The sequence below is a fragment of the Dyella japonica DSM 16301 genome (assembly GCF_001010355.1).
GTDB classification, from domain to species: domain Bacteria; phylum Pseudomonadota; class Gammaproteobacteria; order Xanthomonadales; family Rhodanobacteraceae; genus Dyella; species Dyella japonica.
Genome location: NZ_JPLA01000019.1, coordinates 1 through 85,941, shown reverse-complemented (window position 1 = coordinate 85,941; position 85,941 = coordinate 1). Strand labels below are relative to the sequence as shown.

76 protein-coding genes, 1 tRNA gene and 1 pseudogene are annotated in these 85,941 nt (G+C 64.2%); 19 read left to right on the top strand and 59 right to left on the bottom strand.

Annotation, left to right across the window (positions count from 1 at the left end; all coding sequences use genetic code 11):
* Positions 1-165 precede the first annotated feature (165 nt).
* From Y882_RS07440 to Y882_RS07325, 23 genes and pseudogenes are all read right to left on the bottom strand, one after another.
* Positions 166-648, bottom strand: coding sequence for a magnesium chelatase subunit ChlI family protein (locus Y882_RS07440; RefSeq protein ID WP_244466279.1), 483 nt, complete (start codon positions 646-648; stop codon positions 166-168).
* 417 nt (positions 649-1,065) lie between these two features.
* Positions 1,066-1,737 carry a hypothetical protein gene (locus tag Y882_RS07435; RefSeq protein WP_046971268.1) on the bottom strand — a complete coding sequence of 224 codons (672 nt, stop codon included), beginning with the start codon at positions 1,735-1,737 and terminating at the stop codon, positions 1,066-1,068.
* Positions 1,738-2,367: an SLATT domain-containing protein gene (locus Y882_RS07430; RefSeq protein WP_046971267.1), complete on the bottom strand. Its 630-nt coding sequence runs from the start codon at positions 2,365-2,367 to the stop codon at positions 1,738-1,740.
* Entirely contained in the window at positions 2,345-3,226 is an 882-nt protein-coding gene (locus Y882_RS07425; RefSeq protein ID WP_046971266.1) for an SMODS domain-containing nucleotidyltransferase, read from the bottom strand. Before Y882_RS07425 ends, Y882_RS07430 begins: the two co-directional genes overlap by 23 nt.
* A gap of 64 nt (positions 3,227-3,290) precedes the next feature.
* Entirely contained in the window at positions 3,291-3,857 is a 567-nt protein-coding gene (locus Y882_RS07420) for a PIN domain-containing protein (RefSeq protein WP_046971265.1), read from the bottom strand.
* Positions 3,857-4,321 carry a helix-turn-helix domain-containing protein gene (locus Y882_RS07415; protein ID WP_046971264.1) on the bottom strand — a complete coding sequence of 155 codons (465 nt, stop codon included), beginning with the start codon at positions 4,319-4,321 and terminating at the stop codon, positions 3,857-3,859. The genes Y882_RS07420 and Y882_RS07415 overlap by 1 nt, the downstream gene beginning before the upstream one ends.
* 611 nt (positions 4,322-4,932) lie before the next feature.
* Complete coding sequence (locus tag Y882_RS20870; RefSeq protein WP_280136520.1) at positions 4,933-5,568, bottom strand: acyltransferase; 636 nt, start codon at positions 5,566-5,568, stop codon at positions 4,933-4,935.
* A 108-nt stretch (positions 5,569-5,676) separates the two neighbouring features.
* Positions 5,677-5,916 carry a hypothetical protein gene (locus Y882_RS07405; protein ID WP_156171358.1) on the bottom strand — a complete coding sequence of 80 codons (240 nt, stop codon included), beginning with the start codon at positions 5,914-5,916 and terminating at the stop codon, positions 5,677-5,679.
* Positions 5,917-5,976: 60 nt separating this feature from the next.
* Positions 5,977-17,175 (bottom strand): hemagglutinin repeat-containing protein, encoded by an 11,199-nt coding sequence (locus Y882_RS07400; protein ID WP_052949764.1) that lies wholly within the window; start codon positions 17,173-17,175, stop codon positions 5,977-5,979.
* 76 nt (positions 17,176-17,251) lie between these two features.
* On the bottom strand, positions 17,252-18,970 hold the full coding sequence (locus Y882_RS07395) for a ShlB/FhaC/HecB family hemolysin secretion/activation protein (RefSeq protein WP_425479418.1): 1,719 nt from the start codon (positions 18,968-18,970) through the stop codon (positions 17,252-17,254).
* 442 nt (positions 18,971-19,412) lie between these two features.
* Positions 19,413-20,963 carry an ADP-ribosylglycohydrolase family protein gene (locus tag Y882_RS20545; RefSeq protein WP_211259139.1) on the bottom strand — a complete coding sequence of 517 codons (1,551 nt, stop codon included), beginning with the start codon at positions 20,961-20,963 and terminating at the stop codon, positions 19,413-19,415.
* 187 nt (positions 20,964-21,150) lie between these two features.
* The gene (locus tag Y882_RS07385; protein WP_211259138.1) at positions 21,151-22,089 is read right to left on the bottom strand and encodes a diacylglycerol kinase catalytic domain-containing protein; all 939 of its coding nucleotides are present in this window, start codon (positions 22,087-22,089) and stop codon (positions 21,151-21,153) included.
* Positions 22,090-22,094: 5 nt separating this feature from the next.
* Positions 22,095-23,123, bottom strand: coding sequence for an SPFH domain-containing protein (locus tag Y882_RS07380; RefSeq protein WP_046971275.1), 1,029 nt, complete (start codon positions 23,121-23,123; stop codon positions 22,095-22,097).
* A gap of 15 nt (positions 23,124-23,138) precedes the next feature.
* On the bottom strand, positions 23,139-24,557 hold the full coding sequence (locus Y882_RS07375) for a nicotinate phosphoribosyltransferase (RefSeq protein ID WP_046971260.1): 1,419 nt from the start codon (positions 24,555-24,557) through the stop codon (positions 23,139-23,141).
* Between the two features lie 61 nt (positions 24,558-24,618).
* The gene (locus Y882_RS07370; RefSeq protein WP_046971259.1) at positions 24,619-25,668 is read right to left on the bottom strand and encodes a bifunctional nicotinamide-nucleotide adenylyltransferase/Nudix hydroxylase; all 1,050 of its coding nucleotides are present in this window, start codon (positions 25,666-25,668) and stop codon (positions 24,619-24,621) included.
* A gap of 114 nt (positions 25,669-25,782) precedes the next feature.
* Positions 25,783-26,178, bottom strand: a complete 396-nt coding sequence (locus Y882_RS07365; RefSeq protein ID WP_046971258.1) for a hypothetical protein — start codon at positions 26,176-26,178, stop codon at positions 25,783-25,785.
* Positions 26,179-26,202: 24 nt separating this feature from the next.
* On the bottom strand, positions 26,203-27,450 hold the full coding sequence (locus Y882_RS19195) for a site-specific integrase (protein WP_082120991.1): 1,248 nt from the start codon (positions 27,448-27,450) through the stop codon (positions 26,203-26,205).
* The gene (locus Y882_RS07350; RefSeq protein ID WP_082120990.1) at positions 27,440-29,359 is read right to left on the bottom strand and encodes a helix-hairpin-helix domain-containing protein; all 1,920 of its coding nucleotides are present in this window, start codon (positions 29,357-29,359) and stop codon (positions 27,440-27,442) included. The genes Y882_RS19195 and Y882_RS07350 overlap by 11 nt, the downstream gene beginning before the upstream one ends.
* 336 nt (positions 29,360-29,695) lie before the next feature.
* Entirely contained in the window at positions 29,696-30,331 is a 636-nt protein-coding gene (locus Y882_RS07345; RefSeq protein WP_046971254.1) for a hypothetical protein, read from the bottom strand.
* Positions 30,328-32,646, bottom strand: coding sequence for a site-specific integrase (locus tag Y882_RS07340; protein ID WP_046971253.1), 2,319 nt, complete (start codon positions 32,644-32,646; stop codon positions 30,328-30,330). Before Y882_RS07340 ends, Y882_RS07345 begins: the two co-directional genes overlap by 4 nt.
* Entirely contained in the window at positions 32,643-34,508 is a 1,866-nt protein-coding gene (locus Y882_RS07335) for a hypothetical protein (RefSeq protein WP_156171357.1), read from the bottom strand. Before Y882_RS07335 ends, Y882_RS07340 begins: the two co-directional genes overlap by 4 nt.
* Positions 34,509-34,627: 119 nt before the next feature.
* Positions 34,628-35,656: pseudogene (locus Y882_RS07330) on the bottom strand (YifB family Mg chelatase-like AAA ATPase); the annotation flags it as partial.
* Between the two features lie 166 nt (positions 35,657-35,822).
* On the bottom strand, positions 35,823-36,071 hold the full coding sequence (locus Y882_RS07325) for an accessory factor UbiK family protein (protein ID WP_046971251.1): 249 nt from the start codon (positions 36,069-36,071) through the stop codon (positions 35,823-35,825).
* A 190-nt stretch (positions 36,072-36,261) separates the two neighbouring features.
* Between Y882_RS07325 and glnK the strand changes: the two genes are divergently transcribed.
* Positions 36,262-36,600 carry a P-II family nitrogen regulator gene (gene glnK, locus Y882_RS07320; RefSeq protein ID WP_046971250.1) on the top strand — a complete coding sequence of 113 codons (339 nt, stop codon included), beginning with the start codon at positions 36,262-36,264 and terminating at the stop codon, positions 36,598-36,600.
* Positions 36,601-36,607: 7 nt separating this feature from the next.
* Here the strand turns inward: glnK and Y882_RS07315 are convergent, their stop codons facing one another.
* Both Y882_RS07315 and gpmA read right to left on the bottom strand, forming a co-directional pair.
* Positions 36,608-37,117 carry a CcdC protein domain-containing protein gene (locus Y882_RS07315; RefSeq protein WP_244466278.1) on the bottom strand — a complete coding sequence of 170 codons (510 nt, stop codon included), beginning with the start codon at positions 37,115-37,117 and terminating at the stop codon, positions 36,608-36,610.
* A gap of 124 nt (positions 37,118-37,241) precedes the next feature.
* Positions 37,242-37,985: a 2,3-diphosphoglycerate-dependent phosphoglycerate mutase gene (gene gpmA, locus Y882_RS07310; RefSeq protein WP_046971248.1), complete on the bottom strand. Its 744-nt coding sequence runs from the start codon at positions 37,983-37,985 to the stop codon at positions 37,242-37,244.
* Positions 37,986-38,128: 143 nt separating this feature from the next.
* Here gpmA and Y882_RS07305 point away from each other — a divergent pair, with 143 nt between their 5' ends.
* Positions 38,129-38,788, top strand: a complete 660-nt coding sequence (locus tag Y882_RS07305; RefSeq protein ID WP_046971247.1) for a DUF4097 family beta strand repeat-containing protein — start codon at positions 38,129-38,131, stop codon at positions 38,786-38,788.
* A gap of 105 nt (positions 38,789-38,893) precedes the next feature.
* Here Y882_RS07305 and hemF read toward each other — a convergent pair whose 3' ends face one another.
* Together hemF and Y882_RS07295 are read right to left on the bottom strand one after the other, a co-directional pair.
* The gene (gene hemF / locus Y882_RS07300; protein WP_046971246.1) at positions 38,894-39,796 is read right to left on the bottom strand and encodes an oxygen-dependent coproporphyrinogen oxidase; all 903 of its coding nucleotides are present in this window, start codon (positions 39,794-39,796) and stop codon (positions 38,894-38,896) included.
* Positions 39,797-39,878: 82 nt separating this feature from the next.
* Positions 39,879-40,589 (bottom strand): YdcF family protein, encoded by a 711-nt coding sequence (locus Y882_RS07295; RefSeq protein ID WP_244466277.1) that lies wholly within the window; start codon positions 40,587-40,589, stop codon positions 39,879-39,881.
* A gap of 164 nt (positions 40,590-40,753) precedes the next feature.
* On the opposite strand from Y882_RS07295, the gene Y882_RS07290 reads away from it, so the two are divergent.
* Genes Y882_RS07290 through Y882_RS07280 form a run of 3 tightly spaced genes read left to right on the top strand, consistent with a single transcriptional unit; the run spans position 40,754 to position 43,502 of the window.
* On the top strand, positions 40,754-41,953 hold the full coding sequence (locus Y882_RS07290; RefSeq protein WP_211259137.1) for a beta-ketoacyl-[acyl-carrier-protein] synthase family protein: 1,200 nt from the start codon (positions 40,754-40,756) through the stop codon (positions 41,951-41,953).
* Positions 41,950-42,747 (top strand): beta-ketoacyl synthase chain length factor, encoded by a 798-nt coding sequence (locus Y882_RS07285; protein WP_046971244.1) that lies wholly within the window; start codon positions 41,950-41,952, stop codon positions 42,745-42,747. Before Y882_RS07290 ends, Y882_RS07285 begins: the two co-directional genes overlap by 4 nt.
* A complete protein-coding gene (locus Y882_RS07280; protein ID WP_046971243.1) occupies positions 42,744-43,502 on the top strand; it encodes a glycosyltransferase family 2 protein in 759 nt (252 codons plus the stop codon). Before Y882_RS07285 ends, Y882_RS07280 begins: the two co-directional genes overlap by 4 nt.
* A 95-nt stretch (positions 43,503-43,597) precedes the next feature.
* On the opposite strand, the gene fabG is transcribed toward Y882_RS07280, so the two are convergent.
* From fabG to Y882_RS07240, 8 genes are all read right to left on the bottom strand, one after another.
* Positions 43,598-44,335 carry a 3-oxoacyl-ACP reductase FabG gene (gene fabG / locus Y882_RS07275; protein ID WP_046971242.1) on the bottom strand — a complete coding sequence of 246 codons (738 nt, stop codon included), beginning with the start codon at positions 44,333-44,335 and terminating at the stop codon, positions 43,598-43,600.
* Between the two features lie 13 nt (positions 44,336-44,348).
* The gene (locus tag Y882_RS07270) at positions 44,349-44,783 is read right to left on the bottom strand and encodes a hotdog family protein (protein ID WP_046971241.1); all 435 of its coding nucleotides are present in this window, start codon (positions 44,781-44,783) and stop codon (positions 44,349-44,351) included.
* Positions 44,767-47,082 carry an MMPL family transporter gene (locus Y882_RS07265; protein WP_046971240.1) on the bottom strand — a complete coding sequence of 772 codons (2,316 nt, stop codon included), beginning with the start codon at positions 47,080-47,082 and terminating at the stop codon, positions 44,767-44,769. The genes Y882_RS07270 and Y882_RS07265 overlap by 17 nt, the downstream gene beginning before the upstream one ends.
* Before the next feature lie 2 nt (positions 47,083-47,084).
* Complete coding sequence (locus Y882_RS07260) at positions 47,085-47,744, bottom strand: LolA-related protein (RefSeq protein ID WP_046971239.1); 660 nt, start codon at positions 47,742-47,744, stop codon at positions 47,085-47,087.
* A complete protein-coding gene (locus Y882_RS07255) occupies positions 47,656-48,621 on the bottom strand; it encodes a lysophospholipid acyltransferase family protein (RefSeq protein WP_046971238.1) in 966 nt (321 codons plus the stop codon). The genes Y882_RS07260 and Y882_RS07255 overlap by 89 nt, the downstream gene beginning before the upstream one ends.
* Complete coding sequence (locus Y882_RS07250) at positions 48,618-48,917, bottom strand: ApeI family dehydratase (RefSeq protein ID WP_046971237.1); 300 nt, start codon at positions 48,915-48,917, stop codon at positions 48,618-48,620. The genes Y882_RS07255 and Y882_RS07250 overlap by 4 nt, the downstream gene beginning before the upstream one ends.
* On the bottom strand, positions 48,914-49,636 hold the full coding sequence (locus Y882_RS07245) for a COG4648 family protein (RefSeq protein WP_046971236.1): 723 nt from the start codon (positions 49,634-49,636) through the stop codon (positions 48,914-48,916). The genes Y882_RS07250 and Y882_RS07245 overlap by 4 nt, the downstream gene beginning before the upstream one ends.
* 80 nt (positions 49,637-49,716) lie before the next feature.
* The gene (locus tag Y882_RS07240) at positions 49,717-49,986 is read right to left on the bottom strand and encodes a phosphopantetheine-binding protein (RefSeq protein ID WP_046971235.1); all 270 of its coding nucleotides are present in this window, start codon (positions 49,984-49,986) and stop codon (positions 49,717-49,719) included.
* 91 nt (positions 49,987-50,077) lie between these two features.
* Between Y882_RS07240 and Y882_RS07235 the strand changes: the two genes are divergently transcribed.
* Positions 50,078-51,064 carry a chorismate transformation FkbO/Hyg5 family protein gene (locus Y882_RS07235; protein WP_046971234.1) on the top strand — a complete coding sequence of 329 codons (987 nt, stop codon included), beginning with the start codon at positions 50,078-50,080 and terminating at the stop codon, positions 51,062-51,064.
* A 6-nt stretch (positions 51,065-51,070) separates the two neighbouring features.
* On the opposite strand, the gene Y882_RS07230 is transcribed toward Y882_RS07235, so the two are convergent.
* The 17 genes from Y882_RS07230 to Y882_RS07150 all read right to left on the bottom strand — a co-directional run bounded on the left by Y882_RS07230 (position 51,071) and on the right by Y882_RS07150 (position 66,150).
* Positions 51,071-51,865, bottom strand: coding sequence for a DUF4850 domain-containing protein (locus tag Y882_RS07230; RefSeq protein ID WP_156171356.1), 795 nt, complete (start codon positions 51,863-51,865; stop codon positions 51,071-51,073).
* Positions 51,866-52,012: 147 nt separating this feature from the next.
* The gene (locus Y882_RS07225; RefSeq protein WP_046971232.1) at positions 52,013-52,561 is read right to left on the bottom strand and encodes a hypothetical protein; all 549 of its coding nucleotides are present in this window, start codon (positions 52,559-52,561) and stop codon (positions 52,013-52,015) included.
* Positions 52,562-52,608: 47 nt separating this feature from the next.
* Positions 52,609-53,982, bottom strand: coding sequence for a bifunctional UDP-N-acetylglucosamine diphosphorylase/glucosamine-1-phosphate N-acetyltransferase GlmU (glmU, locus tag Y882_RS07220; RefSeq protein ID WP_046971231.1), 1,374 nt, complete (start codon positions 53,980-53,982; stop codon positions 52,609-52,611).
* An 84-nt stretch (positions 53,983-54,066) separates the two neighbouring features.
* Positions 54,067-54,666, bottom strand: coding sequence for an energy transducer TonB (locus tag Y882_RS07215; RefSeq protein ID WP_244466276.1), 600 nt, complete (start codon positions 54,664-54,666; stop codon positions 54,067-54,069).
* A gap of 58 nt (positions 54,667-54,724) precedes the next feature.
* Positions 54,725-55,150 carry a F0F1 ATP synthase subunit epsilon gene (locus Y882_RS07210; protein ID WP_046971230.1) on the bottom strand — a complete coding sequence of 142 codons (426 nt, stop codon included), beginning with the start codon at positions 55,148-55,150 and terminating at the stop codon, positions 54,725-54,727.
* 94 nt (positions 55,151-55,244) lie between these two features.
* Complete coding sequence (atpD, locus tag Y882_RS07205; RefSeq protein WP_046971229.1) at positions 55,245-56,657, bottom strand: F0F1 ATP synthase subunit beta; 1,413 nt, start codon at positions 56,655-56,657, stop codon at positions 55,245-55,247.
* A 183-nt stretch (positions 56,658-56,840) separates the two neighbouring features.
* On the bottom strand, positions 56,841-57,767 hold the full coding sequence (gene atpG, locus Y882_RS07200; RefSeq protein WP_046971228.1) for a F0F1 ATP synthase subunit gamma: 927 nt from the start codon (positions 57,765-57,767) through the stop codon (positions 56,841-56,843).
* A gap of 89 nt (positions 57,768-57,856) precedes the next feature.
* A complete protein-coding gene (gene atpA / locus Y882_RS07195) occupies positions 57,857-59,407 on the bottom strand; it encodes a F0F1 ATP synthase subunit alpha (protein WP_046971227.1) in 1,551 nt (516 codons plus the stop codon).
* An 87-nt stretch (positions 59,408-59,494) separates the two neighbouring features.
* On the bottom strand, positions 59,495-60,028 hold the full coding sequence (locus Y882_RS07190) for a F0F1 ATP synthase subunit delta (RefSeq protein ID WP_046971226.1): 534 nt from the start codon (positions 60,026-60,028) through the stop codon (positions 59,495-59,497).
* Positions 60,029-60,031: 3 nt separating this feature from the next.
* A complete protein-coding gene (locus Y882_RS07185) occupies positions 60,032-60,502 on the bottom strand; it encodes a F0F1 ATP synthase subunit B (protein ID WP_046971225.1) in 471 nt (156 codons plus the stop codon).
* 110 nt (positions 60,503-60,612) lie between these two features.
* Positions 60,613-60,876, bottom strand: coding sequence for a F0F1 ATP synthase subunit C (gene atpE, locus Y882_RS07180; RefSeq protein ID WP_046971224.1), 264 nt, complete (start codon positions 60,874-60,876; stop codon positions 60,613-60,615).
* A 77-nt stretch (positions 60,877-60,953) separates the two neighbouring features.
* Positions 60,954-61,787 carry a F0F1 ATP synthase subunit A gene (gene atpB / locus Y882_RS07175; RefSeq protein WP_046971223.1) on the bottom strand — a complete coding sequence of 278 codons (834 nt, stop codon included), beginning with the start codon at positions 61,785-61,787 and terminating at the stop codon, positions 60,954-60,956.
* 3 nt (positions 61,788-61,790) lie between these two features.
* Positions 61,791-62,210 (bottom strand): hypothetical protein, encoded by a 420-nt coding sequence (locus Y882_RS07170; RefSeq protein ID WP_244466275.1) that lies wholly within the window; start codon positions 62,208-62,210, stop codon positions 61,791-61,793.
* A gap of 193 nt (positions 62,211-62,403) precedes the next feature.
* On the bottom strand, positions 62,404-62,805 hold the full coding sequence (locus Y882_RS07165; RefSeq protein ID WP_046971222.1) for a phasin family protein: 402 nt from the start codon (positions 62,803-62,805) through the stop codon (positions 62,404-62,406).
* Positions 62,806-62,959: 154 nt separating this feature from the next.
* Entirely contained in the window at positions 62,960-63,322 is a 363-nt protein-coding gene (queD, locus tag Y882_RS07160) for a 6-carboxytetrahydropterin synthase QueD (protein WP_046971221.1), read from the bottom strand.
* Between the two features lie 95 nt (positions 63,323-63,417).
* Positions 63,418-65,715 (bottom strand): arylsulfatase, encoded by a 2,298-nt coding sequence (locus tag Y882_RS07155; RefSeq protein ID WP_046971220.1) that lies wholly within the window; start codon positions 65,713-65,715, stop codon positions 63,418-63,420.
* 358 nt (positions 65,716-66,073) lie between these two features.
* Positions 66,074-66,150 (bottom strand) — tRNA-Met (locus tag Y882_RS07150).
* 183 nt (positions 66,151-66,333) lie between these two features.
* Between Y882_RS07150 and Y882_RS07145 the strand changes: the two genes are divergently transcribed.
* The 8 genes from Y882_RS07145 to Y882_RS07110 all read left to right on the top strand — a co-directional run bounded on the left by Y882_RS07145 (position 66,334) and on the right by Y882_RS07110 (position 71,537).
* Positions 66,334-66,891 carry an RNA pyrophosphohydrolase gene (locus tag Y882_RS07145; RefSeq protein WP_046971219.1) on the top strand — a complete coding sequence of 186 codons (558 nt, stop codon included), beginning with the start codon at positions 66,334-66,336 and terminating at the stop codon, positions 66,889-66,891.
* 169 nt (positions 66,892-67,060) lie between these two features.
* Positions 67,061-67,261 carry a (2Fe-2S)-binding protein gene (locus Y882_RS07140; RefSeq protein ID WP_046971218.1) on the top strand — a complete coding sequence of 67 codons (201 nt, stop codon included), beginning with the start codon at positions 67,061-67,063 and terminating at the stop codon, positions 67,259-67,261.
* Between the two features lie 139 nt (positions 67,262-67,400).
* A complete protein-coding gene (gene bfr / locus Y882_RS07135; protein ID WP_046971217.1) occupies positions 67,401-67,871 on the top strand; it encodes a bacterioferritin in 471 nt (156 codons plus the stop codon).
* A gap of 104 nt (positions 67,872-67,975) precedes the next feature.
* Positions 67,976-68,728: a DUF6776 family protein gene (locus Y882_RS19975; protein WP_046971216.1), complete on the top strand. Its 753-nt coding sequence runs from the start codon at positions 67,976-67,978 to the stop codon at positions 68,726-68,728.
* Positions 68,715-69,137: a bactofilin family protein gene (locus tag Y882_RS07125; protein WP_046971215.1), complete on the top strand. Its 423-nt coding sequence runs from the start codon at positions 68,715-68,717 to the stop codon at positions 69,135-69,137. Before Y882_RS19975 ends, Y882_RS07125 begins: the two co-directional genes overlap by 14 nt.
* A gap of 46 nt (positions 69,138-69,183) precedes the next feature.
* Positions 69,184-69,561 (top strand): iron-sulfur cluster insertion protein ErpA, encoded by a 378-nt coding sequence (erpA, locus tag Y882_RS07120; RefSeq protein ID WP_046971214.1) that lies wholly within the window; start codon positions 69,184-69,186, stop codon positions 69,559-69,561.
* Between the two features lie 13 nt (positions 69,562-69,574).
* On the top strand, positions 69,575-70,546 hold the full coding sequence (nudC, locus tag Y882_RS07115) for an NAD(+) diphosphatase (RefSeq protein WP_046971213.1): 972 nt from the start codon (positions 69,575-69,577) through the stop codon (positions 70,544-70,546).
* A gap of 121 nt (positions 70,547-70,667) precedes the next feature.
* Positions 70,668-71,537: a regulatory signaling modulator protein AmpE gene (locus Y882_RS07110; RefSeq protein ID WP_046971212.1), complete on the top strand. Its 870-nt coding sequence runs from the start codon at positions 70,668-70,670 to the stop codon at positions 71,535-71,537.
* A gap of 46 nt (positions 71,538-71,583) precedes the next feature.
* On the opposite strand, the gene Y882_RS07105 is transcribed toward Y882_RS07110, so the two are convergent.
* Positions 71,584-73,458 carry an MFS transporter gene (locus Y882_RS07105; RefSeq protein WP_046971270.1) on the bottom strand — a complete coding sequence of 625 codons (1,875 nt, stop codon included), beginning with the start codon at positions 73,456-73,458 and terminating at the stop codon, positions 71,584-71,586.
* Positions 73,459-73,640: 182 nt separating this feature from the next.
* Here Y882_RS07105 and Y882_RS07100 point away from each other — a divergent pair, with 182 nt between their 5' ends.
* The 3 genes from Y882_RS07100 (at position 73,641) to Y882_RS07090 (ending at position 75,284) form a co-directional block, all read left to right on the top strand.
* Positions 73,641-74,294, top strand: coding sequence for a dihydrofolate reductase family protein (locus tag Y882_RS07100; RefSeq protein WP_046971211.1), 654 nt, complete (start codon positions 73,641-73,643; stop codon positions 74,292-74,294).
* 85 nt (positions 74,295-74,379) lie between these two features.
* Positions 74,380-74,826, top strand: coding sequence for an SRPBCC family protein (locus Y882_RS07095; protein WP_046971210.1), 447 nt, complete (start codon positions 74,380-74,382; stop codon positions 74,824-74,826).
* Between the two features lie 47 nt (positions 74,827-74,873).
* Positions 74,874-75,284 carry an SRPBCC family protein gene (locus tag Y882_RS07090; protein ID WP_046971209.1) on the top strand — a complete coding sequence of 137 codons (411 nt, stop codon included), beginning with the start codon at positions 74,874-74,876 and terminating at the stop codon, positions 75,282-75,284.
* A gap of 72 nt (positions 75,285-75,356) precedes the next feature.
* Here the strand turns inward: Y882_RS07090 and purD are convergent, their stop codons facing one another.
* The 6 genes from purD to Y882_RS07060 all read right to left on the bottom strand — a co-directional run bounded on the left by purD (position 75,357) and on the right by Y882_RS07060 (position 84,304).
* Positions 75,357-76,640 carry a phosphoribosylamine--glycine ligase gene (gene purD / locus Y882_RS07085; RefSeq protein ID WP_046971208.1) on the bottom strand — a complete coding sequence of 428 codons (1,284 nt, stop codon included), beginning with the start codon at positions 76,638-76,640 and terminating at the stop codon, positions 75,357-75,359.
* A gap of 551 nt (positions 76,641-77,191) precedes the next feature.
* Positions 77,192-78,544, bottom strand: a complete 1,353-nt coding sequence (locus Y882_RS07080) for an AMP-binding protein (RefSeq protein WP_425479419.1) — start codon at positions 78,542-78,544, stop codon at positions 77,192-77,194.
* Positions 78,545-78,738: 194 nt separating this feature from the next.
* On the bottom strand, positions 78,739-79,311 hold the full coding sequence (tsaC, locus tag Y882_RS07075) for an L-threonylcarbamoyladenylate synthase type 1 TsaC (RefSeq protein ID WP_046971206.1): 573 nt from the start codon (positions 79,309-79,311) through the stop codon (positions 78,739-78,741).
* The gene (locus Y882_RS07070; protein WP_046971205.1) at positions 79,312-81,843 is read right to left on the bottom strand and encodes a DNA topoisomerase I; all 2,532 of its coding nucleotides are present in this window, start codon (positions 81,841-81,843) and stop codon (positions 79,312-79,314) included.
* 82 nt (positions 81,844-81,925) lie between these two features.
* Complete coding sequence (dprA, locus tag Y882_RS07065; RefSeq protein ID WP_046971204.1) at positions 81,926-83,095, bottom strand: DNA-processing protein DprA; 1,170 nt, start codon at positions 83,093-83,095, stop codon at positions 81,926-81,928.
* 81 nt (positions 83,096-83,176) lie between these two features.
* Positions 83,177-84,304, bottom strand: a complete 1,128-nt coding sequence (locus tag Y882_RS07060) for a LysM peptidoglycan-binding domain-containing protein (protein ID WP_046971203.1) — start codon at positions 84,302-84,304, stop codon at positions 83,177-83,179.
* Between the two features lie 189 nt (positions 84,305-84,493).
* Between Y882_RS07060 and def the strand changes: the two genes are divergently transcribed.
* Together def and fmt are read left to right on the top strand one after the other, a co-directional pair.
* A complete protein-coding gene (def, locus tag Y882_RS07055; RefSeq protein ID WP_046971202.1) occupies positions 84,494-85,003 on the top strand; it encodes a peptide deformylase in 510 nt (169 codons plus the stop codon).
* Positions 85,000-85,920, top strand: coding sequence for a methionyl-tRNA formyltransferase (gene fmt / locus Y882_RS07050; RefSeq protein WP_046971201.1), 921 nt, complete (start codon positions 85,000-85,002; stop codon positions 85,918-85,920). The genes def and fmt overlap by 4 nt, the downstream gene beginning before the upstream one ends.
* Positions 85,921-85,941 lie beyond the last annotated feature (21 nt).

The window sequence follows — 85,941 nt, the reverse complement described above, 5'->3', positions numbered from 1 at the left end:
CCCCGGTATCGGACGGGGGAGGGGGAGGGAGTACCGATACCGGGGTGGCAGGCATGGCTCAATGCAGAACCAGCGAGTACAGATAATACGCCTGCGCCGGACCAAGTCAATACCCGTCAGTTCAAAAATTACCCGCAAGGGCCATAAGGCATGGCCGCCCCGTCTTTAGAAACGTCGGTACATCAAGGCTTCGGCGAGATGGCTGCGGTCAAGCAGGCCGGCGCCGCCGTCCAGGTCGGCGATGGTGCGGGCCACCCGCAATGTGCGGTGATAGGCGCGGGCGGACAGCCCGAGCCGCTCCAGCGCGCTGTCGTACCAGCGGCGCTCGGCTGGCCCCAGCGCGCAGTCGCGCTCCAGTTCCCGTGCGCTGATCTCGGCATTGGCGCGCCCCGCCCGCATCAGGCCGTGGTGGCGCGCCTTGATCACACGCGCCCGGACCGTCGCCGAATCCTCGTCCTGCGGCCCGGGCGGCGCCCCCAGTTCACCCAGCGGAACGCGCGGCACCTCGATGCCCAGGTCGATGCGATCCAGCAGCGGTCCGGAAATGCGGCCGCGGTAGCGCTGCACCTGATCGGGCGTGCACTGGCAACGCTGGCGCGGGTCGCCCGCATAACCGCAGGGACAGGGATTCATCGCTAGGGTAGTCAAGTCATATTGATCGAATATTGTTCCCGGCAGAGAAAGCGCGGCCTGGGTGAATAGCAAGACGCGCTCGCGTACAGACTAGATCTGTGGGTCGGAAATCAGCGGTCTCGCCCGCTCACGATGTTGCCTGCACCTCGAGCCAATTCAAGGAGCCTACGGGCCGCAAGGAACTCTGAGCAACGCCAGTCCTCGATCACTTGCCTTTCTTGGACGAGGTAGGAGCAGGTGCTGGGGCGGGGGAAGGTGCAGCTACGGGCGAACCTACACGTGGCATTTGTGCACTGGGTGCGCCGCGTGAGTTGTCGGTGGACCCGACTTTGTTCATCAGAGCTGACGGCATGCCATCGTGAGTCAATACATTGCGGCTATTTTTCTCGGTCATAGCGGTGCTCTTGATAGATAACTGAGGACGGCGAGTCATCACTTGCTTGACCGCGGCGGCGCTGCAGGAGCCGGGGTGGGGGCCGGCGCCGGCGCGGCGGCCGCGGGCATTGCGGCGCTGGGTGTGCCCTTGTGCACGACCTGCATCGTTGCGGATACATGAGCCTCGTTCAAGGCTTGGGTCGACGTAGTCGGCGGTGCTTTTTGGTTTGTCATGTCAGTTTTCTCCTTATCGTGAACATTGGTCCACACGAACGCGACGGTGAAGCCAACGGCAGCAAAGAAGACAAAACCAGCCAATGGGTTCAGCCAGTTCAGAGTCTTCCCGGCACGACTCTGCTTGTTGAAATACTCGTCCTTGCAGTTGATGAAATACTCTTGCGCCGCATCAATACTCGCGCGATTGGCTTGTGCCCCCATGGGAAAGGTCGCCAACATGAGAAGTAGCGACGTTGCGAAAAGCACCCAAGATGTCTTGAGGGTCCAGAGTGCTTGCGCGGTGGCCAGTGGCACGACGTCCTTGATGAAAGTGACCGATAGCGCCAGTGCGCCCGTGGAATAGGCCAGAATCGTGTTGTCGTACTTATCGCGGTTCGCACGTTCTCGCGTCTGCTGTTCGGTCCAGTACGTGTCGAACAGCGCCCGACGACGCTGTGTCTCGTCGTCAGGCGTTGCGGTCTGGTCGGTTGGCTCGCCGGTATCGTCGATCATCTACGCATCCTTGTCGCGGTCAGTGCGCGCACATGCCGACTTGGCTCCGGTAGCCCTCCGAAGCTTGCTCGGCAACATCCTGTCCAATTCCGCTTCGCCGAAGAAAAGCTCCTCTGATTGCTTAAGGGCTTTTTGGGCGGCGCGATAGGCCGCTGTATCGGTGCGCGGCGCTGAGCGGTAGATGCCTTCGAGTGTAACATTCAGCTCGTCGCGCCGCGTTCGAATGTGAGCCGGATCGACCCCGTCACTCATGTCCACGAGCAACGACAGCAGCGCCTCACGAACGGCCCAGAGTTTTGCGGCGACTTCGGTGTGGACTTGCGCTCGGCGCGTCGTCCCTGCTTCCTTGAAGTACAAAGTCACGCCGAGCAATGCCGTGGACACCGCCGCGCCCACGATGGTGGCGGCATGGGAGTCCCCGAGCAACGCCAGCAAAAAGCTGCCGGATGCGATCGCGGACAAGACGATCTCCGTGACTTTGACCACCCTGTATCGGACGGTGCATCGGTCAGCCATCTTTTCGTGCGCCTTGTGGGTGTAGGCGGCTCGTCCGTACATCTCGCGGAGCTGACTTTCCAATGTCGGCTGCGCCGCCTGACCAGGCACGTCACTCGGGGAAGGAAGTTCCATAGATCTCGCGGTACTTTTGTCGGGCAGACCAGTTGTGATTGGCCAGTTGGTATTGGATGGCTTCGAGCGCGCGCAGCTCCGCCGAGCGCGCCTTGTATTGAAAGGCGTCGCCCCGGTAAACATAGGAGCCGCTCCCTGGCGCCTGCCAGTACGTCTTGTTGGGATCCAGGCCAGCAAGGTACTTGAAGAAGTCTCTCGTCAAATAGTCGTAGTACGCATACGAGTTTTGGCGATGCTCCCATGTCGCGATGAATTGGTAAGCAAGCGTGTCAATCAGCATGCCGCTCATGCCGACTTTGTTGTGATCCCGCCACGCGCGCACCATTCGGCACAGCGACACCAGATTGTTGTTGCATTGTGCATTGCGAGCTGAGAAGGCGGCCATTTCCTGCTTCGGTTTGCATTCACGCCAGGTGCCCCCGCCATTGGAGTCGGCGAACGTGTACGTGTCGGCGACGTTCGAAAAGGCCGGCAAGATTTCGAACCGGATGCCATCCGTGAAATGGATTACTACGACTTGTCCGTCTCCGGCCACCACGGAGGTTGGGTAGGTGTTCTGGATGGAATTTCTCACGTAGGCCAGGAGGGCGGACTGTCCATTACCCGCGTGGCGATGGAAGCGCTCATACAGCGCCACCGGCAACTCGTAGACGACGTCGACGTCACTGACGGAAGGAATCGAGGTATTGCGGCCATAGGATCCGACGTAAAAGCGATTGGCGCTCTTGGAGTCGAGATTCCTGAGATCGTGGTTGAGCTGGCCGACAATGCGTCCCGTCCGAGCAGCGACGGAATCGCGCTTGTCTCGGCCGATCGTCAACGCGCTACAAAAATCCGTGAACCACTGCCCCTCGCCCATTCGCCTTCCTTTCCTTAAAGCGTCAGTTCCACAGCCTGTATCACCAGCGGAAATCTTCTCCCCTCTAGAGGCCGTCGATCATGGGTTCCAGGGCCGCGACCGTGAGGACAAGTCCCTGCTCCAGAAACGTGTCGAGCATCTGTCGCGCTGTACGCGGCGGGTTCTTCAGCGATTCCCGTTGCGCGCGCACCGCGGCGAGCACCGCGCCCGGATGCAGATCAACCAGGTGGCGCACGAAGGTGTCCGGGTGCTGCGCTTCGATGCCCTTCGGACGGAGCACGTCGACGGGGAAGTCCTTCAAATTGAAGGTCACAATGACGTCGGCACGACCGCAGATGGCGGCCGCGAGCACGTGGCGATCGTTGGGATCCGGCAGCGTTAGGCCCGCTTCCAGATCCTCGTAGCCGGTGACTAGGCAGTCCAGCACCGCCGCGTTCATCGCTCGGCGCGTGTGGGCCAGCTGCTCGGGTCGCAAATCCGGCCGCTTGGCCTGCAGGGAGCGGATCCACTCGTCGTGGATCCGCTCCGTCCAGCGCGCGCGGAACGTATCGGTGCGCGCCAACTGCATGAGCAGGTCGCGCAGCGGCGCCGGGTACAGCACGCAGGCGTCGTACAGCGCGACAAAGGCCATCAGTAGCCCAACCCCAGGTCCTGTGCCTGGGCGGCCAAGGCTTCCATGGCGACCTTGCCCTCGGCGTCCCGCTTGGCCTTGTAGGCCATCACGTCGCGGGCGTAGATGCGTCGATGCGTGCCCACCATGTGGCACGCGATGTCGCCGGCGTCGATCAGCGCGACCAGGAACGGGCGCGACACATTTAATAGATCCGCAGCTTGTTGCGTGGTGAGCTCGGCGTGGAGCGGCATGATGCCCACGGCGCGACCTTCGGCCATGTTGGCCAAGATATCCACCAGCATGCGCAAGGCCACGATCGGCACTTCGATGACGTCGTTGCCGTCATGAACGCGCAGGCGCGCGCTGTCGCCCTGGCCGAGGCAGGCGGCCAGCAAGCGGCTGCTGGAGAGGGCGAGTTCCGCCTCATGGGCCGTCGGCGGGGCCGGCGGGCTGGGCGGAAGGGTGTTACGTAGTGCGGCCATGAGGCGCCTCCTACTTCAGGTCCTGGCTCGACGGAGCGCGGGCTCCGGTTTTCCGTAGCGGCCATGTTCGGCTTTACGGAATAAGGCCATCTTGCAGCATAACTGCAATAAACGCAACAATCGAAATACACGAAAGGCAACTAGCGGACGGGGCCGCGCGCGTACCACAGGCGCCCGCTTCCGTTTGTGGCTTCGAGGGCAGGTGCGTGGCATCAGCATCGGTAGCCGTGCAATAACGTAGGTGCCCCCTTTGCGCGGCTTCCATTTCCGTTGACAACGCCAAGACGAAGCAGGCGCGGCGAGAGGTACTTCATGGCTCAGTTGGCCAAGGGCACGCCGTGATCCGCACCCCCTTGACATGGACGCCGCCCTTTTGGCGTGGCATGCGATGAGCTGGACGAATACCGGCAAATCGCCAGGACTTGGCTTCGACCGTCACTTTGAATGCGTCATGCCCCAACTCGCCCTCTAGTTATAGGGAGTGCAGGAAGTGAACCTGACCTGACCCTCTTTCCGGACGCTCTGGTGTATACACCGCAGTACTTCCGTCCAGGACGTCGTTAGGACCGCATCCCGCGAGATGAGGCCATGCCGATGCGATTCCCACATCGCTACTCTCTGATAGGAGCCGATGGGTCCATGGGCGATGTCGCTTTTATCGCGGTCGGCATCCATGCCTCTTGCCGCATGACATGAGCATCAATGGCACGAATGACCCTGGCGGGATTGCCGGCCACGAGTGTGTGTGGCGGCACATCGCGCGTGACTACAGAACCGGCGGCGACGACCGCGCCATCGCCAATGGTCACCCCTTTCAGGATGAGGCTGCGTAACCCGATCCAGACATGGTTGCCAATGGTGATGGGCGCGGTTTTGCCAGGCTTCGCATGGTCTACGACGTCGTGGGAATCGGTATCCATGATGCGCACGTCGTCAGCGATCAGGACGTGATCGCCGATCGTGATGCGATGGGTGGCATAGACCGAGGCGCCATAATTCATGAACACGCGATTGCCGATGCGTAGCTCGGCGCCATGTCCGCTGACCAAGGAGACGCCATCCTTGGCACAGAAATAATCGCCAAGGGTGAACACGCCGTCGTTGACGACAGTACATCGACCATAGAGCCGACAATGACCACCTCGGTGGTTGAGCTTGGTCGCTGCGATCGCGGCTTGCACGATCGCGCGGCCCTTCCTGAAAAATTTCACCGCAACTTCCTTATTCACACGTCCGTAGAGCGTCAACTGTCGTTGCTCAGTCGCCAGATGGAGACGGCGGGACGCAGTATTCCAACTCCAATGCCTCGGCTGTAGAACAGTTGTTCTGCTCGTTGAGGATCACCAAACAGCCATCTACGAAGCAACCTCAACGTCAAAGTCATCCATAAACTTTATCGCATCAACGACGCGACTAATGACGAGCTCTCTCTCTGAATCGGTAATTTCAGCACCCGCAACACCGTTCTTCATCATTTTTAGAGGAAAGAGATACTCACACCCCTTGTTTATCGATGGATTCCAACCAAGCTCCCGTTCTATTTCGTAATAGCCATAAACATCTTTGTATCCGATATGGAAGCGATCGATGGACATGACTTCATATCCACTCGAATGCCGAACATGCTGGGCAGTTAGCTTGTAATAGCTCGACATTTAGTTTCCACCCGTAATTACGTTTGTCACGTTCGGATTCTTCTGCAAAATAGGAAATTCAACGGTGTTAAAGATTGATGTCGGACGTGGATTGTTCAAAATGCCGATGCAAACACCAGACGCACAGTTGGCATACCTGCTCGAAGTGTTTACCCAAAGATTCAGAGCCTGCTCCTGCGTTATGCCGGGAACCCCTCCACTAAATAGCTGAAGATTGTCTAGCCATGCGCCACCAGGTGTCATTTCAAGAGTGGTCTTTCCACTGGAGAGCGCGAAAGTTTCAGCTACGGTCCGAGCCCCAGGTCCTGAATAGAAAACCGCAGCATTAGGGGAGGAGGCCACATTTAGCTGATCGGAAGAAGTCAGCAAGTACTTATAAGCCATGTCGGGCGACATTGCCGACAACGCATCTTTGCTCAGGGGGACGGCACCATCTAGCATGACACCGTCTGTAGATGTTACCCATCTAGATATTCCACCCGCCTCGGCGTCTGCCGTTGCCGATGCCGCCGGTGCATAGACCTTCACCGTCGACAGCGACGGGACGTTAACCGAACCCAACGACATGCCGCCCGCCACGCCCACGGCACCGTAGAGCAGTTCCGCCGCTTGCGGCGAAATACCAAATGCCTGCTGCAACACATAGCCGCCGATGGTTTGCGTCGGTGCGCCATTCCACGCCGTGCGCACGCCGGCTTGCGTTTGATCGACGCCCCATACCGCCAGTGCGGTGCCACCCACAGCTACGCCACAACCCGCACCCAGCGACTCGGGGCATGCAGCCGCGCCACCGGCCGCCAACACCGTCCCTGTGGCGGCGGATGCTGCACCACCTACGGCTTGCAGAGCACCACCGGCACGCGTGAAGGGGTGCCCGTAGCTGTTGTTGACGTAGGTAAGGTTATCGAGCACTTTGTCGCCCGCGCTGTAATCGAACAGCGGGTCGGCCACCGGCACGCTCATCCCACTCGGAATGACAACGGTTCGGGTATATGTCTGCTGACTAAGCAGTGCCCGGTCATCGGCATACTGCGGCTGATTACCCAGCGCTTCGAGCTGGCTGTAGTACGCATACTCCGGACTATCTTTGGCGTACTCCGTAGAGCAATGGACGAGCGCGCAAGACGCAGCACTGAGATCGGCTTCTCTCTGAGGATCACCACCCGCCAATTGTTTGATGCGTTGCTTTTCTGTTTCGTGCAACTGCCTGTTGAACTGCTCGCCCTGCAACGCCGTCGCCGCACCTGCACCACCGCCGGCCGCACCGCCGATGGCGGCACTCGCCAAGTTCATCAAAGTGTTCCGTTGTGCCGGATCGGTGATGTGCTGGCTGTCCAGATACTCTTGCATCTTGGCGCTAGCCGCTTCACTCGCCGCCGCACCCACCGCACCGCCGACGACATCGCCATTGCCCAGCGCCGCCGTGCCCGCGCCTACCAGGCCATGCAGAAGAACTTTGTTGGCACCGCCATCCTGCCATGACTTCTGTTCCGCGTCGGTGGTAGCGTGGTTGGCCATGTAGTCGGCGATGCTGCCCGCCGTGCGCATGCCCACATATCCAGCGACCTGTCCCATCTCCTGCTGCTCTTGTACCTTCTGCAGGTCGAAGATCGGCTTAAGACCTTGCTGGTCGAGCGTGGCGGTGCGATCCAGCGCACTGAGATCGGCGTTGCCACTGCGCACGGTGATCGTGCCTTGGGCGATGCCCGCCTTGGTAGTGCTGCGGCTGCTGTCACTTTGCGGCACACCGATGCCTGGCGCGATCCCCGGCGGTCCACCGATCGATCCTCCACCGGTGCCGGCACCGATACCAACGCTGCTCGCGCTGTAGTCGGCCTTGTTCTCGATGTTGCTAAAGGTCAGGCTGCCGGTGTCAAGGAGGTTTTTATTGGCGTCGGCCGTGCTGGCGATCACGCCACCATGAAGGTCGGTGTTGCCCTTGACGTGGATATCGAAGCCGCCATCGCCGGCACCAATGCCACTGACGGTAGTGACGCTGGCGTAGTGGCTATCGATGTTGCTTTGGTTGTAACTGCCGCTGGCACTGGCCCCCATACCCACCACGACTTTGCCGCTGGCTTGTTGCTGTTTGCTGGCGTAGTCGTCGGTGTCTTGTTCGCTGCGGATGTTGAGGTTGCCGCCAATGTCGGCGAGCACGGTGTTGCCCTTGGCTTGCGCGCCCTGGATGGTGGTGTCGCCGCCGCTGATCAGGGTGAGCGTGTCCGTGGCATCCACACTGGTGGTGGCATGCGTGGTGCCATTGCCGTGCGCACTGCCTTTGCCCACCGAGGCTTGAGCGTAGAAGCCAATACCGTCCGAGCCGATCTGCACGCCGACACCGCCGCTAGCATTCTTGTTGGTGTTCTTGAGGGTGTGATCTTCCGCCTGGCTTAGTAGGTTGATGTTGTTGGCGGCCATGAGGCCGACGTTGTCACCGCTGATCTGGCTGCCAATGACGTTGAGGTCGCCGCCGGTGGCGGCAATGACGACATTACCGTTGCTTTGGATGGTGCTGCCGTAGGCGGTTTCGTCATGAGTCACGGTCTTGCTACTGGCACTGCTGCCACCGATGCCCAACTGCAGGTTGATGGCGCTGTTACCGTTGCTGCCATTGGCAATGGCGTTGGCACTTTGGACCGTGTCGTAGGCGGCATAGCCGGCTTGCGCGGCATACAGGGCTTTGAGTCGGTCGTCCTTCACCTCGCTGCCTCGCTTGGCGCTGGCGACAACGCCTTGCGCCGCCGTCACGGCGGCCCCACCCAAGCTCAACGTGAGGCCGCTGCTGCTTTGCTTCTGGGTCTGCGTGGTGTCGGTGGCGCCCAGCGCCGCATCGATGGTGACGTTCTTGCCCACGATGGCGGTGCCGGTGTCGCTGAGCACCGTCGCATTGGTCAGATGCACGTTGTTGCCGGCGCTCATGGTCACGCTGCCGCCGAGGCTGCCCACGGTAGTCCCGGTGGGCGTGGTCTGCGTCAGCGTGGCGTCCTGGCTCTGCTTGGCTTGGCCCACCATCACGCCGACACCGGCACCCATCAGGCCGCTCTTGGTCTTGGAGGTGCTGTGGTCTTCCGTGTGGACGTCGTTGGCGGTGTTGAGCGTGAGATTGTTACCGGCCACCATGACGATGTCATGATCGGCAACGACCTGTGCGGCGGTGGCGGCCAGGTCGTGACCGGCGGCCATGGATACGCCGCTGCCGCTGATCGTGGTGCCGATGGCGAGGCTGTCGCTCACGCTGTCGTGGGTGCGCTTGGTGCTGCTGGAAAGCAGGCCGCTGCTGGTGGTCTTGGTGTCGGTGACGGTGCTGTGGTTTTCTTGAGCGGTGTTGAGAGTGAGGTCGTGGCCGGCCATCAGGCCCACGTTGCCGTTGGCGCTGGTGATGGTGGCGGACGTCGCAGTGAGGTCGTGGTTGGCGGTGAGGGCCACGCCGTTGGTACCGCTGAGGCTGCTGCCGCGCACGGTGTCGTCATCGGCACGTGTGGTGGTCACGGTATGCCCCGACACAGTCTTGCTGTAGGTCGCCTGGTGGTCAGTGACCGCGTTGAGCGTGAGGTCGTGACCCGCGGCCAGGCCCAACTGGTTGCCCGCACTGAGCTGGGCGCCGGTGCTGGTGAGGTCATTGCCGGCAACCAGGGCGAGGTTGCCACCGGCCTGGATGGCGGTCACCGCATGGGTAGTGGATTCCTGGCCGTTGGAGGCACCTCCCGTGCGCGTGGTGTGGCCGGTGGCGTTGAGTGTGAGGTTGTTACCGGCGACCAGTTGCGCGTCACCCACGGCCGATATCTTCGATGCCGTGGCGGTGAGGTTACGACCGGCGACCATGGCGAGGTTGCCGCCCGCCTGGATCGGTGCCACGCCGGTGGTCAGGTCGCGACCCGCCGTGAGCGCCATGTTGCCGTTACTGGTGATGCTGCCGGTGTTGCGCAGATCACGCCCGGCCGCCACGCTCACCGTACCGCCGCTGAGCGTGCCGGTATTGATCGTGTCGTTGCGGGTGGCGATGGCGAGGGTGCCGTTACTCTTCAGCGCACCGGTATTGATCAGCGTGTCGGCACTAAGCCAGGTGCCCTGAGTGCCGCTGATGGTGCCGTCGTTGCGCAACGTGCCGCTGGACGCCACGTTGACGGTGTCGCCGGCGATCAGCGCACCGTCGCTCTTCATGCGATCGGCGGTGGCCTTGGACAGGTACACCACCGGCACCAACACGTGCTGGCCATCGACGACCTGATCGACCAGCCACACGATGTCGGTATCCAACGCCGCGATTTGCGCGGTGGTGAGTGGCGCGCCGAGGCTCAGGCCCAACCGCGCGGCTTCCGCCGCGGCACCGTCCATCAGGGCGCCGTACTGCGCCATCGGGTCGCCACCGTTCACGCTGCGACGCCCGGTGAGCTGCAGGATCTGGTCCATGACCAGGTTCTGTTCGTAGTAGCCGTCGCCCAGGCGCTTGTGGACGTTCGCCGAATCGTCGCCGAGCGCGCGCAGCAGGTAGTCCGAGCTCGTCGAGGCGCCCTTGGCAAAACGCGGCGCCGTGGTGATCAGGAACGGTGCATCGGCATCGGGATGCTGTTGCACCATCGCATTGTTCGGCGGGATATAGCCCGGGAGCGGGCTGTGGGTATCGCCGATGGTTTGTCCGGTGGCCCCGCTCTGATGACCGGGGCCAGACACACTCTGGCCCTGCGCCGCCCCTGCCGCACCGGCACCGTGAACCGCCGTTCCGCTCGCGCTCGCCACGCCGGCCGCGGCGCCGGCCTGGGCGCCGTTGGCGTTCTGGAACGTGGTGCTGCCCGGGTCGGCCAAGCCGCCGGCCGTGATACCACTGGCACCACCACTGCCACCCACGGCGGGCGTGGAGGCACTCCCCGACACACCAGGTGCCGTGCCCCCGTAACGGTTCGTGACATCGGCGCCGTTGATATAAATGGCACCGCCGGCCGTGAGCGTGGCCTTCACACCCGGACCCGCATTGAGCGTGATCCAACCGGGTACCTGGCCGGGTGCCAGCAGTACGGAGGACGTCGCCGTTTGGGTGTCGTACGTCCACCAGTCGCCATCCAGCCAAGTGCGCGAGGGGCTGGTCACCAAGTACTGCGACTGGGTCTGAAGGTCGGTGGTGGTCTGCAGTTGGGCGGTGGGCGCCCATGCGATGTTTTCCACCGTTTCGGTACCCGTGACATCGGTGCCCGGGGCGTTGATGATGAGGTCGTGCCCGGCAGCAACGGTGGACTTGTCGTTGCGGAGCGAACCGCTGAGGTGCATGTCGCCACCCGACACCATCAGACTGGCGGCGCTCTCGGCGGTCACCACTTCATACGCGATGACCGTGGTGGTCGTGTCCGACTGGAAGACTGCGGGCGAGCCTTTACCCTGCGGGTAACCAATGCAACGCAACGATGCCCAGTTGTGGCTGTCGCAATACGCCTGGGCCTTGGCCAGTTCACTGGCATCGACCACCTGGCTGGGATCGATGTTCGGTGGCTGATGCGCTGGATCGGTGTCGGTGTAGCGGTATTGCGGGTCGACCGTGGTCGTGCTGTTCTGCGCCTGCTCGGCCGGTGTAAGGGTGACCCAGCCAGTCTCGAACAGCCGGCGTTCGTTGGTGATCTGTTGGGCGGCGAGGTTGAGATCGCCCTCGGCCTGAATTAGGCCGGAGCGGTTGAGCACGGACTGCGCCCGGTTGCCGGCTGCATCGGCCGCAATGCTGAGGTTGCCGCCGCTGTAGAGCTGGGCATCGAGGTTGGCGAGCGTGCCGACATGCAGGTTGAGCGCTTGTGACGCGCCAATGAAGCCTTCGCCGTAATCCACCGCCGCCGTCGCACTGCCCAGGTCGCGGCCGTTGGTCAGCGTGCTCGCATCGACATTCACCACGTCGCCGACAATGTTGCCGGTGTTGGTGAGTGTGCCGACGGACACGTTCAGCGTGTCGCCTTCCAGGGTGGCACCCTGCTGATTGTCCAGGTTGCCGCTGACATGAATATTGGCGACGCCGCTGCCATCGTTGGCGCTGGCGTTGATCATGGCGCCGTTGGTGTTGATGAGGTTGGCGGCAGAGAGGTCCAGCTCGCCCTGGGTTTGCAGCGTGCCCTGGTTGGTCAGCGTGCCGTCGACGGTCAGGCTGAGCACGCCATCGCTTTCCAGGCGCTGGCCGGCGAGGTGGGCGTAGTCGCCGGTGACATGAGCGTCCAGCAGCTGGCTGCCGTAGAGGCGGCCGATGCCGTTCAAGCTGGCGAAGATGGCGTGCACCACGGCGCCATCCACTTCGCCGCCATCATTGGTGAGCGTCGGCGTGGTGAGCCATAGCGTGCTGGCCTGCAGGTGGCCGCCCGTATTGTTGGTGATCTGGGCGAGATTGAGCCACGCCGTGTCGCCAGCGCCTAGTTGGCCGCCGGTGTTGTCGAGCGTGGCACTGCCGTTCCGGAAGCTGAGGTTGCGTGTGGCGTAGGTCGTGCCGCCGGTGTTGTTTAGCGCATCCACGCTATCGAGCGTGAGATCGCGCTGGGCGACCAGTGTGCCGTTGCTGCTGTTATCCACGCTCGCCGTGCTGAGCGTGACATCGCCACCGCGATTGCCGATCGTGCCGCCGCGGTTGTCGAGAGTGCTGCCAGAGATAATCTGCAGTGCGGCATCGGGACTCGATGCATCACCTGCGAGCAACTGGCCACCGACGTTGTTGACCGAGGCCGCCGTGATCGCCGCCGCGCCGGCGGCATCGAGCTGGCCCGCACTGTTATCGAACGTGCCGTTGGCGTTCAACGTCAGCGCGCCGTGGGTTTGCAGTACGCCGCCGTTGCGGTTGAACAGGTCGCCATCACTGGCGAGGGACAGGTCACCCTGGGCAGAGGTGGTACCGCCGCTGTTGTCGAATGCGCCTGCGTGGATGCTAGCCGTACCCTCCGCCCCGATCAGGCCACCGCCGGTGTTGGTGATGGCCTGGGTGGCGTTGAGGCTGAGCGATCCATCACTGCCGCGCTGGATCAGCTGGCCGCCCGTGTTGTCGAGCGTGGTGGCGATGACCGTAACCGCATCGGTGCCATCCATGGCGCCGCCTGCATTGGTGACGGCGCTAGCCGATGCCGATTGCCCCTGTACGGTGAGGGTGTCGTTGGCGTGGATCTGCCCCTGGGTGTTGTCGAGCGTGTCCGCCTGCAGGTGGACGTGATCGCCATAGAGCCCCTGGGGGACACTCGTGCTCAACGTGTTGCGGTTAAGCAGTGAAGCCGCCTGGACAGTAAGGTCGCCGCCGGCGGTCACGGTGCCGCCGTTGCTGTTGTCGAACGTGCCGCCGATGGTCGCATCGATGGCCTGCTGCGTCTGGATCGTGCCGCCGTGATTGCTGAGGGAGCCCGCGCTGAGTGCGAGCGCGCCGTTGCCGACCAGAGTGCCGCCGTCGTTGATCAGCGCCCCGTCGCTGCTGACGGTCAGCACATCGTCACTGGCCGCTTGCAAGGTGCCGGCCGTGTTGTCGAGTGAGCCGGCATGCACCCTCGTCGCACCTGCCGTGGCGAGGGTGCCGAGGGTGTTGTCGAACGCCTGGGTGACGGTGAGGACCGTAGCATCGGTGCCCGCAGCCTGCAGGGTGCCGTTCGCGTTGGTCAGCGCCTGCGCGGTGAGTTGCAGCGCCCCGTTGGTGGCGATCTGTCCGCCGGTGTTGTCGAGCAGGCCACGCACCGTCAGGTTGAGTGGGCTGCCACCTAGGGCCTGCAGGGTGCTGCCCGCCGTGGTGAGCGCATCGGCGTTGACGGTGACACTCTGCGCGTAAATGGTGCCGTCACGCAGGTTGAGGGCGCCGCCGTGCAGGGTGAGGTCGCCGTTGCTGGCGATCGTGCCACCTTGACCGTTGAGCGTGGTGGCGGTGATCGTGGCCCCGCCTTGGCCGGCGTGCTGGATCACGCCTTGCGTGTTGTCGAGTGTCGACGCACTGACGGTCAGGTCACCATCACTGGCGAGGGTGCCGTGCTGGCTGTTGTCGAGCAGACCATGGGTGGTCACGGTCAGGAGTGACCCGGCGGCCTGGATCGTGCCACCCTGATTCACGAGGTCGCCACCGGTCACGGTGGTTGCACCCATGGCGGCCAGCGTGCCCCCGGTGTTGTCGAAACGACCGGCGACGGTAAGGCTCGTCGCCGCGTGGCCGGCGGCGGAGAGCGTGCCTTGCGTGTTGGTGAGGGTTTGCGCCGTGAGTTGCAGCGCGCCGTTGGTGGCGACGGTGCCTGCCGTGTTGTCGAACAGGCCGCGCACCGTCAGGTTGAGCGGGCTATCGCCCAGGGCCTGCAGGGTGCCGCCCGCGGTCGTGAGCGCGTCGGCATTGACGGTGACACGCTGCGCATAGGTCGTGCCGTCGCTCAGGTTGAGTGCGCCGCCGTGCAGGGTGAGGTCGCCGTTGCTGGCGATCGTGCCACCTTGGCCGTTGAGCATGGTGGCGGTGATCGTGGCCGCGCCTTGGCCGGTGTGCTGGATGGTACCAGCCGTGTTGTCCAGGGTCGCTGCGCCGAGGGTCAGGTCGCCGTCGCTGGTGAGGAAACCCTTGGCGCTGTTGTCGAGCAACCCGTCGGCGGTGACGGTCAGCGCGGCACCCGCGGCCTGCAGCGTGCCGCCCTGGTTGATCAGGTCGTGCGCCTGGACGGTGGTGGCGCCCGCCGCCGCGAGGGTGCCGCCGGTGTTGTCGAGGCGGTTTGTTACGGTGAGATGCGTGGCACCTGTTCCCGCTGCCACCAGTGAGCCGCCTGCATTGGTGAGCGAGGCCGCACTGAGTTGCAACGCGCCGTTGGTGCTGACCTGGCCGCCGGTGTTGTCGTAGGCCTCCTGCACGGTGAGCTGCAAGAGGCTACTGCCTGCCGCGACCAGCGTGCCGTGGGCGGTGCTGAGCGACCCGGTGGTGATCGATACCGCTTGCGCCGAAGTGGTGCCACCGCTGAGATCGGTGGTGGCGCCCGTGAGGAGCAACTGACCGTTGCTGCCGATGGTGCCGCCAGCGCCGTTGAGCGTGGCGGCGTCGATGCGCAGCGTGCCGGTGCCGGCGTGCTGGACGGTGCCATTGGCATTGCCCAGCGTGCCCGCGTGCAGCGACAGGTCCGCGTTGCTTGCGAGGGTGCCACCGTCGCTGTTGTCGAGCATGCCCGTGACCTGCAGCGTATTGGCCGCGTCGCCGGAGGCCGTGATTGTGCCGCCCCGATTGTCGAAGCTCGCGGCGTTGACGGTGACCTGCGTCGCCGCGAGCGTGGCCTGCTGGTGATCGATGGCGCCTGCCGTCAACTGCACGGCACCGGCCGTGGCGATCTTGCCGCCGGCGCCGTACAGCGCGTTCGTCGTCACAGTGAGGCCATCGAGCCCGGTGTGACTGATCGCGCCGCCTTCGTTGATCAGCGTGCCGCTGGTGATCGCCAGCGACGATGCATTACTGGTCAACGTACCGCCGGTATTATCCAGCGTGCCGGCAACCGACAGTGCGGTGGCATCGGTACCGCTGTGCGTAAACGTGCCACCTCGGTTGGACAGGTTCTGGACGTTGAACGCGAGCGAGTTGGCAAAGCTTAACTGACCCGCATCGTTGAGGACGTTGCCGCCTTGAATGCTGGCCGCACCGTTGATGGCTAACGTGCCTCCGCGGTTGCTCAGGTCACCACCGGTCAGCGTGAGCTGACGCAAGCCCAGCTGACCACCGTCATTCGACAAGCCGTTCGCGGAAGTGAGATCAAAACCCGCCGCCGCGCTGATGCGACCACCGTCGTTGTCGAGTAACCCGGTGATATGCAGCACGCCATCGGCGAGCGATGCGACCGGTGGTGTGCCAGAGGAGCCGGCATCCGAGGACCCGGTGCTACCACCGGTGCTTGCACTAGGATCGGTGGCCGGCGGGGTGGGCGAACCGCCGGACGACGATGGGCCACCCGCGCCCGCACCGGTATCCGCCACCGGCATGCCGATGCTGCCGCCGTTACGATTGGAGATCGCACCGGCTTGCAGCGACATGCCTCGCAGGCCGGTTTGCGCGATGGTGCCGGCGGCATTGCGCAACGATGCCGCATCGACCGCGATGCGTCCGGCGTTCAAAGTGCCGTTGCTGTTGTCGACGTCTTGCGGCGTGCTGATCGCCAGCGTGTTCGTGGCGGCGATGACACCGGCGTTGCTGACGCCACCACCGGCGATGATCGTCGTGTCTCCCGAACCCGATTGCAGGTGGCCGGTGTTCTCCAGTCGGCCATCGACCGTTACGATCACATCACCCACCGACGCGGCGATGGTGCCGGCGTTCTTCACGCCCACGCCTTGCTCGTTGGCGAGCAGAACGATCTTGTTGGCGTACATACCGCCCAGTGCACTCGTGTCGAGTGCCAAGGCGGGTTTGGTGCTCACACCGGTGATCGACGTGATCTGGCTCTGATCCGCGCTAACCTGATTGGCACCGAGCGTCGCCTGGAGCTGTTGTGCGTAGATCGCACCCTCCAGTACGGCCGCACGGGCGATGATGTCGGTATAGTCCGCGCGCGACGCATCCAGACCGTTGCCGGTGACCTGAACGACACCGTTGCCGCTGACGCGATACCCCTCGAGCGCACCGCCGTTCAGCACCGGCGTGCCGGTCGTCAACGTCACGCGGGATGCGTTCAGGAAGCCGCCCCCATCCACGGCAATACCCGCGGGGGACGCGATGACGACCTGGGCTTTATCACCCGCGACTTCGATATAGCCACCCAAGGCGGCCGGCGAGCTGCCATTGACCTGGTTGACGATGACCCGGGCCGTGCCCGTCGCCAAATACGGATTGCCGCCGATAGTGCCGGCCAGGGTGGTTTGCGTATTCGTGCGCGAGTTGTTGAGCACCGCGCCATGCGAGTCCACTTGGAAGGCGCTGTATTGATTCGTCGAAACGCCTTTCGCCGACGGGGTGGTGATGTTGACGAGCGCGGCGTTGCCGGGAGAACCCAGCACGGTCGGGCGCTGGTTACCGGGGGCATTCGGATCGGAGGTGATGAGTCCGGCGACCTGGCCCGCGCTCGCCGGTGCGATCACGCTCACCAAGCCCAGCGCAACCCAAGCGGCGAAGCTCAGCCCTTTGAGTGCCAGTGCACAGCTTGTCTGCGTGACGGTCGCCCCAGCCGCGCTCGCGACACCACCATCAGGCCGATGGGCCAGTTCACTCGCAACCTGCACCACGCGAAGGCTCTTGTTCCACACCAGACGATACTGCGTGTTCATCCGAAGCTTCCTTGTTCTTAATTGCGTTCAAGCGGCAAACAGCAAAGCCGCGCACTCGCATGCGCTCATGTTCGATTTAGTAGGACCACGACAGACTGAAACCTGCGGTAGGGCTATCGGTGGGGAAGCCGCGGGGCTTGCTGATGGGGGCGCCGGCAAACACATCCCAGGCCAAGCCCCGCCACCCGCCGCGTATGCCAAGCACACCGCCGGCCAGTGTCTGTCCCAATTCCCATTGCGTAGGCGGCCCGCCGACATGGCCGACGTCGAGACCGAGATACAGTTCCTGGCCGCCGAATACGGTCCAGCCGAGGTCGTTGCGCACCAACCAACCGTGGTCACCGGTGAGCTGGAGCTCTCCGTCGTATCCTCTGACCGTATAGCGCCCGCCGATGGCGAGGCGATCCTGCGGGACTAACGACGTCTGACTCCACTGGGCACGCCAGCTGCCGATGTAGCGGAAGCGCTGATCACCGAGCTGGAACGGCAGCGTGAGCGTGGCGTCGGCGGTGATGATCTTGGGGCGCGCCGTACCCTCATCGAAGGCTTCTTCGGGGGCATGAAGCGCATTGAACGCCCCGGTGCCGCGGTGATAGGCGGCGTCCGCATCGAGCGTGGCGGCACCGATGAATTGCTTATAGGTGAAGCCTGCTTCCCAACCGCCCTGGCGACGGCGCTGCACGAGCACTTCGGCGTCGTCGATGAAGTTATTGGAGTCGCGCTCCCACGCACGGACGTAGCCACCGAACTTGATGGTGGCGTTGCGGTACAGCAGGCGGCTCAGTTTGAGGTCGGCGTTGTGGCTTGTGCCGCTGTAGACGTAGTTCTGGGCGTAGCCGGCGACCGTCTGGTGATACGTGTAGCCGCTCGCGGTGGCGCCCAGCAGCCAATAGCCGTAGGGCACGTCGTAGTGCAGCGTGTAGCTGCGCGTGCCTTTGTCGTTGCCATCGAACACCGACTGGCCGAGATTGGCGTAGAACAGGTCGTTCCCCGTCAGCAGGTTGTCCAGCGACAGCGTGGCGCCACCCTGGAACTTCCCCGTGGCCTGGCTGCCGGAGTCGTCGAGGCTGACGGCGATGCGTGCGGGCGCGGACTGTTTCCACACGATGAGCAGGTCACTGTCGCCGGGCTGGGCATCGGCACCCTCAGCCGGTGCAATCTTGATATCAGCCTCAATGGTCGGCACCCGTTTGAAGTTTTCCAGCGCCTGTTCGATGTCACGCAGATTGAGCAGGTCACCGGGGCGCGCCGGTAACGCATCGCGCCACGAGGTAGCCCGTGCGTCCACACCCGGCGCAAAGCGAATGGCGTGGATGCGGCCGGGAATAACGGTGAGCGTGAGTACGCCGGCGTGCAGGTCCTGCGGTTTGGCCAACACGCGCGTGGTGACATAACCGCGCGCGATAATCGCGTTCTGGAGGCGTTTCATCACCACGTTGATGCCGGCGCTGCCCAGGCAGCGACCGGTGGCGGGATCACCCTTGATATCGGCGGCTTTCAGCGCCCACTGGAAACGCGCGGCGTCGTCACCGTCCAGACGAATCGCCTGGATAGGAAAGCAAGGCGCTTCGTTGGCAGGGATGCGGTCGGCCGAAGCTTGAGCTTCGCGCGGCAGGCGCACATCGGGCGTGGTTTCCTGCTGTTCACGCAGCGCGCGCTCGCGCTCCTGTTGACGCAGCAGCTCCTGCGCGGCCGGATCGACCGCCTGCGCAAACGCCGGCGTGAGATAGACCGTCGTCCCCAACGCGAGCAGCGTACCAGGGATCAGCCAACGTAATCGCCACCACCGTGGCACACCATGATCCATCACCACACAGACATCCATATCCCCAACCGCTCCCGCCGCTGATAAAGAGGTGCCCGGAACCGCCCACCGCCTTCGGGGGGGGGGGCAAGAGTCAAGCGGTTCCGGGCACAACAAGTCAGGATGGAACGTTAGTGGGTCGCGCGTCTGTTATGAATCGGACAAATCTGAAAATGGATAGGAAACTTCGTCGAGCGCTGTTCGCTAGCTGTCGAGCCCGGACGAGTGCATTTTCAACGGAGATCGAGCCCCGCGAACCGAGCCAAGGGCAACCTGCCACGTGTGACAGGTGAATGGACGGGGATCCTTCACCGGATGATCTTCACGTTGGACGACACACGCATTCGCACCATCGAGCAGGAGCGCGCTGGCTGATGTGTCGCGACCGTCACTTTTCCTTAGGTCTACCTCACGATCACCTTTGGGCAATTCATCAGAGGCACGAGTTTTGTCTGAGATAGTTCTCTTGAATAACCGTCTCAATAGCATGCGGCCTCGCTTCGCGGATACGCCACATCAACTCCATTGCCGAACATTGTGGCTCCTGGTCCGTCAGAATCAACGCCGCCACCGTACCCGCACGACCTAATCCTCCCTTGCAGTGCACGACAACACCTTCACCTCGCTGTAGCGCCAGACGTAGTTGAGGAAGAATGCTCGGCCACACGCCATCGAACCAGACGGAAGGATCCGCGCCTTCCGGCAGAAGACCAGGAATATGGCCATCGAGAATCGGTGCGTAATGCCAATGAATGCCATGCGCCCGGGCTCGCTGTGGTAACTCAGTGACGCCCAGCTCTTCAAACTCCCAAGGAGCGATGAGCGTCACCAGATGGGTGGCGCCCCACGCCTTGATGGCGGCAAGGTCCGTGTCCAGATCGCGATCCCACCGCCCACTCATCGCCATCGATTGCTTCTTACCCGGGCAGAAGGTAATACCGATCTTTCCACCACTCTCCAGCTCAACGGTGCCGATGCGGAGCTTGTGTGTCGCGCTTGTACGAATCGCATCGCCACTGTGACTCTCACGTCCCGCGGCGTGGGCTAGGAGCGATCGCTGCAGATCCGCGACGATGTTCTGGCCGCGCAGCTGTTCTCGCCACGATGGTGGAATACCGTGCAAACCATAGCGGATGCCCGCGATGCCACCGGCGACAGCCGCCGTGGTGTCGGTGTCGTTGCCAAAGGTGATGGCGCGACGCACCGCCTCGGCGTAGTCCCCGGCATGTTCCAATGCCACTCGGGCTGACCATAACGTGTCGACAACGTATCCGGATCCGGCCACGCGATAGCGGTTAGCGGGATCCAGTACCAACGCCACCTCTTCTTCAGGTAGGCCAAGAGCGGGCCCAAGTTTCCGTAACCTCGCCTCCGCATGACTCCACGGCGCCGGTGTCGTCTGAAGTTCCGCACGTGCCCACAGGCAGAGCATGGCGCATGCAACGGCCGAGCGCGGATGCCCATGCGTCGGTAAGGACTGCTCGGCAGCGAGAGTAATCAGCGACTCGTCACTTCCCATGTGCCACAGCGCCAAGGGCAGCACGCGCATGAGTGCTCCATTGCCGTTATCAGACTCCCCGGCTGGCCCGGCCTGCTCAGGCGAGATGCCTGCGCGAAGCCGGTGAAATGCATGCTGCGTCTGAAGCCCGATGTCAAAGACATGGCCATCCACGGCCAGATAGCCCCACTCCGCCCAGTTCAGTAGCTGACCGGCGAAACTTTGAAGATCCAGGCCATCGCGCGCGAGCAGCGAGGAGAGGAGACACAGGGCTTGGGCGCCATCGTCCGACCAGGTACCCGGTGGCACACCCTGGTGTGCCCGGTCAAACGATGCCGGCGGCTCCATCTCGATAGCCGCCAGGGGCGGCAAGTCGGCAGCATCGTGAAACTCGTAGGGGACACCGAGTGCATCCCCAATCAGCAAACCCTGAAGGCCACCTGCCAACCGATCCCGTCGCACGTACAGACTCTCATGGTTCTCCATAGGCCTACCTTACTCCTATGCGCTTCTCAGGCAGTGCATCATGGCTCCATCTCGCGGGCTGAGACGCCACCGTTACCGGTCACGCTGAGCGTTTCGTCAGTGAGCGGGTCCAGCTTATTGCGGTGGGCAGACCACTGCCTGATGCCCGAGACGGCTGAGTTTTTGTTTCCCAAACCTTCCTTACTAGTTACACGACAAGTTTCCCCTCGCGTTCCGCTACGCCAATGGTTGCCGTCATACCTGAATTGAATTCCAGAAAGTCTGCTTCGATCCCATCGCTAAAAATCACTCCGTAGCCGGGCATCTGTGATACCAGCCGCAATGGCTGATTGGCAGTGATGGCACCAAATACCATATTGGTCTGAGTGGTCTTGCTCGGAAAAGGCTCACGCACGGTGTAACGAAGTTGCGGGGCATCCCACGCAAACCCATGCCCCTGCATCGCCTGGACCGCTTTGGGCAACCCATGTCCTGCAATCGCAGTTGCACCGGCTAACAAGCTCTGAAACCAGCCGGTTGAACCCAAACCCGTGGAGACAATGATGCCACTGGACGAGTGATGCTCGATCAGCTCACCTTGCTGGATCTGGTAGCGCGCGGAGATGTGCGTGCGCGGACCAATGAAAAGGTCATTGACTGCGTGAAGCTCCTGGCCATCGCTCAAGGCCGCCCGCGCCATGGTGACGCGACGGCTTGAGCGCTTGCCAGCGAAGACTTCTTTGGCCACGACCTCGACGTCGTCCACACCGAATGGCAGTAAGACACCATCCCAACGCGCCGCATCCGGATTCACGCCCATCACCGGCTGCGTGTTCTTGAGATATTTGAGCGTATTGGCCACAAGCCCATCCTGCCCTAGCACCACCACCAACGCGTCTGGCGCGAACATATAATTGGCCAGGAGCGTGCGATCGAGTCGGTGCACACGGCCGAGACGGGACAACGCCGCCTCGGTCGTCACTACGGCTTGCCCGTACACACGGTGCTCCGACTCGTAGTCGGCAAAGTCGGCACCCAGATGCTCCACGTAAAAGCGCGCCTGCTCAATCGTGTTGAAACGCACGATGAGCTCTTCCAGCCGCGTCTTGCGGGTCACAAGCACGATGCGTCGGTCCGGTGCGCTCATCGGCATTACGCCTTGGCCGGGCGAGGGCGACTCTGCGTCAGCTGCTGCAGCAGATCTGGGGAGATGTTGAGCTCGCCGATACGCTCCGCGTTCTCTGCCAACCCTTGGAAAGCCTGTGCGATAAGCGCACTGGGATCCGCCTGCCCCACCAGAAGCGCTTGCAGCACCTTGGCATCAATGCCGTGGACTGCCTTCATGATGGCCGACACGCCATAGGCCTTGGCATCGGCCTCGGTCTGCGCATTGGTCGCACGCAGCGATGTAAGGCCTTTGTTCTTCTCCTCCAGCGCGATCTTGCCCGCCATCTCCTCGTCCTGGATAGCTTGACGCTTGGCCAACACTGAGCGCTCCGCCTCCAACTGGGCCTCACGGATCTGACGCTTCTTCGCTTCGACGGCGATCTCGGTGTTGAGCTCATTCTCCTTGATGGAGCGCTCCTGCTCGATGGCCGCGTTGCGGCGGACGTAGGTCGCGTCGTCCGCCTGCTTCAAAATCTGCTCCCGCACATGGGCTTCAAGGGCTCGCGCCGTTTCCGGCGTAGGCTTGACCGCCAGAATGGACAGATTGACGAGCTCCAGACCCAGGCTAGGCAGGCCATCCGGTCGTTGCAGCCCCTGTCGGACAACCTGGACAAGGTGATCCGACCCTTGTAACAACTGCTGCAGTGTTTGCCCCTGAAGCACGGAGCGGAGCTGGACCTGCACGGCGTTAACTACGCGCTGGGGAAGCTTCACGTGATCGTCAGACATGTAGGCACCGTCAGGCTTGAGTGTAAAGTTCATCAGACTGACCAGTGTGGCCGGCGCCGCGACCCGATACGTCACCTGGCCCTGGACCGTCACGACCTGAAAGTCGCTGCTCACCTCCTGAAACATGAAAGGCGCGTCCACGCTCTCCATGGGAACGGACACCAGCGAGGCGTGCGGAGCGAAGTACCAGAACGCAAGACCGGACCCTTCCCGGATGGCTTTGCCGTTCTTGTACTGAATCAGATACGTACTGGGGCTGGCCTTGATATAGCGAAAACCAAGCATCGTCATCTCCCTGAGTTAAATCATCAAGCTGCGCGCACGAACCTCATCGAAGGTCCAGCTACGAAGAAGCACCCCGTTCTCCCACACGGTTTCGAGAGCGTGTTCCCAGCCGATGGGAAGCGGCATATCCTCGATGCTCTCGCAATCGGCAGGAACAGGTACCGTCTTATAGGTACCGTACTCACGATGCCGAAGAAGCGTCAGGCGACCGCGCTGCGACACCTTGCCTGCATCCGTGACAGGGGCTTTGAAGACATCCACCCAATGGCCACCGATCCGGGCCGCCGAGCACTTGAGCGCAAACTTCTGCGTATCGCGATTCATGTGTTGTAGGAGCGCACCACCCATGCCAAAGGCGATGTTGTCCGTCGCATAACCTGCGTCGGTGATGCGCTCAAGGATCGCGCGAATACTGTCAGGGTTTACGCCATCGCCCTGAATCACACGCACATGGTTGAGCACCTTGTAACCCTTGCTGTTGATCGTGCTGCCGAAGGCCTCGTCCAGCAGACGCAGACACTCGTGCACGACGTGCACGGGGTCGCCCGAATCGGGACGGATCACCACGGTGGCGCCCGAGGCGATCACTGCTTCACGTAGCGTGGTACCCCAGTGCTCGCGAATGGCCTGGAAGATGTCATAACTGTCAGATACCACGGCAACCAGGCTGCCCGGCTTGGCGAACTGGCTCAGCATATTGCGATAGGCATCGACCTCATGGTCGCGCCCCCAGCTGGTGATCGTGCTGTGCTCGGCGGCCGGGATCGAGTAGCCTGCCATCAGAGCCCCGTAGTACCGGCGGGCAGCAAGCACGCCCGATACCGTGTCCGTGCCCTGGAAGTTGACTAGGTGCGACATACCGCCGATGGCCGCCGACTCTAAGCTCGACACGCCACGTGCGCCGAAGTCATGCAGCTTGAAGGGCAGCTGCGCCTCGGGCGCGTCGCTGGTCCGGTCCAGGAACGCCTTGATGGTCTGCTTCACCTGCCAGCTGGTAGTGGCCACCGTTACCGGGTACCACAGGCGCAACAGCAACGTTTCCAGATAGCTGGGCAACCAGTAAGCGGCGGGATCGGTCGATTCGACCGTTACCAAAGCCTGGTGGGTAGGCACCACGCTGCCTTCGGGCACCGCGCGAATGCGGAGAGGCAATCGCCCGCCGTGAGCACCGACGATGTGGCGCCACCCGATCTCGTTGAAGGGCTCGCCGTGGGCAGCAAAGAAGTCACGCGCCTCATCCACATCGGCATGGGTCACGGGGTGGGCGAGGTATTCCTTGAGAATGGCCTGCAGGCCGAAGAACACCGTACTGTCGTAGCGCCCACCGCGCGACTCCACGTAAAAAAACGTCTTATCCGTGCCAGGCGGGTACTGCAACCAATGGCTGGCCTTATAGCTATCGGTATTGAGGAGGAGATTATTGAGGTACTGCATGACGGAAGCTCCTTCGCGTCGTGAATGACCGGCGGTCTATCCGCCGGCGGATGGACGGGTATCAACCCCGACCGAGGAAAAACTCCAGGATATAAAGGTGGTCCTCAAACAGTTGCGGCCCCATCTCCAGCGCCTGGCTGATCGGAAACCAGTGCGCCTTCTCAGCATCGTCACTGCCTTTCACGGCGGGTAATTCGCCGGCAGGGAAATCGAAGTGATAGGCATGGGTGATGGTGCGGCCACGCAAGGACCGGTCCGGGTGATCAAACACATGCTGGCCCTTGATCGAACCCTTGAGCACGGGCAGCGGGATCTTCAAACGGGTCTCTTCCCGCAGTTCACGCAGGCAGGCGGTTAGGATCGCCTCGTCCTGCTGCACGAACCCGCCGGGAAGTGCCCACAACCCCTTGCCCGGTTCCGAACGGCGACGGACAAGCAACACATGACCCGAATGCACCACCACGGCGTCAGTCGTTACGAAGGTCGGCGGGTAGGGCGCTGCGTGCCAAGCACTGCGGTAGGACTGGATGAAGTGGTACTCCGCCAGCAGTTGGTCGTAAGTGGCGCCGTTCTTCCGAAATGCGTCCAGCATGTCGTACACGGGAGCCGGCACGTTGGCCCGAAGCATCAGCATGCCGCCATGGACGTTGGACTGGCCCGCTTCAAACAGGTAGCGACGGAGCTCCGTGGCCGACAGTGTTTCGGTATGGCGCACATCCACCAGCGGCCACTGCGGGAACTCCTGCAGGTAATAGCTGCTGGCGTCCTTCTCCTGCCCGATAAGCCCGACCCGGGCGTGGGTCTCGCCACCGTCCTTCGTAATGGCCTCGGCTACCGACCGCTGCACGGTGGTGACCCACTGCGCTTCGTTGTAAAGGTGATCTCGCAGCGGCAGGATCATCAGGCGATCCGCCACATCGTCCAATGCGGCACGCATCATCACCGTACGCTCGGCGACGGTCCAAGGATTGCGCGTGGTACGGGGAGTGTCGGCCGAGCCGATGAGAAGAATGAGCTTGCGGGCGAGGCCCAGCGCGTGGCGGGCGACGGCAGCATGGCCGTTGTGAAACGGCTCGAAGCGGCCAATGAAGACCAGGTAATCAAATTCCATGAGGCTCCCTCACGGTGAGTGGATGTCCCAGGTCTGTCCCAGAACGTGAGACGGATGGTACGCCGATACGCGGACCCGTCAATAGGATACGAGGCAAAGCTGCCGATGCAGGGTTTATCCCGACGATGGGGCGCGGCATGAGGCAGACGTATCCGTTCCCAACTGGCTTAATCGTCGCTGCGCGCGCCGCAACGGCTCTAATTGGCCCGCCAGACAAACCTCAAGCGGCTTGGCGCCTCCAAACGATGGGAGCGCACCGTGTCGAAACCACTCGACCGTTTGCGCCATCGTGCCCATGCGGTCGTAGACCACTTCAAGTAGGTCGAGCAAGGCCACGACGTCGTTCTGACTTGGCGTGATCAGCGCCTCCGCCAGTTGTTGTCGCTGGAGTGGCGACAGGCCTAAACCCTGCATAAGGCGCTCGAGACGAGGCTCCCCTGTTCCGGGATCGTAGATGTCTGCAAGGAAATGAAGAAATTCGTCGCGAGGGTAGTTGCCTTCGTCATTCATGGGTACGTCCTTGTGGGTGGCGTCCTAAGGGATTCTCGTCTTGTCAGTGATCTTGTTCATCAACGTGGCGACCTGTGCCCGCAATCGAGCATTCTCATCAGCCAGACGCGCATGTTCTTCCTTGTCACGAAAGGTAATGCTTCCACGCAGTCGCCGCTGCGCGTCACGGATGTAGGCCGCTTGGCTCGCCAGGCTTTGCTGCCCCAACGCATGCGCCACCGACATGGCGATCGCCTCGCCGCCCGTATCCAGTCCGAGCTCGAGTCGCGCATCGATTTCACGTTCCACGTACGCGTTCGTAAAGCCGCGACGCCACGCGTGAAGGCCCGCGCCCTTGGGCCACCTCAAGGCGACACGCGCTCGACTGAAGAGCATGGACACGGCACGCGCCGTGAGCGGTTGCCCCGTACGTTCGTTGAGAAAAATGGCCTGCGAATGGCTACCTGTCCGTGCGATGAGTGCAGCACGCTCGGTTGCCAGATACGTACGAACGTCGTGCACGATGGCCTCTGGCACCGAAAAGATGTTGCTGTAACCGAATTTCTGTACCGATGGCTGTACGTCAAGCGAACCTTCGCCCTGCCACTGCTCGAGCGAGAAGTCATCGACTGTCAGGCTGAGAATCGATCCGCGACGCCATCCGATATGCCATGCCAGTGCAAACAGCAAGCAATTGCGTCGTGCCAACTCCGGCGAGAAGCGATCATAGAAGTACTCGGTGAGTTCAGCCCGATGCGTCTCACCGGGCACAAAGTTCAGCCGATGCTTACTGCGCTCGCCCGCCTGTCGGAAGGTCAGAGGATAGCGTCGCCGCCCGCCCACGGCTGTTGAATGATTTTCCAGCAATGCACTGGTGATCTGGCAACCTTGTGCCCCAAGCAGTCGTCGCCGTCCGTAGACGGGATCTCGCTGGAGCCAGGCGTAGTACAGATAGATATTCCTCAGGTCGAGGTTGATGGTCCGACGACGAGCCTGGGCGTTGCCGCTTCGATTTGCAGACTCTCTTTCCAGCATCGCATCTCGAAACATGCAAAGAACTCTATCGTCGGCGTCCAAGACATCGATGCGCTCCTGGGCCAGATAGCGATACCACTTGGCCAAGGCATAGGCGCGACCTTCTACCGTCTTGACGTTGAGCTGCTGCCCATCGACCAAAGCAATCATGTAGTTCAGAAAGGGCCAGACGGTCCCTCCTTTCGCATCCGTGAGATGCCAGAAGACGGTGTGCTCATCCACCGCATCACGGCGTAAGACCCACGCATCAGTCCCCACGTCCTATCCCTCCTTCTGGTCGTACTCGGCGCAGCACGTCGCGAGCACCCTCAAGGGACAGCGCAGGGGCGGCGCCTCCGACTGCACCATCCCCTTCAAACGCCGGCCCCACCCAAACAACACGGTCACGCGCCTTGGTCATGGCAACCACCCACCAAGGCATGGCCGGCACGGGCGACGGCACAGGAATGACCACGGTGGCGACGTCCCCTGGCGCCAAGTCCGCCATCCCTACGACTCGCAGCGTTGGGCCGGGGGGCGCCACGGACATCTCCTGCAAAGCCGCCGTCCACTGCTCGGCCATCGTCCGCCGTTCCTGCGGATCGTCGATCAATAGGGCAACGGAGCCCTGGCGAAGTTGCTGGTAGCACACGCCAATGGTTGCCTGCCGCAGGTTCGCGGACGTGGCGTGCAACCACCGAACCCCCATCCACGCGCTGTCGCGTGCGTCATAGGGGGCCGCTTGGTTGATCTGAGCCAAGCACTGTTCGTCCGGCGACGAGACGAACGGACTATCGTCCATTCGATCATCGACAGCGAGCGCCAGCGTGGGAACCTCTTCGTAGCGAGCTAAGAGTGCGCGCGTCATATCGACTGGATCATCGAAACGGCCGGTGTTCACAACGACCAACTGCTGCAGCGCCGGTTGGGACACAAGGAGCTTTGCCCAGCAGCCTACGCGGCGACTTGAGGCCAGCCAGAGAACCGCATCGCTGGCCACCCGAAGCCCCAACGGGTCGTCGCCAAGCGTGCTCACCGGCATACCAAGAACATGCTCGAAGTATTCCGCCTGCTGGACGCTTTCAGTGACAACGACCAGCGATTGCCCGCGGCTTACCACGCCTTCACACCATGCTGCAGCAAACATCGCTTGCGTCGTACGCGTTGGCGCGCTGATGCACGCCAACGGCATCGTCGTGATCGAGGTCACGGCGGCGGTGATAGTGTGGGCGCGCTCCTTAAGTTGACGTACTGGCTGTTCTGAAGGCGTAGCACCCGAACCTACTAACGCGTCGAGTCTGTCTAGAATGTACGCACAGCACCGCCATGCGGCATCCCCCATCCAAGTCGCACCGCCCACTGAATGAAGCACGCCCGCCTGACGCGCCATATCAATGGCGCGGCGTACCTGTTGGACATCGTCGCCCATGCAGCCAGCAAGGTCGGAGAGGAGTACCTCCTCGCTCAGCACCCACGCACCATGCTCCCACCACGCCTGCACCACCGACACGGCTGCACCTATCCCCCGTCGATCGTCGTCAGCGGCTACGCCCGCGCGTCGGGCGATGGGGTCCACAACGGCAAAGGGTGCAAAGGCGAGTAACCGATACGGGTCCGTCTGCAACGCATCCGATGCGGTCGGACCGTAGTGGTCGCGTGTGGCCGCGACCAAGGCATCATCGCCACCCCATGCGTAAAGAAGCTGCGCGATCTCCACCTCCCACTGGTGGGCCTCCCAGTACGTCACGGCCCCCAAGGCAAGCTCGTGCGCTGCAGAACCGCCAAGCGTCGTCGCGAGCAAATGTATGTCGCCGTGCGTCAGCCGTTCGGGAAGGTCGCTACCCCAACGGGCCGACCAGCGGCCAGCCCGTCCGCGCGTCAATCCCGGGATGTGGTGGGCCAGGAACGGCGCAACGAGCTCATCGGCAGGCATCGCGCGATGGCCCCGGCCCACCACCCATTTCTCGCCCCATTCCGGATGAGTGGCACTTTCACCGATACAGACCCAGACCTGACCGGGTTGTGGTCGTACAGGCAGCGCCCCGTGCGGAATCCAAACCCGCCAGGCACTGCCATTGACCCACCATTGCCCTGCCCAGGCATCCGCGCTGGCGTCAAAGCAACTGAGCACCAAGCCTTGGCGTACCATCGGCACCCCACCTGCACGTCCCTGCATACCTGCCTTCATCGCAAGCACCGACCGTGATTGAGCAACAACCTGACTTCACGTAGCTGCCTTCGAAGTACGTCATTTTCAGCGCGAAGCCTTACTAGCTCACGCACTAGCGATGAGGCGTGATCAGCTGTTGGCTGTGAGGGTGCCCTCATCACCGAACCTTCCTGCGCATCCAGCGACGCGATCAGCGCACGAAGCGCGGAGTTGGACCCCAAGGTAGACCGAACGATCCCCAGCATCCGACATAAGGCGGCCCGATGCACCTTGCCTTGGCGTCGCGGCACGGGATGGCCCGCGGCCAGCCATGCCTCGAGGCGCGCGACGCTTTGGTGTCCCTTTGTCTGGGAGCTAGGCCTCATGAGTTGCCTTCCGGAGCGGTCGAACCTTCGCCCATTGCGCCGCCAACTGCGCGTTACGGCATCGCTCCTTTTCCAATGCGTCGGTCAATTCTCCATGAAGGCGGCGAAACTCGGCTGCATCGCCCTCGCACTGCGCCTGCAGTCGTTCATGATCCCGCTGCAAGCGGCGCAACGCCCGCTGCTGTTCGCGCACTTCCGCCACCCGGAGGGCAATCACCGTCCGCGCGACGCGCAGCTCCTCTTCCAGCTGCCTCACGCGGCTGTGGCGAGTTGCGTCCCGCTGCAGGCGTGCCCGTTGGCGCAAGGCGGCGATCACTTGCTTGACTTGCGTCTCCAGCGCCGGTCGCTTGGCCAGCGTGTCGTTACCGGTTGCGGTAATAACGGGCAAACGAGCCTGAAGCGCAGGAGCATGCTGCGATCCATCCCATGCCTTGAATTGACGCACGCTCGTCGGAAAGAACTCAAGCACGGCTTGCTCTTTTCCATCCAGCAGCCGATGGCCCTGCTCATCTACGCGACACGGAATGCCGTTCGTCACCCAGTCGCGCAATATGGTTAGTTTGCGCTCGATATTCGCCTGAGCAGCCAACTTGCTGACCGCGGATTGATGCAGCGGCCTGTTCATGGTGTCACCGACGGACGCTCAACCAGTCCCCGCATGGCCTCTGCGTTCACCGCCATGGTGGCCTCCGTGGCGGCAATGAGCCGCTTGAGATTATCGTAGTCATACACAGCCCGCGCCTGCTGCAGCGGCGGAAGCATCACATCGTGCCGATCCTGGTCCAGTTGCACCAGGTCGTCCTGAAGATTGGCAAGGTAGTCGGTGTTGTTGAAGTGATAAGGGCAGGCGTGGCACAACGACGCCCCGGCATGCTCTCGCGCCAACCCATCCGGCTGTTCACAGCGCGCCTTCAGATGACGTCGTAGCGCGGGCGCATGGCACTGTCCGTGGGACATCGGGCGGGCCCCGTAGCCACGGCCTTGGAGCCGCTCGGCAATACGGTGCGAGGCATCCTTCCGTGCCTCAAAACTGACCTGTGGGAGCATCTGCCGATATAGCTTACGCACAATACGACTGAAGCCACCGGCTGTTGATTCGCCGGCCAGCACCTGGGCCACGGCCTGATGCAACTTATCCCGCTCAACTTCCGCGCACGCCGCCTCGATATCAGCATAGCTGTCGTCTAGCACGTCTCGCAGCCGTTCGTCAGCCATCGCGAACGCATGCTTACCCAGCGTCTGACGGATCTGTTCGGCGAGTGGACGCGTCACCGGATCGGTCACATACACCCGCGTCATGGCCACATCCAAGTGACGCAGCTGCTGCTTCAGAGCCCGCAATTCCGCATGCTCGTATTGGTGGTAATAGAGCAGGGCATAGAATCGGCGAAACATGTGCGCCGACACGTTCCAGGTCTCCGGCTGTTGCGGAAACGCCACCCGCATAAAGCTAATCAAGGAACGTGTACGCCCCGTATCCAGGCTGAAAGACAGGTGCGCTTCATCGTCTAGCCGCCGCGAGGTTCGCCGCCCACAGGCGAATAAGCTACCTCCAGGCTGCGCCCCCTCGACCGACGGTGAGCACGACTGCTTAATCGCCTCCAGACATCGAAGCGCATCCGCAGAAGTGCGATTGACATAAAACAAGTGGCGGTCGAAATACGTTTTCTCGATGTAAAACCAAGTCTGATAAAGCCCGGCGACCTCATCGAGCACCACCAAATCTCCCACGCGCACACCACGTTCACGGTCGCAGATCTCCCGCTGCCGGCGAGCGTTCATGGCGGCCAACACAATGGCACAACCGCTCTGTACCGCGGCCAATACCTCATCCACCGTGAAGCTGTCATCGGATTTGGCGTAGGTGCCGCTGGCTAACCAGCGCCGAATGGGTTTTCCCACGCACTCACTCAATTGGTGAGTGAGCGGCTCGTTGACCAACCAAGCTGTCGTCGTTGCGCGCAACGCTAGAGGAGGCGAGGTCTGATCGACGTGCTGTCGTTTCTCAAGCAACGCTATCAGTATGGGGGCGACGTCATAGAGCAGATGCAAGGACGCCTTAATCAAGTCCACCGCCTCGCGCAACGTAAGGTTGGCGGTTCGGCTCGACGGCTTCTCAGCCATCACCTTCGATGCGTGAACTGGCTGCCCCACCACGCGGTGAGCGAATCGATCGACCTCCGCGGGCAACATGTGCCAATCATTGAGCCACCCCATGGTGTTGCGTAATACGAAGGCGCTAGGCGGCTCGTCATCCGTGGTCGAGCGTGCGTGCCACCCTTCAGTGAAGCTCTTATGAGGAAGCATGGCTTCCAGGCGAGCCTTGATAGACGAGGGCAACGGCACGACACCACCCCAGCCGATCCGCGCTCGCCAAAAGGGCTGGTACAACGTCTCGATCAACCGCTGCTTTCCGCGCCTGATCCAGTAGTGAAAGGCGTCCTCTAGCCCGTCAGCCGTTAGCTCATCCAGCACGCGATGCCAACGTTCGGTCACCCCAAGCACGCCAGACCACCCGCCCTTCGCAAAAGTAGCCAATAGCGCATCCGTATCGGCCCGTGACGCGTCCCGGAGGCGGTAAACGCCACGTGCCCGGAGCCAATCCAACACGTGCCGAAGAATGTAGAGCTGACGCGTCAGAACGCGGGGTAGCGGTCTGCCGGTCTTGCTGTTCAACAGACGCTGGTCAACCACCGCCAACGCCATATCCACATAGCCCGAGTCGTCGCACAGACGAAGAAACGACGGATGGCCCGCGGTGGGCGGAAGGATCAAGTCGGCTAGATCAAAGGCTACGGGCGCCGAGCCCGCATCGTAATAGAGCGTTGAGCCGGCGTAGCGGAGTCGTGGGGAGCGAAGGATGTAACGTTTCGAGGTGGATGCCGGCGGCGCTTGCTCGAATGCGTCACCGACAAGCGGTCGCGATGAGGACTGGCTCATGCCATAGCCTCCTCAGCGCAACGCAGTAAGTCAGGGCGCTGTGTATGCACAATCCTAAGGAGCACATGGATGTACAGCAGCCGGGGAACATGCAGGCGCAAAAATGCTTCGGGTTGCGCTGAGGCTAGGACGGACCAACGCGAACGGTAATAGCGCCGCGTCCGGAGGGCCATCTCTAGCGTTTGCGCAGTCACCACGAGGCGATACTGGGGACATCCACCTCCTTGCTGGCAGAGTAGACCCGCACACGGCTCGCCACTGGCCAACGGCTTCCGTGAAGGGCCGGCGAATATGTCTGCGCACGCACCACCGTCCCCGGTCGGCATGAGCAACGAGGCATCGACATCGCGGTGGTCGAGCCCACGCGCGCTGATCAATGGGCTGCCGCCTTCCGCATAGACCAAGGAGGTTTCGATGCGACGCTGGAACTGCAGCATGTTGGCTTCGTTGAGCCGGAAGAACAACGTGTCCTGCAGATAGCCATCGGTCACGCACAAATCGTTGTGCCCCAACAACACACGGACGGCTTCCAGGTCTCGCTGGGGCAAGTAGGTCAGTGCTGCCTTTAGTGGTCGCAAGGCGGAGGGTGAAAAGCTGTCAATGCCATGACGCTGGCACCATGACACCACGCGCTTTTCGTCAATGACATTGATGGTGTTGGCGAAGCCGTCTTTTTGCCATCCGAACCACAGGCGACGTTCGGTAGATGCCAGCAACCCCATGGCTTTCAGTTGCTGGTGATTCCAGAGTAAAAGCTCAATAGCGCGATAGACCACACGTTGTGAAGGGCTCACGTCGACAACGGGCGTATGGTCATCGGTCTTCCCCTTGTAACCCTGCAACCGAAAGCCGCCCTGGGGTTGAAGAACCAAGTCGTCCATCGTCAGGGCGCCCACACTTCCTTGATTCCAACCCGTATGAATCAGCAATGCTAGAAAGATCGACGTCAAGAGGATGTTGGGCAGCCGGTACCTCGCCCATAGCCACGGCGTCAGGTCGTAGCGGAAGCGATACACTTCGACACCTTCGTTCTCCTGCAGGCGGTAAGGGGTAACCTTCCAATCCGATTGCGGCCAGCCAGTAGCATTCCACGCCACGGGGAATGCTTCCTGATGCTGCAACATGATGGCGGCCAGTTCCGCTGCCGTGACAGAAGGGAACGATCGATATTTGCGCTCGGTGAGCGACAGGCAAAGCCAGGCATCCATCTCAGCACGCATCGGTGCAGGAATAGGCATAACCAGCAAGTCCGCTTGTTGTTGCGCTACCCGATCGTAAAGTTCGAGTTCGGCCCCAATCGCTTGCTCGATGGCCTGATACCGCAGCTCCAACTGCCGTTGCGCCTGACGTCGCAGGTCCTCCCAATCAACATGCGGCAGATGGCCGACCACTGGGGGGATATCATTGCGCCGCAGGGCTGGTCTCCGGCGCAGTGCGGGCAATTGCATGGCCACCACATCCCGAAAATGTTGTCCACTTTTGAGAACATCGGGCGCCCAGCATAAGAACTGACGTATAGCGATCGCGAACGCAACAGCCCGTTCACGCGTGATGTCTTCACGAGTCGTCAGGTCCTTCTCGATCATCTGCAACATCGGCAGGACCTCGCTTGCGTCGATCTCGCTAAGCGGCCGACTGAGCAGATTGACGGCGTCGGGCCCGAGACTCCGCAATCCCCGTCGAAATTGGCTCAACTTGTAATCCGTAAAGGGCTCGATCTCCGATGACTGACGAAGTGCTTCTGCGGCTTGTCTCACCATGGACGCAGGTGGCCATAAGGACAGATCAATCACTGAATGGCCCACGCTTTGGCGACCCGAATCCATGCGATTGACCACGATGCGGACCAATCCGCCGTTCACGGATTCGCCATCCCTGTTCCTGATAGATCGACTCCAACCTTGAACTGAATAGCTATATAGCAAGCCATCTTCAAACACTCGGTCAGTAGGTACGATTTGCCAAAACTACCCTAGGTGATCGCCACCAGCTGGAACTGCGCGGGAAAGGTGGACTGCCGCGCGGCCCGGGATATCACGATATGCCCCGATTCCATCGGTTCGCGCAGCACGTCCAGCACATGCCTACCGAACTCGGGCAGCTCATCGAGAAACAACACGCCGTTGTGCGCCAGCGAGATCTCGCCCGGCCGCGGCAGCGCGCCGCCGCCCACCAGGGCCACCGCCGAACTGGTGTGGTGGGGCGCGCGAAACGGGCGGCGACGCCAGAATTTCGGATCGACCGCCTGCCCGGCGACGGATCGTACTGCGCAGGTTTCCAGCGCCTCCGACTCGCTCAGCGGCGGTAGGATGCCGGGCAGACGCTCGGCCAGCATGGTCTTGCCGGTACCCGGCGGGCCCAGCAGCAGCAGGTGATGACCGCCGGCCGCGGCGATTTCCAGCGCGCGGCGCGCCTGCAGCTGGCCGCGCACGTCGGCCAGGTCGGGCCCGGTGACTTCGTCGATGATGCCGCTCGCCGAGCCCGGCGTGGCCAATTCCTGCGCACCACGCAGCCAGCTGCACACGTCGGCCAGCGTGTCGGCCACCAGCACCTCGGCATCGGACACCAGGGCGGCCTCTGCCGCATTGGCCCGTGGCACGACCACGCGGCGCCCGCGCGCACGCGCGCGCAACAAGGCCGGCAGGACGCCGGACACGGCACGCAACGAACCGGACAAGGCCAGCTCGCCGAGGAATTCGCAGTCGTCCAGCTTGTCGCGCGGCACCTGTCCGCCGGCGGCGAGGATGCCGAGCGCGATGGCCAGGTCGAAGCGTCCGCCATCCTTGGGCAGCTCGGCCGGCGCCAGGTTCACGGTGACCCGGCGGTTGGGGTATTCGAACGCGGTGTTCTGGATGGCGACGCGGACGCGGTCGCGCGCCTCGCGCACGGCGGCTTCGGGTAGACCCACGATATTGGTGCTGGGCAAGCCGCCGGACAGATGGACTTCCACCATGACCTGGGGAGCCGCCACGCCTTCCTGGGCTCGGCTGAGGGTGACGGCAAGACTCATGTCGCCCGCACGCCTGCTACGACGCGGGAGCGGCTGCCAGGCTGAAACACGGAGCAACTCCCACAGCGGCCTGCAGAGAAAAATAGCCGCCCCCGATCGTTCTCGGGGTGAGGGTGACGGATCGGGGACGGCTCCCGGGACTTGGGCCCGTGCCGCACCCCATCAGTCAGGTGCCGGCACCAGCCTCGAGATCTGCGATTCGTTTTTCCAGGGCCTCGACCTTGGCGCGGGTGCGCGCCAACAGCTGGCTCTGGACCTCAAACTCCTCGCGCGTGACCAGATCAAGGCGGCGCAATCCCTGCGCCAGAACATCGCCGAAGTTGGTGCGCAAATCCTGTTGCGCCTGAGCCAGTCCAGATGGAACCAACGAAACAAGACGCTGGGCAAGTTGATCGATATCCTGCCTATCCATCATGGATAGCACCTCGAGCTCGTCAGGGTGGAGTGTAGGTTCATGTCTTTAAATGCCACTATCAGGGTGCTCCGCTGCTGCTTGTAGGCATTTTCCTACAGAGAGCCCGGGCGCGACAGCGATATCCCTGCACAGGCAAAATGCAGCACTGCGGCCCGGACCATGGGCCACCTGACGATCAAGAGGAAAACCCATGAAGCTGGTGGTTGCGGTCATCAAGCCGTTCAAGCTGGACGATGTACGCGAGGCCCTGGCCGAAGTGGGCGTGCAGGGCATCACGGTGACCGAGGTGAAGGGCTTCGGCCGCCAGAAGGGCCATACCGAGCTCTACCGCGGCGCCGAATACGTGGTGGACTTCCTGCCGAAGATCAAACTGGAAGTGGCGGTGAGCGACGAGCAGGTCGATCGCGTGGTCGAAGCCATCCAGGCCTCGGCCAAGACTGGCAAGATCGGCGACGGCAAGATCTTCGTCAGCTCGCTCGAGCAGGTCATCCGCATCCGCACCGGCGAGATGGACGGCGACGCGCTCTAAGAGCCGCTCAGGTCGCCAGCTGCGCCCGCTCGAAGCGGCGGTGGTGCACCAGCAGGCCGGCGAAGTAGCAGATGTAATAGCCGATCGTGAGGCCGAAGATCGCCAGGGTCAGCGGGCTGTTGCCAATCGCGGGCCCGCTGTGCGCCATGGCGGGGTCCTGCAGTTGCGGCATCACCACTACGAAGCGCCACGCCAGGCGCCCGATCAGCAGCAGCGTGAGCAGGCCGCCGACCCAGGGGTTGGGAATAAAGAGGTCGTTGCCCTCGGCATCGCGCTCGAAGCGGGTCAGCTTGATGCCCACCGTACCCAGCGCCGCGCCGGCCAGTGCGCCGCCCAGCAGTCCTTCCAACAAACGGGGATTGTGCAGGCCACCCAGGCCGATCAGGGCACCAATGGCGGTGAAGACGGCGATGCGGGCAATCATCCGCTTGCGGCGGATCGGCTGGCGCCCGAAGGTGCCGCGCACACGGCGCCAGATCGCGAACGCCATCAGCGGGATCATCAGCGCGTAGATCATGTTCGGGGTCATCGCGGTCGCCTGGTCATGGGATGCGCGCAGCTTATCGGGCCGGGCGCACCCGCACGACTGACGGGACGCAACCATCGCGGATGACGCCTGTCACCCGCGACGGCGCAAGTTTTTACTTGGCCTTGCCCTGATTCGCCACGGCGGCCATCTTCGCCGCGATCGCTTCGGCGTCACCCAGGTAGTAGTGACGGATCGGCTTGAGGTCCTTGTCGAACTCGTACACCAGCGGCACGCCGTTGGGGATGTTGAGCTCGACGATCTCCTCCTCGGAGATGTTGTCCAGGTACTTCACCAGCGCGCGAAGCGAGTTGCCGTGCGCCGCCACCACCACGTTCTGGCCCGATGCGATGGCCGGCGCCAGCACGTCGTGCCAGTACGGCACCACGCGGTCGACGGTGTCCTTGAGGCACTCGGTATCGGGGATCATCGAGGGATCGAGATTGGCGTAGCGCGGGTCGTTCACCGACTCGTTGCTGGCGCGGTCCAGCGGCGGCGGCGGGATGTCGTAGCTGCGGCGCCACACCTTGACCTGGTCCTCGCCGTACTTGGCGGCGGTCTCGGCCTTGTTGAGGCCGGTGAGGCCGCCGTAGTGGCGCTCGTTGAGGCGCCAGTCGGTGATGACCGGCAGGTACATCTGCTCCATCGCATCGAGCACGCCCCAAAGCGTGCGCACGGCGCGCTTGAGCACCGAGGTGTGCGCGACATCAAAGCGGTAGCCGCCGGCCTTGAGCAGGCGGCCGGCTTCGGCCGCTTCGGCCATGCCCTGTTCGGTGAGGTCCACATCGGCCCAGCCGCTGAAGCGGTTGTCCAGGTTCCACTGGGACTGGCCGTGACGAATGAGTACGAGCTTGTACATGGCGGGAATTCGTGGCGGGAAACTCACGATGGTGAGGCCCCGCCCCGGCCCCGTCAAATCGTGCGGCCCCTGTCGAAGGTCATGCTAAACCCTGCCCGTGCCGGGTGCATCCTAGGGTGGTCAGCCTATTCACGGAGTTCATCATGCGTCGTCATCTGCTAGCTCTCGCCCTCGCCCTGGCCCTGCCTGTCGTCGCCCAGGCCAGCGACAACGATATCGACAAGGTCAACGGCACCGCGCAGGTGGATGCCGGCCAGCACGCCGGCAACGTCAGCACGGTCAACGGCGCGGTGCGCGTCGGCGACAACGCGGTGGTGCAGAAGGCCAGCACGGTCAATGGTTCGGTCAACCTTGGCGATCATGCACAGGCCACCGCGGTCGATACGGTAAACGGCGGCGTGAGCCTGGGTTCGGCCGCCCGCGTCACCGGCACCGTCAGCACCACCAACGGCGGCATTCATCTGGAGAAGGGCGCCGATGTCGCCGGCAAGGTCGGCAACGTCAACGGCAGCATCAACCTCGACGCCGCCCACGTCGGCGGCGGCCTGCAGACCACCAATGGCGACGTCACCGTGGGCGCCAATTCGCGCGTCGAAGGCGGCATCCTGGTGGACAAGCCGGGCGGCTGGAGCTGGAGCAGCAATAACCGCCTGCCGCATGTGGTGATCGGTCCGCACGCGGTGGTGCAGGGCACGCTGGAGTTCCGCCGCGAGGTCGTGCTGCAGGTGAGCGACAGCGCGCAGATCGGCCCCGTGAAGGGCGCCACGCCGGTGAAGTTCAGCGGCGCCATGCCGACGGAGTAAGGGCTAGAAGTGAGGGGAGAGGAGTGAGAAGTGAGAGAGAGTTGGGGTGAGGGGCGCTGTGGCTCTCTCTCACTCCTCACTCCTCTCCACTCGCTCCTGCCTCTCTCACACCCAGTCGCGCGGCTTGAGGTAATCGGCCAGCCGCGCTTCGGGCGATTCTGCCTCGGGCTGGAAGTTGTATTCGAAGCGCACGCGCGGCGGCAGGCTCATCAGGATCGATTCGGTGCGGCCGCCCGACTGCAGGCCGAACAGCGTGCCGCGGTCGTAGACCAGGTTGAATTCCACGTAGCGTCCGCGGCGATAGAGCTGGAATTCGCGCTCGCGCTCGCCATAAGCCTCGTCCTTGCGGCGTTCGACGATCGGCAGATAGGCATCGAGGAAACCCTGCCCCACGTCGCGCGTGAAGGCGAAGCAGCGCTCGAAGCCGCCTTCGTTGAGATCGTCGTAGAACAGGCCGCCGACGCCGCGCGTCTCGCCGCGGTGTTTGAGATAGAAGTACTCGTCGCACCACTTCTTGTAGCGCGCATACACATCGTCGCCGTAGGGTGCGCACAGGTCGCGCGCCACCGTGTGCCAGTGCGTCACGTCTTCATCGTGCGGATAAAACGGCGTGAGATCGAAGCCGCCGCCGAACCACCACACGGGATCCACACCTTCCTTGCTCGCTTCGAAATAGCGCACGTTGGCATGCGTGGTCGGCACGTGCGGATTGCGCGGATGCAGCACCAGCGATACGCCGGTGGCGACGAAACCGCCACCGGCCAGATCGGGACGATGGGCGGTGGCGCTGGGCGGCAACTGGTTGCCGTACACACGCGAGAAATTCACTCCCGCCTGTTCGAAGATCGCGCCATCGCGCAGTACGCGCGTGCGGCCACCGCCGCCAGCGGGACGCGTCCAGGCGTCTTCTTCGAAGCGCGCCTTGCCGTCGATCTGTTCGATCGCCGCGCAAATACGGTCCTGCAGTTCACGCAGGAACAGTTCGGCTTGGTCGGCTTGCTGGCTCATCGGGCGGTCCGTCGTCGTGCAAAGGCCGCCAGCTTAGCAAGCGTCGCGCGTGCGCCGCTGCGGCGGCGCGTCGCGCTTGAGGTCAGCTGAGGCGTGCGCTGATGCGGCGATGACCGATCAAACGCGCCCAGCGCATGCCGATGTCGATCCACATCAGATAACCCGATTCGGCCAGCAGGCGCACGACGTAGCGCCGGTTGAGCACGAGTCGGGCCTCGGCAGCGACCGGCACGCTATGGAAGCCCAAGCGCTGCGCCAGCAGCTGGCAGCGCGCGAGATGGTAGCGGCTGGTCACCAGCGCCACCGGCGGCAGCACCCGTGCCACCGGCCCGTCTTCCTGCAACAGGCTGCGTGCGTGGCGCAGGTTTTCCAGCGAGTCGACCGAGGCCTGCTCCAGCTGCATCACCACACCGGGCGGCAACTCGTGTTGTTCCAGCCAGCTGCGGCCGGCAGCCGCCTCGCTGATGGCGCCGCCGCTGCGGCCGCCCAGCAACAGGACGTGCTCGGTCTCATGCGAACGCATTAGGGCCAGGGCGCGCAGCAGGCGTGCCTGATAGTCCTTTTCGGGCGCGTCGCGCACCAGCCGGCGACCGAATACCAGCACGGTCATGGGCTCCCCGGGGGTGACCGGGCTGCGTGCCGCCACCCGCCATACATGAACGAGATAGCCCACCCAGACCAGGCCCAGGCTCAGGGTGACCGCGGCCACCATCACCACGAAGGCGTGGAGCACGTCCCGGTCGCTGAGATAGCGCCAGGGGCCACGCTTCAATGGGGCAGTGATCGGCGGCACGGGGCAGGGCACGGAAGGTCGACGGCGCAGTGTCCCACGCGTCGCGCGCAGCCGTCACGCCAGGCACAGGGGGCAGTCAAAACGGCGCTGACAAACATGAACGCGATCAAGCCTGGCGGCTGTCCAGACTAGGAAATGTTGCAGTCGCTCGTTAGGCTCGCGCGATGTCAGTACCGATCCAACCCCTTGCCGTAAGTGCCTATACGGTCACTTCAGCGCTCGGCCAAGGTCTCGATAGCCATCTCGCCGCCCTGTCTTCGGGCCATGGCGGCCTCCGTGAAAACGACTTCAGCAGCGCTCCCCTGGCGTGCTGGATCGGCCGTGTCGATGGCGTCGAAGAAGCCGAGCTGCCCGCGGCTCACGCGTCGTGGGAATGCCGCAACAATCGCCTGGCCTGGCTGGGACTGCAGCAGGACCGCTTTCTGGAGCAGGCGCTGGACGCCCGCCTGCGCTACGGCGCCGCGCGCGTGGCGCTGGTGCTGGGCACCTCCACGGCCAGCATCGGCGCCACCGAGGAAGGCTATCGCCACCTCGATGCCGACGGCCGCATGCCGGCGGAGTTGCGCCGTCCGCTGATCCACGCTCCCCATTCCCTGGCCGGTTTCGTGGCCGAGGCGCTCGGGCTCGAGGGCCCTTGCCTGACTGTTTCCACGGCGTGCTCATCCAGCGCCAAGGTGTTCGCCACGGCCGAGCGCCTGATTCGCCTTGGGTTGGCCGATGCAGCCATCGTGGGCGGCGTGGATACGCTGTGCGACAGCGTGCTGTTCGGTTTCAACGCGCTGGAGCTGGTATCGCCCGAACCGTGTCGTCCGTTCGACCAGGCGCGCCATGGCATCTCCATCGGCGAAGCGGCGGGCTTTGCCTTGCTCGAGCGCGTGGACCACGCGCCGCACGCGCCGCGCCTGCTCGGTTACGGTGAATCCAGCGATGCGCACCACATGTCGACGCCGCACCCCGAAGGCGTCGGCGCCGAACTCGCGCTGCGCGACGCACTCGCGCGCGCCGGCCTGCGCGCCGAACAGGTGGACTACATCAACCTGCACGGCACGGCGAGCCTGAAGAACGACGAAGTGGAAGCCGCCTTGATCGCGCGCGCCTTCCCTTCGACCACTCGCGCCAGTTCCACGAAAGGTTTCACCGGCCACACGCTGGGCGCCGCGGGCATCCTCGAAGCGGTGTTCGCCTTGCTGGCGATCCGCCACAACGTGGTTCCCGGCAACCTCGGATGCACCGATCCGGACGCCGCCTGCGGTCCGCAGCTGGCCTTGCAGAGCGAGCAGCGCAGCGTCAACGTGGCCTTGAGCAACTCGTTTGGATTTGGAGGCAATAATGCCTGCCTTGCCTTCGGGAGGGCGCCGGCATGAGTGCACTGCAGGTCCATATTGAAGGCATTGGCCTGTGGTCGCCGGCGCTGAGCGATTTCGCGGCGCTGAAGGCACAACAGCATGGCTTGCCGGTCGACGCCCCGACGGCCCGCCCACAGGCCTCCACCCTGCCCGCCAACGAGCGACGCCGCGCACCCGACAGCGTGTTGCTGGCGGTTGAAGTGGCGGGGCAAGCGGTGGCCATGAGCGGCCGCGCCGCCAGCGAACTGCCCTGCGTGTTCACCTCCGCCTATGGCGATCAGCTGATTTCCGACTACATGTGCGCCACCTTGGCCAGTGCTCCGGCCGAGCTGTCGCCCACGCGCTTCCATAATTCCGTGCACAACGCGCCGGCGGGCTACTGGACCATAGCCACCGGCTGCCAGGCCTCGTCCAGCGCCATTTCCGCCGGTCGCGCCAGCTTCGGCGCCGGCCTGCTGGAAGCGGCCACGCTCAGCCTCGCCGAGCAGCGCGCGGTGCTGCTGGTATGCAGCGACATCGCAGGCACCGGCCCGGTCGGCGAAATGAGCGGCACGCGCAGCTCCTTCGGCTTTGCGCTGGTGCTGTCACCCGCGGTCACGGCGGGTACGCTGGCGAGCCTGGCGATCGAGCTTCAGCCTCACGCCGACCATCCGCTGCGGCCTGCGCCCGCAACGGGCGAGTGGCACGAAACCAATCCGATTGCCGCATCCGCCTGGCCGCTGATGCAGAATCTCGCTGCAGGCCACGGTGACTGCACCCTGGCCGCCGCCGAAACCCTGGCGTTGAGGGTTGTGCTGGAGACACTTGCTTGAATACGTCCGCTGCCCGTTGGTGCGTGCTGATCCCCTGCCTCAATGAAGAGGCGGCGATCGGCGAGGTGGTCCAATCCGTGCTGGCGCTGGGCGTCCCGGTCATCGTGGTCGACGACGGTTCGGACGATCGCACGCCCGAGATCGTGCGCGAGCTGCCGGTGACCTTGCTGCGCCATCCGCAACGCAGCGGCAAGGGCGAAGCGCTGCGCACGGGTTTTCGCGAGGCGCTGCGGCAGGGCTTCGACGCCGTGCTCACCATGGACGGCGACGGCCAGCACCTGGCCGACGACATTCCGCGCATCGCCGCGGCGGCGCAGCGTTATCCCAATCACATCGTCATCGGTGCGCGTCTGCTCCAGCGCGAACAGCAGCCCAAGGGCCGCCGTCGCGCCAACGGCGTGGCCGACTGGGGCATCTCCTGGGCCTGCGCGCAGCCGGTGGCTGATACGCAGAGCGGGCAGCGCTGGTACCCGCGCGGCGCGCTCGACCTGGTCGATCTGCCGGCGGAAAACTTCGTGTTCGAAGCCGCGATTCTGATCGCCGCTACCCGCGAGAAGGGCATCAGCGTGGTGTCGGTGCCGATCGCTTCGCGTTACCAGGGCGAGTTCCGCATCAGCCACTTCAGCCCGATCCGCGATGTCAGCCGCATCACCTTCTACACGGTGGGGCAGATCCTGCGCCACGGCGATGTGCTGGCCAGCTATCGACGCTCGCGCGCCTCGCGTCCGGTGGTGTTCGACGTTGCCGTGACTTGAAAGCAGGAGTGAGGGGAGAGGAGTGAGGAGTGAGGAGTGAGAGAGAGCACACACTCGCCACTCTCACTTCTCACTCCTCTCCACTCTCTCCCGCCTTAAGCCATCCCGCCGTTGACGCCGATCACCTGGCCGTTGATATAGCTGGCGGCATCCGAGCATAGAAACGCCACCAGCGCGGCGACTTCTTCCGGTTTGCCGGCGCGTTGCGCAGGCACCATCTCGCGAATGCGCTCCGGCGGGAATTGCTCGCCGATCATGCGTCCTTCGATTACGCCGGGCGCCACCACATTCGCGGTGATGCCGCGTGACGCCATTTCACGCGCCAGCGAGCGCGTGGCGCCGTGAAGCGCGGACTTGGCCGCCGCGTAATTCGCCTGGCCGCGATTGCCCAGCTGCGCCGCCACCGAACTGACCGACACGATGCGACCGAAGCGCGCACGCGCCATCGGCAGCAGCAGGGGCTGGGTGACGTGGAAGAAGCCGTGCAGCGATACGTCGATCACGCGTCGCCATGCGTCCTCTGACATGCCGGCCAGCGGGCTGTCCTCATGGATGCCGGCGTTGTTCACCACCGCATGCACCGGCCCATCGGTCAGCAAGGTCTCCAATGCGTGCCGCGTGGCAGCCGCGTCAGTGACATCGAAAGCCACCGACTGCGCCGCACCGCCGGCGTCGCGGATCACGGCGGCGACATCATCGGCGCGGGCCAAACCCGTATTGGCGTGCACGATCACGTGGTAGCCACTCGCGGCGAGTGCCTGCGATATCGCCGCGCCAAGATCGCCGCTGCCACCAGTCACCAGCGCGCGACGGGGAGTGTGGTGTTGGGTCATGGCCGCCTCGGCATCAGGGGAGAGGATGAATCACGGCAGCGCGGCCGCTCACCAGCAGGCGCCCGCCCTGTTCGACACGAAAGGCATATTGTGCGCCGGCGTCGTCAGCGTAGAGGCTTTCGGCATGGACGTCCAAACGTCCCTGCGCAGGATCCACCCACTCGATGGCCAGCGATACTTCGCGCAGGCTGACGAGCCGGCCTGGGCGCGCCTCACTCGCACCCCGCTCGCGCGCCAGCAGGGCGCCGTGCACCGCCATCGCCTGCGCGCCATATTCGGCCAGATGCACCGCATGCAGGCCAGCGCTGCCGCGCAACGGATGATCGGCCAAGGCGTGACTCTCGCTGATGGCGTGGATGCTCGTTTCATTCCACGACACCACGGCGTCGAGCAGACTCATCGCGCCCTGGTGGGGAATGAGGTGGGCCCAGTCAGTCTTGGCGAGCATGGGGCGCCATCAGGATCGAGAGACAAAAGTGAAAGGCCACGCCCAGGGCGACCGTAAGACCGATCGCGCGCAGCACGGGAATGGTGCTCCAGGCCAGCATGCCAAACACCAGCAAGGCCGACAGCACGCACACCAGGGTGGCGTGCAGCGTGCGCCGCTGCTCGGCTGCATCGCCTGTATCGCGCTCGAAAAACAGCGCGTAATGCAGGCCGAGGCCCGCCGCCAGGATCAGCGCGACCAGGTGGAACAGCGAAATCTCCACGCCCGCCACACGCTCCACGGCGAGCACCAGAAACGTGGCCAGCGTCATCGGCGCGAGGACGTGCCAGGCGCGCCGCACACTGCGCAGCGCCACCACGATGGCAATCACCAGCAGCACGGTGGCGCCGAGCAAGGCGTGGAGGATGCGCGCGCGGTAATCGACCACCAGCGATTCGGCGGCACCCTTGAGATCCAGCAGGCGCACATCACCGCCGCTGTCGCGGGCGAGCGCCTGCAAGGCAGCCACGTCGTGCACGCCGCTCAGCGTGCCCAGGCCCAGCCAGTGACCATCGCGCTGCATCAACATCGCAGAGACACGCTGGCCCAGCGGCGACGATGCGAATTGTTCCGGCGTCAGCAGCGGCAGGCTGCGGGCCTTCTCCACGTCGTTGACGAAGGGGTCGAACAGGCCGGACTGGAACGGCATGCCTTGTTCGGCCTCGGCTAACGCACTGGTGAGCGCCTCGCGGTCGGGCAAGGCCTGTTGGCGTGCGCGCTGCACGGTGGAGCTGGGCAGGTAGCGCGAGGGCAATTCCACCGCATCGACGGCGTGGCGCGCGACCAGCGCGTCGATCGTGGGTTCGAGTTTTTCCGACAGCGCGAGCACGCCTTGCTCGTCCGGCGCCTGCAGCACCAGCAGATAGCGCACGTCCGGCGCACCCAGCGCCTCGCGCAGTCGCGCGTCGCGCAGCAACAGATCGCGCGGCAGCGGCGTCAATGCCGACAGATCGTTCTGCCAGAACGGGCCTTGCGCGAACACCAGCATCAGCACGGTGGCCGCAGCCACTACCAAGGGAATCCAGCGTGGGCGCGGCAAACGGTCGACGAATCGCCGCGCACTTATCAGCCAACCCATATCGGCGACATCGCGCACGCGCTCGGGCAACAGATAGGGCAGCAGGTAGCGCGTGCTGAAGCCAGCCACCAGCAGGCCGGTCACGGTGAAGACGGCTAATTGCTGCAGGCCGCTCACGCCGGAGGCGAAGAAGGCCGCGTAGGCAATGCATGCCGAAGCGATCGCCGTGAGCAGCAGCGGCCACAGATCGCGCACGCTTTGCACGGCGTTTTCGCCGGCACGACGATGGCTCAACACGCGTATCGGATATTCCTGCGCCACGCCAAGCAGGGTGAAGCCAAACGCCAGCGTGATGCCATGCACCTGCGGAAACAGCAGCACGAGCGCGGCAATGCCGGCCAGCGCCGCACTGGCGATCGGCAACGCCGATAACAGCAGCGAGCCGATGCTGCGATACGCCAGCAACAGCAGCACGATGAAGCCCACCGTCGAAATGCGTCCGATCCACTCCGCCTGCCCGCGCGTCTGCTCGCTCGCCACCACGCTGAAGTAGCCCGGCCCACTAACCGCCACCGATCCACCCGCGTGATCGGGCAAGGCGTCGAAGGCGCGATGGATACCGTCGATGGCCTGCGACTGCGCATCCGGATCAAAGCCCGCCGACCGCGTCAGCACCAGCAGCAAGGCCTCGTGCTGCGGCGAGAACCACACGCCCTGCACGAGCTCGGGCGACTTCGGCGGCGACCAGCGCTCGGCCAGCTTGAGCACTTCCAGCGTGGGATCGCGCGGCAGCAAGCCTTTCAGCAGCGATGCCGCGGGTGATGACAAATCATCCAGACGCTGTTCCAGCTCATCGCGCAGATACGCGGCATCCATGCGCTGATGATCCAGCGTGGGCGAGAGCAGATAGCGATACGGCAGCAGGGCATCGTCGAGTGCGCCGATATCGAAGCTGCCGTTGAGCACCTGGGTGTAGCGCTGATCCTTGCGCAGCGCCACGGCGAGCTGCTGACTGAGCCCGGCGAGTTGCTCATCGGATTTGCCGCTGATGGCGAGCAAGAGCAGGCGCGAGCCCGGGCCCTCGCCGACCTGCTCCATCAACAGGCGCTGATCGGGCGTGGTGGGCGCCGGCATGAAGCTGCGCAGGTCGGTGCTCACCGTCAGGTGTCGCGTAACGAACAGACCAAGCGCCGCCAGCGCGGCCAGCCAGAGCACCAGCAGCGTCACCCGGCTGCGGCGCACGCTCAGCTGCCCCGGCAGAGCGTGATGAGCGCGTCGCGCGTGGGCGCGGTCGGCATCCTGGCAGCGTAGTCGCCCAGCAGATCGATGGCGATGTCGCCATCGGCCTCCTGCATGCGCATGCAGTGCGGCTCGTTGCCGCTGCCGTCGATGTCGATGCGGCTCACCGTTTGCGCGAGTTTCGCGTCGCGCGGGGTCAGGGTGAGCGTCCAGTGATCGGCGCCATCGGCGCTGTGCTGCACGGTGAACGCTTGCTCGAGGCGCGACGAATCGCCGCCCAGCAGGGCCACGAAACTGTCGAGCAACAGCTGCAGCTGCGGCGCACGCTTCAGCGAAAAGCTACGCGGCGATCGACCTTCGCGCTGCTGCGTCACTTCACCGTCGCCGATGGTCGACACTTCGCGCGTGGGATGTTCGACCGTACGCTCGAGCTTGTCGCCACCCAGCCAGGCCAGCTGGCCGGAAACGACCAGCGGCTTGTCCAGCATCTTCATGAAGCGTGCTTCGGCGAAGGGCGTGCGTGCTGGCGCCGGACGGCCCAGCGAGGCGACCAGCGCGCGTGCCGTGGCGGCGTCTTCAGGCGCCGACGCGTTCGTGCTCGTGGTCGCGCACAGCGACAGCGTCAGGGCGCACAGCAGTGTCCACGTCTTGCTGCCAGAAGTCATAGAAATTGAACCAGTTGTAGGGGGCGACCCGGATGTAGTGTTCCACGCGACGGGCAAAGCGCGCGATCACGGCGTCCAGCGCCTGGGCGCGATCCTGTCGTGGAATCTCGATGCGATCGGCAAACGGCTCGAAAATGAGGCGATAGCGATTGCCGCCTTCATACAGCCCGAAACACAGCACCACTGGCACGCGCAGACTGTGCGCAAGCAGCCAGGGGCCGACCGGGAACGGCGCGGGCTCGCCCAACAAGGGCGTGCGCCGCAGCACTTCGTGTTCGCGTCCGCGATCGGCCAGCAGGGCGACCATCGCCCCTTGTTGGCAGGCTTCGGCCATCGCCAGCGTGATCGACGTGCCGCCCGCGGAGGCATCGATGACGCTGGCGCCTACATCGGGTGCAAGCGCTTCGAGCAGCTGGGTCAAGGCCGGTGTCTTCTGCTTGTCCAGCACCACGCGCAGGTGGGTGTCGGGGCGACGCGCACTGAGCGCGCGCAAGGCCTCAAAACTGCCCTGGTGGGTGCCCAGCAGCAGCACGCCGCGCCCTTCGGCGAAGCTCGCCTCAAGCTGTTCGAGGCCTTCCACCGTCACGTCGAAGCCCTGCTCGCCACGGGCGAGCAGGAAGACGCGATCGAGCATGGTCGATGCGAAGCAGTGGATATGCTTCATCACATGCCAGGGCGTGACCGGCTTGTGCAGCACGCGCTCCAGGAAACGGCGCGACGCTTCGCGCTCGGGTCCGCGGCGCCAGTAGAAGTAGAGCGTGATCGGATACAGGATCACCCGTGCCAGCGGGCGGCCGCCGTACAACGCGATGCTGCGGATCAGCCATAGCGCAAAGCGTCCGCCGCCTTCGGGCCGGCTCTGCCAGTGTTCGCTCATATCGTTCCCTCGATGGAGCCGCGCGCGAGCAGATCGTCGCCGCGATGAATCTCAAAACGCACGCGGCCCTGGCCTTCGGTAAGCGCGATCTGCGCCTCCTGTGCCGGTAGGAGTGGCGCCACAAACTTCGCTTCCAGCACGCGCGCCAATCGCTGGCCGCGCCAATCGCGCAAGGCCAGTGCGACCTGTTCCAGCAGTACGACGCCAGGCACCAGCGGCGAGCCGGGGAAATGACCCGGCAGGCAGGGATGATCCGCGCCCACCAGAAATGCGCGCTGAAAGCCCGGCTGACTCATGGCGAGGCCGAATGGTCGCCGCGCACCAGCGCCGGCCAGCGCGCCGCAATGCCCATGGCCAGTTCGTGGAAACGCGGGTGGTCCACATGCCGCAGATGCCAGCGACGGAACACGTTCTCCAACAGGAAGGCGCTGGCGATCAACACATAGCCGCCCACATGCACATAGGACTGGGCGATACCCGCCGGTACCGGCCAGGGCGAAGCCACGCCCAACGAACTGAGCAGCCCGCCCGGCTCCGCGCACAGCAGCAACACCGCCAACACCGCGGCCTGCCCCGCCGTGAGCAGCGTCCAGAACCAGGTGAGGTGGCGTGCATAGGGCGCAATGCCGGGCACGGCGAGTCGCTCGGGACCTTCCAGTGCCTCGATGAAGCGTGCGATCAGCGGCGTCTGGCCTGCCCGCAGCGTGCGACCGAACAGGGAGGCCAGCAGGATATTGATCGCGATCGGCACGCATTCCAGCAACAGGCCCACCATGCCGTGCAGCCACAACCAGGCCATCACCGCCAGCGTGCCCAGCCATACCAGCCACGGCAGGGCGCGGCGGGTGGCCAGCGCGGGGATCATCAACACAGTGAGCAGCAAGGCGCAGGCCGCCAGCGAGAAGCCCTGGCGATGGGTCAGCACGCCGGCCATCGCCAGCACCGGATAGCCGAACATCAGCGGCATCCAGCGCCGCGACGTCGATTTCGGTGTAGCTGCGTTTGATGACGACATGGGTTGCTCAGCCTGCATGACTAACCAGACGGCGTGGACCTTGGTCTGCCGCGTGCGCGATACATCATGCCCGATCGTTCTTAAACGGCGCGCTGCCGTTCAATGTGCTCGGAGAGCGTGCGCAGGCTGGTGAAGATCTTGCGATTCTCGGGGTTGTCCGAACGAAGCTGGAACCCGTAACGCTTGGACACGGCCAAGGCGATTTCCAGGGCATCGATGGAGTCCAGGCCCAGATCGCCGCCGAAAAGCGGTGCATCGGGATCAATCTGGTCGGCCGTGACGGTTTCCAGATTGAGGCTGTCCACGATCAGCGTGGCCAGTTCGTGTTGTGCGGTGCTCTGCTCGGCCATGCCTTTCCGTACCCGAATTCTTGCGCCTCTCCCCCAGAGCCGCAGGCCGGCCAGTGTACCATAGCGTCCTAGAGTCTCCGGTTGGATGCCCATGGTTCAGGGTTGTGAAAACGTCAGGCCTGCGCTGCGTCGCGCGCCGCAGGTGTCCTACCGGTGGGTCGATCCGGATGCGGTCTTGAACGATGCCGGCACGCTGGCCGTGTTCGGTTTCGGCACGGGCGCCGAGCGCAGTACCGATCCGCGCTGGCTGCCGGTGGACCTGGAAGTCTTTGACGCTCCCACGCCGCTGGAAATCTGGCAGGTCGACGGCCCGGTGACCCACGGGCGGGTGGGCGAGTTGCAATGGTCGAGCGGCGACGGCTGGCTGTTCGCTGCCATTACCCTGGATGAAAACCTACATGGCGGACCGCTCGCCACGGCGGCAAGCGCTTACGCGCAGTTATGCGATTTCGTCGCCTCGCGTCGCGAGCGTCACGTCCAGCGCATCTGGAACTACCTGGCCGACATCAACGAAGGCGCAGGCGACACCGAGCGCTACAAGCAGTTCTGCGAAGGCCGCGCCGAAGGCATGGCCAGCTTCTTCGCGGATGGTTTTCCCGCCGCCACCGCCATCGGCCACCACGCCTCGGCGCCGCGCCTGCAGGTGTACCTGCTGGCCTGCGACGAGCCGGGCGAACGGGTGGAGAATCCGCGCCAGGTCAGTGCCTGGCGCTACCCGCGCCAATACGGTCGCACGCCGCCCAGTTTCGCCCGGGCCATGGCCCTGCCGGCGCAGGATGCACTGGCCATCTCCGGCACGGCCGCCGTGGTGGGCCATGCCTCGGCGCACGAGGACGATCTGCTCGCGCAGCTGGACGAAACCCTGGTGAACCTCGAAGCCCTGCTGTCGAGTGCCAACATGCCGGCCGGCTTCGACACGCAGTCGCCGCTCAAGGCCTATGTGCGCCACCCGACAGATGCGCCGCTAGTGCGTGAATTCCTGCAGCAACGGCTGGCCGGCGTGCCGGTACTGGTGCTGCACGGCGATATCTGCCGCAGCGAACTGCTGGTGGAAATCGACGGCTGGCGTTACGCCTGAGCGGCGTCAGTCCTTCCATCCGTCCGGCGAGCGGCAGGCGGCAAACGTCTGGCTGAATTGGTTCACCATGAAGTCCGCCAATGCGGATTTGGCGCCCGGCAGCGCCACGTAGGCCTCAGCCAGCGCAAGCGCGCCCTTGCCTGTTGCCAAGGCGGCAACCGGCACGCTGCTGAGCACGGCGGCGTGCACGGTCAGGCCACCGGTGCGGTAGCGGAACAGCGCGGTGCAATCGTCCGGACGCGATTGCCAGCTCATCACCGGATTGGTCTGCCCGAGCAGGATGGGCGGCACATCGTGGCGCGAGCCCAGCTGCTCGCCAGCGCCGGGCAGCAAGCCTTCGGCCTCCTGCAACAGGCACTCCTCGCACGCCGGAATCACGGTGTAACTGACCCAGCCCGAGCTCGCGCCTTCGGGCGCGGCGAAGGTGTAGTGCGCGTTGGCGTCCACACCGATGGTCGCGTACTGCACGCGCCAGCCCTGGGGTACCGCCATCCAACCGGCCACACCGCCGTAGAACCATTGCACGGCATCCTTCGAGGGTGATGACGCGCTTGGCAGCGCTGGCAGTTTCGCCGGATCCGGACGCGTCCAGTCACCCGCGCCCGAGTGCACATCGATCAAGCTGACGGTGAGGCCGCCAATCGGCACCGTGTGCAAGGCGTAGTCGGTTCCCGCCGCCGAGCGCATCTCAGGCGTGCCGGGCAGCTCGCGCACGCCCGCGGCCGCATGAACCTGCGACCCCGTAGTCGACAGCAGACACATGGCGACGATCGCCATCACATGTCGGAACCGAAAGCGCATAGCCACCCCCTGTTGCGTCAGCGGGTAGCAGCTTATACGCGGGTGCCCGCAGCGCGCGAGTCGGACAAAAGGCCGGGGTGAGGCTGCCTTCGCTTCCAGGTGGAGCGTACGAACTGCGCCTGCCCGTGCAGGCCGGCAAGCAGCAAATCAGGAAGCCGAGGCTTTTGCGTAGGCGGGATCGAGCTGCTTGAGGAACGCGCGTACCTGGGCGTTGATATACGGATTGGCCTGGCCGCTGTCCTGGTCGATGATCGCCTTGTCCTTGAACGACATCGTCTTCAACAAGCGCCCGGTACTTGCATCGAACACATGCACGGTGGCGTTGTAGCTGATCATCGGGCGCATGCTGCCGCCGCCCATCGGGTTGGCTGGCGCGGAAAGGTCAGGCACGTAGCGCATGGTGATGCGATAAGGCTGCGCCTGCTCCGCCGCGGGCGATGGCGTGCCCGTCATGAAGACCCGGTTGTCGGACGCCACGGTTTCCAGCATGACGTGGCGGTCGTCCGCCCAGCGGTCGAAAGCGCGCTCCACGATGGCGCAATCGACCGTGTTGCTGGTACACGCCAGGTAGGCATGAAACCGCGGAGCATCCTGCGCGCCAAACAGCTGCACCGGTGCATCGCCACTGGGCGAGCTGGCGCAGGCATTCAACAGCAGCAGACCGAGCAAACTACCGAACGACCTTCCGATGCGCATGACGACTCCGTGTTTGGCCTACGACGCCGCATCACCGCGGCGATCCATCATGGCTGCTTGGTCGGTCGCTTCCAACCATGCAGCGTCACCTGCTTGGCGCGCGCGATGGTCAGCTCGCCGGCCGGCGCTTCCTTGCCGATCACCGAACCGGCGCCGATGGTCGCATCCGCACCCACGGTGACCGGCGCGACCAGCGCGCTGTTGGAACCGATGAAGGCGCGGTCACCGATCACGGTGAGATGCTTGTTGGCGCCATCGTAATTGCAGGTGATGGTGCCGGCACCGACGTTCACGCCGCGCCCGATGATGGTGTCGCCCAGATAGCTCAGGTGATTGGCCTTGCTGCCTTCGCCGAGCGAGGCCTTCTTGGTCTCGACGAAATTGCCGATGTGCACGCCCGCCGCCAGCTCCGTGCCCGGACGCAGGCGCGCAAACGGGCCGATCGTGCACGGGCCAAGCGTCACCACGCCTTCGAGATCGCAATGCGCCTGCACGACGGTGCCGCTGGCGAGCTTCACGTCTTTCAGCCGCGTGAACGGACCGACCTGCACGTCATCGCCGAACTGCACGTCGCCTTCGAGTACGACATTCACGTCGATCTCGACATCCATGCCGGCGCTGACCTTGCCGCGCACATCGATGCGCAACGGATCGGCGATGCGCACGCCTTCCAGCGCCAGCGCCTTGGCTGCACGCGCACGGTATTGCGCTTCAAGTTCGGCAAGCTGCCAGGGATTGTTGGCGCCGGCCGTTTCGAATTCGTCTTCGCATTCCACGCAGGCTGCCGCGCGATTTTCGCCGGCCGCCATGGCGAAGATGTCGGTGAGGTAGTACTCGCCCTGCACATTGTTGCGATCGAGTTTGGACGTCCATCGCTTGAGGGCCACGGCATCGGCCGCCAGGATGCCGGTATTGATCAGGTTCATCGCGCGCTGCGCATCGTCGGCGTCCTTTTCTTCCACCACGGCGCGCACGTAGCCGTTGCCATCGCGAAGCACACGGCCGTAGCCGTGCGGATGGGTGACGCGCGTGGCGAGCAGGCTCACCGTGCCTTCGGCCCGCACCAGGGCCTCCAGCGTCTGCGTGCGCGTGAGCGGCACGTCGCCGTACAGCACGAGCACAGTGACGTCATCGGGCACCTCCAGCAGCGCCTCACGCACGGCGTGGCCGGTGCCGAGCCGCTGCGATTGCAGCACCCAGTGCAGGTCGTCCTGGCCCTCGAACGCCGCCCGCACCTGGTCGCCGCAATGCCCGTAGACCACATGGATCGCCTTCGGCTGCAGCGCGCGCGCCGCCTCCAGCACATGCGCAAGCAGCGGCCGACCCGCCAGGGGCATCAGCACCTTGGCCTTCTTCGACTTCATGCGCTTGCCTTCGCCGGCGGCGAGGACGATGACGTGCAACGGCGTGGTCTTGTGCATAGGATCCAACCTGTCCTTGACTAGCGGCGGAGGATAGCAGCCGAGGCCCGACGCCCTACGGCCCTGATGATGTAGAACCTATGGCTATGGCAGGGCATGCGCGACGGCGCTGGCGTCGGCCACCGGCTTGCCGTCTTTCCAGGCGAAGCGGAACACGTAGTCCAGACTGAAGGGGCGCGCCTCAGTGCTCACTTCGTGACTGTTGCCGTTGGCGTCCGCGGCCCATTGGCTGAAACGCAGCGGCTCGAACGTCCATTGCATGGCGGTCTCGCGCACGGCCTGATCGAACTGGCGGACTTGTGCATCGGCCTGTGCCTCATCGGCGATGCGTACCTCAACGACCTTGCCTGCTTCGTTGACGACGAGCGTGGCCTGTACCTCTTGCGGCGGCAGGCGCTGATCGAGCAGAGCGGCCGGGTACGGCGGCGAGGGGTGATGCCAGGGAATCGCCCCGGTGGAGATCTCCCCCATGGCGAGCTGGTAGTGCTGCATATCGTCCTTGGCCACGGCCCGATACGAGGTGTCGCCCTCGGTGGATGGTTTGGACGAGGTGGTGTGGGGTGCGTCTGCGCAGCCCGCCAATGACACGATCAACGCGGCCGGCAGGAACCATGCGGCCCTGGGCCCATCGGCTTGCTGCCTCGCATCCATGTCGTAGCCCCCGCTGTCGAGTAGCCGCAGCATAAACAAAAACGCCGGCCCAGGGCCGGCGTTCTGCGGGGTGCTACCCGGGCAAGTCCGCTCAGTGCTTGAGCGTCTTGCGCATGCGCTCCAGCGCCTGCAGCTGGGTGATGGCCTGCGCCAGCTTGGCCTGCGCCTCGGCAATCTCGAGCGCGTCGCTACGGTTGGCCAGGGCGTCTTCCGCTTCCTGCTTGGCGCGCTGGGCGGCCGCTTCATCCAGGTCGGAGGCGCGTGCGGCAGTATCGGCCAGCACGGTGACGACCTGCGGCTGCACTTCCAGGATGCCGCCCGACACCCAGAACTGCTGACGCTCGCCATTGGCCAGCACCACGTCCACGTGGCCGGGCTTGAGGCGGGTGATCAGCGGCGCATGGCGGGGCGCGATGCCCAGTTCGCCCATCTCGCCGGTGGCGACCACGAGCTGCGCGTCGCCGGAGAAGATCTCGGCTTCGGCGCTGACGATGTCGACACGGAGGGTATGACTCATGAGGGTATTCCGGTGCGTTCGGTGAAAAGCAGACGATGCTATGTGGAGCCGATGAGGCGCGGCCTGCGCGCCTCATCGTGGTGCCTCACAGGGATCAGGCCGCCTTCTTGGCGCCCATGTCCTCGGCCTTCTTGGCGGCCTCGTCGATGCTGCCAACCATGTAGAACGCCTGCTCCGGCAGGTGGTCCACGTCGCCGTCCACGATCATCTTGAAGCCGCGGATGGTTTCCTTCAGCGGCACGTACTTGCCCGGCGAGCCGGTGAACACTTCGGCCACGTGGAACGGCTGCGAGAAGAAGCGCTCGATCTTGCGGGCGCGCGACACGGCCAGCTTGTCGTCTTCGGACAGTTCGTCCATGCCCAGGATCGCGATGATGTCCTTCAGCTCCTTGTAGCGCTGCAACGTACCCTGCACGCGGCGGGCGACGTCGTAGTGCTCGGCGCCGACCACATCCGGATCGAGCTGGCGGCTGGTCGAATCCAGCGGATCCACGGCCGGGTAGATACCCAGCGAGGCGATGTTGCGGCTCAGCACCACGGTCGCATCAAGGTGAGCGAAGGTGGTGGCCGGCGACGGATCGGTAAGGTCATCGGCGGGCACGTAGACGGCCTGGATCGAGGTGATCGAACCGGTCTTGGTCGAGGTGATGCGCTCCTGCAGCACGCCCATTTCCTCGGCCAGCGTCGGCTGGTAACCCACGGCAGACGGCATGCGGCCGAGCAGCGCGGACACTTCGGTACCGGCCAGCGTGTAGCGGTAGATGTTGTCCACGAACAGCAGCACGTCCTTACCCTTGCCCGACTCGTCCTTCTCGTCGCGGAAGTACTCGGCCATGGTCAGGCCGGTCAGCGCCACGCGCAGACGGTTGCCCGGCGGCTCGTTCATCTGGCCGTACACCATGGCCACCTTGTCGAGCACGTTGGAGTCCTTCATCTCGTGGTAGAAGTCGTTGCCCTCGCGGGTACGCTCGCCCACGCCGGCGAACACGGACAGACCCGCGTGCGCCTTGGCGATGTTGTTGATCAGCTCCATCATGTTCACGGTCTTGCCCACGCCGGCGCCGCCGAACAGGCCGACCTTGCCGCCCTTGGCGAACGGGCACATCAGGTCGATGACCTTGATGCCGGTTTCCAGCAGGTCGTTGGCGGCGGCCTGGTCGTCGTAGCTCGGCGCTTCGCGGTGAATGACCCAGCGGTCCTGCTCGCCGATCGGACCGGCTTCGTCGATGGGGTTGCCCAGCACGTCCATGATGCGGCCCAGCGTGGCCTTGCCGACCGGCACCTTGATGCCTTCGCCGGTGTTGCGCGCCACGAGGCCGCGCTTGAGGCCATCGGTGGAACCGAGGGCAATCGTACGGACGATGCCGTCACCCAGCACCTGCTGGACTTCCAGCGTGATGTCGGTGCCGTCGACCTTCAGCGCGTCGTAAACCTGCGGCACCTGATCGCGTGCGAACTCCACGTCGATGACCGCGCCGATGATCTGTACAACTTTGCCCTGACTCATGGATGTGCTCCGGATGGATCTTTTAGGTTCGTTACAAGCGCCGCTATCGCGTCGCTCTTAGTTTAAAAGTGCTGCCATGGATGGCAGCTTTTTGATCTTGGCGATCACGGATGATCGCTTTAACTACTCGCGGCCATGGATGGCCGCTTTTTGATCTGCTCTTGCAGGCAGGGATGCCTGCACTTATACAGCCGCTGCGCCGCCGACGATTTCCGAGATTTCCTGGGTAATCGCAGCCTGACGCGCCTTGTTGTAAATCAGCGTCAGTTCACCGATCACCTTGCTTGCGTTGTCCGACGCGCTCTTCATCGCCACCATGCGCGCGGCATGTTCGCTGGCGAGGTTTTCCAGCACGCCCTGGTACACCACCGACTCGATGTAACGGCCCAGCACGTGCTCGAGCACCGTGGCTGCATCGGGTTCGTAGATGTAATCCCAGTCGTGCTTCTGATCGAGCTTGAGCCCGGCCACCGGGAAATCCGGAGACTGGGTGGAAGGCTCGGCACCGACCATTTCCTTGGCCACCACCGGCAGCGGCAACAGCGCGTGCACGGTCGGCTTCTGCGTCATGGTGTTGATGAAGTCGTTGTGGGCCAGGAACACGCGATCCAGCTTGCCCTCGACATACGCATCGAGCATCACCTTGATCACGCCGACCAGGCTTTCGACCTTCGGCTTCTCACCCAGGTGGCTGACGCTGCCGATCAGGTTCACGCCCTTGATGCGGCGGAAGAACTGCGTGGCCTTCTGGCCGACGGCGACGACGTCGATTTCCGCGCCCTTGTCCTGCCACTCGCGAATGATCGGCAGCAGGCGACGGAACAGGTTCGAGTTCAGGCCGCCGCACAGGCCGCGATCCGTGCTGACCACCAGGAAACCGACGCGCGCAACCTTCTCGCGCTCCACCAGGAACGGATGGCTGAAATCGGTGCTGGCCTGGGCCACGTGCGCGATCACCTTGCGCATGGCACGCGCATAGGGACGCGAGGCCTTCATCAGATCCTGCGCCTTGCGGATCTTCGAGGCCGAGACCATCTCGAGCGCGCGCGTCACCTTGCGCATGTTCTGCGTGCTCTTGATCTTGGTTTTGATTTCGCGTCCGCTTGCCACGTTTGCCTCAACCTATTGGGTTAGTGCGATCCCGGTCAGCCGACCGGAGTTCGGTACGGCCGTCTGGACGGCCGTACACCCTTGACTGCTTACCAGCTGCCGGTCTTCTTGTACTCGTCGAGCGAGGACTTGAAGGTGGCTTCGATGTCGTTGTTCCAGTCACCGGTGGCGACGATCTTCTTCATCAGCTCGCCGTGGTTCTGGTGCATGAAGGCGTGCAGGCCCTTCTCGAACGGCAGCACCTTGTTGACCGGCAGGTCATCGAGGTAGCCCTTCTCGGCGGCGTACACCGACAGTGCGAGCTCGGCGATGGACAGCGGCGAGTACTGCGCCTGCTTCATCAGCTCGGTCACGCGCTGGCCGCGGTCCAGCTGGGCGCGGGTGGCCGGGTCCAGGTCCGAGGCGAACTGCGCGAACGCAGCCAGCTCGCGGAACTGCGCCAGGGCCAGCTTCACGCCGCCGGACAGCTTCTTGACGATCTTGGTCTGGGCGGCACCACCGACGCGCGACACCGAGATACCGGCGTTCACGGCCGGACGGATGCCGGCGTTGAACAGGTCGGTTTCCAGGAAGATCTGGCCGTCGGTGATCGAGATCACGTTGGTCGGCACGAACGCGGACACGTCACCGGCCTGCGTTTCGATGATCGGCAGCGCGGTCAGCGAACCGGTCTTGCCCTTCACTTCGCCGTTGGTGAACTTCTCGACGTACTCCTCGGAGACGCGAGCCGCACGCTCGAGCAGACGCGAGTGCAAATAGAACACGTCGCCCGGGTAGGCTTCGCGGCCCGGCGGGCGCTTGAGCAGCAGCGAGATCTGGCGGTAGGCCACGGCCTGCTTGGACAGATCGTCATAGATGATCAGCGCGTCTTCGCCGCGGTCGCGGAAGTACTCGCCCATGGCGCAACCCGAATACGGCGCGATGTACTGCAGCGCGGCCGACTCGGAAGCGGAAGCCACCACCACGATGGTGTTGGCCAGCGCGCCGTTCTCTTCGAGCTTGCGCACCACGTTGGCGATCGACGAACGCTTCTGGCCGATGGCAACGTAGATGCACTTAATGCCGGAATCTTTCTGGTTGATGATCGCGTCGATGGCCAGCGCGGTCTTGCCGGTCTGGCGGTCGCCGATGATCAGCTCGCGCTGGCCACGGCCGATCGGGATCATCGAGTCGACGGACTTGTAGCCGGTCTGCACCGGCTGGTCGACCGACTTACGCCAGATCACGCCCGGCGCGACCTTTTCGATGGCCGAGCTGGTCTTGGCGTTCAGCGGGCCCTTGCCGTCGATCGGGTTGCCGAGCGAGTCGACCACGCGACCCAGCAGCTCCGGACCGGTCGGCACTTCGAGGATGCGGCCGGTGGTCTTGGCGGTGTCGCCTTCGCGCAGGTGCTGGTATTCGCCCAGCACCACGGCGCCCACCGAGTCACGCTCGAGGTTCAGCGCCAGCGCATAGGAGTTGCCCGGCAGTTCGATCATTTCGCCCTGCATCACGTCGGCCAGGCCGTGGATGCGCACGATGCCGTCGGACACGCTGATGATGGTGCCTTCGTTACGTGCTTCCGCGCCGAGCTTGAACTGCTCGATGCGGGTCTTGATCAGTTCGCTGATCTCGGACGGGTTCAAGGTGGAGCTGGACATGGGTCGATATCCTGAGATTTGAGTCTTTTTTGAAGAGCCAGCCACTGCTGGCGTGGCGCTTCGCGAAACGGACTTCGCTTAAATTCTTTAAACCGTCAGCGCGCGGGTCATGCGCGCCAGACGACCGCGGGCCGAACCGTCGATCACTTCGCTGCCGGTATCGATCACCACGCCACCGAGCAGCGAGGCATCGACCTGGGTTTCCAGTTCGATCTCGCGCTTGAAGCGACGCTTGAGCGACACCTTCAGCTGTTCAGCCTGGGCGGCGTCCAGTGCGAACGCACTGGTCACCTTCACCAGCAGCTGCGATTCGGATTCGCGCTTGTACGCTTCGTACAGCGCAGCGATTTCCGGCAACAGCGCCATGCGACGGTGCTCGGCCAGCTCACCCAGGAAGCGGGCGAACGGCGCGTCGGCAGCCATGCCCTGCGGCAGGTGCAACGCGACCAGCTGGTCCGCCGTCACGCGCGGATCATTGCCGAAACCGGCCACGCGCGAGTCCTTCGCCACTTCCGCGGCGAAGGCCAGCGCCTGCGACCAGGCGCCCAGCGAGCCGGCCGCGTGGGCCACCTCGAAGGCGGCACGCGCATACGGACGGGCGAGGGTGATTGCCTGTGCCATGACTTAGATCTCGGCCGCGAGCTGGTCGAGCATCGCCTTGTGGGCGTTGACGTCCACTTCGCGCTGCACGATTTTTTCCGCGCCCTGGACAGCCAGACGGCCGACCCAGCCACGCAGTTCTTCGCGCGCACGCTGCTGCATGCTGACGATTTCCTCGGCAGCGGCCGCCTTCAGACGACCCGCCTCGGTCACGGCTTCGGCGCGAGCCTTGTCCACGATCTGGTTGGCCTGCTGCTGCGCACGCTCGATGATCTCGTTGGCCTGCTGACGGGCCTGCTTGATCTCGACGGCCACCTTGGCGTCGGCGTCCTTGAGTTCGGCGCGCGCCTTTTCAGCGGCGGCCAGACCTTCGGCAACCTTCTTCTGGCGCTCTTCAATCGCGTGATTGAGCTGCGGCCAGATGAACTTGGTGGTGAACCAGACCAGGATGGCAAAAGAAACCATCTGGCCCAGGAAAGTCAGATTGATATCCATGAGCTTTCCAAATACTCCCGAACACGTTGAAGTTGACGTGAAGTCGCGGCTCTAGAAGCGCCGCGACACCACATAACCCGCTCCGATCGGCCTTGCGGCCAAGCGAAGGCTTAGTGCAGGGCGCTGATCAGCGGGTTCGAGAAGGCGAACAGCAGCGCCACGGCCAGGCCGATGATGAACGCAGCGTCGATCAGGCCGGCGAGCAGGAACATGCGGCCCTGCAGCAGCGGCACCAGCTCCGGCTGACGGGCGGCGGACTCAAGGAACTTGGAACCCATGATGGCGATACCCAAGCAAGCGCCCAGAGCGCCGAGGCCGATGATGATGCCGATGGCAATGGCGGTCAGGCCCTGCACGTGTGCGATGAGTTCCATGGTGTTCTCCTGTGAATCGATAACGGGTTGTTGGTTAGAACAAGAAAGATGAAGCGAAACTTGGAGTAAAGCGAAACTTAGTGATGCTCACGCGCCGTCGCGATGTACACGATGGTCAGCATCATGAAGATGAACGCCTGCAGCAGGATGATCAGGATGTGGAAGATCGCCCACACCGAGTTGAACAGCACGCCCGGCAGGAAGCTGATCCAGCCCGCGAACAGACCCGCGATCAGCATGAAGACCAGCTCACCACCGTACATGTTGCCGAACAGTCGCATCGCCAGCGAGACCGGCTTGGACAGGTATTCGATGACGTTGAGCGCGAGGTTGAATGGCATCAGGATGATCTTGACGATCATGTTGTCCGCATGGAACGGCGCCGTGATCAGCTCCCAGCCAAAGCCGCCCACACCCTTGGCCTTCATGCCGTGCGCCAGCACGATGAAGAACACGGCCAGGGCCAGGCCCATGGTGGTGTTGATGTCGGCGGTGGGAACCCAGCGGAAGAAGGTGTGATGCGCGGCTTCGGCACCGGCGAGGCTCTTGACGGCAAAGCCAGGCGCATCCAGCGGCAGCAGGTCCATGGTGTTCAGGAACACCACCCACATGAAGATCGACAGCGCCAGCGGGGTCACCGTACGGCGGTCGCCGTGGAAGGTGTCCTTCACCTGGGTGTCGACGAATTCCACGATGATTTCGACGAAAGCCTGGCCCTTGGACGGCACGCCCGAGGTCGCCTTGCGGGCCTTCAGCCAGAACCACAGGCAGAACAGGGCACCCAGCACGAAGGACACGACGAGCGAGTCGACGTGGATCTTCATGAACGCACCATCACCCAGGCTCACCACGTTGTGGTGAAGGTGATGCTGGATGTACTCAGTTAGTCCGCCCTGCGGCTCGCTTGCCATGTGTTAGCCCTTGAATCTGAACGCCAGCAGATTTATTGCGTAAGCAGCCACCAGCCCCGTGATGGCAGCTAGTGGCGGTAATTTCCATTGACCCAGGATCGCGATCAGCCCTCCGAAGATCACGATCCACTTCAGGACCAAACCTGACATCACGTGCCACATGGCCGTGCCTCCCCCACCCAACCCCTTGAAGGAACGCCACGCCAGCAGCGCGGAACCCAGCGCCACCAGGGTGGCGCCTGCAGCGGCCGCCACGGCTTCGCGGGGCCCCTGCATCAGGAAGGTGAGACCGACGGCCACCGCCACGGCCAGCTGCAGCAAAATCATGCGCAGTGCCAGACGACGACCGGAAGCAAGACTGTTGATCACGTGATGTTCCCGCGCGGCTTCGCTCAAGGCGGCACCGAACCAGCTGCGGGCCACGGTCCAATCCCAAAAAGTATATCAGCGAGGCATTTACAGCGACAAGCCGCGGCTTGCGCGACATCTTGTCCACGGGCCGATCTGTTCACAAAACCGGCAGCCGTCGTGAGAACTCACGAAAGAAAAAGGGCCGGACAACCGTCCGGCCCTTAGACGCAACTGGGGGGAAGAAGCGCTGCGTCGCTAAGCGGTCTTACTTGGCGCCAGCGGCGGCAGCGGCCTTCTTGACGGCGGCGACCGGCGCGGCCACGGCGTCGTTGGCAGCCTGCTGCTGCTCCTGCGCGAGCGCGCTGAGCGACTCGGCGGTCTTCTGCGTCACGGCGATGATTTCCTGGGTGACGGCCACGGCGCGCTCGGCGTTTTCACGGCCGGCGGCAGCTGCCTTTTCCCACAGAACGCGGAAACCGTCGATATCGCGGGTCTCGAGGGCGCCACTGAAGAAGTCAGCCGCAGCTTCCGACTGCTTTTCCAGCGCACGGAGCTGCAGATCGGCGACCTGCTCCAGGCCCTTGAAGGCCACCGACTGGGCCTTGAAGGCATTGTCGGCAAACTGCTTGGCGTAGGCGAAAACCTGAGAGTTCAGTTGCTGCGTCATGACTTGGGTCCCTCGACGGGATTAGGGGTAGTGGCGACTAAGCTACCAAGTCATTTTGTGCATTGCAATATATTTTTCCTGGACACGCTCACGTGTCACGAAAAATTCAAGATTACCAATCTATTACATTCAAACGCCGATCTATTGCGACGCGTCAAAAGCTGTCACGGCTACAACTGGCGCCCGAGGTGCAGGTCTCGTGCACCACCACCTTGTCCAAGCCCGGCAGGGACGGCTGCAAGCGCTTGAAAATCCAGCGACACAGCACTTCGCTGGTCGGATTCTCCAAGCCCTCGATGTCATTGAGGTAATGATGGTCGAGCTGGTCGAACAGAGGGGCGAACGCCGCTTTGACGTCGGCGAAGTCCATCACCCAGCCGAGGGTGGGATCCGGCTCGCCCTCGACGTGGATCTGGATACGGAACGAATGCCCGTGCAGGCGCGCGCACTTGTGGCCCGGCGGCACGTTCGGCAGGCGGTGAGCCGCCTCGATATGGAATTCTTTGAAAATATGCATGCGGCCATTCTAGCGCCTAGCTGTTTACAGCCACTCAGGCAGGAGCCAGCCGGCGAGTTGGCCGGCCCTCAAGCAGAGAGCCGGCCCACCTCGGGTCACTTCACGCTGATGACCACCTTGTCGATGTCACCCGTGTACTTGAAAGGCGGCTGGTAGGCAGGCGTCACCGGCTGGCCAGTGTCTTCGCCCACACCGAAGGTATCGATGCCGAAGCGGCCGGCCACGGTCTGGTCCAGTTTCCCGGTGGCAACCACCGCGCCATCCACCTTGAGGGTGACGTTGGCGCCTTTGCCCACTTCGCCCTTCTTGCCGAGATAGTCGAAATCAACTTCCACCGTGGATGCCCCGGACTTCAGGGGTGACTTGCCGCGGATGGCCGTCTGCTTCTCGAAGTAGTTGTAGTCAAACACGGGCACGCCTTTGTCGAGATAGAGCGTCAAGCCCGCTGCCGTGCCACCGAAGCCCACAATCACGCCACTGGTCTGCGCGCCATCGGCTTTGACGTTGGCTACCAGTTTCCACGAGCGATTCTTCATCGGCGGCGCTGCGGTTTCCGGAATGCGCGTCGCACCTGCGGCGAAGGTGAACTCCTTGGCATTGGGATCGGAGCCGGTGACCGCTGGCTTGGGCACCGCAAGACGCGCCGAGCCGCGGTCATCCAGCGGATAGACATGGAACTGTGCCGCCGCCTTGTCGAACGCCGCTTTCATCTGCGCCAGCTTCTCCGGCATCTTGGCCGCCAGATCATTGGCCTCCGAATAGTCGTCCTGCAGGTTGTAGAGCTCCCAGCGATCCTTGTCCCAGTTGCCTGGCGCCAGGTCCTGCCGCCACGGCATGGTGTGCTGCGCGTCGGCTTTCCAGCCGTCCAGGTAGATCGAGCGATTGCTCAGAATCTCGAAGTACTGCTCGTTGCGGCCCCGGTAGTCATTGCTGCTGAAGGCAGCGAGGAACGATTTGCCAGCCAGCGGGTACTGCTTGATGCCGTTGACCGTGTCGGGCATGGGAATGTGCGCCGCATCGAGCACGGTCGGCAACACGTCGACCAGATGCACGAACGCATCGCGCGGCTTGTCGTCGTGTTTGATCTTGGCCGGCCACCACGCCACCATCGGATTGCGCGTGGCGCCCAGGTGCGAAGCCACCTGCTTGACCCACTGGAATGGCGTATCGCCTGCCCAGGCCCAGCCGATCGGGTAGTGCGGCTCGGTGCCGGGCTCGCCGATACGGTCGATGTTTTTCAGTACGTCCTGCAGGTCGGTCTGCAGGCCATTGAGGTTCTTGATCTCGTTGAGCGTGCCGTCAGGGCCACCCTCCGCCGAGGCACCGTTGTCGCCCACGATGTAGATCACCAGCGTGTTGTTGGCGTCCGGCAGCTGCCGCACCGCATCCAGCAGCCGGCCGATCTCGTGATCGGTGAAGGACAGGTAGCCGGCGAAGTTTTCCATCAGCGCGGAATACACCTTCTTCTGATCGGCGTTCAGCGAATCCCACGGCTTCACCCAGTCCGGGCGCTTGGTGAGCTGCGTGTTGGCGGGAATGATGCCTTCCTTGAGCTGCTGCTGATAAACGATCTCGCGATACTTGTCCCAGCCCATGTCGAACTTGCCCTTGAACTTGTCGCGCCACTCCCTGGGCGGCTCGTGCGGCGCGTGCGCAGCGCCCGGCGCGAAGTACATGAAGAAGGGTTTCTGCGGCGCCATCGACTTGAAGAACTTCATGCGCGCAATGGCGCGATCGGTCATGTCCGTCATGAAGTGATAGCCCTGGGCGGGCGTCTTGTCCGGCTCGACGGGCGTGGTGTTCTCGAACAGCACCGGATACCACTGGTCCGTTTCGCCGGCGTTGAAGCCATAGAAGTATTCAAAGCCCAGCCCCGTCGGCCAGCGGTCGAAGGGACCGGCGACCGAGGTTTCCCAGTCGGGCGTGTTGTGGTTCTTGCCGAACCACCAGGTGGAGTAGCCGTTGTCCTTGAGGATCTCGCCAATCGTGGCGGTGTCCCTGGGGATCATCGTGGAGTATTCGGGAAAGCCCGTGGCCCACTCCATCAGAAAGCCGTTGCCGGCGTCGTGGTGGTTGCGTCCAGTCAGCAAAGCCGAGCGCGATGGGCCGCAGATGCCGGTGGTGTGGAAGTCGTTAAAGCGCAGGCCTTCGGAGGCAAGCTTCTCGAGGTTGGGCATCGGCACCAGCCCGCCAAAGGCGGATGACTGGCCGAAGCCCACGTCATCCAGCAGGACGATGATGACGTTGGGCGCGCCCGCGGGCGCCTTCGGCGGACTCTGCCAGGCGGACGTGGATTCCTTATACGTCTTGCCGATCTTGCCGGTGAACGGCGATAGCGGCATGGGCAGCTTGTTGCGGTCCTGGACGTTGCCAGCCGCGGGCGGGGGAGCCACATCTTGAGCGAGGACACCTGCACAAAGCACAAGCAACAAGGGCACTACGAGCGCCATGAGGCGTAGCCGGTTTCCCATGATGACTCCCGGAGATCACGTCCACGAAGACCACAAGCAGCCTGGACGCGGGGCGCCCGTCGGGCATTGGATCATCGGAGTGTTGGGCCGGACAGCGAGCTTCTACGTAGAAGGACTGCGTGAATTTACCTAGGCGGGTGCGCCCCATCGAGGCCCGGCCAGGGCAAAGCACACCAAAGGAGGCGGCTGCGCTCCTCGTGTGATCGAGCCACCTAGATCAACGTGGGCCCTGAACGCAAAAAGCCCGCTGCAAGCGGGCTTTGGACGATCTTCAGACACATGGTGGCTATGGGTGGACTCGAACCACCGACCCCAGCATTATGAGTGCTGTGCTCTAACCGGCTGAGCTACATAGCCTTGGGTGCCGCCCGCCAGGGACGTCGACGTGAGGTCGACCAGGCAGGGCCCGGCAGTTTAGTTGGCCCCGCCTTCCGGTTCAAGGGGGCCGGTTGCTCCCGCTTCCTGCGCTGTGCTTGAATCGACGTCGAGCCGCGGTGGTTTCCTGTAGTCCGCCGTACCCGCCCGGCTCCAGGAGGCAACATGATCGACGTCGATGGCTATCGTCCGAATGTGGGCATCGTTCTGCTGAATGCGGACGGCCGGCTGTTCTGGGCGCGCCGCGTCAATCGTGATGGCTGGCAGTTCCCCCAGGGCGGCATGCGCAGCGACGAGACGCCGCTGGAAGCCATGTACCGCGAGCTGGAAGAGGAAACCGGCCTGGCCGCGCACCACGTGGAAGTGATCGGCGTGACCCGCGGCTGGCTGCGCTACCGCCTGCCCAGCCGCTACGTGCGCCACCACCAGCACCCGACCTGCATCGGGCAGAAGCAGGTGTGGTTCCTCTTGCGCCTGGTGGGCAGCGAGGATGCGCTGAAGCTGGATGCCTGCGAGAAGCCGGAGTTCGACCACTGGCGCTGGGTGGATTTCTGGTACCCGGCGGCCCACGTGGTCAACTTCAAGCGCCAGGTCTACGAACGCGCCTTGCGCCACTTCGCGCCCCTGGTGGAGACCTTGCTGAGTGTCCAGCTGGGCGATCTGCCGCACCGAGACGGTCCTGACGCAGGCGACACTCCGCGCAAGGGCAAGGCCGCGGCCTGACAGGCCGCCAGCCAGCTCGCTCAGGTCCAAAGCCCAGGCTGGCCTACGGCAGGGTGGGATTTCGCCCGCCTGCCTCCTTCACCAACCCTGACGGCAGCTGAACCACCCCGCTGACGACGGCCTGCTCACTGAGTTGACAATCATTCGCATTTGCGTTCCCATATGTGCCATGTATATCTGCATGTGCAACGCCGTCACCGACGGCGACATCCGCCGGGCCGCCAGCGAAGGCGTCCATCAGTTCGCCGAGCTGCAGGCTCGCACGGGCTGTTCGGACTGCTGCGGTTGTTGCGAACAGGAAGCGCGCGCCACCCTCGACAAGGCTGTGCAGCAGGTGCGTCTGACACTGCCGATTGCTGCCATCGCCTGATCCGGCGTCCCACAGCTCTCCCCCCGAAACGCGCGGCCTTGGCTGCGCGTTTTTGCATGCGCAACTCTTAGTCATTCTCGTTCCGACATGCCTGAAAAACTCGCCGTATAGTCGCCCTCTGCGCTGAAGGAGACTTCCCATGAAGGGCGACGCGAAAGTCATCGAATTCCTCAACAAGGTCCTCTACAACGAGCTGACCGCGATCAACCAGTACTGGCTGCATTACCGCATGTACAAGGACTGGGGCTACGACGAGCTGGCGGAGCACGAGAGGAAGGAATCGATCGAGGAAATGAAGCACGCCGACAATCTGGTCGAGCGCATCCTGTTCCTCGACGGCCTGCCGAACCTGCAGCACCTGGGCAAGCTACGCATCGGCGAAAATCCGGTGGAATGCCTGCAGGGCGACCTGGATCTGGAAATGGCGGCGGTGAAGGATCTGCGCGAAGCCATCGTCCATAGCGAAAGCATTGCCGACTTCGTCAGCCGCGACCTGTTCAAGAACATCCTGCATGACGAGGAAGAGCACATCGACTGGCTGGAAACCCAGTTCAGCCTGATCAAGGACCTCAGCGCCGAGCGCTACCTGCAGTCCAAGATCGAAAGCTGATCGGCCATCTGGCACCCCAGGACGACGGCCCAAAGCGTGCCGTCGTTCCTTGACGCTTTCTACACGTCAGGGCTATACCTTGGTTTTTCCTGGGAAGGCCGGGCATGGCTTCACGTCCACCGCCGCGCTTCGTGGTACGTCCGCACGACGCGTCCGTCGGGCGGCGTCGCGCCTTGTGGCTGGGCGCCGCGTGGCTGGCCAGCCTGGTCATCGTCGCCCTGGTGGTCGGGGGGCTCACCCGGCGCACCACGCCCGCTGCGCATGAAGAACGCCAGCTCAAGACGCTGACCCAGCAGAACGACGACCTCCAGCAGCAGGTGGCCAACCTGCAACGCGCGGGCCAGGTGGCGGACATCGCCAACCGCTCGCTGCGCAAGACGCTGGGCGAGCGCGAAGAGGAAATCAGCGGCCTGCGCGCGGACCTGGGTTTCTACTCGCGCCTGACCGGCGGCGACGCCCAGCGCGAAGGCCTCAAGGTGCAGGAAGTGCGCCTGCAGCCGGTGGACAACTCGCATGCGTGGAACCTCACGCTCAGCCTCACCCAGAACGCCAAGCGCGGCGACGACGTGACCGGCAATGCCAGCGTGAGCATCGAAGGCCTGCGCGGCGAGAAAGTGGTCCAGCTCGACTGGGCGGCGCTGGGCGACAACGCGCAGCGCGACGGCATGCCGTTCCGCTTCAAATATTTCCAGCAGCTCCAGGGCACCATCGTGCTGCCCGCCGATTTTCGGCCTACCCGTCTGATCATCAAGGCCCAGCCGGCCGGGGACGACCCGGTCACGCGCACGGTCGCCTGGGGTGAGGCGCTGTCCGGCCATCTCACACCGACCCAAGGGGAACAAGATGCTCAACCGTAAGCGCAGCGAGCGCGCACCCAACAGCCACGACACCAGCCTGATCGCCCGCGGCACGGTGATCCACGGCGATGTGCGCTTCAGCGGCGCGCTGCACCTCGACGGCCAGATCGTCGGCTCGGTGCTGGCCGATGAGGCAGGCGCCGTGTTCACCCTGAGCGAGAACGGCCACGTGCAGGGCGAGATCCATGTTCCCCACGCGATCATCAACGGGCAGGTGCGCGGCGATATTCATGCCAGCGACCGCCTGGAACTGGCCCCCGAAGCACGCGTGATCGGCGACGTTCACTACAAAACTCTGGAAATGGCCGCTGGCGCCCAGGTCAACGGCCGCATGAGCCACCACGCCGCCGAGCTGACCCGCGAGCTGCCGGCACCGTCGATGCGGGACGCGGAAGCCGTACCGGCCTGATCGCGGTATCCTTGCGTACGCTTTGCCGCATCCCCACTTGAGCATCATGGATACCGTCGTCCCTCTCCCCATCGTTCCCGATTACCGCAGCGCCGGCTCTGCCCTGGTCTTTACCGAGGCGGCAGCCCGCAAGGTGCACGAACTCATCCAGGAAGAGGGCAACCCGGAGCTGAAGCTGCGCGTGTACATCACCGGCGGCGGCTGCTCGGGCTTCCAGTACGGCTTCACCTTTGACGAGGCCCAGGCCGAAGACGACTTTGCGATCGACCGCGAAGGCGTCACCCTGCTGGTCGACCCGCTGTCGCTGCAATACCTCACCGGCGCCGAGATCGACTACTCGGAAAGCCTGAGCGGCTCGCAGTTCGTCATCCGCAATCCCAATGCCAAGACCACCTGCGGCTGCGGTTCCTCCTTCTCCACCTGAGAGTCGTCACGGCATGGATCGCATCACCTTGCCGCGGCCCAATACCTTCGCGGGACTCAGCCTGATCCTTGATCGCGTCGCCGAACGGCGCGACGAAGGCATGTGGGTGAACGAGCAGGGCGCGTCCGAACACGCGCGCTACCTGCTGATCGATCCGCTGGGACAGACCTATTTGTCGCCCGATAGCGACACGCTGCGCTGGCTCGACAGCGCCGAGCGCGAGCGCCTGCTGGGCGACCTCAAGGCCAGCTTCATGGGCTTGGCAGATGAGCAGCCACGTTTCCTGCTGGCGATCGACGACGCTCAGCGCGCGGCCGACCTGGAGCAAGCGCTCGGTGCGCGCCGCGGCGGCCTGCGCGATATCGGCTTGCTGCTGCCTGCCGATGAGGCCGGCCTGTTCGCCTACGCCAAGGGCCTGGTGCACTGGCAGCGCGAAACCCGGCACTGCCCGTACTGCGGTTCACCGCTGGTGCTGGTGGCCTCGGGCCATCGTGCACAGTGCACCAACGCCGAATGCGGGCGCATGCATTTTCCGCGCACCGATGCGGCCGTCATCGTCATCGTGGAACACCAGGGCGCCTGCCTGCTCGGCCGCCAGGCCGGCTGGCCGAAGGGCCGCTATTCCACGCTCGCCGGATTCGTCGAGCCCGGCGAATCGCTGGAAGATGCAGTGCGCCGCGAAGTGGCGGAAGAATCAGGCGTGCTCGTGGGCGAGGTGCATTACCACTCGTCACAGCCGTGGCCGTTGCCGCAATCGCTGATGGTGGGCTTCACGGCGAAGGCGCTGTCGCGCACCATCCGCCTGCGCGATCAGGAGCTGGAAGAGGCTCGCTGGTTCACGCCGCAGGACATCGTCGAGGGCATTGCCGACGGCAGCTTCCTGCCTTCGTTGCCGTTGTCGGTGTCCTATCGGTTGCTCGAGCACTGGCTGCGCCAACAGGCCGGCCTGGAGCTTGACGAGCTCGTCGCGCAGCGCAAGAGCTGAAGTTCTCCGGACAGTCATTCCGGCCTGCGCCGGAATGACGAGCGGTACGCCCGGCTACGCGCCCACTGACCCGTCACCGCCTTGCCCTACAATGCGCTCGTCGATAGGGAGAAACGTGTTCATGGCTGTCTGTCTGCTCGCTGCACTCATCGCACTTGGCCTGGTCCATGTCATGCCGCAGCTCGTGCATTGGCGCGGCGACGGCGGCTTCCGGCGCTGGGTGGCGCAGCTGGGTGATACCAGCGGTCCGGCGCGCGTTGCGGTGACCCTGGGCGTGCCGGTGGTGCTGTGCCTGATCGCCATCTGGCTGATCGACCTGTTGCCGGGCAGCGATCTTTTTCGCCTGATCTTTTCCCTGGTGGTGCTGCTGTATTGCTTCGGCCCGCATGCGTACGAAGCGGATCTGGAAGCCATCATCAAGGCACCCGACCAGCCGTCGCGTGAAGCCGCCGCCCAGGCGCTGTCGGACGACGGCGAGCCGGTGGCCTGGAGCGCGCTGGCACTGGGCGAAGCAACCGCCTATGCCGCGCTGCGCCGACGCTTTGGCGTGCTGCTGTGGTTCTTCCTGCTGGGTCCTGCCGGTGCGCTGCTCTATCGGCTTGCGCAAACCCTGGGCCGCGACCAGACCCTGCGGCTGGATACGGCAGCGCGCAACGCCGCCCGCTCCTTTGCCAACATGGCTGACTGGCTGCCTGCGCAGTTGATGGTGTTTACGCTCGCCCTGGTGGGCCATTGGGATGCGGTGATTGGCGCGTGGAAGCGCTGGCACCAGCAACAGCCGCCCAACAGCTGGTATGTCGAAGGCCCGGGCTTTCTTGGCGCCGCCGCGCGCGCGGATGTGCAGGTGGATATTGAAGCGGGCGACGGCTATGCCGAGGAACGCATCGATACGCTGGCCGAACTGATCCGCCTGCGCGGCGCCTTGCTGCGCGCACTGCTGGCATGGCTCAGCGTAGTGGCCTTGATCGTGCTGGCCGGCTGGATGGGTTGATCAAGCAGGCGATCGCAGGGGACTCGCGCGATCGCCTGGCAAACCGTCAGGCGAAATCGCCGCGCAGCTCGCGCACCCGGGCTTCCAGCGTTTCCAACTGCGCGTCCTGCGGTGAGTAGGGCGCGCCGGCGACCAGTTCCACGCGTGCGCGGAAGCGTCGCGGCAGGCGCGCACGGTGCAACATCGAATCGCGCCGACTCCACACGCTGCCCCACAGGCCGCGCAAGGCCAGTGGCACCACCGGCACCGGGCGTCGTTCCAGAATGCGCGCTACACCCGGGCGGAACGGGGCGATGTCGCCATCCTTGCTCAGACCGCCTTCCGGAAAAATGCACACCAGCTCGCCATCGGCGAGCGCGGCATCCACTTCATCGTAGGCCCGCTGCAGCACGACCGGATCTTCCTTGTACCCGGCAATCGGAATCGCCTTGGCCGTGCGGAACACGAACTTCAGCACCGGGATATTGAAGATCTTGTAGTACATGACGAAACGCGCCGGCCGACGCAGATTCGCCATCAACAGCAGCGGATCCATGAAACTCACGTGGTTGCACACGAGCAGGGCGGGGCCTTCCTGCGGAATGTTTTCCAGCCCATCGACGCGCACGCGGTACAGCGTGTTCACCAGCACCCAGGTGATGAAGCGCATCAGGAATTCGGGAACGATGGTGAAGATGTACGTCGCCACCGCCACGTTGAGCAGCGCGGCAGCGAGGAAAATCTGCACCGCCGTGAAACCCAGCGCACCCAGCGCCAAGCCGAAACCCGAGGCCAGGCAGATAAACAGCGCGTTGATGATGTTGTTGCCAGCGATCACGCGTGAGAGCCGGTCGCGCGGCGTGCGCGCCTGCACGAAGGCGAACAGCGGCACCACGTAGAAGCCGCTGAACACGCCGATCAAGGTGAGATCCATCGCCACGCGCCAGCTGCCTGAGCTGTGCAGGAAGCCTAGCCAGTCCAGGCCATGCGCCGTCGCCAGGTGTGGATGTGCCAGGTAAAGATCCACGCCAAACGCCGTGAGGCCAAAGGCGCCCAGCGGCACCAGGCCCACTTCGACGCGACGCCCCGACATGCGTTCGCACAGCAGGGCGCCGACACCCGTGCCCAGCGAGAACAGCGTGAGCACCAGCGTATTGACCGAACCGTCGCCGCCCAGGTTGAGGCGCGTGTAGTTGGGCAGCTGCGCGATCAAGACGGTGCCGAAGAACCAGAACCAGGAAATGCCGAGCACCGCGTTGAACACGCGGCGATCCTGCTTGGTGATGCCAAGCACGCGCGCGGTTTCGCTGGCCGGATTCCAGTTGAACACGAGGTCCGGCGCCGTCGCCGGTGCCGGCGGAATGCGACGGCTGGCGAGATAACCGAGCACCGCGACAAGGATGGTGGTGGCGGAGGCAGCGATGGGCCCGAAGCCCGCGATCAACATCAGCGAATTGCCCGCAATCATGCCGATCAGCATCGCCAGCTGCGTACCCATTTCCACCAGGCCGTTGCCGCCCACCAGTTCTTCCGGCTTCAAGGCCTGCGGCAGGATCGCGTACTTGATCGGCCCGAACGTGGTCGAGTGCAGGCCCATCAGGAACAGCACCACCAGCAGCAACGTCGTGTGATGCGTGTAGAAGCCAATCGCCGCAATCGCCATGGCGGCGATCTCGAACAGCTTCACGTAGCGGATGATGCGTGACTTCTCGTATTTCTCCGCCAGCTGTCCGGCGGTGGCCGAGAACAGGAAATACGGAAGAATGAACAAGGCCGGCGCCAGGTTGGTGTAGAGCGACACCGTCTTGTCATCCAGCCCCATCTGGAACGCCACCAGCATGACCATCGCGTTGCGGAACGCGTTGTCGTTGAACGCTCCCAGCGCCTGCGTCCAGAAGAATGGCGCGAAACGTCGGCTTCCCAGCAGGTTGAATTGGCTCATGCGCAGCTCGGTGGCGTGGTGTCCTTCACGCGCGGAGCATAGCAGCGGGGCCATAACGCACGGGCGCGGCCTTCGATCTTTCTGGCATGCTGCGTTTCGTCCGGGGCGCCAGCATCCTCTCGTGTCGATCTGGGCGCAGGTGATACGTCGGGTAGGCAACTCCAACAACACGGGCAGCCGTCATGTCGAACGTTCGCGTGCAAAGCTTTGCCGTATCCATGGATGGTTACGCTGCGGGACCCGACCAGGATGTCGAACATCCCCTCGGTGTGAATGGCTTCGGCCTGATGGAGTGGTTTTTCCCCACCCGCATGTTCCAGCGCATGCACGGCGGCGGCAGCGACGGCGAAACCGGCGTCGACAACGATATGGCCGAAAAGGGTTTCGTGGACATCGGCGCGTGGATCCTCGGCCGCAACATGTTCGGCCCGGTTCGTGGCCCGTGGCCCGACGACAGCTGGAAGGGCTGGTGGGGCGATGAGCCGCCGTATCACGTGCCGGTGTTCGTCCTGACCCAGCATGCTCGCGCGCCGCTCACCATGGCGGGCGGCACCACGTTTCACTTTGTCACCGAAGGCATCCACGCCGCGCTCGAACAGGCGCGTGCCGCCGCGAACGGGAAGGACGTAAGGATCGGCGGCGGCGTGTCCACCGTGCGCCAGTACCTGCAGGCGCGCCTGATCGATGAAGTGCATCTGGCGGTGCGGCCGTGGCTGATGGGCGGCGGCGAAGCCTTGTTCCATGGCCTGGATCTGCCTCAACTTGGCTACCAGGCGGTGGAGCACGTCGCAGGCGAACGCGCCACTCACGTCTTCCTGCGTCGACAGGACGGATAGCGAACGTCGAAATAAGCAAGGCATGTTCGTCGTATCGATGACGACGCCACCACGGCACAGTCGTCACCGCACAGGAGTTCCAGGCATGACCACCGGTACCGTTACCCTCCACCGCGTGCTTCGCACCACGCCGGAGAAGATCTACCGCGCCTTTCTCGATGCCGACGCCATGGCGCGCTGGCTGCCGCCCAATGGCTACACCGGCAAGGTGCAGCATCTTGATGGCAAGGTCGGTGGCAGCTACCAGATGTCCTTCACGAATTTCTCCACCGGCCACAGCCATTCCTTTGGCGGCACCTATCGTGAGCTGGTGCCCGGCGAACGCATTCGCTACACCGCGCACTTCGACGATGCGAACCTGCCCGGCGAGATGCAGACCACGGTCACCCTGAAGCAGGTCTCCTGCGGCACGGAATTGCATGTGGTGCAGGAGGGCATTCCGGCGATGATCCCCACCGAGGCGTGTTATCTCGGCTGGCAGGAATCACTGCTGCATCTGGCCAACCTGGTCGAGCCGGAGATTCCCGGCTGAGCCATTCCGCTGGAACGTCCGCGTTCCACGACTCGCAAGGAGCTGTCATGTGGACGCATGAAGAGAGCATCGAGATCGACGCCACACCTGCGCAGGTCTGGGCGGTGTTTGCCGATGTGCCGGGTTGGCAGCGCTGGAATGCCGGCATCGAACGCATCCAGTTGCATGGGCCGTTTGCCACCGGCACGACCTTCACCATGCAGCCACCGGGCACGGATGCGTTCGTCAGCACCTTGATCGCGGTCGACGAGCAGCAGGCGTTCACCGACGAAACGCTGATCGATGAAACGCGCGTGGTGGTGGACCATCGCATCGAAGCGCTCTCGCCACGTCGGGTGAGAGTGACTTATGCCACTCAGATCACGGGTCCCGAGGCCGCATCCATCGGACCGCAGGTGACGGGCGATTTTGGCGATGTGCTGCGTGCGCTGAAGAGGATCGCGGAAGAGGCGGGCTGACTGCGCCGCCACGGAAGACGCAAAACAAAAGCCCCGGAGGTCCGGGGCTTTTCGCGGGCTGATTGGAGCAGCTCAGAGGCGATGCAGCGCGCGATGCGCGATATCGCGACGGCAGAAGCCGCCCTCGTAGTGAATCTTCGCTACCGCCGCGTAGGCATGCTCGCGGGCCGCCGCAATGTCCTTGCCCAGCGCACACACCGTCAGCACGCGGCCGCCGGCGGTCACGACTTTGCCCTGCGCGTCGAGCTGCGTGCCGGCATGGAACACTTTCACGTCAGAGCCGAAATCGCTGTCCAGACCGGTGATGATGTCGCCACTGCGCACCTTGCCCGGGTAGCCGCCCGCCGCCATCACCACGCCGAGCGAAGGACGCGGGTCCCACTGCACGTGCGTGTGATGCAGCTCGCCGTCGAGCGCGGCTTCGATCAGGTCCACCAGGTCGGACTTCAGGCGCAGCATGATCGGCTGAGTTTCCGGATCGCCGAAGCGCACGTTGAATTCGATGACCTTGGGCGCGCCGCTCTTGTCGATCATCAGGCCTGCGTAGAGGAAGCCGATGAAGGGCGCGCCTTCCATCGCCATGCCACGCAAGGTGGGCTCGATCACTTCCTTGAGGATGCGCTTCTCGACCTCGGACGTGACGACCGGCGCGGGCGAATACGCGCCCATGCCGCCGGTATTGGGACCCAGATCGCCTTCATCACGGCGCTTGTGGTCCTGGCTGCTGGCCATCGGCAAGGAATGCTGGCCATCGCTCATCACGATGTAGCTGGCTTCCTCGCCGTCGAGGAATTCCTCGATCACCACGCGCGCAGATGCATCGCCAAACTGATGCGCACCCAGCATGTCATGCAGCGCCTGCTCGGCATCGGCCAGCGTCAACGCCACCACCACGCCCTTGCCCGCCGCCAGGCCATCGGCCTTGATCACGATGGGCGCGCCGTGCTGGCGCACATAGGCGAGTGCGGGATTGAGTTCGGTGAACACCGCGTAGCGTGCGGTGGGAATGTTGTGGCGGAGCAGGAAGTCCTTGGCGAACGCCTTGGAGCCTTCGAGCTGGGCAGCCACGGCACGCGGTCCAAAGCAGCGCAGGCCGGCCGCGCGGAATTTGTCGACCACGCCAGCGACCAGCGGCACTTCGGGGCCGACCACGGTCAGCTCGATCTTTTCGTCCTTGGCCAGCTTGAACAAGCCCTCCAGGTCGGTCACCGCCACGTCGGCGTTGCGCACACCCTTTTCCCGCGCGGTGCCCGCATTGCCCGGGGCGACAATCACTTCGCTCACGCGCGGCGACTGCTTGAGCTTCCACGCCAGCGCGTGTTCACGCCCGCCGCTGCCGATGACCAGGACTTTCATGGGGACTCCAACTGCCGTAGGGGTGCGCCTGGAGCGGCGCAGCACGCCATTGTAAAGGGCGACGGGGGGATTTCGCAGTGCAGCAAGGGGGGAGCTTCAGCGGGAGGCTGGGTTGGGGCATCGAACAAAGCCCGTCCCGATCAGCACTTTCGCGAGCACCCGCCCCTCACCCCGACCCTCTCCCCGGAGGGGAGAGGGAGAAGTGGGGCGCACCCCGAAAACCGAAGCGATCCCGGCTTTAAGTCCTCAGCGATTCGGGCGCGTTGCGCANNAGCACGATGCTGCGGGCGTTTTAGGCCATTCTCTTTGGGTTACTTTTCTCTTGGGCCAGCAAGAGAAAAGTGACTCGAGCGGCGGCAGCCGATCGAAACGCCCGCCGCGTAGGCGGCACGCTGGCCTCATCGCGACAAGCGGAGACCGATGCTCTGGATGACCAGCCATGCGGCCGTTGAAGAGCGCTTCCGGCCGCGCCGGGATGCCGAAGAGCAAACGTTCCCGCGAGCACCCGCCCCTCACCCCAACCCTCTCCCCGGCGGGGAGAGGGAGCAGAGCTAGAGCAACGCCAACAACGCCGCCCGCGGCAACTTCCCCGTCTCATTGCGCGGCAACCCCGCCACCAACTTCAACGGCCGCGGCAGAAACACCGGATCCACCGACTGGCGGAAGGCGTCCAGGATGGTCTGCTCATCCATGTCCGGCGCCACCGCCAGCGCTGCGATGCGATGCACGCCCAGCGCATCGCCGTTCTCCAGCTGGAACACCACGCCATCCTGCACGCCCGGGATCGCCTGCAGGCGGCGGGTGAGGTCGCCGAGCGAGGCGCGCTTGCCGGCGATCTCAAGCAGGTCCGAATGGCGGCCGCACAGGCGGAAACGACGGCCACCGTCATGCAGCGTCACGATGTCGGCCAACGTCATCGGCTCGTCCAGCTGCGGCGCGCGCACCTGCGTGCCATCGGGCTGGGGATGCAGCTGCACGTCGTCGTACAACTGCCAGGGTTCGTCGTTGGCGGAACGGCGGCTGGCGAACACGCAGGTTTCCGTCGACCCGAACACTTCCAGCAGCGGCGCACCGAAACGCGCTTCGGCGGCCTGGGCGAGCTCGACCGGCATCGGCGCGGTGGCGGACACCATGGCGTCGATCGGCGGCAAGGCCACACCCGATTCGATCAGCGCGCGCAGATGCACCGGCGTGGTGACCAGCACGCGCGGCGCGGGCACCTCGGCCAGTGCGGCGGCCACGTCGGCCGGCAGCAGGGGGCGGCCGGCATGCACGGCGATATGGCCGAGCAGGGGCAGCAGCACGGACATCTCCATGCCGTACATGTGCTGCGGCGGCACCGTCGCCACCACGTGGAACTGCTTGGCCACCGAGTCGTGCAGCATGCGCAGGTTGCCCGCATTGCTGGCGTTGAAGCTGCCCCAGGTCTTGGGATTGCCCTTGGGCGTGCCGGTGGAGCCGGAGGTATAGCCGATGGCGACGACCTGGTCGCCCGGCAGCGAAGGGATCGCCAGCTCGCCCTGCGCCTCGGGCACGTCCATCAGATTGGGCAGGTGGCGGTAGTGGCTCGGCGGTGCATCGAGCGCGAGTTCGCCCAGCGCATAGCTGCCCGGGTGGGCGGCCATCACCTCGGCCACGGCCTGCGGCGCGCGCGAGGACGGCAGCAGGTTGGTCTGGCCGCGCAGCGCGATGGCGCAGAACGCCACCAGGAACGCATAGCGGTCCTCGCACAGGTTCACGGCGGCAGGGCCCACCGGCAGCTGCTCGGCGATCGCCAGCACGTGCGCCAGGAAGCGGGCGGCGGTGACCGGCTCGCTATGGCGCCACACCAACGGGCGATCCGTCGCCGTCAGCAACGGCAACTCGATGGCGGTGCGTTCGAGCTGGACGTTTTCAAAAACGATGGCCAAGGTGTTCTCCGGCAACGGCAGTCTGCCCCTCGGTCCGGCCTGGGCCGGTCCGACGTGCGGACGGAATAGAGAGCCCGCGATGATCCCCATCCTCGCGGTAGCCACTGAATCACTCCCTACTGAGAGCGCGTGGCATGTGGAATCCGTTCATCCTCGCTGACCCGGTCAGCAAGTCCTTGCGGCTTCACTCAGGCACGGATGATAGCGCCGGAGAGCGCATCACGGATCACGGTAGGCCGCTGCTGTTCACCGGTCGGTGCATCCAGCAGGCCGTCCAGCGCCGGTCCGAAGTAGTCAGCAGCCACGTCGGCGCTGCGTGCCGGCGGCTGGCCGTGCGGATTGGCGCTGGTGGAGACCAGGGCGGCGCCATAGGCGCGGCACAGCGCAGCAGCAGGTTCGTGCGCCGTCACCCGTAGGGCGATGCCGGCATGCGCGCCAGCCACCCAGGCGGGCACGTCTTGGGAGCGCGGGAAGATCCAGGTGTTCGGGCCGGGCCAGCTTTCACGCACCTGCGCCAGCACGGCGTCTGGCACGGCGGCCAGATCGATATAGCGTTCGACCTGGGCAAAATCCGACGCGATCAACAGCACACCCTGGGTGGGCGGCCGCTGCTTGAGCGCGAACAGCCGCTCGAACGCGACGCGATTGTGCGGGTCGCAACCGAGGCCAAACACCGCCTCGGTTGGATAGGCCAGCACGCCGCCGCTGCGCACCAGCGCGGCGGCGGCATCCAGTTCGGCCAGGCTGAAGCGAGCCGTCACTCAGGCTTCCGTGGCCGCCTTCTTGGCGGCGGCTTTCTTGGTGGCGGTCTTGGCCGGGGCCTTCTTGGCCGCCGTCTTCTTCGTGGCGGTCTTCTTGCTCGCGGCCTTTTTGGCGGTGGTCTTCTTCGCCGGCGCTTTCTTCGCAGCGGTCTTGGTGGCGGCCGCCTTCTTTGTCGCCGGCTTCTTCTCGGCGGCAGCCTTCTTGGCAGTCTTCTTGAACGCGCCGCGCCCCTTCTTGACCGGTGCGGCAGCGAGCAATTCGATGCACTGCGCCTCGGTCAGTTCCTTCGGCTCCTGGTCCTTCGGAATGCGCGCGTTCTTCTCGCCATCGGTGATGTACGCGCCGAAGCGGCCGTTGAGCACCTGCACGCCGTTGCCGAAGTCCTGGATGATGCGGTTGGCGATCATCTCCAGCTTTTCCTGCACGATCTGCAGGGCGCGCGGCAGTTCGATGGTGTACGGATCGTCTTCGGGCTTGAGCGAGGCGTAAGTGCTGCCCTGCTTCACGAACGGACCGAAGCGGCCCACGCCCACCGACACCTCATCGCCGTTCTCGGCCTGGCCGAGCTTGCGCGGCAGCTTGAACAGCTCCAGCGCGTCGGTCAGCGTGATGGTGTGCATGCTCTGGCCCGGGCGCAAGCTGGCGAACTGCAGCTTCTCGTCGGTGTCCTTGTCGCCGATCTGCGCATACGGCCCGTAGCGGCCCAGGCGCACCGACACCGGCTTGCCGCTCTTGGGATCGCTGCCCAGTTCGCGCGCGCCGGTGGCTTCGCTGCGGTCGACGGTTTCGGTCTTTTCGTCCACCTGCTGCTTGAACGGCTGCCAGAAGCGCTCCATCAGCGGCACCCAGGCTTCTTCGCCACGGCTCACGGCGTCCAGCTCGTCCTCGAGCTTGGCGGTGAAGTCGTAGTCGACGTAGCGGGTGAAATGCGCCGTGAGGAACTTGCTCACCGCGCGGCCCACGTCGGTCGGCTTGAAGCGGCGACTGTCGAGGAACACGTACTCGCGGTTGAGCAGCACCTGGATGATGCTGGCATAGGTCGACGGACGGCCGATGCCGTGTTCTTCCAGGGTCTTCACCAGGCTCGCTTCGGAGTAGCGCGGCGGCGGCTCGGTGAAGTGCTGGTCGGCCAGGATGTCCTGCAGCGCCACACGCTCGCCCACGTCGAGCTTGGGCAGGCGGCGGCCTTCGTCGTCGTCTTCGGCGGTCTTCTGGTCGCGGCCTTCCTCGTACACGGCGAGGAAGCCCGGATCGACCACGGTGGTGCCGGTGGAACGGAACGAGGCATCGCCACCGTGCACGTGCGGCACGGCGAATTCCACCGACACGGTGTTAAGCGTGGCGTGGATCATCTGGCAGGCAACGGTGCGCTTCCACACCAGTTCGTAAAGCTTGCGCTGCTCGTCATTGAGGTACGAGGCGACTTCGCGCGGCGTGCGCATGGCCGAGGTCGGGCGGATCGCCTCATGCGCTTCCTGCGCATTCTTGGACTTGGACTTGTAGACCTGCGCGTGGTCCGGCAGCGCCTTGGCGCCGAAGTCGCGCGTGATCAGCTGGCGCAGCTCGCCGACGGCGTCTTCGGACAACGCCACGGAGTCGGTACGCATGTAGGTGATCAGGCCCACGTTGCCTTCGCTGCCGATCGACACGCCTTCGTACAGGCCTTGCGCGATCTTCATCGTGCGGCTGGTGGAGAAACCGAGCTTGCGCGCGGCCTCCTGCTGCAGCGTGGAGGTGGTGAACGGCGGCGCCGGGCGGCGCTTGCGCTCCTTGCTGCCGACGTCGCTGACGGTGAGGTGGCCATGCGCCGCCTGCTTCAGTGCATGGCGCGCGGCCAGCGCATCGTGTTCGTTGGTGAGGTCGAACTGCTCGAACTTCTTGCCGTTGAGCTTGGTCAGGCGGGCGTTGAAGTCGCCTTCCGGGTGGCGCAGTGCCGCCTCGATGGTCCAGTACTCGCGGGCGACAAACGCCTCGATCTCTTCCTCGCGCTCCACGATCATGCGCAGCGCCGGTGATTGCACGCGGCCGGCGGAAAGACCGCGCTGCACCTTGCGCCACAGCACCGGCGAGAGATTGAAGCCCACCAGGTAATCGAGCGCGCGGCGCGCCTGCTGCGCATCGACCATGTCCAGCGAGAGCTGGCGCGGGGCGGCCACGGCGGCCTTGATCGCCTTGGGCGTGATCTCGGAGAACACCACGCGATGCAGCGTCTTGCCCTTGGTCAGGCCGCGCTCCTTGAGGATCTCGCTGATGTGCCAGGAGATCGCTTCGCCTTCGCGATCCAAGTCGGTCGCCAGATAGATGTCGTCGGCCAGCTTGGCGGCCTTGGCGATGGCGTCGACGTGTTTCTCGTTGCGGTCGATGACCTCGTAGGCCATGGCGAAGTTGTTGTCCGGGTCGACCGCCCCTTCCTTCGGGCGCAGGTCGCGGACGTGGCCATAGGAGGCCAGGACCTGGAAGTCCTTGCCGAGGTATTTATTGATCGTCTTCGCCTTGGCCGGCGACTCGACGATAAGCAGGTTTTTTGCCATGAAGCTTGGTTTCCGCCATCTACAGCCGACCTGTCCGGGCCGGCTTCCTATATTTAGTTAAAGGCATGGCGGCATCACGCCGTCAAGCTGAACCATGTGAAAGCGCGCTGCAGTTGGGCTTTCGCTGGCCCGGCAAGCGTTGATAACGATTGCCTGGCAGCGCTTCGACCTGGCCGTCCAGCTCCAGCATCAACAGCACAGATGTAAGGTCTGCGACAGTTTTGCCGGTGAAACCCGCCAGATCGTCGAGCGCGACCGGCCCGTAGCCGAGCGCGTCGAGCACAGCCCGGCGGGATGGATCGGCTACGGACGCCGTCTCTTGAGGGGACGCGACGACTGGGCCTTGCAGCCGGCCAGCCAGCTCACGCCCCAGTGCGACAGCAGCAGGAGCAAGCACTTCCACGATTTCAGCAGCCGTTTCGACCAGCCGCGCACCATCGCGAATCAGCCGATGGCAACCGTGAGCGAGGGGATTATGTATGGAACCGGGCAAAGCGAATACCTCGCGCCCCTGTTCCGCCGCCAGGCGGGCGGTGATCAGCGAGCCCGACTGCAGGCCGGCCTCGATCACCAGGGTGCCCAGCGACAAACCGGCGATCAGGCGATTGCGCCGCGGAAAATGATCGGCGCGACCCGGCGTACCCGGCGCGAACTCACTCACGAGCGCGCCTTCGGCCTCCAGGCGCCGGGCCAGGGCTCGGTGCCTGTGTGGGTAGACCCGGTCCAGTCCGGTGCCCACCACGGCCACCGTAGGCTGCCCGGCCTCGAGCGCGGCCAGGTGGGCGGCGCCATCGATGCCTTCGGCCATGCCGCTGGTGATGGTGAAGCCGGCCTGCCCCAGGTCCTGCGCAAAGGCGTGCGCATCGGCGCAGCCACTCAGTGTCCCGGCGCGGGCCCCCACGATGGCCAGCTGCGCGTGCAGCAGCAGGCTGGCGTCGCCGGCCACGAACAGCGCTACCGGCGGTTGCGCAATGTTTTCCAGCAGCGGCGGGAAATCCTCGTCGGTGAACAACATCAGGCGATGGCCGGGCTGCTCGAGCCAGGCCAGATCGGCGTCGAGGCGACGAGGGTCGGGGCATTGCAGCCAGCGACGGGTATCGGCAGGCAGGTCAGCCTGTCGCTGCCGGAGGGCCGCGAGCACGGCATCGATGTGGCCGTCGTGGGCCGCCAGTTGTTCGCGCAGGGCGCCCGGCCCGAGGCGCGGCGTGCGCAGCAGGATCAGCCAGGTGCGTAGCTGTTGAGAGTCGCTCATCGCCGTCCAGCCTAGGCACGGCGCAAAAAAAAACGGCGCGGTCATGACCGCGCCGTTCTGTCGTCCTGTACCGCCGGAGGTTTAGTTCGGCAGTTCGAGCTTGTCGTGCCTGTGCACCGGGCGTAGGCCATCCATGATCAGGCCGTAGCTCACGCGGTCGAAGGTGCGGAACACCATCACGTGTCCCACGAACTCCTGGGGCAAGGTCACGTCCACGCCGGTGCCGCGATTCCAGCTGTTGTGCGCGACGTCGTCGTTGATGGTTTCGCCCGGCTGGTAGATCGAATAGGTCTGGCCGTTGTCAACGCCGTCCTGCGAACCGATGTTCAACGCCACCACCTGGTGCGGACCCACCGCATCGTAGGCATCGGCGAAGGCGATCACGCGCGCATTGCCCGGCAGCGACTTGGGCGCATGCGGGTAGTAGTAGGCGTCATACGGCTTGTCGTCGATCGGCAGCAGGCGGTCGCCCTTGTTGATCTCCATCGTGCCGTTCAACAGCAGCAGGGTGGTCGGGTCGCCGGTGCGCAGCACTTCGGCGGTGCCGATCACCATCACCTCGGTACCGATGTCCTCGCCATGGCCGTAGTGGCCGTCCGCGCGGAAATCTTCCTTCCAGGGCGTCTGGACCAGCGACACATTGCTGTCCAGCGGGTGGGCCACCAGATCCGAACCACTGTCGCGACCCTTTTTGCTGTCGAAGTCGCGGAAGGTCTGGGTCGGACGCACGATCGCAAAGCGCTGACCCGGCTCGGCCTGCAGGTTGCGGGCATACACGTTCTTGCCCACCGTGCCGCGCAGATCCGCTTCCTCGAAGCCCACCACGTAAGGCAGCGCCTTGACCTGGTTGCTGTTGAGTACGCGCATTTCCTTGAGGAACGTCTGCAGCTGATCCAGCGGAATGGCCGGCACTGCATCGCCTTCGGCACGCACGCGGGGCTGCAAGCCCAGGCGCGGACCGTTGGCGAACGACAGATTCAGCACGTCACCCGGATAGATGAGATGTGGGTTCTGCACTTGCGGGTTGGCTTGCCAGATTTCCGGCCACAGCCAGGGCTTGGAAAGGAAGCGTGCGGAAATCGCCCAAAGGGTGTCGCCCTTTCGAACCGTATAGGTATCGGGGTGATCGGCACGCAATTGCGCGCCCGCAGCGTAAACAGCCACCGTGACCAGCATGCCGGCCAGCAGTCCAATGGACTTTCTGATCATAAACGGGAATCCCCCATCCCCCAACGCTCGGGCGAGTGTAACCGAACAACTTGTTCACGCAACCGTGACCAGTTGGCAAAACAGCATGCCAGACGGGCGCTTGGCGGCGTACAATAAAGGTCATTCTAGATGCGCCCGGGGCTTGGTTTTCACCGATTCGCCCGCAGTTTCGGCGCTTGAGGTAAAGCCATGTCCGTACTGACCATCATCGAATTTCCCGATCCCCGCCTGCGTACCAAGGCCGAACCGGTGACCGTGTTCGACGCCGAACTCAAGCAGTTCGTGGCCGATATGTTCGAGACCATGTATGACGCCAATGGTGTCGGCCTGGCCGCCACCCAGGTCAATGTGCACAAGCAGGTGCTGGTGGCCGACATGAGCGACGAGCGCAACCAGCCGCTGGCGCTGATCAACGCTCGCATCATCGAGAAGGACGGCGCCCAGGTCTACCAGGAAGGCTGCCTGTCGTTTCCGGGCATCTATGCCGATGTCACCCGCGCCCTCAAGGTGAAGGTGAAGGCCAACGACGTGGACGGCAACGAGATCGAGCACGAGTTCGAAGGCCCGCTGGCCGTGTGCGTACAGCACGAGATGGATCACCTGGCCGGCAAGGTGTTCGTGGACTACCTGTCCCCGCTCAAGCGCTCGATGCTGCTCAAGCGCCTGGAAAAGCAGCGCAAGCAGGCGGCCACCGCTTGAAGCTCCGCGTCGTTTTCGCGGGCACCCCCGAATTTTCCGTACCTTGCCTTGAAGCGTGCCGCGCGAGCGGCGCGGAGGTGGTGGCGGTCTATACCCAGCCCGACCGCCCCGCCGGTCGCGGCCGCAAACTGACGCCCAGCCCGGTGAAACAGGCGGCCCTCGCTGCCGACATTGCGGTCGAGCAGCCCGAATCGCTGAAGTCCGACGAGGCGCGCGCCACGCTGGCCGCCTACGCGCCCGACCTGATGGTGGTGGTGGCGTACGGCCTGATTCTTCCGCGCAAGGTGCTGGCCATTCCGCGCCTGGGCTGCTGGAACGTTCACGCCAGCCTGCTGCCGCGCTGGCGCGGCGCAGCGCCGATCCAGCGCGCCATCCTGGCCGGCGACAGCGAAAGCGGCGTCGACCTGATGCAGATGGAAGCCGGCCTGGATACCGGCCCGGTGCTGTTGGAGCGCCGTACGCCGATCAGTGGCGAAGACACCGGCGGCTCGCTGCATGACCGCCTCTCCATGCTGGGCGCTGACGTGCTGGCCGAGGGTTTGGCGCGCGTGATGGCCGGCGAGGCCTTGAATGCCCAGGCCCAGCCGGGCGAAGGCGTCACCTACGCGCACAAGCTGGACAAGGCCGAGGCGCGACTGGACTTCACCAAGCCGGCGATGGAACTGGAGCGCCAGGTGCGCGCGTTCGATCCGTGGCCGGTGGCCGAGGGTGATGTCGCTGGCGAAACACTGCGCATCTGGGCCGCGCGCGCCATCGAAGGCAGCGGTGCGCCGGGCTCGGTGCTCGGGATGAGCCGCGAAGGCATCGATATCGCCTGCGGCGAAGGCGCGCTGCGGGTGACTGCGTTGCAGCGCGCGGGTGGCAAGCGGATTACGGCGGCGGATTACTGCAACGCCATGAAGACGCGCGGCGCTTAAGAAGCTCGTCATTCCGGCGCA

Bases quoted from the DNA above. Each gene is read 5' to 3' on its own strand.
- Y882_RS07435 (WP_046971268.1), bottom strand. From the start codon at position 1,737: ATGATCGACGATACCGGCGAGCCAACCGACCAGACCGCAACGCCTGAC.
- Y882_RS07430 (WP_046971267.1), bottom strand. From the start codon at position 2,367: ATGGAACTTCCTTCCCCGAGTGACGTGCCTGGTCAGGCGGCGCAGCCG.
- Y882_RS07425 (WP_046971266.1), bottom strand. From the start codon at position 3,226: ATGGGCGAGGGGCAGTGGTTCACGGATTTTTGTAGCGCGTTGACGATC.
- Y882_RS07420 (WP_046971265.1), bottom strand. From the start codon at position 3,857: ATGGCCTTTGTCGCGCTGTACGACGCCTGCGTGCTGTACCCGGCGCCG.
- Y882_RS07415 (WP_046971264.1), bottom strand. From the start codon at position 4,321: ATGGCCGCACTACGTAACACCCTTCCGCCCAGCCCGCCGGCCCCGCCG.
- Y882_RS07405 (WP_156171358.1), bottom strand. From the start codon at position 5,916: ATGTCCATCGATCGCTTCCATATCGGATACAAAGATGTTTATGGCTAT.
- Y882_RS07400 (WP_052949764.1), bottom strand. From the start codon at position 17,175: ATGAACACGCAGTATCGTCTGGTGTGGAACAAGAGCCTTCGCGTGGTG.
- Y882_RS20545 (WP_211259139.1), bottom strand. From the start codon at position 20,963: ATGGAGAACCATGAGAGTCTGTACGTGCGACGGGATCGGTTGGCAGGT.
- Y882_RS07385 (WP_211259138.1), bottom strand. From the start codon at position 22,089: ATGAGCGCACCGGACCGACGCATCGTGCTTGTGACCCGCAAGACGCGG.
- Y882_RS07380 (WP_046971275.1), bottom strand. From the start codon at position 23,123: ATGCTTGGTTTTCGCTATATCAAGGCCAGCCCCAGTACGTATCTGATT.
- Y882_RS07375 (WP_046971260.1), bottom strand. From the start codon at position 24,557: ATGCAGTACCTCAATAATCTCCTCCTCAATACCGATAGCTATAAGGCC.
- Y882_RS07370 (WP_046971259.1), bottom strand. From the start codon at position 25,668: ATGGAATTTGATTACCTGGTCTTCATTGGCCGCTTCGAGCCGTTTCAC.
- Y882_RS07365 (WP_046971258.1), bottom strand. From the start codon at position 26,178: ATGAATGACGAAGGCAACTACCCTCGCGACGAATTTCTTCATTTCCTT.
- Y882_RS07350 (WP_082120990.1), bottom strand. From the start codon at position 29,359: ATGAAGGCAGGTATGCAGGGACGTGCAGGTGGGGTGCCGATGGTACGC.
- Y882_RS07345 (WP_046971254.1), bottom strand. From the start codon at position 30,331: ATGAACAGGCCGCTGCATCAATCCGCGGTCAGCAAGTTGGCTGCTCAG.
- Y882_RS07340 (WP_046971253.1), bottom strand. From the start codon at position 32,646: ATGAGCCAGTCCTCATCGCGACCGCTTGTCGGTGACGCATTCGAGCAA.
- Y882_RS07325 (WP_046971251.1), bottom strand. From the start codon at position 36,071: ATGATGGATAGGCAGGATATCGATCAACTTGCCCAGCGTCTTGTTTCG.
- glnK (WP_046971250.1), top strand. From the start codon at position 36,262: ATGAAGCTGGTGGTTGCGGTCATCAAGCCGTTCAAGCTGGACGATGTA.
- Y882_RS07315 (WP_244466278.1), bottom strand. From the start codon at position 37,117: ATGATCTACGCGCTGATGATCCCGCTGATGGCGTTCGCGATCTGGCGC.
- gpmA (WP_046971248.1), bottom strand. From the start codon at position 37,985: ATGTACAAGCTCGTACTCATTCGTCACGGCCAGTCCCAGTGGAACCTG.
- Y882_RS07305 (WP_046971247.1), top strand. From the start codon at position 38,129: ATGCGTCGTCATCTGCTAGCTCTCGCCCTCGCCCTGGCCCTGCCTGTC.
- hemF (WP_046971246.1), bottom strand. From the start codon at position 39,796: ATGAGCCAGCAAGCCGACCAAGCCGAACTGTTCCTGCGTGAACTGCAG.
- Y882_RS07290 (WP_211259137.1), top strand. From the start codon at position 40,754: ATGTCAGTACCGATCCAACCCCTTGCCGTAAGTGCCTATACGGTCACT.
- Y882_RS07285 (WP_046971244.1), top strand. From the start codon at position 41,950: ATGAGTGCACTGCAGGTCCATATTGAAGGCATTGGCCTGTGGTCGCCG.
- fabG (WP_046971242.1), bottom strand. From the start codon at position 44,335: ATGACCCAACACCACACTCCCCGTCGCGCGCTGGTGACTGGTGGCAGC.
- Y882_RS07270 (WP_046971241.1), bottom strand. From the start codon at position 44,783: ATGCTCGCCAAGACTGACTGGGCCCACCTCATTCCCCACCAGGGCGCG.
- Y882_RS07260 (WP_046971239.1), bottom strand. From the start codon at position 47,744: ATGACTTCTGGCAGCAAGACGTGGACACTGCTGTGCGCCCTGACGCTG.
- Y882_RS07255 (WP_046971238.1), bottom strand. From the start codon at position 48,621: ATGAGCGAACACTGGCAGAGCCGGCCCGAAGGCGGCGGACGCTTTGCG.
- Y882_RS07250 (WP_046971237.1), bottom strand. From the start codon at position 48,917: ATGAGTCAGCCGGGCTTTCAGCGCGCATTTCTGGTGGGCGCGGATCAT.
- Y882_RS07245 (WP_046971236.1), bottom strand. From the start codon at position 49,636: ATGTCGTCATCAAACGCAGCTACACCGAAATCGACGTCGCGGCGCTGG.
- Y882_RS07240 (WP_046971235.1), bottom strand. From the start codon at position 49,986: ATGGCCGAGCAGAGCACCGCACAACACGAACTGGCCACGCTGATCGTG.
- Y882_RS07235 (WP_046971234.1), top strand. From the start codon at position 50,078: ATGGTTCAGGGTTGTGAAAACGTCAGGCCTGCGCTGCGTCGCGCGCCG.
- Y882_RS07230 (WP_156171356.1), bottom strand. From the start codon at position 51,865: ATGCGCTTTCGGTTCCGACATGTGATGGCGATCGTCGCCATGTGTCTG.
- Y882_RS07225 (WP_046971232.1), bottom strand. From the start codon at position 52,561: ATGCGCATCGGAAGGTCGTTCGGTAGTTTGCTCGGTCTGCTGCTGTTG.
- glmU (WP_046971231.1), bottom strand. From the start codon at position 53,982: ATGCACAAGACCACGCCGTTGCACGTCATCGTCCTCGCCGCCGGCGAA.
- Y882_RS07215 (WP_244466276.1), bottom strand. From the start codon at position 54,666: ATGCTGCGGCTACTCGACAGCGGGGGCTACGACATGGATGCGAGGCAG.
- Y882_RS07210 (WP_046971230.1), bottom strand. From the start codon at position 55,150: ATGAGTCATACCCTCCGTGTCGACATCGTCAGCGCCGAAGCCGAGATC.
- atpD (WP_046971229.1), bottom strand. From the start codon at position 56,657: ATGAGTCAGGGCAAAGTTGTACAGATCATCGGCGCGGTCATCGACGTG.
- atpA (WP_046971227.1), bottom strand. From the start codon at position 59,407: ATGTCCAGCTCCACCTTGAACCCGTCCGAGATCAGCGAACTGATCAAG.
- Y882_RS07190 (WP_046971226.1), bottom strand. From the start codon at position 60,028: ATGGCACAGGCAATCACCCTCGCCCGTCCGTATGCGCGTGCCGCCTTC.
- Y882_RS07185 (WP_046971225.1), bottom strand. From the start codon at position 60,502: ATGGATATCAATCTGACTTTCCTGGGCCAGATGGTTTCTTTTGCCATC.
- atpE (WP_046971224.1), bottom strand. From the start codon at position 60,876: ATGGAACTCATCGCACACGTGCAGGGCCTGACCGCCATTGCCATCGGC.
- atpB (WP_046971223.1), bottom strand. From the start codon at position 61,787: ATGGCAAGCGAGCCGCAGGGCGGACTAACTGAGTACATCCAGCATCAC.
- Y882_RS07165 (WP_046971222.1), bottom strand. From the start codon at position 62,805: ATGACGCAGCAACTGAACTCTCAGGTTTTCGCCTACGCCAAGCAGTTT.
- queD (WP_046971221.1), bottom strand. From the start codon at position 63,322: ATGCATATTTTCAAAGAATTCCATATCGAGGCGGCTCACCGCCTGCCG.
- Y882_RS07145 (WP_046971219.1), top strand. From the start codon at position 66,334: ATGATCGACGTCGATGGCTATCGTCCGAATGTGGGCATCGTTCTGCTG.
- Y882_RS07140 (WP_046971218.1), top strand. From the start codon at position 67,061: ATGTATATCTGCATGTGCAACGCCGTCACCGACGGCGACATCCGCCGG.
- bfr (WP_046971217.1), top strand. From the start codon at position 67,401: ATGAAGGGCGACGCGAAAGTCATCGAATTCCTCAACAAGGTCCTCTAC.
- Y882_RS19975 (WP_046971216.1), top strand. From the start codon at position 67,976: ATGGCTTCACGTCCACCGCCGCGCTTCGTGGTACGTCCGCACGACGCG.
- Y882_RS07125 (WP_046971215.1), top strand. From the start codon at position 68,715: ATGCTCAACCGTAAGCGCAGCGAGCGCGCACCCAACAGCCACGACACC.
- erpA (WP_046971214.1), top strand. From the start codon at position 69,184: ATGGATACCGTCGTCCCTCTCCCCATCGTTCCCGATTACCGCAGCGCC.
- nudC (WP_046971213.1), top strand. From the start codon at position 69,575: ATGGATCGCATCACCTTGCCGCGGCCCAATACCTTCGCGGGACTCAGC.
- Y882_RS07110 (WP_046971212.1), top strand. From the start codon at position 70,668: ATGGCTGTCTGTCTGCTCGCTGCACTCATCGCACTTGGCCTGGTCCAT.
- Y882_RS07105 (WP_046971270.1), bottom strand. From the start codon at position 73,458: ATGAGCCAATTCAACCTGCTGGGAAGCCGACGTTTCGCGCCATTCTTC.
- Y882_RS07100 (WP_046971211.1), top strand. From the start codon at position 73,641: ATGTCGAACGTTCGCGTGCAAAGCTTTGCCGTATCCATGGATGGTTAC.
- Y882_RS07095 (WP_046971210.1), top strand. From the start codon at position 74,380: ATGACCACCGGTACCGTTACCCTCCACCGCGTGCTTCGCACCACGCCG.
- Y882_RS07090 (WP_046971209.1), top strand. From the start codon at position 74,874: ATGTGGACGCATGAAGAGAGCATCGAGATCGACGCCACACCTGCGCAG.
- purD (WP_046971208.1), bottom strand. From the start codon at position 76,640: ATGAAAGTCCTGGTCATCGGCAGCGGCGGGCGTGAACACGCGCTGGCG.
- Y882_RS07070 (WP_046971205.1), bottom strand. From the start codon at position 81,843: ATGGCAAAAAACCTGCTTATCGTCGAGTCGCCGGCCAAGGCGAAGACG.
- dprA (WP_046971204.1), bottom strand. From the start codon at position 83,095: ATGAGCGACTCTCAACAGCTACGCACCTGGCTGATCCTGCTGCGCACG.
- Y882_RS07060 (WP_046971203.1), bottom strand. From the start codon at position 84,304: ATGATCAGAAAGTCCATTGGACTGCTGGCCGGCATGCTGGTCACGGTG.
- def (WP_046971202.1), top strand. From the start codon at position 84,494: ATGTCCGTACTGACCATCATCGAATTTCCCGATCCCCGCCTGCGTACC.